Here is a 115,343-nt window from a genome sequence, read left to right as displayed (position 1 = left end):
CCACGGCCATTCTGAGCACAGGCCGGGATTATACCCATTACATTGGATTGATTACCTCTATGATCTTGAGTTGTTAATCAACAAGCTCAAAGAACAAGAAACATTCGTAGGCATCATAGGTCACTCTTTAGGGGGAATCATCGCCGCAGCATATACGGCGGCTTTTCCTGAACGGGTCAAGAAGCTAGTGCTGATCGAAGCCATCAGTCCATTATTCGAGTCAGCCACTAAAAATAATTTAAGACTAAGAAACAGCTTCGCCAGTCACCTTCGCATGGTCAGTAAGAGCGTGAACTCTGCGGCCGTTTATGACTCGATTGAACTCGCGGTCAAGGCCAGAGCAAGATTGACCGGCCTCGATGAAGCTTGGTGTCGCTTGTTAGTCGATAGAAATATGCAACGAGAGGGGACGGGTGTCAGCTGGCGCAGTGATCCCCGGCTTAAATTAGACTCTCCATTGAGACTGACCTTCGAGCAGGTAGATGCCTTGATGACAGATCACAGTACTGAGACACTCATTATCACAGCCGAATCAGGTTATGAGCAGATAAGTCAATTATTGCCCAAGGCTCAACTATGGTTCAATCACTTGTCTTGTATTGAGTTAGCCGGCGACCATCATCTGCATATGGGAAATGCGAAACAAGTCGCCGATGCGATCTTAGTCTTTATGTCTGAAGAGGGAAAATGAGATAAAGAAAAATGGGGCTAGGTTTTTTACTCTATTTATGTGATGATGATCGAAATTAAAACACTTGTATGAAATTGGTGTTTATTAAAAAAATAATTAAAATCAGTGATTTTGCTTGTTGATTTTCAAGCTATTTATAGGCTGATAAGCTTATATCCACTGGATGTGGGGATTTAGGAGAGATTTGTGGAACAGATTTGGATTGATAATTTACCGGATGATGTACCCGCTGAGATCGACGTTGAAGAGTACGGCTCGCTTGTCGACATGTTTGAGACTTCAGTATCGCGATTTGCCGACCAACCCGCTTTCGTTAACATGGGCGCGACTTTAACCTATCGTAAACTAGAAGAGCGCAGCCGTGCTTTCGCGGCTTACCTTCAGAACGAGCTCAAGTTAGAGAAGGGTGATAGGGTCGCCATCATGATGCCCAACCTATTGCAATATCCTATTGCCTTGTTTGGGGTATTGCGTGCCGGCATGGTGGTGGTCAATGTTAATCCCCTCTACACACCGAGAGAATTGAAGCATCAGCTGAATGACTCGGGTGCCAAGGCCATAGTCGTCGTGTCTAACTTCGCTCATACCCTGGAAAAAGTTGTCGAGCAGACGCCGGTAGAGAGTGTTATTTTAACCGGACTCGGTGATCTTCTTAGCGCTCCGAAACGCACCTTAGTTAACTTTGTTGTCAAATATATCAAGAAGATGGTGCCAAAGTTCGATCTTCCCCATGCTATTTCCATGAGAAAATCCCTCAGCAAGGGGCGCCGCTTACAATATGTGAAGCCTAAGCTGAATAAAGATGATCTGGCTTTCTTGCAATACACAGGTGGTACAACGGGAGTGTCTAAAGGCGCGATGTTGACCCATGGTAATGTGGTCAGTAACTTACTCCAGGCCAATGCGGCATACTCTCCTATGCTCAACGACGGCAAAGAGTTTGTTGTTACTGCGCTGCCGCTTTATCATATTTTCGCGTTAACGGTGAACTGTCTGCTGTTTATGCATAAAGGCGCGAATAACCTACTGATCACTAATCCCAGGGATCTGCCCGCTTTTATCGGTGAGTTGAAGAAACATCCCTATACTGCGATTACAGGGGTTAACACCCTATTTAATGCGCTGGTTAACTCGGAAGAATTTAGAAAACTCGATTTTTCAAATCTGAAGTTGTCTATCGGTGGTGGCATGGCTGTGCAGCGCGCCGTCGCTGAGAAATGGCAGAATATCACTAAGACCAAGTTATTGGAGGGCTATGGCTTAACCGAAGCTTCGCCTTTGGTGACGTGTTGCCCCTATAACTTGGCTGGTTACAACGGTGCCATAGGCTTTCCCGTTGCTATGACAGATATTCAGGTTCGTGATGATGATGGCAAGGTCCTGGCTCAGGGAGAGACTGGAGAGTTGTTTGCTAAGGGGCCGCAAATTATGCTTGGCTACTGGCAACGTCCGGAAGAAACCGCTACCGTCATCGATAAGCTGGGTTATCTGGCTACCGGCGATATCGGTTATATGGATGAGAAGGGCTATTTCTTTGTTGTCGATCGTAAGAAAGACATGATTCTTGTGTCTGGTTTTAATGTGTTTCCCAACGAAGTCGAAGAAGTGGTCGCCATGCATTCGGCCGTGGTTGAAGTGGCTGCCGTGGGCGTGCCTAGTGACATCTCAGGCGAAACCGTGAAGGTGTTTGTGGTGGTAAGTGATAAATCTTTAAGCGAACGAGATATCATCGACCATTGCCGACTGCATTTAACGGGATATAAAGTGCCTAAGCTGGTAGAATTCAGAGATGAGCTACCGAAAACCAACGTAGGTAAAATCTTACGTAGAGAGCTAAGAGATGAGGTTAAGTCAGCTTAATCCTGTCATTGATATCTTTTCTCTCTAAGCCGGCTATATGCCGGCTTTTTAACGACACAATCTTGGGAGAAGACCTTGTTAGCGTTTGAATATATAGAGGACGATGCGAGCTTAACTGCACTCGTATCGCAATATCGACAAAGTGATCTATTGGTATTAGATACCGAGTTTGTCCGCACCCGCACCTTTTATGCCCGTCTAGGTTTAATACAGGCCTATGATGGCAAGACGTTAGCTTTGATAGACCCAGTTGCTGTCAATAATTTATCTGAGTTTTGGAGTTTACTGACTGAGCCTGGTATCACCACAGTGCTGCATTCATGTAGCGAAGACCTCGAGGTCTTTGCCCGTAATGGGGATTGCCAACCAGCTAATTTATTCGATAGTCAGATCGCCGCCGCCTTGTGTGGCTTAGGTCATGGACTCGGTTATGCTAAGTTAGTGGAGCAGACGTTAGATATCAGCTTAGATAAGGGAGAGTCGCGTACCGATTGGATGAAGCGTCCCTTGAGTGAGGCTCAGCTCAATTATGCCGCGAACGATGTCTATTATCTTTATAATCTCTATCCTCAGTTGCTCGAAAAACTGCAAGAGCAGGGGCGATTAGCTTGGGTCATTGAGGAGGGAGAGCGAATGACCCGAGGACGATTAACGCCGCCGGATCTGGAGCAAGCCTACCTGAAAGTTAAGAATGCCTTCCAATTGAGCCCAAGGCAGTTGGCCTACCTCAAGGTACTGGCTCGATGGCGCTTGAAAAAAGCCATCACACGAGACTTGGCTGTAGGCTTTGTGGTTAAAGATCATGCCTTGATAGGGTTAGCTAAGAAGCAGCCGAAAAATAGCCAAGATCTTTTTAAGATGATTGAGCTTACCGAGCAGGAGAAGCGAATTCACGGCAAGGACCTTTTGGCCTTATTGAACACAGCCGATGTCGAAAATCCGCCTAAGGCAATCGATGTTATCGCCTTAAAAACGGGCTACAAAACATCATTTAAGGCGATAAAGAACTGTCTGGTTAGCATATCCGAGGAGCAGCAAGTTCCTATCGAACTCTTGGGCTCTAAGCGATACATTCACGGGTATTTACAGTGGTTGTGGGACGGTAAAACTGGTGAGTCGCCCTTGTTATTGACGGGCTGGCGTAAGGATTTGGTTGAGACGGTATTGACTGAACTAAAGCTTTCAAATATTTAGTCGGCGCAAGACACAAAAAACCGCAGCATCAGAAAGGTGCTGCGGTTTTTTCGTTTAACTGTACGCCTGTGTACTTACTTTTCCGGTAAGGTCACATTCAGTTCGAGTACCGATAACCTGTCATCATTTTGATCCAGCTGCACGGATATCTGATCTGTATCAACCTGCACATACTTGCGGATCACCTCGATGATCTCTTGTTTCATCTGAGGAAAATAATCAGGTGCATCACGCTCGCCCCTTTGATGGGCGACGATGATCTGTAAGCGTTCTTTTGCCGTCGATGCCGTATTGGGTTTCTTCTTGGTCTTGAAATAATCGAGTAAAGACATAATTAGCTCCCAAATATCCTTTTTAAGAAACCTTTCTTCTCTTCGGTGACGAAACGTAGCGGGAGTTCCTCGCCCAGTAGGCGGTCCACGCTGTCGCTGTATGCTTTTCCGGCATCACTCTCTTGATCTAAGATCACAGGTACACCTGAGTTTGAGGCCTTTAATACCGCCTGTGACTCAGGAATCACGCCGATAAGTGGAATGGCGAGGATATCTTCAACATCTTCTACACTTAGCATCTCTCCGCTCGATACTCTTTTTGGAGAGTAGCGGGTGAGTAACAGATACTCTTTAACCGGCTCTAATCCTTCTTCGGCACGTTTCGACTTACTTTGTAGCATGCCTAGAATACGGTCGGAATCTCTCACCGAGCTCACTTCCGGGTTTGTCGTGACGATGGCGATATCGGCAAAATAGAGTGCCATCATGGCACCCGTTTCGATACCTGCGGGGGAATCACAGATGATATATTCGAAATCTTTAGCGAGATCTTGCAGAACCTTGCCAACGCCTTCCTTAGTTAATGCATCTTTATCACGGGTTTGCGATGCTGGCAGTATGTACAGTTTTTCGCAGCGCTTATCTTTAATCAAGGTTTGGCTGAGATTTGCTTCACCATTGATGACATTGACAAAATCATACACCACACGACGTTCGCAGCCCATAATGAGATCTAAGTTACGTAGTCCAATATCAAAATCTACAACGACAGTTTTATGTCCCTTCAATGCCAAACCTGTAGCAATTGCAGCACTGGAAGTTGTTTTCCCTACGCCGCCTTTACCTGAGGTGACAACAATAATTTGCGCCATGTGTGCTTCTATCCTTATTTCTGTCTTTTTAAAGTGGTAGAGCTTCGATGGTGAGAGATTCACCGTCTAGCCGAATACAACCACTTTTCGTTGTGCTGTTTGCTTGAATGTTTTCCGTTAGCCAATATTGACCCGCGATGGAAACCAGCTCGGCATCGATGGTTTTTGCGATTATGACCGCATGTTTATCACCCGCAGCCCCAGCCATTGCCTTACCACGAAGGGAGCCGTAGACATGAATGCTGCCATCGGCGATAAGCTCTGCGCCATTGCCGACTGTGCCAACCACGATCAGATCGCTGTTCTTAGCATATATCTGCTGACCCGAACGGACATTCTGTTTCACTATCTTGGTGGTCTTTGGCATTTGTGGTTGAGCTTTTGCTTGCTTGCCAGATTTGATCTGTGCCAAGCCTAAATCTTTAGCTTGAGTAGCCACTTCTGTGATCGCGCCTGTGATGCCAACGATGACGAGTTGCCTCGAAATGAGCAGATCTTTAAGGGCGGCAAGGTTATAATCGGGATCGATAATTGAGCTAAGATTGACAACCAGAGGGGCGCCAATAAAAAACTGAGGGGCGATAGCTAATTTGCTATCTAACTCTGCTGCGACTTTTTCCAGATCAAAATGATTGATATGAAGCACAGAAAGCGTAAAAGAGGAGCCTTTCAATTCTAGGCTGGGTTTCTGCATGCCGATATTGCTCTTTATAAATAATCAGCATTGACGCTGATGTGCATTATATTCCTGACCTTCCATGTTATAGTGTGACTCAGTGACTGGCAAGTTGAATAGTTTGGAAAGTTGGTAGTATATGATCTGTGCGGTATATAAGAGTCGCCTCAAGGCTGACAGTTATCTTTTTGTTGAGAAACGTAATGAATTTGAACGTGTCCCAGAGGCATTAATGGAGATGTTTGGTTCCCCAACATTAGTCATGATGTTACCCCTGTCAAAAAGAGATCATTTGGGCTTTGCCGACATAGATAAAGTCAAAAGTGAGCTGGTTAAAAAAGGTTACTATTTACAACTGCCCCCTCCAAAGGTTAACTTACTCGAAGAGCATAAGAAAGCGATTGGCTACAGCGGTAAATAGCCTGAATAGGGAATGTTTATGGTGCTAAAGAAGCCTAGTATATGGGCGATGCGATTGTTAGTTATGCCATTATTGATGATGGCATCCCCAGCGGTGTTGGCCAATGAGCCAAGCAATGCGGGTAGTTTTAATGAGTATTTGTCTCAGTTAAAGCAAGAAGCCATCGATTTAGGCATCGATAAGGCCACGATAGAAACTGCATTTCCTAAGATTAAACGATTTAAACAATCTACCCCGCCAAAGCAAGACCTCAACCTTCCAGCATCTCTTGAGACATACCTACCGGCAACAGTAACCGACGCGAATGTGATCACAGCCCGTGCCATTTTTAAGGAGCACAAGGATGAGCTGGAAACCTTGGGGGATAAGTATGGGGTTCAGCCCAGATTTATTTTAGCCCTGTGGGGCATAGAATCCAATTATGGCGCCCATTTAACTAGCTACCCCGTACTTTCTGTTACCGCATCCTTAGCCTATGAAAGTAAAGAACCCTCCATATATAAAAATGAGTTTTTCGCCGCCTTGAGAATTCTTGACCAAAAGAAAATGGCTTTCGATGATCTCAGGGCGTCGAGAACCGGCAGTATGGGACAGATTCAGTTTACACCCAGTATGTATCTTGATTATGCTCAAGATGGTAACGGAGATGGCAACAAGGATATTTGGAATAACACCTTAGATGCGTTGGCGTCTGCAGCGGCTTTTCTAAAGAGCTCTGACTGGAAAAATCAAGAAACCTGGGGGCGACAAGTTAAAGTTCCTCAAGAGTTTGATGCCAAACTCGCTTCCTTAACGGTGAAGAAGACATTCTCACAGTGGTCGAATCTTGGGCTCACTCGCTTCGATGGCAGTGCATTACCAGCTAGGGATGATATGTCTGTGTCTCTCATCATGCCAGACGGCCCCTCGGGTCGAAAATACCTGATTTATGACAACTACCGTTCACTATTGGTGTGGAATCGCTCAGACTATTTCGCCATATCTGTGACTTATCTGTCTGAAAGATTGAAATACCCTCCTATCAAATAACGCTCAACCTGAGGTCTTACTAAGATAGAGAATCATGCAGAGAGCCATGAGCTTCAATGAATTCGCTAACTAGTGTAAAATAGCCTGCGAAAGTCGTCTTTTTTATAGAATTGAATAATGGAATTTTGGAAAGAAAAAACCTTAGCCCAGATGAATACTTCAGAGTGGGAGTCTTTGTGTGACGGCTGTGGTAAGTGTTGCTTGAATAAAATTATCGATGATGAGACCGAAGAGCTCTATTACACCAATGCGGCGTGTAAGTTATTAGATAGCCATGAAGGCCATTGTACCCACTATTCAAACCGATTCGACTATGTGCCTTCGTGCACTCAAGTGACCATGGATAACGTCGCCGAGTTGACCTGGTTGCCGGATAGCTGTGCCTATCGACGTTTATATTTAGGTAAGTCATTACCGAGTTGGCATCCACTCATTACTGGTTCCAAAACTCAGATGCATAAAAATGGCATGTCGACACAAGATAAGGTGATCTGCGAGACTAAAGTCAAATACATGGAAGATCATATCGTGCTCTGGCCGTTGAGAGACCTAAATTAGTCGACTAATTTCACCAGATATAGAAAACAAAAAACGCCCGGCTGGGCGTTTTTTGTTTTGGTTGATTACCTATAATCGGCGATGAATCCATGTCTCGGCTTACTGGCCGATAAAGCCGGGATAATGAAGAGAACTAAGGCCATCAGGTAAGCAGCGAAAGCCCCAATCATATATTGTCCCATAGTGACTCCCATCATTTCCCAAGGAATATCACTGCACATACCTGTAGGAAGGAAGATTTCAGGCATCCACTCATGGAGCGGCATCCAAGCAGGAAATTCGGGTAGGAAAGAGCAAGTCGCAAATGGAGATGGGTTGGTTTGCATATCGACCAGCTCAAGTGCTAGTTTCAGCCCCCAAGTGGCACTGACCCCCCAGGCTATAACAGCTATTAGCCGAGCAAAACGATTCTTATGGCCGACAATGCCAATCAAGCCCGCGGCTAAGATGCCAAAGATAGCGAGTCTCTGGTAGATGCACATCACACAAGGATCTAATTTCATTACATATTGAAAGAAGAGTGCGCATAACTCGAGTCCCAACGCCGTGCCTGCCAGGATAAGCCAGGCGAGGCGGGATTGAGCGAATCTCGTCATAGAGTTCAAATCATATTCTCCGTAATATTCTTTTATACTGCAGGCTAGGCCCTAGCCAAATTATTGATAAATCATATCGTACAGTGGTGAATGAGCCAATGAAAAACGCCCACGAAGGGCGTTTATAAGACTGGAATAGCGGGTAAAAGTTCAGTATCGGTTTTAATGACCTGTCACTGCACCCACAGCTTCTTTCGCCGAATGGTGAATGAGTATGCCTGAGTCATAGAAGTACTGAGTCATGTGCTCGAGTGCACCTAGCTGAATGGCCAACACACCGACTATGGATAAGACTATGGTGTAAGGTAAAGCCATCCATACCATGCGCCCGTATGAGAGGCGTATGAGTGGGGCAATTGCCGAGGTTAACAAGAACAGGAAGGCTGCCTGGCCGTTCGGTGTCGCAACCGATGGCAAGTTAGTACCCGTATTCACGGCGACGGCTAACAAGTCGAATTGGTCGCGGGTGATCTGTCCGTTGAGCAGAACTGCCTTGAGCTCGTTAATATAGACAGTGCCGACAAAGACATTATCGCTAACCATAGAGAGCAAGCCGTTGGCGATGTAGAAGATAACGAGCTGAGTGTTACCTTCGTAACTCAGTGCCCATTGAATCACTGGTGCGAACAGCTGTTGATCGATAATGACACCGACGATGGCAAAGAATACCGCCAACAGTGCGGTAAAAGGCAGGGCTTCTTCGAATGCCTTACCCAGTGCATGTTCGTTGGTGATACCATTGAAAGCCGTTGCAAGTATGATAACCGACAGGCCTATTAAGCCAACTGAGGCTAAGTGTAAAGCCAAGCCTAGTACCAACCATACACCGATGAGGGCCTGAACGACCAGCTTCATCTTATCGTGTTTAGTACGATGTGCATCTTCATGGGCATCGTAATCCGATAGTATCTTATGTACGGCTTCTGGCAGTTGTACGCCGTAGCTGAAGACCTTAAATTTCTCTACCAGGTAACAGGTCGCTATGCCAGCAATAAAGACGGGCAAAGTGACCGGTGACATACGTATCGCAAATTCGGCGAATTGCCAGTTTGCTTGTGCGGCTATGATTAAATTTTGTGGTTCTCCCACCATAGTACAGACACCACCTAGCGCGGTACCTACGCCGGCATGCATCAATAAATTACGCAGGAAACCGCGGAAGTTTTCTAATTCCTCTTCACACAATTGGTTATTGCCTTCATCTGTATGGTCATGATCATCAGAGAAAGATTTACCCGAGGCTACTTTATGGTAGATGGAGTAGAAACCTATGGCCACGGCAATGATCACCGCGATGACGGTTAATGCATCGAGAAAGGCCGATAAGAAGGCGGACGCTAAGCAGAACATTAAGGATACGGCGACTTTAGAGCGCACCTTAGTGATCATTTTAGTGAAGGCAAACAGAAGTAACTGCTTCATAAAATAGATGCCGGCAACCATGAAGATCAACAGCAAGAGGACTTCTAAATTGGCCTCTATCTCATGCATTACCTGACTCGGTGAGGTCATACCTATGGCAACGGCTTGAATGGCTAATAAGCCACCGGGCTGAAGAGGGTAACATTTTAGCGCCATGGCTAAGGTGAATATGAACTCGATAACGAGTAACCAACCAGCGGCAAAGGGGTTAATATAGAAAATTATTGGATTTATTATTAAAAAAGATATAATCGCGATTTTGAACCACTTGGGTGAATTTCCCAAGAAGTTGTCAATAAACGCCTGACGCATTGTCACAGGCATGGCACCCTCTCAAATTGGTATATGATTGATAGTAAAAAACGACAGTCTATTTGAATCGCCTCAGTTTAGCGTAAAGAAACCATTAATTTAATAGCTTAGTTACATCTAATACTTAAAAATAGCTTAAAAATTAGATCCAAATGGTAAAAACATCCTAAAGTCGTGAAGAGGGGGGGGATTTTGTGCCTTTTTGAGAGAGTAAACTTTGATCTTAACCAGTATTACTTCATATAAGGTTTCCATTTTTTCTCGCTCTGGTATGATCAGTGCTCAAAACAACACGAACTAGAGTGGGAAAAGTAACCTGATGACAATTGCCCAAAAACCTCCTTTAACTTCAAAAGATTCGGGGATCATTGAGGCTAAAGGACCGGCGAGCTTTGCTGAAAAATACATTGTCCGATCGATTTGGGAAGATAAGTTCCCCCCAGGTACGATTTTGCCTGCAGAGCGTGAGCTTTCTGAATTAATCGGAGTTACACGAACCACACTCAGAGAAGTGCTTCAGCGATTGGCCAGAGATGGCTGGCTGACGATTCAACATGGTAAGCCAACCCGAGTCAATGATATCTGGGAATCATCTGGTCTCAATGTCTTAGAGACCATTGCCGATCTTAATCCTGCCGGTGAACCTGTACTATTGGAACAGCTACTCTCGGCCCGAACCAATATCAGCGCCATCTATTTCAAGGGCGCGGTTCGCCATAATCCGGACAAGGTACTGGAAGCATTGGAGCTGATCTCGAGTTTAGATGACGATCCTCAGGCCTATGTCGATTTTGATTATCAGCTGCATCATACTTTAGCGTTCAATTCAGGTAATCCACTCTATGTGCTGATCCTTAATGGCTTTAAAGGCCTTTATAGTCGAGTTGGTAAAGATTATTTCACCATACCTAAAGCGCGAGAGTTAGCGTTTGAGTTTTATGAAGGGCTAAGACAACTCGCAGCAGAGAAGAACCACAACGCGATACCGGCTTTGATGCGCAGTTATGGTATCAATAGCGGTAAGGTGTGGCAGAGATTTAAAAATAATCACACTCAAAATACGGAAAATTGACCGTCGCTTTTCTGTTAGCTGAATTATCGAACATCTAGTTAAACTGACCGTAGATCCTATATGGGTGTGTCAGTTTAACTTCTTTATTTGTAGTCTATTGACCAAACCTATTGCACTAGAGTCACATGCAGCTTGGCTGAGTGTCACTTCGACACATTTTCTTCAAGATCTATTTCTAGATAACAAACTTCATCAAAGTGTTATAGAGGATCCCTTCTCAAATACTGACACCGTTATACAGCATCTATAGTGACGCTTTTTCAACAAGGCCATTAATAAGTTAATTAGCAGGCCCCTTTGTTGCTGATTGGTTACTTCCTGTCAATTTGGATTTCTCTTGCGGTTGGAACTCTGCTAGCCTGACTAAAAATTCACTAGGAACCTCCATGCTGGCTAACGTCTCAAAACCATTAGTAAAATTAGTCGATCGGTATTTACCTGATCCGTATATTTTCGTCTTGATGCTCTCCTTAATGGTATTGGCTGCGGCAGTTATCATAGAGGGGAAAACACCACTAGAAGCTGTTAATTACTGGGGTGATGGCTTCTGGTCGCTACTCAGTTTTTCGATGCAGATGCTGCTGGTGCTTATCACAGGTTTTATGCTAGCCAGCTCTCCCCCGGTTAAAAAATTACTTAATTACATCGCAGGGTTTGCTAAGTCTGCCTCTCAGGCAATTATCTTAGTCACCGTCGTTTCACTTATCGCCAGTTGGATCAACTGGGGGTTTGGTTTAGTGGTCGGTGCTTTATTTGCTAAAGCCTTAGCATGTAAAGTTAGAGTCGATTACCGCTTACTCGTCGCCAGCGCCTACTCTGGTTTTTTAGTCTGGCATGCGGGGCTTGCCGGTTCCATCCCATTAACGATTGCCACTCCCGGCCACTTTTCCGAATCAGATATCGGCATTATTGCAACCAGTGACACTATCTTCGCCGGATTTAACTTAGCGTTACTTGCAATATTGTTTGTGGTTATGCCTCTGGTCAATCGGTTGATGTTGCCCGAAGAACAAGACAGTGTATATGTCGATCCGAGTAAGTTTACAGACAACGAAGAGCAAGCCTCTGAAAACCAAGCATCGGAACGGCCCGCCGACAAATTAGAGAACAGTCGTTTACTTGCTTGGAGTATCGGTGGAGCAGGGCTGATGTATTTAGCCTATTACTTCTTTGCTAACAGCGGCAGTTTGAATCTTAATGTCGTCAATTTTTTATTTTTATTTCTCGCCATTATCCTGCATCAAACACCACGTAATTTTCTAAACAGCCTGAACGAAGCGATCAAAGGGGGCGCTGGTATTGTCATCCAGTTTCCATTTTATGCGGGTATAATGGCTGTTATGATGCAATCGGGCTTGGCTCAGAGTATTTCCGAGGGCTTTGTTTCCATCGCCAGTGCTGAGAGTCTGCCCTTTTTTAGTTTTATCAGCGCAGGGATCATCAATATTTTTGTACCATCGGGTGGTGGTCAGTGGGCTGTACAAGCTCCAATTATGTTGCCAGCTGCCGAAGCTTTGGGGGCTGATGTAGCCCGAGTTGCTATGGCTGTAGCCTGGGGGGATGCTTGGACTAACCTTATTCAGCCATTCTGGGCACTTCCAGTACTGGCTATCGCAGGTCTAAAAGCTCGCGATATTATGGGCTTCTGTCTGGTGCAGCTCATCATCACCGGAATCATTATTAGTATCGGCCTGAGCTGGTTTTAATCATTTTGATGATGTCACTGAACAGACTTATTTAAATGGCATCACTGAGTATTTCTCAGTTAAAAAGCAAGCCTAATCGATATCGAAGTTATAGTAGATATCTAATGACTGCTCTATGGTGCCCGATACAGTCTCTAAATAGAGCTGTGATAATAAGTAATACCTGACAGTCATCTCATAACCAGGATTAAAGACGCCATAACCATATTTGACCATCAGATCTTCGCCGATGAAACCACTGATAGCCACACGGCCGTCATCATTAGCATCGAGTTGAACATTTGAAAATCCAAGTTTTTCAATTAATCCGGTTGCCGAATCGCCGATGTTATTCACAGCACCACCACCGATCTGATTACTCAAGGTCAGCGCCGCACCCAACATCAAACCACTGTTCTGTTCATTATCATTGCTGTGAAATCCTGTACCCTTGATGATGTATGAGAGTATTTCGGCTTGTTCCTTGGTTGGGCTAGAGAATAAGGTGACAACGGGCTTGAGTGGCGTGCCTGTTATTCTTACTCCGGCCAAGACATCTTCATCTTTGATCTCTCTTACCGCCTCGATATTAAGGTTAGGCACTTCCATTGGGCCAATAAATTGGACTTCACCGGCCTTAATATCTAAAGTTTGCCCCATGAACTTATATTTACCGTCTACAACGCGTATATCACCGTAGAGTAGTGCTGGCTTAAAGGCTTCTTGTTTTAACTCTAAGACGCCTGTTAGCTTACCTTTGAGACCCATGCCATCAATTTTTAGGTTGTCTGCGAGCTTGATTTTTATGTCAGATGTGAGAGCCAAGGGATTTTGATTGATTTCCCCCGTTGAGAGACTGTCGTTAAAGACCACATCTTTAGATACCTCGACGCCTCCTTCGGGCAGCTGCACTATTTTTATATGGCCTGAAGGTACTTCGATTGCACCTTTTATATTGAAACTGTCTTTAGTGAAACTAAAGTCAAGATCGGGTGAGACATTGATGATGGCCAGAGGAGGTTGAATGATAACTAAGTCATTACCGTTAACTTGAATATTGCCATTGAGCGTACCTGTGCTCCAGTCTATGTTGCCTACGAGCTTAGCCTGACCCTCTCCCATGTTCCAGGTTCCATCGAGTAGGGCACGTTGACCTGATAGGGACACCGCAAGCTTAATATCTTCAAAGAGTGTTGGGTTCGCTGCCGCCAGGAGTTCACCATTTTCCAGTAGTAGCTGACCGGAAACATCGGGTTGATCTAATGTGCCCGCTATTTTCAACTCACTGGATATATTCCCCTGTATGATTTCCAGTTGAGGTAAAAACTCTGCCAATGCATTTAAGTTTATCTTATGTAATTTTGTATAACCCGATAGCGTTCGGTCTGGGGTCACCGCGATGTCTAGTCGTCCTTCCCAACTCGCGATATCATGTGAATCGAATCGCAGTTGCGTTGATAATATCTTCTCATCTAGTGAGGCGTGCAGTGCGAGTGTTTTATAACCTATATCCACGCTGCGCTGATTGTTTTTCAGGCTGAGATAACCAGGTTCGAAATCAAGATTCAAGGCACCTTGAGGTTTAGTATCTTTGGCCCATATCAAATGTGAAGATAATTTTGCCGGCGCTTGCCATATCAAGTTGTCGGGCAATATCGGCGCTAATATGGCACCTATGTCTCCCTGGAATTTTATACTGGCATCACCATTTTCGCCAAGCTCGGCTTGGTCATCCAGACAAAATTTGCCATCGATGTTGAGCCAACAAAAGGTACTGAGTAAGCCTGTCTGGCTTAGATTGTCCCAAGATACATTAAAAGGCGCTTCCAGATCCCAATCACCTAAGATAGAACTCAAGCTTAATCTTCTGACCTCAGCGACTAACGTTTCAGTTTTGGTGTTAAGGTTCGAGTATATTTGCGTGTCGAGTCTATACTCTCCCGATGTCTGTAGGTTCAGCTTTTGATGCTGCTCGTCTCCCTCAATACTCAGTGTGATTGAGTCTAGTTGCTGTGTATTATATTTAAACTCTCCAGTATCAAGTGTTAGGGCAAACTCTTGATTATCCAGCGGACGATAGAAACCTTTAATCTGGGCTTGCTCTAGCTTGAAATGTTCAAACTGCAGATCCAGCGCCTTGGCTGAGACTCTGACTTCAGGGTGGTCACTTTCTCCCGACACATTAATCTTAGCCTTGATACTGCCAGATGAATCCGGGTGCCAGAGGTTAAGATCGGGAACATCGAGTTGGGCATTGATTGACCAGTATTCGTCGGCTGTGCCCGAAATGGTCAAAATGGATTGTAAGGCGCTCAGTTTTAAGCTGTCGGCACTGAGATGGAGTTTATTATCCAAGCTGAGATCGCCAATGAGATGAAAAGGGTATCCTTGAATTTCACCCGTTAAATCTGATTGAGATATAGCCACTCGCCACTGTTTTTTCTGCACCTTACCTCGGGTGTTAAACCTACCGCTGATGAAACTCTCCGGTAACGGATTATCAAGGGGTAATGCCAGCTGCTCCATATCAAAATCTATGGCATTGATAGCCGCATTCCAGCTGATGTTTTTTGCGTAGCTGGCATGGCCGGAAATTTCTATGTCACCTAGTTCCCCTTTTGCTCTCAAATGTTTTACTTCGACTTCAGAACCAGCATGTGTCAGCTGGGCGTCGATAGCCAAAATGGGGTGGTAAGGGCTGTTAACTTGTCCTGAGAACGTCAGGTTTTGCAGATCGAGATCACCCACACTTTCAAGGTCGACAGACTGGGCTGAATAGGTATTTTTGTCTAAGGGCCAACCCAGTTGTTTAGATGTGAGAGAAAGATGATAAGCCAGTTTAGGGTCGGCCAGTGCAATATCGCCAGTCAGTGAATAGTCGATATGACCCTTGCCGCTCGATTCTATCTTGAGTCTATTAAAGCCTCCGGATAATGCTAAAGTGGCATGTTGCTGTCCCAATCCCGGTATCTCATCGACATGCCCGGCATCTATGACCGCAATAACATCCATTGGGTAATCATCGATGAGGGATATCTCGCCCTCAAGCTCGACCTTACCATAGGTGTGATGGACCTTAAGGTTCTCGATATGGATGAGGAAACTGTGATAACTGGCTTCAAAGTCTATCTGGGAGAAAAGGTCGTTTCTCTGCCCAAGCCTTAGATGACTCTTGGTGAGGGAAACACGTTCGGCAAATACGGGAATAGGCATAAAAACTCGAGGTAAATCTGCCATGGCCCAAGTGTTATCTTGGTCTATATCTAGTTGTGAATACTTATCTGAATCGCTTGATAATGGAATATCGACCAGCAGATCTTGAGAGGTTAAATAATTCACTCTGATACCTGTTGATTGCCATTGTGCTCTTGTTTGTAGACGCGATACATTGAAATGCATATCATCGACCCTGACTCTGACATTCGCCAAGTCAGCCTTAGTCAGATCTATGCCGAAAGGCAGGGTGATCTCTTCATTGATTTCATCCAGTCCCTCTTGCTCTTTTATATCATTCTTAGCCGGCTTTGTAGCTTCAGTTGCTTCGCTAAGTTCGGCTGTTTCTTTCTCTATTATGGATGTTTGTTGTTCTGAGGGTAAATCAGTATCTATTTCGACAATGACTCTCGACGCTAACAGTTCACTAACACAAAGCTGTTTACGTAGCAGACATAAGGGGTGCCAATCTAAGGTTAAGTCATCCAGCTCTACTGCAACTCCCGGGATCTGCCAACGGACATCCGTGACCTCGAGCCTGTTATTGATAGCACCGCCGACATAGGTGATCTGCAGATCTGGCACTAAAGCATCTGCTAATAACACAGTTATCCGGCTGCCTATATGGGTGCCGATTAAGAGTGCAAATGTGATCAGAAAACCCAGTGGGATATAAACTAAGGTGCGCGAAACAAGCTTGAAGCTTCGCCAAAGTGTGTATAGATAGCCCGTTTTTTTCTCTGGTTTTCCAGTGGATGATTTTGTGGGTTGCTCTGGCTCATTGATGGTAACGTCATTTGATTCTTGGGTCATAGCTCTGCCCCCATAGTCAAATGGATGCGCCATGGCCTGTCTACTGTATCAGTCTCTTTGAGGCCAACACCGAGATCGAGCTTGATAGGTCCGATAGGCGATATCCAATGTAATCCGCCACCCACAGAGACGATGGGCTCTATTTGGTTAACATCGAATGCATTACCCGCATCGATAAAGGTGCCCACACGCCAAGTTGGGGTGACGTAATACTGATACTCGAGACTTCCCACCATCAGGTAACGTCCACCGACAACTTCTCTGACTTCATCGCCACCACTATTGGTGTAGTCGAGGTAAGGTCCCAGTTCCTGATAGCTGTAGCCCCTGATACTCTGATCACCACCGGCAAAATAGCGTAATGAAGGGGGAATAAGGGCTAGCTCATCTTCATCGTCATCGGCTAAGTTTACACCTAAGTCTAATCGAGAAACTATTCTGTGTTTCTCGAAAAAGGTGTTAATCCATTTGTATTTTGTCTGTATACGCGTGAGCTGAATAGCCGAGCCTAAATCGGGATTCGCATACTCGATGCTGTAATACTGAAAAAAGCCAGACTTAGGGTCTAAGGTGTTATCGCCACGGGTGGTTTTGGAGATGCTGGCACCAAAGAGCAGAAACTTGGGTGAGTAGTCGGTACCAGATTGAGTGTAATACTCTCTCATAGCTTCAACAGAGTAATTCATTATCCAGTTATTAGAGAGCCTTTGCTGACGTATTACGGCTATTAGGCCTTTACTCGCCTCGAGTTCACCGGTATTGGTGAACTTGTTATCATTGGGATCGTAGACCTGAGTCACACCGTATTTATCCCTGAGCATACCAAAACGGATTTTTAGTTGATCATCCAAAGGATGGGTCAATGGGATAGTGTAAGTGGTAAGATATTTGGGTCTATCCGGGGACCATTCTAAACTGGTTTCTTGGGAATGCCCGTAGCTGTTTATCTGTGGCGTTCGCCAGTTGATGCTGACTCTTGGCTCGACGGCGCTTTCTGTGGTATTGCCTATATCGACACCTAAACCTAACTCTATCGAGTGACTTGGCTTGGGGCTCAATTCAACCTTGATGGGAACATCTAGCCCTATCGCTTTATCAACCTGAGGCAATACTTTGATGTTAGAAAAGTAGCTGGTGTCTAATAGCTCCCGGTTTAACCTAGATAAACTCCCAGTGCTATAGGGCGAGCCTTTGTCAAATGGAATTAAGGTGTCTAGAAGTCCATCTTGTAAGCTATGGCCTTCAAAACTTACCTCTCCCATACGGTACCTGGGTCCTGAATCATAATGCAGGGTTATCTTCGCCGTGTTTATATCACGGTTAACTTCGATGGAAGACTGAACATAATTACCATCGAAATAACCTCTGGCTAGTGCGAGTGTGATCAACTGAGATTTCATCAATTCGTACTTGCCGTGATTAAGAATATCTCCAGGTTTGATGGCAACTTTGTCGAGCCATTGCAGGATAAACGCGTCTTCGAGGATCTCACCGTCAAAATGTAAGTCAATCCATTCGATGCGGGTGGGCTCTCCAGGGGTCACATCTAATGATAAAATCCAAGGTGAATCAGGACTGGTTTGCACATCTTGTACCATCTCCCCATGGTAATACCCCAGAGAATTCAATGCCGCGATCACATTATCTTCGGCATTGAAGATAAAAGCCCGTCGCTGGACTTCTGAGCTCGGTAAAGTCCCTAAATGGGCTTCAATGTTGCGGTTTAGGGAGGCATTCGCTCCTGTGATCTTTAATATTAGGAAATTATTTGCCATTACAGGAAATGCGCTGAGCAGGCTGCTCAATAAAATGATGCTCAGTGGCCATAAGCGGAAAGAAGATAATTGCAAAAAATCGGGCTCTATTCAGTGAGTAAAGAAGGCTGAGTATATTGTCACTATATAATTGATTTCTAGCAAGCTTATGATTGTAATTAGCACTAAAAATGGTTACAAAGAGTGCAAATAAAAATTAAAGGCCTTCAAAGTGAAAAATAAAAACAAAATACTCGCCATTCTGTTAGCTATTTCGAGCGTTTCAAGCTTAGGCGTCGTGGCCGATGATAAGCCGTTTTCAATTGCCATTCATGGCGGAGCGGGAACGATTAAGCCAAGTAATTTTACCCCAGAGAAAGAGCAGGCCTATCGAGACAAATTAAAGGAGGCCGTCGACGCGGGGTACGCGGTTTTAGATAAAGGTGGCTCGAGCCTTAATGCGGTTACCACTGCCATTAACGTTCTCGAGAACTCGCCATTTTTTAATGCGGGCAAGGGGGCAGTCTATACCCACAATGGGCAGCATGAGATGGATGCATCTATTATGGATGGTCAAACCATGAAAGCCGGCGCCGTTGCTGGGGTTAAACATATCAAAAATCCGATAGATTTGGCGCGTCTGGTCATGGATAAATCTGTTCATGTGATGCTCTATGGTGAAGGGGCCGAGGAGTTTGCCTTGACTCAAGGTGTGTCACTGGTTGCCAATGACAGCTTCGACACTCAAGATAGATACGAGGCACTGCAGCGCGCTAAGGCTAAGATGGAGCAAGCTAAACTCGAAGATAAAGATTATCTTGCCGCGCACAGTGAGCTAGATACTGAATATAAGGTGGGTACCGTAGGGGCTGTCGCTCTCGATAAGCAAGGCAATATCAGCGCTGGCACGTCAACGGGTGGGATGACCAATAAGCGTTATGGGCGGATTGGAGATTCTCCAATCATAGGTGCCGGAACCTACGCCGAAAATGGTGTCTGCGCGGTATCGGCCACCGGCCATGGAGAATATTTTATTCGTTACCAAGTGGCGGGAGATATCTGCGCTAAGGTGAAATATCAGCAGAAATCAATCATCCAGGCGGCGGACGAGGTCATCAACCAGCGTCTAATTACAGCTGGCGGTACGGGGGGAGTTATCGCGATAGACCAGCGTGGCAATATCGCTACGCCATTTAATACCGAAGGCATGTACCGTGCGACCCGCAAGAGTGGCGAAGAGGCACAAGTGATGATCTGGCGCGATAAATAACGGCTTAAGAAGTGAATTTAAGCTCATAACGGCTGCTTTGGCGAATCGCCAGAGCAGCCGTTCATTTTTTTCTGTCTATTAAGCGAGTATCTGGGATACACAGAGCTAGATTCTTCTGCAACCAGTCAATAAAACTGGACTCTAACGGGTCGTCATTATTCAACTCCTGACTAAGTAGAATATAACGTTTTCCTGATTTACTAAAACCGAAGGGGGCTATGAGCTTGCCCCTGTTGATGTCATCAACTACCAGTGGATAAGACCCCATGGCGACCCCCAATCCATCGGCGGCGGCTTGCAGACAAAAGTAGAAGTGGGCAAAGCTTTGCTGGGCCCGGGGAGAGGATTGGTGTAAGGCGTTCATGCCTGCTTGTTTGTTCCAGTCAGCCCAGGCATCAGGTCTGGTCTGACTATGGAGGATTTTCATTTGACTCAGATCATCTTTTATCTTGTTCCAATGATCTGCTGAACAGACGGGCCCCACCCATTCATCGACTAACTCAGTGATATGGTGATCGTTTAATGAGACGAAATCATTCCGCCTAATAGCCAGGGATATTCCGTTGGTACCGAGCCTCACGGGTCCTCCGGCCGTCGATAACCTGACATCGCTATTCGGATTATCTTGGTAGAAGTCAGATAATCTGGGCATCAGCCAGCGCATGGTCAATGTGGGTTCGCAGGAGATCTCCAGACAAGCATGTTGTATTTGGGATAACTTGTCGATACCCGCACTCAAGGCTAGAAAGGCTTGGTCTGTATAGCCTTTAAGTAGTTCACCCTCCCGGGTCAGACAGACATGTCGTCCCTGGCGATAATATAAGCTTTGACCCAAATAGGCTTCCAGTATCTTTATCTGCTTGCTCACCGCGCCATGGGTAATACAGAGTTTATCTGCCGCTTCACTATAGCTGAGTGATGATGCGGCGACATGAAAAATATGAAAGGCTTTGAGATGTCTCATTGGTGACTTTTTCTCACAGGTTGACCGATGTTTTTTCGATTATATAAGCTCCCGTCTCCCGCTACAATATGCTTCAACTCAAATTAAAGGAGCAAGTATGGACATTATCAGTCTAGCCGTCATCGGCGCACTCATCGTTGTAAGTCCTGGAGCTGACTTTGTGTTGGTGCTGAAAAATAGTGTCACATCGGGCAGGGCTGCCGGTGTCTGGACTGCGGTTGGCATAAGCTTAGCAATAGGGGTACATATAGGTTACACCTTGCTCGGAATTGGTTACCTAATCTCACATAATGTGTTTCTGTTTAATATAATTAAGTACGCTGGAGCCCTCTATCTCATCTATATCGGGCTGAAAAGTATCCTGACCGCCAATGCTAGCCTGGATGGGATAGAGAAAGATGAATTTCAGCTAAAACCCAGCCAATACCTATTCCAGGGATTTTTGTGTAATGTATTAAACCCTAAGACTATGTTGTTTTTTGTTAGTCTGTTCAGCCAGCTTGCCTCTCCTGAAAGCCATGAGTATCGCTCAATCTTGCTCTATGGTCTGTATATCGCCTTGCTGCATGGACTCTGGTTTGGCGCAGTATCCATACTATTTACCTCAAAGGCACTGCAACACAGGATGACTAAGATAAAGACACGCTTGAGTCAGGTGTGCGGTGCAGGGCTAATGGGGCTTGGGTTCGTATTAGGCGCAAAATCTCTGTAGTGGTAGCCGACACTCATTAGATTCTGGTTGAAAAGGCTCATTGAAAAGAGTTATTGAAGATTTAGATTAGAGGAATCGATTATTTACTGTTCTGTTTTTTAATAACTTATGTATATTGGAGTCATACAGTAATCAATGTGTAGTGTTAATAACAGTAATGTTCAATAACAATACGGTTAAATAAGTAAGCTCCACATCAAAATCATAGAGTCATCAAACGACTGGGGAAGGAATATGGATTCAATTAAAGTAAGCGAATATATGGATCGTCAACCTGTGCTGTTAACTGCGGATATGCCTCTGTCGAACGCCGTTGATGCCTTACTCGTGAGGAATAAGTTGGGGGCTCCCGTAGTCGATGATTCGGGGAAATTGATAGGTTTTCTGTCACAGCAAGATTGTATATCAGTCATGCTCAAGAGCAGTTATCACTGTGACCTGGTGGCTAAGGTAAAAGATTGTATGCGCTCCGAGGTATTGTCAGTGACACCTGATACCAGCGTCTTGCAGTTAGCCGAACAGATGTTAGGCCCTAAGCCTAAGGTCTATCCCGTGGTCGATAATGGCAAGGTTGTCGGCACTATCAACAGAACCAATGTACTCGGTGCGATCAACATCTATATGCAGCAGTGCTATCTGGCACCAGTCTAAGCTTTGATTAATAGATGTTATTAATGAATTGACTCGTTATCAATGGTTTTATTTGCCTAGCTTCGAATGAAGCTAGATTAAATTTTGCTTTGGTTCATTTGATTTTGGTCGTTACTTTTCGTCATTCCGGCAGATCTTTGCTGTTGGAATATGTCATTGAAGCTCGTACCTTCGTTGTTATCTATCGCTTGCAGCGGGTGCCGTGCATGGATGCACAAATGTCGTGAAGGCAGGCCAATGATGTTCCAGACATCATAATGACATTTCCCATATCCCTATGGGTCAGATGTCTAAGAACGACCTGTTGCATATTTCTGCGAGACGCTGTGAATATATCCCTATACGCCCTGCGATTTCATCCCTGAAATCGAAGCTCGCAGCCGCATCTAAACTGGATTATTTATTTCTTCGATTTGGGTTTTGTTGGTAAGCCTAAGCTTTAATTGGTAACAGGTGCCGCTTATCCGACCAAAAAGCGTTACATCTCGAAGCGAGCCCAAAGATGTTCACCTGACTTTGATATACAAAAAGTAATGAGTGGCAAAAGGCAAGACCTGACCCTACTTTTTACCTTAATTCACACTTAATGAATTAGCGTTTTTTTGACTCAATGTTTGTAGTGATGACAATAGATCTTCCAATACAGGTCCAGAAGCATGACGACGCGACACTAAACAGCCCATAGGTGTTAACCAACCATCAAACTCATGAGCGATGGGCAATGCGACTAGCTTTTTCACAGCCAATAGTTCTGTCACTGCTTGCTCTGGTACGATTGTCCACCCTATTCCTCTGCAAGCTAAATCAAGCAGGGTTTGGTGAGTGTTGGCATACCACAGCTTTGAGCTTATCCCATAACTGAACCACAGCTCTTTATGCTCTGAACTGCGATGCACTAATTGGCGATGCCCTTTTAACGCTGTATCATTCACTACAGACAAAGCTGCTAATGCATGTTCAGGTGCCACCACGGTCAAAAAACGGGTTTGGCCTAATGTGAAAAAATCCATATCCACTTTAAGTTCACCATCTGCATACACAATACCTACTTGTGCTTTTCCTTCTCTAACTAGCTCTTCAACATCAAAAGTGGAAGTAGTGATTATTTCCACATCAGTCACAGGGAACTTATCGGCTAACTCTGCCAGTATTTGCAATAAATCATCATTAATTAAGCTTTCATCTATCGCGATAACCAGCTCGTATTCATGCTCTCTTTCTAACGATTCTACTTTTTGATCAAAATATTTTTGTTGATGCAAAATTGATTGAGCAATTGGCAACAACACTTTGCCTTTTTCTGTTAGTGCTGGCGTATTTTTCTCGCGGTTAAACAGCTCTTGGTTAATGGAGATCTCTAAGTTGGCAATGGCTTGGCTCACACCAGATTGAGCACGCTTTAATTGACGAGCTGCTGCCGAGAACGATCCACTTTCACATACGGTGACAAAGATTTTTAATTGCTCAAAACTGTACAAGTCATTAGCTCACTAAATAGGTTAAGCATTCAAGCTATCACGATTCGTGATGGCTGTTAACTTTATCTCTTTTATTCGCTCTCTATAATCGCAGCTTCATTATTTTTAAATGTATTAATAACGATTAAGAGGCATCGCTATGAAAACCAATGAACGAATTTTCCACGCTGTATTATTTGAAGTATTGGCTGTATCACTGTCTATCATGGGATTAGCTATGTTTACCAATTATGATGTTACCGCTCTATCAGGAACAATGATAGTTGTTGCGACTATCGCTATGATTTGGAATTTTATCTATAACTGGATTTTCGATCAGTTTTTCACAGGCGAGAAAACACAACGCACTCTTTCATTACGCATTTTTCACGTTGTTTTATTTGAATTAGGGTTACTGATCGCCACAGTTCCGGTTATGGCTTACTTATTAAACGTAAGTATCTGGGAAGCCTTTGTGATGGATATTGGCGTAACCATCTTTATCACCATTTACGCATTCACCTTTAACTGGGTATACGACAATGTAAGAGTGGTATTGCTGAGAAGAATGGCAAGATCTGAGTCTTTGGTAATGTGAGTTTGAAATTAGATGTGATTTAAAGAACAACCCGCTGATTGGCGGGTTGTTTTGATTGGTTTTTTTCTGTCAAAATCCTACTAACTACAATATTCGAGCTGTGCAGCTTTTATTGGGCCATAGCAAAGTCGATAATACGATTCGATACCTTGGTGTTGAATTAGAAGATGCATTGCTACTTTCAGAGGGAACTGATTGCTAGGTAAAGGGAAGCCCTAGTAGTTAGGGTTTCCTTCGTTTAGTGCCAATTCTGGCACGTTTGCCCCAAAGCTTCTCAGAGTAAAAGCTCATTCATATTTTGTTTCTCTGTGTTTGCCTTATCTCAGCTAATGTGAAAAGAAAATGGCAAGGCCTGACCCCTGCCACTTGTACACACGTCCAATTAGACGTATTTCATTTGTACTTATTTGGTTAAAACATTTACTAATGCCTCTGGCATCTCTAGAGGAATGGAGTGGCCTGCCTTTTCTATTGCATAATAACTAGCATTAGGTAGTAACCGTGCAATTTCTTCTCCATGGGCTGGCGGGGTTGCAATGTCCTCTGTACCAGCGAGTACGATAGTATTCACTTTTATTTCTTTCAGTGTTTCACATATATCTTCACGCTGAATGACTGCCGCATCCAATGCATGGGCAAACATCGTAGCATCCGCTTTCATTTGTTTATTAATATCTTCCATAGCGTAGATAGGATTAGCCTGTAACCACAACGATGCGTATTTGACCTTTTGCATATCTTCAAATACTCTTTTTATATTTTTTTTATCCAACGACAATAACAAAGACTGACGCTCGCGCCATAGAGTCATATGCGAGGAGATTTCAGCCCGAGCACTAGTATTAACTAGCACAAGTTTATCTAGCAGTTGAGGATATTTAGCAGCTATCAGTAAGGCAATAATACCTCCTTGACTGTGCCCGACTAACGTTACTTTGTTAATGTTATTTTCAATGATCCACAAGGCGATATCATTTGCTATATCATTTAGATTTAATCCTTCACGCCAACCACTCGTACCATGACCTGGCATATCAAATGTCACACAACGAAACTGTTTATCTATGCTATTAAGTAAGGGGTTCCAGAATGTTCGGTCAAGAAATAAGCCATGCAAAAGCACTAACGTGGAACCTTCTCCTTGATCATCCCAACCATATTCCACACCATTTACAAGCGTTGAAAGTTGAGGGTTATTACTATGATGAGTTTTAGATAACATGTGTGAATCTTCAAAAATTTGATAGCGGGTGATCTGGCCGTTACTCGTGGTAAACCGAATAATAAAGTCACCATCAGCAATAGCATTTGTACTCACTACACGATGGCGGAAATGGCCAATAGCAATTACATCAGGCGTAGCATCAATTAATGGTTCTAACTTAAAATCAATCGGTTGAAAGCCCTCTGGGAAACGCTGTAACCACAGTCTAATTGCAGCTTTCCCTTGAACTATACCGACTGTTTTTAAAATAGGGTCACCATCAATATGCCAAATGGCATTTTCACTAACATACTGAAGCGCCGACTCTATATTATGTTCAGAAAAGGCGGCCAAATAAGCATTAACTGTATCAATCGAAGACAGCGGGGAAGTAGATAAAAGAGCATTCATATAATAACTTCTCAGTAGGTAACTAATGTCGATATAAAGTGTAAAAGTTCTCTTGCCAAGTTAAAATGGATAGCATTGGAAATTAGATTTCCATAAATGGAGTGCCATGAATATTGAAAACATCTATTTTTTCACTGCCGTGATACGACATGGCAGCTTAAGTAAAGCGGCATCTAAACTGGGGGTTAGCCCACAAACGGTGGGACGAAAAATTGCAAAATTAGAGTATGAACTTGGTACAAACCTTTTCATTAAGCATCCCACGGGCTATCAACCGACTACTGATGGATTATCATTTTACAAAGACGCTGAAACGGTAGAGAAAACACTAGAATCTTTGCAAGCCAACTTTAAAAGCCAACAGAACAAATTTGAAGGAGTTGTACGAGTAGCACTTCCTGAAATGCTGGCGATACAGATAGTTATACCTCAATTACAGTCCTTTATTAAACAGTATCCAAAGTTAGAGCTGCAAATAGTTACGGGAATATTTAATGTAGGTATAGCGAGAGGAGATGCTGATATTGCTTTACGTTTAAAACGCCCAGAACAAGGAGCACTCACTGTCCGTAAAGTAGGTAGCATGTCATCAGGAATGTTTGTCTCGAAAGGTCAAAATATAGGCCTTGATAAAGTCCCTCTAATAGGCTGGGATAACCACATAGATTTACCTGCCGCTAAATGGCTGACTAAGATCACCAAACGTTCCCCAAGTTTACGCTTCAACACACTTGCTACTCAAGAAGCTGCTATTCGTAGTGGATTAGGTGCTGGAATATTGCCGCATTTCTTATCTGACGGTTTAACCGAAGTTGAAATATCATCCATCAAACCTGAATCCCTATGGTTAGTTAGCCACGCCAGTGAAACTACCACTCCAAGAATTAGAGCCGTTTATGATGAAATCGCCAATATAATCAGCGCCAACCAAAATAGACTTAATGCTTAAGCACAATCTAATAAAAAAAGAAGAGAAAATAAGTATTTAAATAGGGTCCGCACAGCATGCCATCTCATCCCGGTTTAGCGCTGAATATCATTGTCCAGGTAAGGCTTAGAGTGATTGCTTTAAGCCATTTGTTGTTCCGAAATGTACCAAGGGCGTAAATCATTTATGCCCCAAAGTTAGCGAGCCTTCGAATGAAGGCTTAATACATTTCTGTTTTTAGCTTCTGGCTGAGTTGATATTGGGGAGTGTGTTTGAAGATCGTTCCTTCATGGTTATCTATCGCCTGCAGCGTGCTTAAGTGCAGATACTTCTACGAAACGCCGTCAATCCGTCCATGGAGGCTCTACCAAAATATCCTTGTTTTGGAAGCTCGTAGCCGCATCTACACCTGGCTGATTCACAAGAAAGGTTTCTCTTCGATTTGGGTTTTATTGGTTGAGCAGCTAACTCAGAAATGCCCGTGCGACGTGAAGTCGTATGAAGCGCTGTTCACCGCTTTTGAGTGAACCATCTGTATCACCAGATGACCCTATGGCTCTGAATAAAGTAGCGAGCCAGACAATGTAACGAAATTTGGTTTTATACCGAATGGGAACAGAATCGTGAGAGGACGTTTTTCCTGATAACCACAAGTCGGGTAAGTGCTAGGGAGTCAGTATGATGAACATATGTGAATCCATGTAAGGTGCGTTATACGAGAAGCAGCGGAAGTGGTTTATACGCTGTGGCCAAAATGGCAACGAGAGCAGGAAAGAGATTGGGCAATGCTCTTTCGTGGTTGTAAAACTCTCCGCACTAGAGTGGGCATCTAACCTGACATTGCGCGACATACGGAACACGGTAAGCCTGTATCACTCCCATTGGGAAAGTTATCTCTGAAGATAGCCGATAGTGGTGCAGGTAAAGGAAGCTGGAGAAAGCCAAAGCTGCATTGTAATGATGCAGATACAGACTGGTGTCTGGCACGAAAGTGAGTCCACTTCCAGCTGGTCTCCCGTTGCAAGAAAGTTTGAAGAACTTTGTTGATGGAGAAACGCAAATGATGACTTCAAATGAAGTTAGTGCCTCTCCTTACGGCGCTTAATGGCAATCCATCAACTGGAAACCTATTGAGGAGCAAGTATTGAAGCTTCAAATGTGCATTGCAAAATCTGGCCTTAGTGGCAGGTGGGTAACATAGTACGCCTTAGTGGAGGCTTGAGCCCAGTGCAGTGAAAGTTGCACGCTGAGGTTCTTAGGAGGGCGGCACTTGGCAACAAGTGCCGCCTATCCGACCTTTACGTGTTAGAGCTATTGTTTGCTACATGTGTTGAGCAAGTTGTTTGACCTGATTTTTGTTATGGATTTATTGTGTTATGTATAAATTAGCTCATATTGTTAATAGTCATGGTGATAAAATATTTAGCTGTAGTTACACAGAACTTTTGATACAGTTTTAAGTCTTATTATGTAAGGTTTAAATTTATTTTCCTTTATTTAAACTGAGTCCCTAACCATATCTGAATAGGTTACTCCAATATGACCATAACTCCATTGCGCCGTTTAAGACGATTACGTAGCTCTGAAGCCATGCGCGATCTATTGCGTGAAAGCCACCTTTTATTAGACAATTTAATCCATCCTTTATTTGTCGAAGAGCAGATCGCTCAAGCAGTACCTATTTCCACTCTACCTGGTATCAGTCGTATTCCCGAGAACTCCCTAGCCGATGAGGTTCGTCAGCTTTACGCTCTGGGCATACGCTATGTTATGCCTTTTGGCATATCCCACACTAAGGATGCTCAAGGAAGTGACACTTGGAATGATGATGGTCTACTTGCTCGTATGGTCAAGACGATAAAATCTGCCGTACCAGAAATGATGGTAATTCCAGATATTTGCTTCTGTGAATATACCGACCATGGTCATTGTGGTGTAATGCAAAACAACAAAGTTTGTAACGACATTACAGTTGAAAATTTAGTAAAACAATCGGTGACCGCAGCTAAAGCTGGTGCTGATATGTTAGCACCATCGGCAATGATGGATGGCCAAGTAAAAGCAATTCGTCTAGGACTTGATGCTGCTGGTTTTCAGGACGTGGCAATTTTGGCACATTCGGCAAAATTTGCATCTTCTTTTTATGGCCCATTTAGGGCCGCAGTAGACTGTGAACTTAGTGGGGATAGAAAAGGCTACCAACTAGATTACGCCAATGGTCGTCAAGCTCTACTTGAAGCATCACTTGATGAGGCTGAAGGCGCAGATATTCTGATGGTTAAACCAGGAACACCATATTTAGACGTGATCTGTCGTTTAAGAAAAGAAACCCATCTACCCATCGCTGCATATCAAGTAGGTGGGGAATATGCCGGTATCAAGTTTGCGGCTCTTGCTGGCGCACTCGATGAAAAAGCGGTAGTAACTGAAACTTTTATTGGGTTAAAACGTGCTGGGGCTGACCTAATTGTGAGTTATTATACGAAACAATATGCCACATGGTTAGCCGAGGGGAAAAATTAAACTTATCAAAACATTACCGAAGTCCCTTGCGTTTGCCTGTAAAATTTAATGTCCAGAAGAGTGTCTCTAGAAGCTGCTGACACTCTTTTTTTGCTATGTAATATGTTGTTTAATGGCTGTTATGTAAATCTCAAACATGAATAACGAGGTATCAAAATCATGTACAACATTGGCATTGTAATATTTGACGATTTTACAGATGTGGACTTTTTCTTAATGTATGACTTACTTGGTAGAACGACTAATAGCTGGGTGGTGTCAATATTAGGAACTAAATCAGAACACCGCTCGCATCTAGGTATGTCGGTAAAGACCGATGGTCATATTTCAGAGGTGATTAATCAAGATGTAGTGCTAATTACTAGTGGCAAGCGTGGCATTCCTGCAGCATTACAGGACGGTGAATTTATGTCAGCTTTAAAACTCGATCCAAACAAACAGTTAGTTGGTTCGATATGTGCTGGTTCGTTTATCCTTCATGAACTTGGATTGTTAAACGGTTTGTTGTTAACGACAAATCCTGACGCTAAAAATGTACTGAAGAAAATGGGCGGCAATGTTCAAGATTTACCTTTGGTCATTGAAGGCAATATTGCTACAGCAGGCGGTTGTCTTTCTTTAGTATACCTAATAGGTTGGGTCGCGGAACGCTTGTTTGATTCAGAGAAGCGAAAATTTATTCAAAACCAGCTAATACCAGCAGGTCAATTGGAGCACTTTGAAGAACTCATTAGCTCTACAATTCTCTTAGCAGAACAAGAAAGCATAAATCGAATAACCTCTAAAAGGTAGTTGTGCATTGTTCGCTTATTCAGTGCTTGAGCATAAAGTAGATCCTCCAATAATTATAGAGTTGTAAAAAGGTAGTAGTTATGATTCTTACTTCATTAATTGATAATACAAGATTGAATAATAGAACAGACCTAGAAATAGAAAGAGGGCTTTCTATTCATGCTAGTACTATGGGAAAGAGTATATTATTTGATGCAGGAAGCAGTAGAGCCTTTTGTGATAATGCACGTTTATTAGGTGTAGATATTAAAAGCGTTGATGCAGCAGTGATTTCACATCGCCATCATGATCACTGTAATGGAATTACGCACTTCCTAGACCAGAACTCTAAGGCCCAAGTGTATTTACGTGAATGCGAAGACACAAATTATACTTTTAAAACTTTGGGTTTTAAAATTGATGTAGGTATCAATAAACAGTTGCTTACCAAAGATGCCAGTCGCATGACGTTTATTAACCAAATGACTGAAATATTGCCCAATATCTTTATAATAACTGATTTAGGTAATAAGTATGAAAAGCCAGAAGGTAATAAGTACCTATTTACTGGGTCAGGTGAGAGTTGTAAATCTGATACATTTGATCACGAATTATTGTTGGTCATAAATGAACATGATGGGCTTATAGTCTTTACTGGTTGTGCTCATAGTGGAGTTCTAAATATGATAGATACTGCACTTAATAATTTCCCTAACACTAAAATAAAAGCTGTCATTGGCGGTTTTCATTTAGTCGGATTACCATTATTTAATAGTATCGGTGGAACTAAGAAGCAGATCGAAGAGATTGGTGAATCAATGTTAAATTACCCAATAGATAAGTTGTATACAGGTCATTGTACAGGAATGAAAGCCTATAATATCTTGAAAGGTGTGCTTGGTGAACGCTTAGAATATTTTCCAACAGGTCGCAGCGTTAGCATTTGATTTTATTTCTATTAAGACATTAAATCAGTATTTTTATTACATTTCGCATTGTCACTCCCCTCTTTTTAGTGCCTCTGGCTACAGCTAGTACTGTAGCTATAAACGTTTTATTACAGCGCTATCGAGCAAACGATTGCCATACATTTCCTAATCAAAATCTCATGAACTAGAATCACACTTCTAGCTCATTTCTGTCCGTGCGACCTGAAGTCGTATGAAGCGCTGTTCACCGAGATAAGAGTGAACCATCTGTATCACCAGGTGCCCCTAGGATCCTGAATAAAGCAGCGGATCCGACAATGTAACGAAGCTCAGCAATTTGCTGAACGGGAACAGAATCGTGAGAGGATGTTCCTCCTGATAACCACAAACCGGGTGAGTGCTAGGGTGTCAGTATGATGAACATAAGTGAATCCATATAAGGTGCGTCACACGAGAAGCAGCGGAAGTGGTTAATACGCTGTGGCCAAAAGGCAACGAGAGTAGGAAAGAAATTGGACAGTAGTCTTTCGTGATCGATACGCTCTCCGCACTATAGTGGGCATCTAACCTGACGTTGCGTGACATACGGAACAGGGTAAGCCTGTATTACTCCTTCTTGGAAGGTTGTCTGCGAAGACAGCTGATAGTGGTGCAGGTAAAGGAGGCTGGAAAAAGCGAAAGCCGTGTTGTAATGATGCGGATACAGGTGGTTATCTGGCGCGAAAGCGAGCTGACTTCTAGCTGGTCTCCCGTTGCAAGATAGTTTGAGGAACTTTATTCAAGGAGAAACGCAAATGGTAGCTTCAACAGAAGTTAGTGCCTCTCCTGACGAGGCTCAATGGCAAGCCATTAACTGGGCTGCTATTGGGCAGCACGTATTAAAGCTTCAAATGCGCATTGCAAAAGCAACCCGAGAAGGTAAACGCGGCAGAGCGAAAGCCTTGCAGTGGATACTAACTCACTCAAAAGCAGCAAAGCTTCTTGCTGTTAAACGAGTATCTCAAAACAAAGGCAGTAAAACGCCAGGAATAGACGGCATCATCTGGAACACCGATGTCCGTTGTATGGCGGCGGTCAATCAACTGAGCAGAAAAGGCTACCAAGCTAAACCGCTCAGGCGTATCTATATCCCCAAGAAAAACGGCAAACTCAGACCCCTAGGCATTCCTTGCATGATAGACAGGGCGCAACAAGCCCTTCACCTTCTTGCATTAGAGTCTATCTCTGAGACCATTGTCGACCCAAACAGTTATGGTTTTCGACCTAACCGAAGTACTGCCGATGCCATCGCGCAATGCTTCAAATGCTTGTGTCAGAAAAACTCTAGCCAATGGGTTCTTGAGGGAGACATCAAAGCCTGTTTCGATAAGATTGGTCATCAATGGCTTATCGATAACATTCAATTAGATAAACGAATGCTGAAACAATGGCTTGGGTGTGGTTTTGTTGACAAAGGATTGTTCTATAAAACGGCAGAGGGAACACCACAAGGTGGGATAATATCTCCTACTCTTATGCTGCTCACGCTTGCTGGGTTAGAACAATTGGTTAAGTCTATTGCTCGTAAAACAGGTGATAGGGTTAACTTCATCGGATATGCAGATGATTTTGTAATAACGGGGACTTCACAGGAGTTCTTACTTAACGAAATCAAACCGCAGCTAATTGGCTTTCTACAAGAAAGAGGCTTAACACTTTCTGAAGAGAAAACGCATGTCACTCATATTGATGATGGTTTTGACTTTCTGGGATTCAATCTTAGGAAGTACAAAGGCAAACTGCTTATTAAACCAAGTAAGAGCAATGTATTATCATTTTTGAGTAACTTACGCGAACTCATCAAAAAGCACGCAACTATTCCAGTAAACGATCTCATTAAGATTTTGAATCCGAAGCTGAGAGGATGGGCGAATTATTATCGTCATTGTGTGGCAAAGCGAACTTTCGATTATGTAGGCCATCAACTTTTCTGGTTGTTATGGCGATGGGCGGTAAGGCGTCACCTAACGAAAAACAAAGACTGGGTACGTCGAAAATACTACATGAATCGCATAGGTGGGTGGCAATTCCACGGCTGGCAGAAAATCGCCAACATGGACTGCCATTTTAATCTGGTTCAGATAGCTCAAACGCCGATAAGGAGACATGTGAAAATCAGGAGCGCTGCTACGCCATTCGATCCTCAATACCTAGCCTATTTGGTTAATAGGAAGTAACCGATCAATATAGAACGGCCTTGCAGTAAGCTAAGAAGTTTGCACAAGTCTGACATGAGCGGGTTGTCGGCAAACTTAGTCTTTCATACTAGTGGCGGCGTAAGTTCTTCAACTTTTGAAGCCGGGGGGCTGGCTCACGCGTTGCAGGACATCAACGAGGTAAGTATAGGGATTAACCCCTTGCAGACGGCAGGTAACCAGCAAAATATAGCGCTTAATTAAATCTTAGTGGTGCGATTTACTTTCATTTCTTTTGACCCAAATAGATCTAAAACTGCCCGCTGATGAAGCTCACTGTGATTGGCATCAATTATATGAACCTCTACATCGCTTAGGGGATTATGTGTTTCCGCTTTAGAATATCTAGACTTATCAGTAAAAACCCCACGCCCTGGAGTTACCCAATCAACTCCCCCTTTTGGGGCTACACCATCTTTACCACCGGATACGTGTATATATGCATTAGTCCCTTCTTTAATTTCACTTAAGGAGGGGAGGTGATCTTTCCTAATTGGAGTTCCTAAAGTTATAAGGTGATTGATGTAGCCGCTTCCGTTTTGTTTAATAGCTTCAAATACCACATTACCTCCATGACTGTGAGCTATTATATTTGTTTGAATGTTGTTTGATGTGTTTTCTGAAATTCGCTCAGAAAGTGCTCTGCCGGCCTCAATTCGAGCCACCCGATGATTTTTACCACTCCACTGCATAGCTGTTATCTTACCACCATACCTAGTTCTAATGCGTTGATTTATGTCTATATTAGGTCTAGTCCACCCAACTAAAGGAGCGTCAGGATTAAACGTCCCATGGATTAAAATTGTCTCAATCATCTCAGGTCCAGAGTTACCCCCTTCCACAAATTTAATGTTTCCTGACGAGTACAAAGCTTTATTTAGTCGGTTAAGCCCCCCCGAAGTCATATTATTTCTTTCTTCTTCCGAAAGTGGAGGCTTTGCAGGTTTAGACTCTCCATCGCGAAACCCTGTATGACTCTTTGTTACATAAATATTTTTTTTATTTCCATCATGAATGTCTGAAATAAGTTTGTCAGTATCCTTGACGTTGAAAACAGTAGAAGTTCCTCGGAAAGCCGGGTTCAAGTTTATTGGCTCCTCCACTGGTTTAATCGAAGTAATCGATACCGCGAGAGATTTAGTTTTTGTCGGTTTAATCAATGGTTTATATGATGGCATAAAAAATGATATTCCTATTAAAATTAATTATAGATTTAAATCTCTCCCCTTGGGCAGGGTTAACGCATCAACGACTATTTATTGAACAGCCTAACGAGGTATGCTTATTTCTGGTGTATGGGCTAAGAGGATAGCGACGCATCATCTTTGAAGATGGTGTAAAACAATCAACTTACAGAGGACTCCGTCGCATGGATAATCATAATGTTATTGGGCTTCATACACCAGAGCAATTAGATCCTTTACAGGAAGTATTGAAGAGAGGCGCGCTGTAAGTGATCAATATAGGACGGGCTTGCGGGAGACTAAGAAGTCTGCATCAAGTCTGATGTGAGTGGGTTGTCGGCAAACTTAATCTTCCATACTCGTGGCGTGAGTTCTTCAACTTGTGAAGCTGGGTGCTGACTGACGCGTTGCAGGACATCGACGAGGTAAGTGTAGGGATTAATCCCTTGCAGACGACAGGTAACCAGTAAACTTTGCAGCATCCCCAACTGCTCCGCCCCCAGTTCGGTCCAGCAGAACAGATAATTTTTACGCCCCATCGGTATGACTCGCAAAGCACGCTCCAAGTGATTGGTGTCGATAGGCACTGCAGGGTGACTCGAGAAGACCTTAAGCTCTGTTTTTCTATCAAGTGCATAACTGAGGGCCTTACTTAACGGGTTGCTCGGTAAAATCTCCGGGCGTTGCCGTTGGTCATAGAGCCATTTGAAGAAGCGGTTAACGATAGGCTCACTCCACTTTTGCCGATAAGCGAGGATTTCATCGCTGTAGCTTAAGTTATCGCGGATGTGTTTTTCGATTTTGTAGAGCTCGGCGATTTGCTTTAAGGCTTGCTTAGCGAGTTCGGGCTCCATGAGTAAAGCTTTATCGAAGTAACGTCGGGTATGAGCCCAGCAGGCGGCATGGATGATGTTAGCTTCGTTGTCACGATTAAGTGCTTTTATCACATTGGTATAAGCCTGATAACCATCACTTAGCAGTACACCAGAGAACCCGGTTAGCTGCGCCTTAGCATGTTGAGCCCCACGGCTTGATGACCAGGTGAAGGCGACTTCATCATCTTCACCGTAGATGGGCCAAAAGTAAGTCTGTTTCATCTTACCTTTCGCTTTACGTCCCGCTTTCATCGGCACCTCATCCATGGCCAGTGTAGAGCTGGTGAGGATATGCTTTAGCTGAGCTCGGTAGATAGGGGTTAACAGTTCGATGCCCCGTTTTACCCAGTTAATGAGGGTAGCCCTGCTGACTTGAACCCCACTATCAAGCATTCTTTGGTGCTGGCGATACAAGGGTAAATGATAGACTCCCTTGTCGACCATGATGCCGGCGATAACAGAGACATCAGCAAAACACCCGTCGAGCACGTTATCGGGTGCAGGTTGTACGCTAAGGCAATGCTCGGTTTTGTGACGGACGACGGGACGCTTATAGATAAGAATGGTGTAGCTGCCCGGCTGTTGAGCTAAGCGATGGGTCTCTTTATAACCGATAACCTCATACTGCTCAGCATCGTCACCTTCTAGCTCTGGCGCTTTAAGTTCAATGACCTTGGTCGGCACCGTATCATCAAAGCGCAAGCCGGTGTCATCCACTTCATTGCCGGTGCTTTTTTTTGCTGAGCGGGTATAGGATATCTGTTGCTTATCTTCAGGCCCTGACTCCCCAGAATCAGGGCGGTCAAATAAGACTTCTTGATTGGGATTATCCTCTAACTGCTTTTCAGACTTGCGGCCAAACAACTGGCGCTTAAACCAGTCGAGTTGCTGTTGCAGCGTGAGCACTTTTTCTGACAGCTCAGAATTTTGAGCGTTTAGCTGCTCAATTTCTTGTGATAACGAGACTGTCTGTAGAGGTTGCTTCATAGAAGCATATTATATAAAAAACAGACAGTTATAACGAATTAAACCGCTTGCTCTTTACTTGTTTTTGCCAATTAATGCCTTCGATGAGGCATTGTAGTTGAGTCCAGGTGAGATTGATTTTATCCCCGTCACCCTCTACGTGATGAAAGCGGCCTAACTCAAGCCGCTTACTCCATAAACAGTAGCCGCCGCGACTAAAATACAGCACCTTCATCATGGTCTGCTTGCGATTAATGAACACAAACAGCTCACCACTCATGGGAGAAGCGTGGAGTTGGTGCTTAGCTAATACGATTAAGCCATCAAACTGCTTGCGCATGTCCACGGGTTTGGCATACAGCCAAATGCGTAAGTCCGGACTTGGCAGCAGCATCAGTAGCGTATCGTAAAATGACATCACCAGGGAGCACAAGCTCAATATTCCAGTTTGGCTTTGGGTCTGGCAACACCGGAAGCTTATCTTGCTTAGAGGGTTCAAGCTCTATCCAGTCGGCTTCGGTAGCCTGTATTTCTGGAGGAACCGTTAACTGCTGGCGCCAACGATTAAAAGAAGAAGTTGAAATGTTCTCCTGATGACAGAAGTCCTGCATAGATAAAGGCGTTGTGCACCACTTGTCCAGGAGGGTAGATTTTTGAGCATCGATGAGATGAGGTTTAGCCATGAGCATTCTCAGTATTAGGTTTACCCTGAGAGTAGCCACATCAAATGATCTTAGGAAGACGTCCTATATTGATCGGTTACAATAGGAAACCGAAAAAGCAAAGTCGTAATTCTTGGTTCGAACCTGCTCTGGCTGCAATGTAATTATAGGTAGCTGGGTAACGTAATACGCCTTAGTGGAGGCTTGAGCCGTATGCAGTGAAAGTTGCACGTACAGATAATTGGACTCCCCTAACCTTAACCGAATGGTGTATTTTAAATATTCACCATGACTTATTGGAGCCCATAATGAAAAAGACAATAGTTGGCGTTGATTTAGGAAAACGTGTAATTCAAGTTTGTGTATATACAAACAAAACAGTGCGTTCTAATGAAGAAATGACACCTTGCGAATTCACCGAATTCCTCGCCAAATCAGAACCGATGATGGTTGTCTTTGAAGCATGTGCCTCTTCAAATTATTGGAAGCAAAAAGCGCTATTTTTTGGTCATGATGCAAACCTTATATCTGCGCAATTAGTTTCTTCAGTGAGGCAAAACCAGAAAACTGACAAAAATGATGCTTTAGCTATTGTTCAGTCAGCTATGCTGCCAGAAGTTAATTTTATTTCCGGTAAATCGGTTGAACAGCAGCAATTGCAATCCATGATGAGAATAAGAGAGCTATACAGCAAGCAAAAAACAGCACTCAGCAATCAACTTGTTTCCTTGTTGTCTGAGTTTAATATCAGCACCGCGAATCGCAATGGTGGATTGAAGAGTGTAGTCGAGTCAACGCTCGAAGATGCAGAAAATGATTTTTCTGACTTGTTTAGACTTGCATTAGACAGTGCGTGGAAGCTGTATTTAGAAACAATAAAATCATTGGCTATTTATAATGATTGTCTCGAAAAATCCATACATGAACACTCAGATTGTAAAAAACTACTAAAACTAGAAGGTGTGGGAAGTATAAACGCGATTAACCTCTATATTGCATTGAGCTAGGCACTTTTAATAAAGGAAAAGATGCATCGGCGTGTATAGGGTTAACGCCATTACAGAATTCTAGCGGTGGTAAGACAAAAATGGGCTCTATAGGCAAGCATGTAAAAAACAGTATGCTTCGTAGTCAACTTATTGCTGGCGCCATGTCCTGCGTAATCCAGGTAGTGAAAAGAGAAGCCCGAACCACCAAAGAAAAATGGATACAAGGGTTGGTAGAAAGACGTGGAAAGAAATGTGCAGCAGTGGCACTAGCCAATAAAACAGTAAGAACGGCTTTTGCCATGTTAACCCAAGGAACAGAGTATAAGGCCAAATTAATATTGGCCAGTTAACGAGTTCAAACAACAAAATGCTTAATCGAAGATAAAAATCAGCCAGTAAAAACAGTTAAGAACCAAGAGCTCGTCGTACAGAATTGTTTATTGGTCTGCGTAAATATCAGAGAGCCTGAGTTCGCTACTCAATGAGAGCTCGTACATAAGTACGCATTAATTCTTCGATTCATAACTATTTGTTGTTGACAGTTGGGGAGTCCACATAGGTTCTTAGGAGAGCGGCACTTGGTAACAAGTGCCGCTTATCCGACAAAAGTGAGTTACTAGCCAGTAAAATTCAAATCGAAGAAGTACTCCGGTGTGAACGCGGCTGTGACCTGCGGCATCAGGGATATACTCGCGCCGTGCCACAGGAGTGTTTGCACATTTAGCGAGCCGCAGGCTATAGATTAAATTGAAGCTTACGTATCCAAAAATTAGCCATAAACAAAACCAGCCGAATGAACCCACAATAGATATTTCAAAAACTTGTTATCCGACAAGTAAACACGTTTTGTCCAGATATGTCTTAGAACTATCACTCTAAGTTGTTTTTGCTCAAAAAACACTCATGCGATGGCCCTGCCTATTAGCCCTACCGGGGCTATACTCTGATATTTCTCCAGGAGCAAGAAGATGCATCAGCCGCTTTGTCCTGCTCTTGGTCTGGGTGGGTATCAACTAACAAGATGTCCTCCCATTCCTGCGCTTTTTCTAGCAGTTCTGCTAGGTTTTCTTTTATCTGCCCAGGACGGTAGTCAGCTAAGCTAATTTTCGTAAATACAGATAGTTGTTCAGTACCGGGGTAAACACCAATACCGCATTCACCGCGCAAAGGGCCAATAGCGTGTACGCCTAATAACGTAAAGAGCTCTTTAGATATTTGTGCCGGAATCTCTGCAGCAGTCGTAACAGAGATCGCTAGCTCCATCAATGCCGTGTTACGGACGATATTGACGACAAAATAGGCACTTTCTGGATTTTTTTCTTGCTGAATTTCAAAGGAGCAAACATTGCTCTCATCAAAATTCAGCTGCTCAACCGCCAATTCGGCCAGTATTTTTTTATAAATATCCAACGGTCATCATTCCTATTACTGAATTATTATTTACTTCAAACGTTTAACTAAAAGTCACTATTTTTCTGTTGCGCGTAAGGTGTTACGAATTGAGTGTTAAATTCTGCATTCACTTTTTTGCTCAGATCTTCATATTTTTCCGTAAGCGCAACTTGTTGTTCTTGCAGCTTCACGGGATTTTGAGCTGCATCAGAGGCAAAAAGAATTTCCATTTCTTGCTGAAAGCCAGTAGTTAAACGACTAAAAAGTGTATCTTTGCCAATAATGAAGCTAGAAAAGTTTTGTTTTACAAAATCTTGCGCGCCACTATCTAAGTTTTCTAAGCCTAAACGTGTTTTATTCGCAGCAGTGACATCATCAAAAGTCGCTATTTCTGGATTGGTTCCAGGTTTTAAATATGCAGCGTCATTTTTGAACTCACTCACTGGCTGGTTGAATGCCGCTTTCACGAGATGATTAACAGGAACGACCTCTGTTATATGCTTTTGCACTTGAGATTGGATCTGACTTGCTCTGGTCGTAAATGCGCTTTCATTTTTATTTGATGCTCGACTAAAGAAGTCGACCACTGCGTTCTTTAGTCGCCCTACCGTTGATAAATGACTAAGATCTCGGCTTGCTGATACTTGCCCATTCTCACTCACTTTAATGGTGTAATCTTTACCTTCACCTAGATTAAGATGCAGTTCCTGTGCCTTTCCATCATTAAACTTATCCAGCTGAAAACTATTATTGATCGAGTTTGTAATTGCTGGATTTACACCATTTATTGCCATTGTCGTTATTCCTCATTTTTAAGCTAGCATGCACTTTGAATACACAATACATGCGTTCAAAAATGCTTGTTATCAGTAACGGTTGAAATATTTTAGAGTTGGTGATTTAAAAGCATACTTAGACAGAATTGGGGGATAAATGGGGCGGAGAGAATTAGGGATTTTGAATAAACTAAGATACTTTTTATAATCTGAACTAAGCGCATTAGTGCAAAGCCTGTAACTCACTTTTGTCCGGGAACGTGTTACTAGCAAGTAAAACCCAAATCGAAGAAATAAACATTCAGGTGTGAGCGCGGCTATGACCTTCCGTGACATATAAGTGCTTGCACTTAAGGTCGTTCTTAGGCATTCGAGCCTTCACGACATTCGTATATCCTTATACGGCACCTACGACAGGTAGTAGATAAAATTGAAGTTGCGATTTTCAATGAACTAGCCAAACATCAAAGTCGTCCAATGAACCCACAATTGTTAGATAGAGGTCCTCCCTCATAAAAAGCCGCCATGCTAATCTCTACTATCGTCTAGATCTAGGCGGCTTTTCTACTTTCGACTTTAGGAGATGACCCTATCGCTTAAAGGTCACGGTCTCTGTTTCCGCTAAATGGATCTCTGTCGTCGCTAATTGAGTCTGTGACAGCAATCTTCCGTGACGAATTGAATATTGCACCGGAACTTGACGTCGAACGGCATCGAAACCATTGTCTGCGGGTAAGATAAGCAGACTTGCAGGCTTGCCTTCTTCGATACCATATCGAGACAGAATATCCAGGGTACGGGCCGAATTATGACTGATTAAAGCCAGAGACTGGTTTATCTGCTCATAGCCCATGATTTGACACACATGCAATCCCATATGCAGCACCTGCAACATGTTGGCCGTACCCAGCGGATACCAGGGATCGAAGATATCGTCGTGACCAAAACAGACATTGATGTCGGCGGCCAACATCTCCTTGACCCGAGTGATCCCACGGCGTTTAGGATAGTCATCGAAGCGCCCCTGAAGATGAATATTTACCAATGGGTTGGCGATGAAATTAATACCAGACATTTTCAGCAGCCTGAAAAGCCGCGATGCATAAGCGCCGTTATAGGAGTGCATGGCTGTGGTGTGGCTGGCCGTGACTCTGTGGCCCATATCAAACTTATGGGCTAAGGCTGCAAGTGTTTCCACGAAACGAGACTGTTCATCGTCTATCTCGTCACAATGCACATCGATGAGGCGATCATATTTTTGCGCTAGCTCAAACACGAAGTGCAGAGATTCGATGCCATATTCCCGGGTAAACTCGAAATGGGGGATGGCGCCAATGACATCGGCGCCTAGTTTGACGGCTTCTTCCATAAGCGCCTTACCGTTGGGGTAGGAGAGGATTCCTTCCTGGGGAAAGGCGACAATTTGAATATCGACCCAAGCCTTCATCTCCTCTTTCACTTCGAGCATGGCCCTGAGTGCAATAAGCGTAGGATCCGATACATCCACATGGGTACGAACATGCTGTATACCGTTAGCTATTTGCCATTTTAATGTCTGCTTAGCCCGTGTTTTCACATCTTGGATAGACAAGGTCTTCTTGCGTTCAGACCAACGTTCTATGCCTTCAAATAAGGTGCCGGATATATTCCAACTCGGCTCTCCCGCAGTTTGAGTGGTATCGAGATGAACATGGGGTTCGCAGAAGGGGGCGATGGCCATTCCGCCTTCACCATCAATCACCTTAACGGACTGATCATTTGCTTTGATGGCCTCTGACATGGCAGTGAAGGAGGTAAACTCACCATTTTCAATGACGATTTGATGGAGGCCATCTTTACCCTCGAGAAGGACATTGTTAATCAGCATGTTATTTGTACTGTTCATTGGTGATCTCTTGTGTTGAATCTGAATCTGAATGTGAAATGAACCGTGTTAATAGCGAGTCCAAAATAAGGTAACTTATTGCGCCAGCAAATACGGCATTTATCGGGACTATCCCGGGGAGAAGGTGACCGGCAGCGACACCAATTGCAACACCTAAGATAGCAGCCCAGTTGATATTGGAAAATTTGGCTGTTGAAAAATCTTTGTATTTGTCTCGATTTCTTAGGTAATCGGCAATGATGATCCCGCCTATGGGGGGAATCGCAGCCGACAGGAAGGTCAACCATCCCACAAAATTGTTATACAGCCAAAGTGCACAAAGTGTACCTATTATGCCGTTGAATATAGACAGGTATCTGCTTGGTAGACCTGTGATATTGGAAAATCCCAGACCCGAAGCATAGAGGGCATTATCGTTAGTGGTCCAGATGTTTAAGCCTAAGATGATAATTGCCGGGATGAGTAGGCCTTGGGCTATCATCACCTCAGAAATATCGGACTGGCCAGTGGCCGCAGCGCCTGCTGCGCCGAAGATAAACATTAATGAGTTACCGATAAAAAAGGCAATCATGGTAATAAATACTGCTCCCATGGGTTTCTTGCCGAAACGGACGAAATCAGCAGTGAGGGTACCGGCCGAGATAAATGAGCCAACAACCAAGACTAATGCGGTAGAGAAGGGCATAGGATCATTCGGAATGAGGGCATTTAATCCCTCGAGTCCACCAATACTCTCAATTGCCGTTAATGCAGAGAAGCTGCCGAATAGGGCGATGGCGGGTACCGCGATGGCGGATAAGATCATCAAGGCGGCAATGCCGAAGTAAACGGTTGCGGTCATTAACAGGCCTGAGATGATGATCAGTAGGTTAGTATCTAGGCCCGTGGCTTTATGAACCGGAATAGCGAACATGGCCACTCCGACCCCAAACCAACCTACTTGCGTACCGCCTAACAGTAAAGAAGGTAACCATGAGCCTCTAGTACCGAAAGAGTAACGTGCCAGTAGGTGAGTAGAAAGACCCGTCTTGGCGCCAATATATCCTAAGCAAGAGGTATAAATGCCGAGGATGAGGTTACCTAATAGCACTGCCAGCATAAAATCATTAAAGGATAGTCCGGTCCCTAAGGTACCGCCAGTCCACATGCTGGCCGAAAAGAAGGTCAGTCCCAGCATTACCATGGTTAGCGAGAGCATCCCCTTTCTTGCCGATATTGGTACTGGCCCTAAGCTGTAATTATTATCGTTTGCCACTTTTCCCCCGGTGAACATGACTTAAGTTAAACATTGAATTGATATCAGCTTGGCCACTCATATTCATTTAGTGCTCTCATTTAGCATTCACTGATATGGAGCCAAGCTAAAGCTAAACGCACGAGATTGAAACTAGTTTGTTAACTTGCAACCAAGTATTTTTATTGTCACTTTGCAGACAAACGGCGCGTATTTTATGGATAAATAATTGAGTGTCAACTGCTTCATATTTCATTTATCTTGTTGATGAGTTGAATGATCAAGATATTATTTAATTTCAATGTGTTGTAATTATCCTTTGTGGCGAATTTAAAATTCGAGCCTGTTACACTGCGGAGACATTGTTAATTAAAATAATAACTTGTGTTGTTCTACATAAACCAAAGCAAGGAACTCTATGCTTGATTTAAACGATGATTATTACCGTCAATACTAATATCAATAGCTGCAAGCTAGATTTAAATCTGAGTATCGGTTGATTATTAGACATTTGAAGTTAATTTTCCGTACCAATAAGAATCGTTACTTGCTAGGATCGTTTTTTTGCTTCGAGTAATGGGATCTGACTTGAGTTCGCAACTACATCCGCTATCTAACAATTATCTAAAACTGTGTTATCAGGCCGATGCCTCGAGGATCAGGCGTCGTCTCTTCAGGCTCAATAAAGAAGTTGATTCGGATAAGAAGCGGGCAAATCTGGACAAGCTCGAAACTCAGGCCGTTGCAGCATTCGAAAAGGTTGAGCGACGCCGTCAGGCCCGTCCCGAGATCACCTATCCCGAAAGCCTGCCTATTTCTCAGAAGCGAGATGAGATAGCCAGGGCGATTGCCGGTAATCAAGTGGTCATCATCGCGGGTGAAACCGGCTCGGGTAAGACGACTCAGCTGCCAAAAATCTGTCTGGAGTTAGGCTTAGGTTGTCGCGGCCTCATAGCCCATACCCAGCCTAGGCGTCTAGCGGCGCGGAGCGTTGCCAGTCGTATTGCCGATGAACTCAATAGTCCACTCGGTGAGGTGGTTGGCTTTAAAGTTCGCTTTGCCGATGCCATCAATCAAGATTCTTACATCAAGTTGATGACAGACGGTATCTTGCTGGCTGAGCTGACCAATGATAAGTTTCTCGACCAATATGACACCATCATCATAGATGAGGCCCATGAGCGAAGCCTGAATATCGATTTCATCTTAGGCTATCTCAAGAATGTATTGAACAAGCGCCCGGACTTGAAGGTGATCATCACCTCGGCAACGATAGATCTGGATAAATTTTCCAAACACTTCAACGATGCCCCTATTATTCAAGTTTCGGGTCGGACTTATGAGGTTGAGACTCGCTATCGACCCCTGGTGCGTGATGCGGGAGACGATCTGGATCTCACCGAAGGCATATTCGAAGCCGTCGATGAACTGGTTGCCGAAGGGCCCGGTGACATTCTGATCTTTATGAACGGTGAGCGTGAGATCCGTGATGTGGCGGATCAACTCAATCGCCGTCAGTACCGAGATACCGAGATCTTACCCCTCTATGCGCGCCTATCATACGGCGAGCAGTCTAAGGTGTTTAAGAGTCATATTGGCCGCAGAATAGTGCTGGCGACTAACGTTGCCGAGACATCGCTGACGGTCCCCGGTATTCGTTACGTCATCGATCCCGGCACTGCCAGGATCAGTCGTTATAGTTACCGCACTAAGGTGCAACGTCTGCCCATCGAGCCCATCTCACAAGCCAGCGCTAATCAGCGTCAGGGACGTTGTGGCCGTGTCGCTGCGGGTATTTGTATCCGTTTATTTAGCGAGGATGATTTCAATAACAGATCCGAGTTTACCGATCCTGAGATTTTAAGGACTAACCTTGCCTCGGTTATCCTCAAGATGCTCTCAGTAGGGCTTGGCGACATAGAAGCGTTTCCTTTCCTTCAGCCGCCGGACCCTAGGTATATCCGAGATGGATTCCTGTTACTGGAAGAGTTAGAAGCAGTAAAAAATTCACAAGGGCGCTTAGCCTTGACGACACTGGGCAAGCAACTTGCGCATATTCCCGTGGATCCGCGTCTGGCCCGTATGGTTATCGCGGCGAACACGAATGGCTGTCTTCATGAAGCCTTGGTGATCACCTCTGCATTGTCGATTCAAGATCCAAGGGAACGCCCCATGGACAAGAAGCAGGCGGCCGATGAGGTACACAAGAAGCACAGCGATAAGGACTCAGATTTTGTCTCCTTCGTTAATCTGTGGGATCACCTCAAACTGCAACAAAAATCCCTATCCAGTAGTCAGTTTAGAAAGCAGTGTAAGAAAGAGTTTCTTGCCTACCTGAGGGTGCGTGAGTGGCAAGATCTCTATGCCCAGATGAGACAAGCCGTGCATGATTTGAAGTGGCGTCTCAACAGCGAACCTGCCGATTATGAGCTACTGCACAAGTCTCTGCTCACGGGTCTATTGAGTCACGTGGGCTTTAAAGACAAAGATAATGAATATTTAGGGGCCCGTAACCGTAAATTCTTCGTGTTTCCAGGATCGCCTCTGGCTCGTAAAGGGCCTAAGTGGATTATGGCGGCTGAGCTCACCGAGACTTCACGTCTGTTTGCCCGCTGCTGCGCCAAAATTCAGCCTGAGTGGATAGAGCCTTTGGCTGAGCACTTGGTCAAGAAAAACTATCTTGAGCCACATTTTGAGGCGAAGCAGGGCAGTGTGGTGGCCCTTGAAAATCAAATACTCTATGGACTGACCATAGTTAACCGCCGCAAGACGCAATATGGCCCGGTTAATCCACTGGAGGCCCGTGAGATTTTTATTCGTAGCGCTTTGGCTGATGGAGAGCTGAGAACCAATGAAGCTTTCTTTATCAAGAACCGTAACTTGCTCAAAGAGGTTGAGAATCTAGAACATAAATCACGCCGCCGCGACATATTGGTGGATGAGCAGGTGTTGGTGGATTTTTATGAGCCCAGAATTCCCGAGGGAATTTATAACGCCCCTAAGTTCTTTAGCTGGTGGAAGGCTGAGAGCAAGAAATCCCCTGATCTATTAGATTTCGAACGTGAGCAATTGATGCAGCGAGGAGATGATCATATTTCGGCGTTGGATTTTCCCGATTTTTGGCATCAAGCTAACCTTAAACTCTTCTTGAGTTATCATTTCGAGCCCTCCGCCGAGGATGATGGCGTGGCCGTGCATATTCCTGTCGCACTGCTCAATCAGATAGAAGATGTCGATTTCGATTGGCAGGTCCCCGGACTGAGAGAGGAAAAGTGCATCGCCCTGATACGCGCTCTGCCTAAGAGTCTCAGGCGTAATTTTGTTCCTGCACCGGATTATGCTAATGCCTGTATGCAGGCGATGAAGCCCTTCGAGATGAGTTTCATCGATGCCATGTGCAAGCAATTGCTGCGCATGAGTGGCGTTCGTGTCAGCATCGATGACTTCGATCTCAGCCAACTACCCAAACATCTATTGATGAATTACAAGGTGGAGGATGACAAGGGCAAGTTAGTGGCTCAAGCTCGAGATATTGAGCAACTTAAAGCCAGCCTTCAGGGCCAGGTGACTCAGGCTATTCGCAAGGTAGCCGATTCAGGTATCGAAAAAACTGAGTTAACTCAGTGGTCCTTCGGCGACTTACCACAGGCGTTTAAACAGAAGAAAGGTAACTTCGAGGTCAAGGCGTTTCCTGCATTGGTGGACGATAAATCCAGTGTTTCTATCAAATTATTTGATGATGAAAATGAGGCGGCTCGCTCCCATCAACTGGGCCTGCAACGCTTATTGTTAATCAATATTCCATCACCTGTGAAGCATCTGCAGAAGACCTTGCCGAACAAGGCTAAGCTGGCCATGTATTTTAACCCCTTCGGTCAAATACAGATCTTGTTGGATGATATTTTATCGGCGTCTGTGCAGCAGTTACTCGATGAGAAAGGGCTGGATGTTCGCTGTGAGTCCGACTTTGAACGGGCTAAAGATTGGGTGAGACAAGAGCTGAACCCAACGGCTGCTAAAATTGCCCTCAGAGTCGAAGAGATACTGACGCTTTATCAAAAAGTGAAGAAGCGATTGAAGGGTAAAATAAGTCTGGATATTGCCTTCGCCATGAGTGATATCAAGACTCAGCTGGATAAACTCGTGTTCAAAGGCTTTGTCGAGGCTTGTGGTTGGAAACGTTTACCCGACATGGTGAGGTATCTTAAAGCCGTCGATAATCGCTTAGACAAGTTGCCTGTCGATCCCAATCGTGACCGCTTGCACATGCACAGCATTGCTAATGTGCAGCAGGAGTTGGAGGGGCAGTTAGCTAAAGTGCCGAGATCTGCGGCTATCCCCGAGGCCTTGTTAGAAGCAAGGTGGATGATAGAGGAGTATCGTGTCTCCTGTTTTGCACAGGTATTGGGCACGGCTTATCCTATCTCTGAAAAACGTATTTTGAACCAAATCAAGCAAAATTAACTCGCCATATTAATCGGTAGCATACACAAGACTGATGATTGAAAAGCACTGACCAGATGGACGGTGCTTTTTTGTGTCATCCATGTGACTTATTAAACTCATTTCCTCGAGAAACAATCTACCCATTAAGTTATATTTATCGCATTTTATTAACATCTCGGTTGATATTTATACGCCTGTAACTCATTGTTTAGACTATGCTGAATAGTCATAGTTGTTAATCTCGGTGTTTGCCAATCTGTAAAGGTAATTAACCTAGTTGATCTATGATTTATTTTGTTAAAAACGATGATCCAGATCAAGCTAATTAGTCTTTACCAAATTGTGGGTATACAGTTTAGTCCTACATTGGGATTATGATCGACAACAAGAAAGAACTTGATAAAACATAACGTTAATTACCACCAAACCTTGAGTCATTTTTTTTGACTCCCCTTGCGAAGGGTCACAACCCTAAGTTGGAGTGCTTATGAGTTCCAGTTCAGTATTTTTCCCCCAGATAGATAAGGAACGCCCACATGTCGTTACCTGAGGCGCACATCTCAAGCCTAATTGTCCAGGTTAGCCCTGAACATATAGATGAAACTAAAAAAAGAATTGAAGCGTTTGATGAAGCCGAAATTTATGGCGTTAGTGAAGTCGGAAAAATCGTTGTAGTCCTAGAGACTCAAGCAGAAGGCTTTATTACCGATGTTATTGAAAAAATAAATAATATGCCAGGCGTGCTTGGTGCCAGTATGGTTTATCACCAAATTGATAGTGGAACCGACACCGATACCAATACCAATAAAAATAACCTAGCCCCTGATGATGGCTATAGTGTTAGCGAGGAACAAGTATGAAAATGTCTAGACGTGATTTTATCAAAGCCAATGCTGCGGCATCTGCTGCGGCACTTGCAGGGATCACCCTTCCAGCCACTGCAACTAATTTAATTGCATCGACTGAAGAGTCAAAAATTCATTGGGATAAAGCGCCTTGTCGTTTCTGTGGTACAGGTTGCTCGGTACTTGTTGGTACTCAAGATGGTAAAGTCGTTGCGACTCAAGGCGACCCAGAAGCTCCTGTAAACAAAGGGCTTAACTGTATTAAAGGTTACTTCCTTTCAAAAATTATGTACGGCAACGATCGCTTAACTCAGCCGCTGTTACGTCAAACTAATGGAAAGTTTGATAAAAATGGTGACTTTGCACCAGTAAGCTGGGATCAAGCCTTCGATATCATGGCTGAGAAGTGGAAAGCGGCTTTAAAAGAGAAAGGGCCTACCAGTGTGGGCATGTTTGGTTCTGGCCAGTGGACCGTAATGGAAGGTTACGCCGCTTCTAAGATGATGAAAGCGGGTTTCCGCTCTAACAACATAGATCCTAATGCGCGTCACTGTATGGCTTCTGCCGTTGGTGGCTTTATGCGTAGCTTTGGTATCGATGAACCAATGGGTTGTTATGATGATTTTGAAAATGCCGATGCCTTTGTTCTGTGGGGCTCGAACATGGCTGAAATGCATCCTGTTTTATGGTCTCGAATCACTGACAGACGCTTAAGTCATCCCCATGTAAAAGTGCACGTATTATCAACCTATTACCATCGTTCATTTGAACTTGCTGATAAAGGCTATATCTTTAAGCCGCAAACAGATCTTGTAATAGCCAACTTTATTGCTAACTACATCATTGAAAACGATGCAGTGAATTGGGACTTTGTTAATAAGCATACCCACTTCAAGCAAGCCACTACAGATATTGGTTATGGTTTAAGGGATGAGCATCCCCTGCAAAAAAAGGCAGCTAACCCCAATGTAGGTAAAATACATTCAATTGATTTTGAAGAGTATAAAAAATCAGTAGCACCATATACGCTTGAAAAAACCGCTGAAATGACCGGTCTAGGTGAAGATAAACTGCTCATACTCGCTAAGCAGTTTGCCGATCCAAAGATTAAGGTAATGTCACTTTGGACTATGGGAATGAACCAACATACCCGTGGTGTTTGGATGAACTCTTTGGTCTATAACATTCATCTATTAGTCGGAAAAATATCAACACCAGGTAATGGTCCATTTTCATTAACAGGCCAACCATCAGCGTGTGGTACAGCACGTGAGGTGGGGACTTTCTCTCATCGTTTGCCCGCAGATATGGTGGTAGCAAACCCCGAGCATCGAAAGCGTGCTGAGCAGCTATGGAAAATTCCGCAAGGCACTATTCCACCTAAGCCGGGTTTCCATGCAGTACAGCAAGACCGTAAATTAAATGACGGTGTGCTTAATGCTTACTGGACAATGTGCAACAACAACATGCAGGCCGGTCCTAACATCAATCAAGAGCGCTTACCTGGCTACCGTAATCCGAAAAACTTTATTGTCTGTTCAGACCCATACCCAACGGTAACAGCCCAAGCCGCCGACTTGATTTTACCGACTTCCATGTGGGTAGAAAAAGAGGGGGCTTACGGTAATGCTGAGCGTCGTACTCAGGTTTGGTATCAGCAGGTTAAAGCGCCTGGTGAATCGAAATCCGATCTATGGCAGATTATGGAATTTGCAAAACGCTTCAAAATTGAAGAGGTGTGGACCGAAGAGCTGATCGCTAAGATGCCAGAAGTACGTGGTAAGAATATGTGTGAAGTGCTATTTGAAAACGGCCAAGTGAACCAGTTCCCATTATCAGAAGCGCAAGAGCTCAATGATGATGCCAAAGACCAAGGTTACTATGTACAAAAAGGTCTATTTGAAGAGTACGCAAGCTTTGGACGTGGACATGGCCATGATTTAGCCCCATACGATCGCTACCATCAAGAGCGCGGTTTACGCTGGCCTGTTGTCGATGGAAAAGAGACCAAATGGCGCTTTAAAGAAGGCTCAGATCCCTATGTTGGCAAAGGTAAAGGGTTTGAGTTCTATGGTAAGCCTGATGGCAAAGCATGGATAATCTCGGCACCTTACGAGGCGCCACCAGAGTCTCCAGATGAAGAGTTTAACCTGTGGTTATGTACTGGTCGTGTGCTTGAGCATTGGCATACGGGAACAATGACTCGCCGTGTACCTGAATTGTACAAAGCCGTTCCTGATGCACTTTGTTATATGCATCCAGATGATGCTAAGTCTCATGGTGTGCGTCGTGGTGATGAAGTGTTAATGAGTAACAAACGTGGTGAAATTCGTGTACGTGTCGAGACTCGAGGGCGTAACCGTCCACCAAAAGGCCTGGTGTTTGTGCCGTTCTTCGATGCGCGTATTTTGATTAATAAACTCATTTTAGATGCAACCGATCCGCTATCTAAACAGACAGACTATAAAAAGTGTCCTATTAAAATTACTAAAGTAGGATAAGGCAGGGTTATGATGAAAAAATTAATTTTAATAACGTTAAGCATGACTTTTACTTTGATCAGTGGTTTAGCTGTCAGTCAGGATCGTGGTATCGGTGGTGTCGAGTCTTTGCGCGGCAATGTTGAGTTAGAAACCACGAGAGCGGCAGATCCTTTGAAGAGAGTGCCGCGAGATCAAGTGGATATTGAAAGCAGTTATGTCTTTCAGCCACCACTGATCCCGCATCACATCAGGAGCTATGAAATATCACTCAATGCTAACAAATGCTTATCATGCCATGGCTGGACAAAAGCCAAGCAGATGGGCGCCACTAAAATCAGTGTCACTCACTTTACTAATCGAAACGATGAAGTGTTGGCTGATGTTTCTCCTAGACGATACTTTTGCCTGCAGTGCCACGTGACTCAAGCAGATGCTAAACCATTAGTGGGTAGCTCCTTCGAACGTGTTAAATCACTGCAATAACAAAATAGGCAGATAATAATATGAAATGGATTATTAACGCCTTAAAAGGCTTCTGGACCATATTGAGGCGGCCCAGTAAAGCCGCCGTAGGTATCGTTCTATTTATGGGCTTTGCCGGTGGACTCATGTTCTGGGGGGCATTTAACACAGGTATGGAAGCGACAAACACTGAAGAGTTTTGCTCTGGATGTCACGCACCGATTGTGGCGGAAATTCGAGAGACTATTCACTACGCTAACCGCTCTGGTGTTCGTGCTATCTGTTCAGATTGTCACGTACCTCATGCTTGGACGGATAAAATTATACGTAAAGTTCAGGCTTCTAAAGAGCTGTTTGCGTTTTTTGTTACTAAAACCATTAATACACCAGAGAGGTTCAAAGAACGACGAGCTCATTTAGCCGAAAGGGAGTGGGCAAGAATGAAAAAGAACGACTCTTTAGAGTGTCGTAACTGTCATAACTTTGAATTTATGGACTTCTCCGAGCAGAGCCCACGCAGCGTCAGGCAGCACTCTACTGCGCTTGCCAGTGGTGAAAAGACCTGTGTGGATTGCCATAAAGGTATCGCCCATAGATTGCCAGATATGCACAAAGTTGAAGGTTGGAATTAAGGAGCCATTATGAGTACATTAGAGAATGTTATATGGCATGTTCTTGGCTACAGCGCCATACCGGTCATTATACTAGGTGGTTTTTCTGTCGTTGCAGTTGCCTCTATTTGGGTCCTCTCCAAAACAGCAGATAAGTAAAGAGGCATGTTCTAGTCGGCCAAGAGCAAGGCGACTTATACCGATTGGTATTTAACAATAGAAGATGCAATAAAACCTAAAAGCCTGGCTTTAATATTAAAGTCAGGCTTTTTTATGCGTTGCACTTCTACTTTGAACAAGGATGGACTTACCGCCAGATCATAAAGTATGCCTAGTTTCCCTGAGCCCCTGAGCCTAGTGCCCTAGACTGGGTGAGCCTGCTGCACCGATTCAATGATCATCTCTCTAAGCCAGCGATGGCTCGGGTCTAAGTCGAAATGCCTGTGCCAAAGTAAGGCGTAGGTACCTGGCACAAGTTTAGTGGGCACAGGCAGTGTGATTAACTGATAATGTCCTAACATCTCTTTGGCATATTTGGCGGGGGAGCAAAGAATCAGATCGCTCTTTTCACAGAGCTGCATGGCACTGTTAAAGTCGGTTAGATTAATGGCGATATCTCGTTTCAGGTGCTGTATCTGCAGCACATCGTCTAACAGCCATTGGGCGATGCCGCCAAAGGTCACCTGCAGGTGACGATACTTGAGAAACGTATCTAAATTCCACACTTCTTTTAGCAAGGGGTGGTCTTTTCTTACCAGACAGACTGAATGATCGCGAGTCAGCTCGATATAATTTAGCTCTTCGGGTAAGTTCCTTATGTGTAAAAGCGATCGTTCATCCCATTCTCGGCAGGCTATCCCCATATCGGTTTCACAGCGCAATAATTTATCCATGCTCTGGCTGTGCCAGGTTTGACTGTCTATGCTGACATTCGGTGCCTGTTTGAGTAGTTCCGGCATAAAGTAGGGGTAAGTGAGTGAGTATGCTGTCTCAACCAGTTCTATACGAAATTTTCTTCGACTCATGGAGGGATCAAACTCGCTGGGTCTGGTTAACTGTTCGACCTGGTTGAGGACTCGCCTCAATTCCGGTGCCAGTTGTTTGGCCTTAGGCGTCGGCCTCAGGCCATAGGCGGTGCGCTCAAACAGTTTATCGTCGAAGGTTTCTCTGAGCTTAGAAAGCTGTTTGCTCACCGCCGACTGACTCAGGTGTAGACGCGTCGCCGCGGCGGTGACGCTTTGCTCTTCGAGTAATACTTCAAGTACCGTGAGTAAGTTAAAGTCAAAGTTTTTCAATCGGCTACCGCCATTAAAGGGTTAAATATTTTCAAATAAACGAAATGCTTGCTCTTAGCTTAGTGTAATTAATTTTAGTCAGTAAATTAAGGGGCTAGATAAACATTTAGCCCAACTTGGCTCATATACTCACTTTTTAATCTTCTGTGCTGCCTGGCTTTACTTCAGGTTATTTTATCCGAAAAACAAGGTGGTGATTGGCACAAACATAGCGCCTCAGCCATAGTTATAGAGGGCTGAGTTTGACATGATTAGATGATTGGAGAGGACGAGTGATACATCCTAATAAACATTATTTACTCTTAGTATTATTTATTTTCTTAGTGTTTATCAGTTTCACGGTTACCGCGGAGTTTGATCCTAAATTAAATGCTGCAAAGCATTGGGTAAACAATGAGTTTCAGCCATCGACATTGACCTTAGACGAGCAGATGCAAGAGATGGCCTGGTTTACCTCGGCCAGTCAACCCTTCTCCGGCATGAAGATCCGTGTGGTGTCCGAGCGAATCGCGACTCATTGGTATGAAGCCAGTACATTGGCTAAGGCTTTTTATGAGATCACAGGTATCCATGTGGTACATGAATTAACTGGTGAAGATGATGTGATCAAGAAATTGTCGGCTCAGATCATGACCCGGCAAAATCTCTATGATGCTTATATCAACGACAGTGATCTGATAGGGACTCATTTTAGATCCAATGCCGTGGTTTCCCTGTCAGATTTTATGCAATTTGAGGGAGAGAGTGTCACCTTACCTACGTTAGATTTACAAGATTTTATCGGACTTAAATTTACCACAGGTCCTGACGGTCACTTGTACCAGCTACCGGATCAGCAGTTCGCTAATCTTTATTGGTATCGACACGATTGGTTCAACCGCAAGGACTTTAAGAAGCGATTCAAATCTCGCTACGGTTATGAACTCGGTGTGCCGCAAAATTGGCAGGCCTATGAAGATATTGCCGAGTTCTTCAGTGAAGATATTAAAGAGATCGACGGCAAACGTATTTATGGTCATATGGATTATGCTAAAACGGATCCCTCTCTGGGTTGGCGTATGTCTGATGCCTGGCTGTCCATGGCGGGAGTGGGGGATAAAGGCTTACCCAATGGTTTACCTGTCGATGAGTGGGGGATACGAGTAGAAGGATGTCACCCGGTAGGTGCCAGCGTCGAGCGAGGCGGCGCGTTAAACGGTCCGGCGGCGGCCTATGCGGTGGATAAATTTATCTACTGGTTAAACCGATTCGCACCAGAAGAGTCGATTCACCTGAACTTTACTCAGGCCGGAGAGTGGCCAGGAAAAGGATTGATCGCTCAGCAGATCTTCTGGTATACGGCATTTGTTGCCGATCTGACTAAACCTGGCTTACCTGTGGTTAATCAAGATGGTACCCCTAAATGGCGCGTGGCTCCATCGCCTGTAGGCAAGTATTGGCAAACAGGAATGAAATCTGGTTATCAGGATGCCGGCTCATGGACTTTACTTAAATCTACGCCTCTGAAACGCCAACAGGCGGCCTGGCTCTACGCTCAGTTTGTAGTGTCTAAAACCGTCTCCCTCAAGAAGACCTTAGTGGGGCTGACGCCCATCAGGAGATCGGATATCGAATCGGAGGTGATGACACAGCGCGCCCCTTATCTCGGCGGTTTAGTGGAATTTTATCGTAGCCGAGGCCGGGATGTATGGACGCCAACGGGAACTAATGTCCCAGATTACCCTGGTCTGGCTAACTATTGGTGGCAATACATTTCACGGATCATCGAGGGCAAGGTGACCACCCAGAAAGGCATGGATAATTTTGCCGCCGCAGTCGATGAGCGATTAGCATTGATTGCCGACAGTAAGGAGATGAGCTGTGAGCCTAAGTTAAATCCTAAGTCTACACGTGATTACTGGCTTGAAAAAGCGGGGGCACCTAAGCAAGCGATCACCGAACAGCCCAAGGGAAGAACCCTTCAATATGAGGAGGCTATTCATGTGTGGCAATAAAGCGGTTTATCGTCTTTTAGCTAGTACGGTCATTATTATCTCCCTTAGTGTTTCAGCTTTAAAGGCTGAAACTTTGCAGATCCTCACCTATGAAGAGTCTCCCTTCGCCTTAAAGGTCGGTAAGACGCATAAAGGGTTGTTGGTGGATATGCTCAAGGAGTTATTTTCTCGCACCGACCTGCAATATGAACTCAAGTTTATTCCACTCAAACGAGCCATCATCACCACGGAAAGGATGCCGGGATACTGCGTGCTACCCGTTGGTCGAAGTCAGGAGAGGGAAGCGAGTTTTCATTGGATAAGTCCTGTGCTGGTATCTCGCTATGGCCTCTATAGCCGAAATGATGTCGTCATCCCCTTGACTACACTTAGCGATGCTAAGCCCTACACGATAGGGAGTTTCCTGGGTAGCGGCATAGGTGAATACCTCACGGATCTTGGTTTCAATGTAGACCTTGCATCTGTGAGTGCACAAAATTTACGTAAGCTTAAGCGTGCCAGGATAGAACTTTGGGCCGCAGAATTGATCAGTGCTCAAGAGCAGATGCAGAAGCAGGCGATTAACTTCGGCGCCCCCGAGCTCATCTTCTACACCTCATTGCGGGCAATGGCCTGCAATCGTGAGATGTCTTTGGAGACAAAATTAAAACTGGAGCAGGCATTGACCAGCATGTACCGTGATGGCTACATGAGTGAACTCTATCTCGAATATGGCGTGGAAATATAGGACTAAATATAGGGTTTATCGCTTAATACTCAGTCCACAGGTATTCCGGCCACAAGATTTATGTGGCCGGAATGAGTAATCAGGCTTTCTTACTGAGTTGCTGCATTATGTTGCAGTTGAGATAATCACTGAAATCGTCACCGTGGTGTTGTAACATCTTGGGGAACATGGAGATGGGCGTGAGCCCAGGAAAGGTATTAATTTCATTGAGGAGAATTTCATTGTCCTGGGTGAGAAAGAAGTCGATACGTGACAGATGACTGAGTTTCATTCCCTTAAATACCTTGACTGCATATTCACGGATTTCCAGGCTCACACTCTCACTGATATCGGCAACCACCTTGGTTTCAGCTTGACTGTTCTCGGCGTACTTTTCATCGAAAGTATAAAAAGTATTTGTCGCGCAGATGATCTCACCAGGCTGAGTCGCGATAATCTCGCCATCCTTCTCATATACGGCCACTTCCAGCTCCCTGGCTTCAATGGTCTTCTCGACGATGACATAGGGCGAAAAGCTGAAAGCTTGTTTCAATGACTCAGTTAGCTCTTCTTGGTTGTCTACACGGTAACAACCTACTGAGGATCCTTGTGACGCGGCCTTGATGAATATCGAGCCCCAAGAGGTTAAGGCCTGCTCGGCCTGAGTGATAGCGTCATCATTGAAGTCATTGAGAAAAATATAGGGGGTATTAGGGATCCCCAGCGCCGAGAACCACATCTTGGCGGTGACCTTATTGAAACAATTACGGCTCGCTTCTGAATCGCAACCGAAATAGGGCAGGTTGATCAGTTCGAAATAGGACTGAATGTCACCCGTTTCTCCCGGATAACCGTGAATACAGGGAATGACGTAATCTACCGGCCAAGATGGCTTACTGACATCATCGAAACGTATCTGTTTACGATTGGTCAGTTCACAGAGTTCACCTTCTTCAGTTCGATAATGGCCCTGAGCATCAAGCTCGACTTTTAATACGTTTATATGGGCAAGTTTGGCCAGTGATGTCTCAAAAAATTTGGCTGACATCAGTGAGATTGCGTGTTCATCCCCGCCGCCGCCACATATTAACAGTAGATTCGTTTGGCTCATTATCTCTCCGTATCCTGACAGTTTTATCGATTGCAGGCTCACTATGACGCTATGGTTATTTATTGCAACCACTGACGCCAAACTTCTGCACTAAGTGGTGATTTTCTATGCTGAGTCGAGCTATTTATAAAGGGTATTAAAGCAGGTGACCGCTTAGGTCGCATTAACATGTTGATTGGCTTTTTATCCGGGTCATACTTGGATAATTTGGCCTTAGTTAATCACTATAGGAAGGTTGTTTTGGATATACATCATAAACTGCAAATACAAGTTTCGAGCGGAGTTGTAACGGGAAAGGTGAATGTAACGGCAATGTCTGATGAAATTTTAGCCGTGATTCAGAAATGGTTTCCCGAAGAAAAAACTAAACTACAGGAACTCTCCTGTCATGGCGGTTTGGCTCGGTGTCTCTATTCGATTGATGAACAGGTCTTATCAGAAAAGCGATAGGGAGGTTTGCTAACACTGAAATATCATTAACGACAAAATGAGCCCTAGCCGTTAGTCAAGAGTCGGTGCATCTGGAGGCTGTTGCTTAAGTTCCCTGGAATACCTTGGGCGTAATGCCGACCAATTTTTTAAAGTTACGTCCCATATGACTCTGATTAGAGAAGCCACATTGAAGTGATATTTGGGCTAAGGTCAATTCGGAGGTCTTAATGAGGTGTTTAACCTGCTCAATTCGTATGTAGATCAAGTATTCCTGAGGTGTGCGGGCAAAGCTCAGTTTAAACATACGGCAGAAGTGATATTCACTCAATTGCGCCAGTTCTGCCAACTCCAGCAAGAATATCTGACGATGAAAGTGAGCGTGCATGTAGTCGCTGACTCGATTTGCCATCTTGGGGGAAAGTCCTCCCTTGATGGTTTTTACCTGCTTGGTCAATCCGCTAGACTGCAGCATAGATACCAAGATGGTATCAGTGATTTGCGCCATGGCGAGATGATTGTCCGTCGACCAGTTGCTGTCGGCCATTTGATATCGAAACAAGGCTTCTAGTCCGGGATGGCGGAAAAAAGTGAGCTCGGGCAAGGAGATCATACGTGGGTCTTTGTCGAATACTCTAATGGCTAGCTGTTTTAAATGGCTGTCATCGAAATACAGGTGCATAAATTGTTGCAGCGTCCCTAATTGCCAGCGACTTTCACTGCCCTCGGGCATTAAGCAGAAGCGACCCGGTGCCCCGTAGTCAGATTGAATATCGGTTCTGTGGGTTTCATAGCCGCCAGACAGATACATACTGAGGGTGTGCTGACTATCGTTAACGTAGAATAAGCGCTCTTGCGCATTCTGATAATGAGCCCAGCCTAACTGCTCGGTTATCTTCTGTTGACGAAAGCAGAGCTTAGAGGATGCCTCGAAGCTGATGTGCTTATTGATGTATTCAGGTTTATGCATTGTGGATCTCTGCTCTGTACGCTACTGCCATTCAAAATTGACTCTTTTATCATTAAACACCTAAGGTGTCTTTGAACTCAAATTTAGCCGGCAATAAACCGCAATATCGTGACAGATAATCGCTGCATCAAGCCTGATAATGATCCCTTAACTCAAATAAGGAATAATGATGACGGCGCTATTATATCTGCTGATGATATTTGTATGGGGCTTCTCCTGGATAGCCATAACATCTCAACAGGGAGACGTACCTACTGAGGTCTCTATCCTCTATCGTTTTTCGATTGCGGCCAGCTTGATGTTTATCATAGGCGTAATTTTTAAAAAGTTGCAACCCACATCTGCTCGTCATCATCTCTTTTTTGCCCTACAGGGAGTCTGCCTGTTTTGTGCAAACTTTCTGGCGTTTTATCAGTCCACCCACTATATCGCCAGTGGTTTGACCGCAGTCGTTATGGCCACCGCACCCATTTTCAATGCCATTCATGGTAAGTGGATTTATGGCATACAGACCAAGGGCAATTTCTGGTTAGGAGTGAGTGTCGGTTTGGCCGGAATATGTCTCTTGTTTGGTCATGATCTGTTGGGGGCTAATTGGTCCATTGATGTCTTGTACGGCTTAATGTATGCACTAATGGGCACCTGGTGTTTCTCTATGGGCAATATGATCAGTATCCAGAATAATCGCAATCAAATACAGGCTTATACCGCCACCAGTTATGCCATGGTGTATGGCTGTATCGCGTTACTTGGCATCATCCTGTTCAAAGGTATCAGTTTCGAGATAGATATGAGGCTGGAATATTTAATGGGTCTGGCGTACCTAGCAGTGCCTGCATCGGTAATAGGTTTTACAGTTTACTTGAACTTGGTGGACAGGCTAGGTGCGAATCAGGCGGCTTATCTGATGCTGATCACGCCTATCGTTGCCTTAGCCGTGTCGAGCCTGTTTGAAGATTACCACTGGTCTGTGTATTCGACCTTAGGTTTGAGCTTAGTGATATCTGGTAACCTGCTGGCTCAGATGAAGCCAGGAACTTTGACACAGGCTTATAACAAGCTAAAAACGGCGATAAACAAACAGGAGTCAGGCCTTAAATCTCGCTGAGATGAACTGATTTTATTTTGTTTAAGCCATTGATTAATTGTCGATAGCTCGTCTGCCAATTCAGGTAATCAAGTGGGATAGAAGTCAGATTACCATTATGTTGCAGTACCAAAGAGGGAAAGCCTTGAATGAAGGCTGATTACATTTTTTGTTGTTGGGTCGAGGTTATATTGGTATTTGGTAGGTGATTGAAGGTCGTACCTTCATTGTCACTTATAACCTGCGGCTCGCTAATGTGCACTCTTTATTATGAGAAGGTTCTGCGAGTCAGTTCCTGGAAGCTCTACCAAATCATCCCTGATTTGGAAGCTCGTAGCCGCATCTACACTGGATGATTTACAAGATAAGTTTTCTCTTCGATTAAAGCTAACTTGTTGAAGTCGCTAACACGAAAGCACCCAAAAATGAGTTTAATATTTATATCTATAAGGTAAAGCTGGCTGTATTTTGCCTCAAAAATGTAATGCCAGATCCAATAGAATGGCCAGACTTTTTATAACACTTCAATCCTTGCGGATAAGCCCTTGCCATTAGCTAGTAGTTAACGTTTAATCAAAAGTGTTAAATAAACGGTGATCTTCCTACAGAACTTACGCGTAATGAAAATTCACCTCATTGATTTCACTAATATTGAATATGGTACAGTAATGATAATTAGGCATAGTCAGTTGTCCGACTTACAAGGAATAAAATCAATTTATGAGCAGGAACATGCTTATAGCGACACATTACAGCTGCCTTATCAATCTGACGATTTATGGGCACAACGTCTAGCCAGCAGCTCAGATAACAACATCAATTTGGTAGCTGTGAAAGATGATGAAATTATTGGTCAAATATCCTTGGTTGTTATGGATAGGCCAAGGCGGAAACATGTGGCCACATTTGGAATGGGCGTATCAAGCTTACATATAGGTATAGGAGTTGGCTCAAAACTTTTAAAGACGGCCTTGGATCTAACCGATAACTGGTTAAATGTTACTAGGGTGGAGCTAGAGGTTTATGTCGACAACAAAGCTGCAGTGAGTCTTTATAAAAAATTCGGATTTGAAATTGAAGGAACAAGTAAAAATTACGCTTTTAAAAATGGGAAATATGTCGATGCGCTATTTATGGCGCGGATCAATAAAAATTAATCAGGTCGCTTTATATGTCTAGGTACGTGTCAGTGGAATGCTGCTGATACGTCCATGTCTAGGTACGGTTCAGAGTGATCAATCTAAACCGTACCTTCCCAAATGAGTTGACAGATGATTTCATCAATTCTTGATTAATAGAGTTTTGATATACAAAAACTTATCTAATTATGGATGAAAGGCTTGCGCCCAAGGTTGTGCCATTTGTCATTCTTGCTTTAATATTTATTGATCAATGACACAGACTTATAGAGCTAGCTAATAGTTATTCGCATCCGCTAAAAACTATATTTTTCAATAAAATAACGGCCTGTATATTGAAACCCACAATAAAAGTAGGTTATTGTGGGTGCAGTTAGGGAAATGCAGGTGAGACTCAACTTCTTAAGTTAAGAGGTTGATAGTAGCCATTCAGGGATGAAGATAAGCTAGCAGCACTCACTCACTCTTTGCAGAAAAGAAGAAAAGAAGAAAAGAAGAAAAGCAGAGAGAGCAGCGCAAGCAATTGATTCATATCAATCTCCCCCCTGTTTTTTTAATGCTTTGCAATGAAAGCCTTTCCCCAAAGACACCCAATCAGTTAGATTTAACAATGGGTGTTTTAGTTATTCCCTATAACAAAGCAAGGCACAACCGCACAGCAAGCTGTGCTGGATCCTGCGTCACTCGCCTGTGCTTGCAGGTGTTAGCTGTACAAGTATTTGCATCATACCCAAGTGGTCAGTCATAATAGTAAAAATAACCAACGGATTGAATATAATGAATTTATCAGCGAAGAAACTTGAGTTACATTATTATTTTAATGACTCATCTCATTCGATGAACGCATTAATACGTAACCATTGTGAAGCTGAATTTTTAGCAATTGCTATTGAAATTGCTAAAGAGCTAAATTTCTCAATTCAGTTAGAGTCAGAAGCATACCGTGAAGGTGGCTTGAAAGAAATTTGGAAGGTCATAGGGAAAAATGGGGTTCAAGTTTCTTTACTTATTTCAGTTATTGCCATTGTTACCTCAAGAATCCCTATGGGCGATCCTGAATTAGCTGATTTACAAAAACAGAATTTAAGATTAAGCATTGAAGAAAAAAAGCTAAGAATTCAAAAATTAAAAACAGAATTAAAAATTGAAGATGTTAGCGAAAAAACCGTTAGGGAAGTCGCAGCAGCTTTAGAGACTAATCTTAAAATAGTTACAAGAAAGTCCAACTTTTATAAGAAACTTAATCATTATAATAAAATTGATAAAATAGGCTTCTCTGCTCTCGATCAGAATAACGCCCCCGTAGAAAATGAGCGTATGGTTTTACGCCGAAATTTTAAAAACTTTATCATCCATTCGCATAATCTCCCCCCTATAGTGATCGAAGAAGCTTTAATCGAAATTGTCGCACCAGTCTTAAAAGAGGGCCGGTATAAGTGGAAGGGTGTTTACAATAAAGAACCTATTTCATTTTCGATGAATGATAAAGATTTTAATGCTGATGTGCTTGATGAAATCATTAGCTTTAAGCATGGCACCACAATTGAGTGTGTATTGCTAATTCATCAAAAGCTTGACGAAACTGGTGAACTACAAATTACAGGTCACTCTGTTTCAACTGTCATAAGAAAAATTGACGGTGGAGAAGAATTTGAAACACTTCAAGGTAAAAGATATAAATTTAATAAAAATCAAGTTGATTCTCAAGCAGACTTATTCGCCTAAGTACAGCTAAAATAATTTGGGTCAGAGCAAGAGGGATCCCCACGAATTTAATAGCATGCTTGTGGATCCCTAACTAATTTTTTCAGTGACGAAATAGCTGCTCGCTAATGGTGTTTCAACAGCTTCAATTTCCTATCCTTGTATGCCCTTAATCCAATAATTGGTTTGAAAAAGATAGGACAGGCACATCTTTATTATCTTATGTTGATCACGCCCATCGTCGCCTTAGCTGTGTCGAGCCTGTTTGAAGATGACCATTGGTCTGTGTATTCGAGCTTAGGTTTGAGCTTAGGTTTAAGTTTAGTGATCACAGGTAACCTGCTGGCTCAGATGAAGCCAGAGACTCTGGTGCTGGCTTATAACCAGCTCAAAACGGTGATCAACAAACAGGAGTCAGGCCTTAAGTTACGCTGAGATAAACTTATTCCATTTTATTTAAGTCGTTGTTTAAGCTGTTGATTAAGTGTCGATAGCTGGTTTGATAATCCAGGTAATCAAGTGGTATCGGGCTAAGGCTGCCATTGTGTTCCAGCACTAAAGAGGGAAAGCCTTGAATGGGCAGTGCCTGAACCTGGTGGATTTCTGTCATCAAGCGATGGTTTATCGCCTCACTACTCAGTTGCAGGGCAAACTCTTTGGGGTCTATGTCTAAGTTTATGGATGCGGCAATTGATATTAGGGTGGTAAGATCCGATGGGTTCATGGCTTTCAAGTAGTAGGCCTGCTGAATGCCATCAAGCATGGCTTGTTCTAGACCTTGCTCCCGTGCGATCAAGGCGGTGCGGCACGCCGGATAGGTCGAGCGCCTAGGCTGGCATTGGCGCCAGAAGTCGAAATTAAACTCGGTGCCAAGCTCAACCGCTATCTTATGCCAGGTCTGCTCGAGAAAGGCTTTCATCTCTTCAGGCATAGGCAGGTCTGAATCAGGGGCCAGACCGCCAAGACGATATTCGACGCTTATTCCTGACTCTTTTAGCGCTGCCCTGAGCTTATTCCAGGTTGGGGCATAGCCCCAGCACCAACTGCACATAGGATCGTAGACGTAATAGAGTGTTGGTTTGCGGCTATTGTTCATTTGCATATTGTCTAGTTCCATAGTCGCCTCGCCAGTCCAGATGAGCGCTTGGTTGCCTGTAGGCTAGCCTGCTCGAAGACGGTTTGACTCCCCAGACAGGTAAACTGATGCTTGGCTCGGGTGATGGCCGTATACACCAGCTCCTTGGTGAGTAGCTGTTTCTGCGCCTGGCTGGGCCAGAGGGGGAGCACCATGGCGACCTTGCTAAACTCACTGCCTTGGCTCTTATGTACCGTCATGGCAAAACAAGTATCGTGGCTCGGCAGGCGAGCGGGGAGTACCTTTAAGATGCTGCCATCGGCTTGGATAAAGTGAGCCATCAGGCGAGGGACTGCGCCGGTCGCTTGTTGGTGGGCGCTATCGGGTAAGATGAGGCCGATATCACCGTTAAACAGGCCTAAGTTATAATCATTGCTCTGTATGATGACGGGGCGTCCCGGGTAGAACTCGTGTTCCGGCGAGATTAATTTGGCCTGTTTCAAGGCGTCTTTGACTCCTTGATTGATGCCATCGACGCCGTATTCGCCCGCGCGCATGGCGCACAATATTCGGAACTCGTTGTAACACTCTATGATATCCAGAGGATCACTTTGCGGGTCTTTAGCCATTTCCAGATACGCACTGTAGTGACTCACAGACTGAGTCAATAACTGCTCGAGTCCAGCATTTCCTGTGCTTGTCTTTTGATGCTCAATCCAATGCAGCTCATCGTATCCTGATTGCCACACCTCCATGATGCGTGACTTATCTGAATTATTGACGGCACCTGCTAACTGGCCGATCCCCGCGTCGCCCTTAAATCTATGGCTGTGCATCAACATACATAAACTGTCACCTATGCCTGGGGATGCGCTGATGAAGCCACTTAAATCATGACCTGTTAGCTGAGATAAACGTTGGGCATAGGCAGCCGAGTAACGCATCTGCCATTTTTCCGATTGGCTCTTGTCAGCTTTGAGCCCGGCGCAGATATCGGCGAGTACGGCACCAGCTTCGACTGAGGCCAGCTGATCCTGATCGCCCAGCAAGATGAGCCTGGCATGGCTAGGTAAGGCCGACAGTAACTTGTGCATCATGGGCAGGTCGACCATGGAGGCTTCATCGACTACTAATAGATCCAACCTGAGAGGATTATCCTTGTGGTGGCGAAATTGAGGCGAGTTGGGGATCACGCCGAGTAATCTGTGCAGGGTCGATGCTTCCTCGGGAACCCGGCTTAAGCTATTGATATCGATTTTGTCGGCGAAGGGGGCCAGTTCAGATTTTAATCGTACCTTAGAGGCCTTGATTGATTCACTGAGTCTGGCGGCTGCCTTACCAGTTGGGGCGACCAGCTTGATGGTCAAGTCGGCTTTTTGGGTCATTAGAAACAGGAGTTTGGTGACTGTGGTAGTTTTTCCCGTGCCCGGCCCGCCGGTTATTACTGCCAGGCGTTTGGTGAAGGCGGTGGCCGTGGCTATCTTCTGCCAATCATACACAGGGGACTCAGTGGCCGCATTTTTTGGGAGATTGTGGGGAAACAGTATGTTCAAGGTCTCCTGCGTCGCAGTGGGTAGCCCTTGGACCTCATCTTGGGCAAGGTATCTAAGTTTGTCTGCTACCTGAGTCTCAAATTGATAATAGCGCTGCAGATAGAGGGAGCCTTGATCTAATACCAGAGGCGTCGAACTACTCTCCTGCAGGCTATTTTGAGGGACACTATCTTGAGGCACCCCAATCGCACTGAACTGACTCAATAACGTCATGAGTTCATCGTGACTGCAGGTGATGCGGCACTGGGGTTCTTGCTCATTCATGGGGTTATTTAGCGATATCTGCTCTATGGGCAAACAGGTGTGCTGCTGGGAAAGCTGATGACTGAGCAGGGCACATATGAGTAGAAATAACTCATTGTGAGACTCGTTGTGCTGGTCAAGCTGTTGTCGATGAAACTCAGCTAGCTCGAGTGCAAAATGACGATCCAGTGGGGTGATGAGTCGCTCGGTTTCCCATGATTTAAGCAGGGCTTTTATGGATTGCTTTGACTGGATCATAACTTAAGCCCCATCTGATCATTATCTATTGCCGCCTGTACCGCTTTTTTGTGCGCCATATCATCCATAGGTGGTGTTTGTTTACTGTCAAATAGTGCGTCTAGGGCCTGGATAAGTGCTTTAGGCGGCTTATCATAGAAGATCCCTGACAGTGGTGAATCCACCGACATGCCACGCAGGAAGAGGTAATAACTGCCACCAATGTGCTGGTCATAATCGTAGTGGGTCATTCTCAAATTTAAGTATCTGTGCAGGGCTAAGGTATAGATGATGTACTGCAAGTCGTATCTGTGGCTACGAATGGCGCCAGCCATAGCGTCAACACCATAATGAGAAAACTCATCACCCAGATGGTTCGATTTGTAATCGGCGATAAAAAATTGTCCTTTATGCTCGAAGGTCAGATCGATAAAGCCTTTAAGCATCCCCTTGAGGGATTCAAAATTGAGTCCGGCGCTGTAGCCATAACCTTCGAGCAGCTCATTGAGCTCATCCGCTTTAAGCTGATCAATGGGCAGATAAAACTCCATCTCCACCAACTTTTGACTCGGGGTCAGCTGAGCGAGTGTCAGTGAGCCATCTTGGGTCAGGGGCGCATCGAGAATATCCAGATACCAAGTATTGAGCATGCTAAACCAAGACTCATCGATGCCATATTTCTCCATGGCGACGGGCAGCTGTACTGGCAATTCAGCCTCGGCCAAGGTGAAATCAATCAGCTCAAGCACTAAGTGCATAAAGCTACCGGCATTGGCACCACGCTCGAAGGTAAATCGAGAAGGAGTCGAGTCGACTTCATCCTGGATTATCTCAAGCTCGGGGAAACTTTCATCATCGGCGCCGGGGGCAACACGCTCATGGGGCAAGTCTTTGACTAACCCAGAGTAACTGCCCACTCGCCATGGGGTATAGCGTTTACGTTTAAGCTTTCTGGGGGCTAAGGTAAGCTTTTTATCTGTGACTCTGACCAAGGATTGCGTCGAGACATCAGCTTCAACTTCACTGACACTGATGGCATCACAGATTAACGCTTGGGCCTGGGTTTGAATGCGAGAAAAATCACAGGCTTTATCTTCTATTCCCAGCAGGTAGCCAATGCCGGTCTCGTGGAGTTGACTGGTGATCCCGGCTTTTTTGGTGAAGCGGCTATGGTTGGCGATATAGAGATAGCATTGATAAACCGGCCGCGTGATGGCGACATATAACAAGCGCAGATCTTCGGCTAAGTTTTCCCGTTTATGACGCTCCCAGCCTTCATCTGTTTGCTCTATGTCCCATATAAGCCGGTTGTTATCATGGTAAAGCATGGGGGCTGGCTTACGGCGATTATCCCGGGCCAGACTGACAAAGGGGATGAAGCAGACGGGATACTCGAGTCCCTTACTCTTATGTATGGTGACGATTTGCACTAGGTTCTGTTCACTCGCGAGCCTGAGCTGTGCCTCTTCGTTGCCATTGTTGGCGATAAGGGCTTGCTCGTACCAGTTAACCAGGGCGCTAATACCGTCCAGCTCGGTAGCCTTTTGTTGTAACAGTTCGGCTAAGTGCCTGAAATCGGTCAGACGTCGCTCGCCATCTTCGCCTTGGAGTAGGCGCTCGATAAGCTGAGTCTCATTGGCCAGACTGAGCAGGGCGGGCATGATCCCGCGCCTCAACCAATGTTGATGCAGATTATCAAATTGTTCCAGCAAGTCTTGCCTAATCATTTCATCTTGGTTGAATCCATGAATTGCTACGGCGTCATAACCCAGTAAGGAGGTGGCTAGGGCTGAGCGCAATGCTCGCTCATCTTTAGGCGTGGCTAAGGCGTGTAACACCAAAGCCAATTCCCGGGCTTCTAAGGTATTAAATACGCTGTCGCGGCTTAAGAATACCGAGCCAATATGGCGCTGAGATAATGACTCACGTATTACCCCAGCTTCGTTTCTATCACGCACCAGCACGGCGATATCTTGGGCTTTGAGCGCCTTACCACTGATGCTGCATTGACCCTGTTGAGATTCCGTCAGCAACCTTGTTATTTCGGCAGCGGCGTCTTCGGCTAAACGCTTTCTGGCGCTGGCTTTGTTGAGTCCCTTATCCGGGTCTTCGCTCAGCAGCTTTATTTTCAGCGCCGAGGTGTCTCTATTTTGTTCGACGAATATTTTCTTATCGGCGAAGGGGGACGGCTGCACCGACTCGAACACAATCGCCTCATTGATAAAAGGATCGTCTCGATTCTCAAACAGGGCGTTGACCGACAAGACCATGTTGCGGCTAGAGCGGTAGTTGGTGCCTAAGCTATAGTGCTGCTCGGTTTGCTCTCGGGCCTGAATATAGGTGTGAATATCGGCCCCCCTGAAGGCATAAATGGCCTGTTTGGGATCGCCAATCATCAAGAGACTCACACCTTTGGATGTTGGCTTACTCTGGCTATTATCAGCGCTATTATCGGTGTTATGGTCTGATTTTGAGGTCCATCCTTGTTGATAGATCCGGTTAAAGATGGCGAACTGCAGGGGATCGGTATCTTGAAACTCATCGATGAGGGCCACGGGAAAACGCTTGGCTATCAGGTTAGCCAAGCTATTGCTGTTTTCATTAATATCACCAGTGTCCGGCCGCAGGGCTTGCTCCAGAGTGAGCAAGAGGTCATCGGGCGTCATCAAGTTACGCTCAGACTTTTGCAATGAAAAACGTTTCGATATGCCGTCTCTGGCACAATAGAGGAAGCTTGGAATGAAATCTTTGATGAGTAAACACAGCCGCTCGATATGATCCAGCACTGGGGCTTGTTCCGGGGTCGGGACTTCGCCGCCTTTATTGAGTTTTAGCCCGCTCAGGGAAAGACTCTCCATCACCTTCAACGGTGGCAGGCTGGTACTGAACTTACACCAGTTGTCCATGTCATCGAGCATGATGGCCAATTTGGGGTAAGCGTCAGGCTTCTTACCGAAACGTACGCCATTGAGGGGCAGGGAATGCAGTAAGGTCTCTATAGCTTCACGTTCTCTGGGCCAGATGAGCTTGAGTCGGCTCATGCTCTGTGTGAGCGTGCCCTGGAGCGTGTTAAAGTCTTCCGGCTGTGGATGAGCATTGGCCTGACTCGCACCGAGCAGAGGTCTAAGTTGTTTAGACAGGGCGTCGGGGTCGGCAAACTTTTTCTGAATGATCTCCGCAAGGCACTCAGGTAGCGGATAACAGTGTTCACGCCAAAAATCGCGCACTGCATGGTGCAGAAACTCGCTGTCATCCAAGGTGAATTCTGATTCGAACAGCAGAGATGACTCAAAAGCCATGTCGGCCAAAATTCGCTGACAGAATCCATGGATGGTAAAAATTGAGGCTTCATCCAGAGACTTGAGTGCCAAGTCCAGACGTTTAAGGGCCAAGGGACGCATCGATTCTGGCGTGGCGCCGTGCAGAGACGCGAGCAGTTCATCACCGGTATCTATGCCGATAAAGTGGCGGTAGGCCAGTTGGATCTTGTTGCGAATACGATCCCTGAGCTCGCCGGTAGCCGCATTGGTGAAGGTGACGACCAATATCTGCTCACAGGTGAGGGGGCTGTCGATGCCGTGACCGAGTAACAGGCGCACATACAGGCCGGCTATGGTATAGGTTTTGCCAGTGCCCGCACTGGCTTCTATCAGACGACTGCCACCGAATGGCAAGGTGAGGGTATCTAAGGGCTGAGACTGCTTAGGCTCTATAACCGGGATAGTCGGACTCGTTGTTGAAGGAGTTGATGGCATTACTTCTCTCCTTGGCTTGAGTTGGTTCCGCCTTCGACGAAGCTGGCCAGCTCACCGAGTTTGTCTTTGTGATACAGGCTAAGCATGGGGCTGAGTAATGTCATGGCTATGTGTCCGAACTCTTGTTCTGTAAAATCATCAGGAAAACTAAACAAGCGCTGATAGTGAGGCTCCATGGCTTCACCTAATTGACTCTGCTCATCGAGCCACTGACTCTGAGCTTCGAGTAATTTGTCTTGATGATCGCCTTCGGCTTCAACATAGGCGAGTGCGGTTCTCGGCATAAACATCAAGGGGTGAACCTGTCCCGACTGGAAGTAAGCTAACCAGAGGCTAAGTTGAGCCTTAGCTTGCTCATGTGCCACGGGATGAAAAGCATGGAAATGACCGATATCTAACAGATAGCTAATATGTGGCAGCTTGTTAGTCGCCTTATTTGAGCCCATGGCGCAAATACACAGATGTCTGATGTAGAGGCGGATAAGGTCTCGTCCATTGGCGGTGCCAGGGCGGTAGTTCACCAGGCCTTTGGCGCAGAGGTCATCGATACGTCCGACTAAGTTCATCGGTTCATTTAAGCCATCGGCTTGGGTGAAGCTAAGTGCTATATCCATGGAGCGCTGGTTATCGCCCTGAAGATAGACGGCGCGGCCGATTAAGGGTTGAATGTCATGCAGGTATTTATTGAGCAAGAGATTATCGAAGGGCTGAAGCGGCAGCTCACCGCTGGCTTTTAATCGCTGCAGTAGCACCTCATCCGGGGCCTCTAGTTTCTGAGATATGGCGTTGTCCAGTAAACTTGCCTGGAGCTTGTAGCGCTCAAGAGGATTGAGGCTAAATGGCTCATCGTTATCGTCGGCCTGAATATTCAGGCTTAAATCGACCTTGAGGGTTCGATTGAAGAAGTACTGGGCCGGGTTTCTGAAGAAACGGATAAGGGCGGAGACTTCAAGCTCATTATCAACTAATACATCCGCCAACTGGTTGGCTTCAATGGTTTGGGTTATCTTGAGTCCAGCATCGATAAAGCGCTTTTCCTGCTTAACCCCATCATCATCCGTTTGACTCGGACACCACTGCGCTGAGTAACTCTGCTTTAGTCGATGATCTGAAGTGTCTTCTCGCGCTTGGCTTAGATAGAGACGCTCATCGAAAGGTTGCAGGGGTTGCTCGATCAACAATTGCTCGTGGATGGCCTTCTCTATGGCGGGGATATCAGGCTTATTAGCAGATCCTTGATTGAATGCATCTGGCTCAAGATCTTTTGGTTTAAGGCCTTCTAGTTCAAAGCTTGCTGGCAGATAACAGAGCTGACAGTACTCCACTAACTCAGACACTAGCATAGAGGGAATGCGTTCAGAATTATCCCGTTCGCTGTGGCCGATATAACTGATGTAGAGTTGTTCTCTGGCCGAGAGAATCGCCTCGAGAAACAGGTATCTGTCATCTAGGCGGCGGGAGCGATCGCCTTTTCGTGGTCCAAACTGAGCCACAAGGTCGAAGCCTACCGGGTGCTGAACTCTAGGGTAGACGCCATCATTCATGCCGACCAGACACACCACTTTAAAAGGAATGGAGCGCATGGGCATCAGGGTGCAGAAATTGACACTACCGGCCAAGTATCTTTGGCCGACGCGGGATTCACTCAAGGTGCTATTAAACCAATTCTGCAGCACTTGGGTATTGAGCGGCGTCACCTGTCCGGCTTCGACGAGCTCTGTTTTTAATTTGTTTATCGCTTCGCGTATGGCTTGTAATTGAGGTAACTCCTCATCGTCGACCTCATAAAAATCATCAACAAGTTGGGCGAGTTGCCCCATGCGATCTTCTATTGAGCAGGTTTGTCCGAGCACCTTTTGATAGTCATCTAAGGTCTCAATAAAATTGAGTAACTTGCCCAGGGCCTGGGCAGATTGGCCCTCGATCCCCTTTACCAATAAGGTGTCTTGGTAGAGTGGGGCATCATCACTGAAGGCGTAGCCCAAGATGAGACGCTTGATGCCAAAAGCCCAAGAGTTTTTATCGAATGCCGGTAGAGACTGGGCGGCGCGGCTGGTTTCATCACGCCCCCAACGCACTCCGGCTTGCTCGAGCCAGTGGCGAATTAAGGTCAGTGCCTCGTCATCTAAGTCGAAACGTCTGAGCACGGCCGGGACTTCTAAAATGCCTAAGATGTCGGTTAAACCAAAGCGACTCTGGTTGATGGACAAAATATGTAGGAAGCTGTTGATCAGCGGTGATTCCTGGGCCGCGCCTCTATCTGCAATGGCGTAAGGAATATAATGCGCGCCGTGTTTCGCCGAGAACACGGCGTCAATATAGGGGGCATAAGCGGCGACATCGGGCAACATGATAACGATATCCCGGGCAAGCAATGGCTCGTTTGGATCGTCTGGTGCTCGGGAGAGCATGTCGAGCAGATGATCATGCAAGGTCTCAATTTCCCGTAGCGGGCTGTGGCAGCTGCGAAGGGTTAAGGAGTCATCGGTTTTAGCCAGAGTGCGCCGTCCATCGAGCGTCAGGTACAAGGAGGCATCGGGGCCTAAGCTTCTATCTCGGGTACTGAGTTCGAGAATGTCATGTTGAATGCCGCTGAGTAGATTACCGACACCTGGGTCTTGGTAACACTCGAAGTTAAAGTTGGCGTGTTCTTCAGGAAGCTCGAGGATCAGATCCAGTAGCTCGCGGCCCATCTTGCCATTATTGGCCAGCAGGGGATTACCCACTTCGAGTTTATCTTCCCAGTCTTGCTCAAGCTTTTGCTTATCGGCATATTCCAGTGCCATGCGGGCACGCAGCCGGGGATCGACAATATCGCCCCAATAATGCTGACAGGGACTCAAGTTCAGCATGATCACATCGATGCGTTTGGCCAGATGATAGAGTACATCTAATGTTTGCGGCGCCATGGAGGATATCCCGAACACGAATAAACGTCTTGGCAGCCCTTCGAGTGAGGTGTCGGGGTTGTCCAGGGCATCGAATAAGGATTGATGCAGGTTTGCCCTGTGGTATTGGCTCTTGCCAAGATCTTGGTTATTAAACTCAATCAGGGCACGCCATAATATCGGCTGCCAGGCCTGAGCCTGGGATAATTTGTCGCCCCTAGGCGGGAGTGTGGGCTCATTGGCTTCCCAGGCAGCAATCCAATCCGGGCGGTAAACTAGGTATTGATCGAAGATATCGGCTATCTGGCCGCATAGCTGAAATAGTTTCAGTGGATTGTCTTGCTCTGGCTGGTCTTGCCCAGATGTAAGGTAGTTATTTAGTGGGGCGAACTCTTGAATAGCCAATAGATCTGGTAATAACTCCATCAGTTTCCAGGTCATGGCAGGTTTTGTGAAGGCATTTTCCTTGGGCACGTCGGGCAATAATATGTGGCACAGTTGCCAGATGAAGCTCGAAGGCAGGGGGAACTCCAGCGCCGCGGCTATCTTGTTCTTCTTGGCAACTTCCAGTCTAAGCCAGGTCGACATCCCCGGACTTTGGACTAGCACATGCTCAGGCATTAACACAGGCATACCGGGAATGGGAGTTCGTAACTCCTCGGCTAGTTGCGCCGAGAGTGCTTCCATTCGATTAGACTGAACAAGATAGAGCATGACAATTCCTAAAGAAGAGTTTGAATAATCTATATAAAATAGAAGACTAGAGTTTATATACCTTCAAGAATTAGCTGCAATGAAGCGGATTCAAATAGGTGAAACCATTTTATGTGATTGAATTTAGATGTCCAATGAAAGCCATGATTAAAACGACTAACTGATGCTTTTTCATTAATACCAAATCGGTATAACTGTAAGGTTTCTGATTAAAATGGGGAACAGTGTTTGACGTGGTTTACAAGGATCTATGTTTAAAGAAGGTATTGTTAGCCATTTCACCTATAGGAATTACTCATAATAAGTTAAGAAAATGGCCAACATTTAGTCTATTTTTTGCTGTTACTCACTACAAAATAGCGAGGGATTATGCGGTTTTTAAGGTTTCAACATTTGGAGTGTTATGTTCAATAACCAGATCTTTAATACTTAATTGGGTTTCTCCCAGGAAGCATCCCCCAAGCTCTATGCTCAAATTATCACTGTAAATTTTTCCACTGATTTTACCATTAGCCAAAATTTGTATGGTATCAGCATAGCAATTGCCTTCTACTAGACCGCTGACGATGAGTTTGTCTGCCCACAGTTCGCCTTTTACTCTACCTTCATTACTGACGATAATTGTTTGCTGTGTATTCATTTTTCCTTCGATAAATCCGTCAATTTGAATATGGCCGGATAACCTCAGCTCGCCGGCGATATGGCAGCCTTTTGCGATGACAGTTGTAGTTGTGAGCTCACCCTTTGCTCGACTGTTTTTACTAAGTAATCCCATCGTATACCTTTTTGTTTTTCAAAGAGAGAGTCAAAGTTTTCCAGATCCCATTCAACAAAGTTCCTTGGGTTTTTTGGCCGTCCAACAAAGCGCACTTCATAGTGTAAATGCGGTCCGGAGGATAAGCCGGTATTTCCCGAATAGGCAATTAAATCGCCTTTTTTGATAAAGGCTCCCGCTGAGACATTAAATTTTTGTAAATGTGAATAAGAGCTGCTTATCCCAAATGAATGTTGCAAACGAAGGAAGTTGCCAGACCCCGTATTACTCGGACGAACCACTTCTACAACACCATCAGCGGTTGCATAAACTGGCGATCCAGTATTGACCGCATAATCAATTCCATTGTGACTGCGTTTCTTACCTGTAATTGGGTGAGTACGCGTGCCAAAGTTAGAAGAAATTCTGGCATTTTTAACCGGAGCACCATTAGGCAATTCTTGTAGTAAAGCGATCCTCACTGCTGATGTAATAGCGGCAGTATCTAGCCTACTCTGTAATCCGGGCTCATCTTTTATCGTAACACCTAACATATGCTCCAGATCGCCGAGTCGATTAGAGACTTGTAGCAGATGAGATTCTCGCATTGTCAGGTCTTGTTCGAGTTGCTCCTTCAACTTCATCAAAACATCCAGGTCCTCTGATAATTCGATAGATTGAATTTGCAAAGAGGCTTGTTTCATCTTGGCATCAATAGCAGTCTCAGACAGGTAAACTAAGGCCATCAGGATAAATATGCTGACGAAAATAAAGCATAAAAAAGCCCAACGTATCCCTCTTTGTGATCGTTTATCTAGCCTGAAATGTCTTGAGCCATTAATTGTTGAGAATGAAACTGTAACTAGATTTTTCAATTGTGATTCTTCAATAAAACGTTAGCTGCCCAGAGGTCAGCAATATATACTTAAAAAGGCGACAATTATAACTCATAAATGAAATTATTTCTCTAAAGTTCAGTGGTTTAACAATTGTTGCTGGTGTGGCTGGCTGATTGATTATCTTGTTTGTAAAACTGAGTGCTTGCCTGTGTTTTTACTTAAGTAAATATACATTCCACCTGAATATAGATCCTAACCTTGATGAAAATATTAGATTAAAAATACCCGTATTGAGTATCATGAACAGCTAGAACATTTAAAATTGGGTTTAAAAACGACACGCCCTAGGTTATGCTAGAAAAGTTAATCGTTTTCTAGTTGAGGTCATCTTGAATATAGGTAAAGGAGTCATCTTGATGTTGATGCTACTGACATTTGTCGGTCAGGCATATGCGTCTGTGATCATGCCTTACTCTATGTCCATGGACATGTCTACAAGTACCATGTCTCAAAACTCCATGTCTCAAGATACGATGGAGATGAGCCAGGATTCGATGCAAGACCCTGATTCGGCACATTCCGGTATGTCTCACACCATGACAAACGATGAGCATCAAGATTGCTGTAAGAGCGTATGTAATTGCGCTATGGGCTCTTGTTTCTCAGTGGCTTTAACCATGGCACTGCCTGAATTAGATATAACAACACATCCTCTACTTAAGATGAGTGTGTTCAAGATGACAACCCTTAATCAATATCCCTCTTCGCTTTACCGTCCTCCAATACTCGCCTGATAAGGCATAGATCCGTTTAAATTTTACGATCTTAATCCTTTGTTGCTAACTGCGTCGCACATGATGAATTCTATCAAGAATCTCAGATCCGCCCGACGTTAACTCAGTTCTAAGCCTGAAATCTGATCGAACCCTGAGGTTAACTTTTAATCTTATGGGGCAATAATTTTACTTAGTTATTGTTTCAGGCTGCGTATATTCGGAGGCCCTATGGCTTCAAAAAACACTTTACCAGAAAACTCTTTACCAGAGACTAAGAGCTCAAGATTCATGCCTTCAAGTGAGGGCCGTATAAGTAAGAAACTCATGTTGACTTCTCTCCTCATAGCCACAGTTCTACTGGGAGCCAGTGCCGTGACCTATATGGATAGCCATCGAGTCTTGGCTGGCAAGGTCGCTAATGGAACTCATACCAGTAAAGAGGGAGTAATAACGGCTCAGGTTCATTCTTTGGCAGTGTATAAAGACCCCAATTGCGGCTGCTGCGGTAAGTGGATCGATTATATGAATAACTATGGATTCGATGCCAAAGCCCATGACACTGGGCAGTTGAGCTCGCTCAAACAAGCCAAGGGCATTCCCGCTAATGTTCAGTCTTGCCATACCGCGATATCTAGCCAAGGTTTCGTGTTTGAAGGTCATATTCCCGCAACTTATGTTCATCAGTTTCTAAACGATACTCCGCAGGGTGCGATCGGTTTGGCCGTCCCGGCAATGCCGGTTGGTAGCCCAGGAATGGAATATGGTGATCAATTCAGGCCTTATCAGATTTTACTGCTTAACAAAGATGGCAGTAGCAGTGTCTATGGTGAAATTAACTCACTAGAGGAGTCAGTATTATGAATAAAATGCTTAAATCGTCTCAATTAATGGAGCTTGGAAGCTTAGTCAAGGCCCCTGGAACGCTATCTCGTCGCCGATTCGTCATGGGCGCGGCGAGTGCTATGATGCTGGCCAGTCTACCTTTCACTCAGAGCGTGTTAGCCGCGTCGTTACGCAAAGGCTTAACGACGCTCAGTGGTAAAGTGTTTGATCTTAGTATCGATTATCAGACCGTTAATTTCACTGGCACCGATGTCCGCGCCACTGTGGTTAATCAAAGTATACCTGGGCCTCTGCTTCGTTGGAAAGAGGGGGAGTCGGTGACCCTTAGGGTCAAAAACAATCTGGATGTGTCCAGTTCTATTCACTGGCACGGTATTATCCTGCCGGCAAATATGGACGGTGTTCCCGGGATCAGTTTTGAGGGCATAGAGCCCGGGGAGACATTCGAATATAACTTCACTGTTGGCCAGAGCGGAACTTATTGGTACCACAGTCATTCAGGCTTCCAGGAACAAACTGGCATGTACGGCGCTATCGTTATCGATCCTAAGGATGCCGATCCCGTGGCATACGATCGGGAATACGTGGTGATGTTGTCAGACTGGTCAGACGAAGAGCCTGAGTCCATCTATGCCAAGCTCAAGAAACAATCCGATTATTATAACTTTCGTGAGCGCACCTTAGTCGATCTCTTCGATGACATCTCAGCTAATGGTTTAGTTAACACCTGGAATGCGCGTTCTATGTGGAATAAGGGGCGAATGAGTGACAGGGATATTTCGGATGTGACCGGGTATACCTATACCTATCTGATGAATGGCAATACTCCAGAGAAGGGCTGGCAGGGACTGTTTCGCAAGGGTGAAAGAGTGAGACTCAGATTCATTAACAGCGCGGCCATGACCATTTTCGATGTGCGTATTCCGGGTCTGAAAATGACTGTGGTGGCTAGTGATGGACAGAATATTCAGCCTGTCAGCGTCGATGAGTTTCGTATCGGTGTCGCCGAAACCTACGATGTGATTGTCGAGCCCGAAGTTGACAATGCTTATTGTATCTTCGCTCAAAGCATAGACCGCACCGGTTTCACCTATGGCAGTTTGACTTCAGATCAGGCTCTTAAGCCTCTTATCCCACCCATGGATCCCGTTGCCGTGTTAGTACACAGAGACATGGGCATGAACATGGAAGGCATGGATCACAGTGCTATGCAGATGGATACGACCGGAAATGGTGACAAAACCATGGACATGAAGGGCATGGATCATAGTGCTATGCAGATGGATATGGCCGGAAATGGTGATAAAACCATGAACATGGAAGGCATGGATCACAGTGCTATGCAGATGGATATGGCCGGAAATGGTGATAAAACCATGAATATGGAAGGCATGGATCATAGTGCTATGCAGATGGACATGAATAAGGCCAGTGTTACGGGTTTGGGGCTAGCCGGATATGGCAGTAACAATGAAATTAAGCATATTTCCAGTGAATTTGGTCCTCAGGTCGATATGCGGGCGGCGAGCCCCCGCAGTGGCTTGACCGATCCGGGAATAGGACTCAGGGACCATCAAAGCTTGTACAAGCGAAAAGTACTCACCTATGCAGATATCAAGGGGCTCACTCCAACACTGGATAAAAGGCAGCCTAGCCGGGAGATCCAGCTGCATCTCACAGGCAACATGAGCCGTTATATGTGGTCGGTAAACGGCATCAAGTTTGCCGATGCTGCTCCACTGGAACTTGAATTTGGTGAGCGAGTACGTATCACCTTAGTCAACGACACCATGATGACCCATCCCATGCATTTGCACGGGATGTGGAGTGAATTGGAAACGGGTGATCCAGATTTTATTCCCCGTAAGCATACTGTGATAGTGCAACCGGGTTCGAGCATCAGTTATCTGGTGACGGCCGATGCGTTAGGTGGCTGGGCATATCACTGTCACCTGTTGTTCCATATGCCGGGCATGTTCAGAAAAGTTCAAGTTAAGAACGCATAACTATAAGCTCAAGTAAAAGCTCAAAGAAGGGAATAAATATGGAGTCGCAAATGAATACTAATCTGATAAATCGTTATCCCTTTATCGCCATCGCTCTGGTCGCTCTGGTAAATCTGGCCAGTGTCGACACGGCCTATGGCGCAGAAACCGACGATCCCTTGTTAACCAAGGTGATGATCGATGAGTTTGAGAACGATCTCACTAGTAACAGTACCACCAGCTGGGGAGCACAGGCCTGGCTTGGCTATGACCTGAATAAACTTTGGATTAAGACTGAGGGGGAATACTCGGGTGGAGATGTCATCGATGCCCAAGTTCAGGCCCTGTATAGCCGAGCTATCGCTCCCTATTGGGATCTGCAGATGGGAGTGAGACGTGACTTGGAACCGTCTCCTTCCCGTGATTGGGCTGTGCTCGGAATTCAGGGGCTCGCACCCTATTTCTTTGAAATAGATGCGGCGCTTTATGTGGGAAAAGAGGGGAGAACGGCGGTTAGCTTCAGTAGTGAATATGAGCTCTTGATCACCCAAAAGCTCATCTTAACTCCTGAGATTGAGATGAACTTTTACGGACAGAATGATCCCGATGTCGGTATCGGATCTGGCTTGTCAGATTTTGGTGCGGGGCTGAGGTTACGCTATGAAATAGTCAGGGAGTTCGCGCCTTATATCGGCGTCAATTGGAGTAAGAAGTTTGGTAACACGGCAGATTACGCGAGGGATGAGGGAGAGGAAGATAGCGAGACTCAATTTGTTGTCGGTTTCAGATCTTGGTTCTGAGTCCGGTTTTTATCGCCGATATCAAGAGGTGGAATCGAGAGTAGAAAAGAAAATAAGCTTCAAGAGTCAATCGACATTTGAATGATAAATCTAATGGTTACGTAATAAAAAACAAATTAATCAACATATTAAATAATATAAATTGAAGGGTACAAAATGAAATTAATTAAGACAATCGCTATCTCTGCCACCATGATATTTAGTTCTGCCGCGTTTGCGCATTCCGGGCTGATTGAGTCGAGTCCTGCGAAGAATGAGATGCTGCAAGGTTCGCCCCAAGCGCTGGTGCTGACATTTAGCAGTCCGGTACGCCTGGTTAAATTGACCCTGAAGGATGGTGCTGGTGATGACATCAAATTTGGTTTCAAGCCAAACATGCAAAGCTCAAAGAAATTCTCCCTGGATTTACCTCAATTGTCCCCCTCAAGTTACTCGGTTAACTGGATGATCATGGGAGAAGATGCCCATAAGATGAAAGGAAAATTTGGTTTCATGGTCCATGAAGTGATGGCTAAGGCGACTGAGCACGATCATGCCAGCCATTCCCATGACTGATGTAATGGTGTTAAGCCTGTTCGACATAGTCGGCATCATGACTAAATGGCTCATCTATATTGGCGTGGCGTCGAGTCTGGGCGGCTTCTTGATGATCGTAATGAATGTCAGGTCGATAATCAGGCAACAGCAAATAGATTCAAGTACAGGAGCAGGTATTGACGACTTATCCGGCTACATGAGGAAGGGGGCCATGATCGGAGTCTTGGCCGTTGCCATGAACTTCTTCATTCAGGTAGGTTCGTTTGCCGAGACCGGTCTTTCAGGAATGTGGGATCCTATGATGACCGAAATCCTCTGGCAGAGTTCTGTCGGGGGCTCCGTATCCTGGCGTATTACTGGTTTTGTTTTGGTTTTGGTTACCACATTTATGCCTGTTAACCGAACGGGACCCGCTCGAAATAGTGCATTGGGTCTACTCCTGATGGCTACGCTTTGTTTGGCGTATTCATTCACCTTGATAGGTCACAGTGCCGATATGGATGACTTAGGTAAATGGCTGGTGGCTCTTCATGTTGTTGCCATCGGTGCCTGGATTGGCTCACTGATCCCTTTATGGACCATGTGTGGCCGTTTAGAAGCGCGATCACTCAAGGGTGTCATGGACTTGTTTGGCAAGCAGGCCATATTTATCGTCGCTGTTGTGGTGATCACGGGACTGATATTGCTAAGCCTGCTGTTTCAAAGTCCTGGCGAGTTTATCGACACTGGCTATGGAAGAGCCATTTTGACTAAGCTTTTCATTATCTCGGCGATTCTGGCGATAGCCGCACTGCACAAGTTTAGCTTGGTGCCTAATCTTGATGATAACGCATCGGAGTCTGGCTCGTTAGTCGTGAAGCTGAGCTCAAAGCCAAAACAAGGCGAGGCGAACTCAGTAGGCATATTGAAGCGTTCAATTGGGGTCGAGATACTCATCGCTGCGCTGATTTTAACCACAACCGCTGTGCTGTCCAGTGTGTTGGGGCCACAAAGTCTGGCTTAAACGGACGAATTGATTAAAGCAGGGCTTTTTATCCTGCTTAAAAGATATATAGAAAATAAATAAGGAAATGAAATGCTTAGATATCAAATAAAGCAATGGCGAGGCCTTTTATCAGGGCTATTACTGCTCTTAGGCGCCAATTATTCCGGTCTTGTGCAGGCACACGGAAATGAAGAACATCCAGCCGCGACTAAAGTATTTATTGGCATGGAACAACCTGTGGCCAAGGTGGTGAGTGAGTTTCATCGCGCTATCCAGAGCGGGGATGAGGCGTCAGTTAAGAGGATATTGGCAAAAGATGTGTTGATCTATGAAGGAGGCAACGTCGAACGTTCGCTACAAGAATATGCCAGTCATCATATGAGGGCCGATATGGCTTATCTCAAAGGATTAACAGTCATCATGCTCGAGCAGCAGATACAGGTGTATGGCAACACGGCAATTTCTATGTCGGTGACTAAATCGTCTGGTGTGTTCAAGGGAAAATCGATAGACAGTCAGGGGATGGAAACCTTAGTACTGAATAAGGAAACTGGTGGAGAGTGGCAGATAGTTCACATCCATTGGTCGAACTGATCTTTTTGTCGCAATATTTTGTTTTAACCTTCTCGTTTTAGTCTGCGAGTTTATACCATTCCGAGTAAGTATCTGATCGTTCTGACCAGATACTTATATGGAATGGTATTAAGCCTAAGGATGGGCTGGAATATGTCGATAAGAGTTTAGTGCTTCCTTCGACGTAGATATATTCAGAATGATACTGGCTACTCCATAGACTCAATGATTGAATCTATGGAGATATGTTGTGCAAGTTTAGGTATGCGGGGCAGGATGCTCCGCTTTTTTCTGACTGAAATATGGCCGGTTATTACGTCATCACTATTGTTGAATGCATATTTTTCGTTTACCGTTTCTTGTTAGAGTTTGATCAGTTTAAGCTTCAACTTCCTGGATAATCGAATAAAAAGTTTAGTGGTGTTTTTTTTGCCACTGGGCGTTAATGTTCGATATTTAAGCGCGACGTAATACTGAGTCAATAGAGAGAAATCTTTAGCAATCGCAGGTAGCTGACTCTCTACGCTATGGCAAAAATCTATCGGGCCCTGCTCGAGCCGCCTGGTCACGCCTTTCTTATCTAATAACCGACAGACTCTTAAGTAAGCCGATGATATTTTATCTTTATCTCTGCTGAAATGCAGTAATCCGGCACTGTATGCTATTACTAATATGATAAGAGCCAAGCTTGAGAGCATGAAAAAGGCTAATTTCTCTGTGGTGACCTTCCCCAGCAACTTATGTAACACCTGCTCTTGTTTACTCGAATCGAAACCTAATACCCAGACACTCCAATAGAAATCTATGCTGGCTAAATTTTGCCTCAGCTCATTGAGAAGGGGATAGTCTCTGAGCCTAAGTGTACTGAAGGGACTGTCGATAAAATAGCTGTCCCCTCCTTGAAAATAGGCGTCGAAACCTTCGAGTATTCTCTCCGGTGCTATCATAGAGGTGGGATCGAGTCTTATCCAGCCTCTGTTCTCTAACCAGACTTCTACCCAGGCATGGGCCATATATTGATAGATGCTGAGATATTGGGCTTGTTTATTCCATTCGCCGCCCTGATAGCCTGTTACCATTCTTGCAGGTATCCCGGTAGCGCGAGCCATAACTGTTAATGCACTGGCATAATGAACACAAAATCCGGCCTTGTTTTCCAATAAGAAATCATCAATTTGCTGTGGACCTACAGGTGGTGGCGTCAGAGTATAAAAATAGGCTTGCTCGGTGAAGTAATTCATCATGGCATTGAGTCTCTTTACCGGGTTTGGGTAGCGGACTGCAAAACTCTTGGCTAATTTGTGGGTTCTGGGGTTACTCAGCTCCGGAAGCTGTAAATTAATATTCCTGACATGATCTGCGAGTGTTAAATCCATGGGCATAGAGGGGAAAGATTTGACACTGTACTGAAACTTTTGTGTGAGGCTCTTGGTGGAATAGAGGCGGTAATCCGGCAATTGGATGATGTTCCTTGTATCGCTGAAAGCGACGTCCAGGCCGAAGAGCCAGTGTTGATTGCTCTTCTGTGCAATAACAGAATAATTCAGCCAGGTCCCAGTGGCAGCAGGCACAGTCGATGACGCTAAATTATTTGATTCCAAGGTTTTAATGCTTTCGTGTTGTCTCCAGGTCTGACCGTCGTAATCTTCTAAGACCAGAGCCCGCCAATAGAGTTGATGATTTCTGGGGGGAGTGCCATCAAACTTGACCTGAAATGCGAGAGCCGCAGAGCGTGTCAGCCTGCCTATTTCACCGAAACTCACTTCATCTGAGATCCCAGTTTGTTCCGTTTTTAGCTGCGGCATCAACCACAGGGGAGGTAAACGAGGAAACACCAGGAAGAGCAGGGCGGCTAAGGGCAAACTTTGTATGATGAGGCTAAAACCTATTCTGGCTGTCTCATTGAGCCTCACATCTTCTCGGTAGAGGCTAACTAACACACAAGTGTTAATCGTGGCAATGAAGATTAATAGGATAGAGAAGTAGACAGATTGATGCCCGAGTAAGGTGATCGCGATAAGAATATAGCCGACAATGACCACAATTCTGACATCACGCCTGTTTCTCATCTCTATATATTTGAGTGAATAACCTAAAATCAGCAGGTTGATCAAGCCGTTGAGTAAGCCAATTTTTGATGTGACCAGTGCTAGAGTCAATGCCGATGCCAGGGCGAGTGCTGTTACCAGCAAGCGAGGAGGCTTGGCTACTCTTCCCATAAAAATGCCGTAGCGCCATACCAGGCAGATGCCGCAGATGGCCATGGTCCATGGAGTCAACTTGTCATAGAGTGGCAGAAGTATCACGACATTGATGATGAGTAACCAAAGTAGACTATGCCGGGATATGATCTCCTGCTGCGAGGGCTTCATTTTATCTCCCCATCTCTCACAGGAAGAAGTGCTATGGTTTGTTGGCACATAAGCCGATGGCTCTCGCCATCCGAAGGAGGGATCTTATGTTGGCCTATTACTAGCCCGAAAATATGCCCACGTTCACTGAGTTTATCGATGGACCAAGTCAACTTACTGATCCTTTCTTCGATGTCCGGTGAGCCTAGATTATCTAAAGTGAGCCAGAGGGGTTGTCCTTGGGGTTGCTGAAATTCCTTGCTCAGCATGCCTCGTCCCTGTGCCAGTTGTTTCCATGCAACCTGTTTCAATGATTCTCCGGGAATATGTTGCCTTAGGCCTTTAAACTCATCGACTCCCTGAACATGTATGCCTTTGTCTAAGGTGTCACTTATATCGTCTGTTTCTAAAGAAGACAGCTCTGATTGTGACTCGATGGGATTGGCAAAGACGATCACTTGATTAGCAAGATCTATATGTGACCAGGCTCTGCATAATCCAAGCGGGTATCTCGACTCTATTTTCAAGCGCCTGGGGAATATTCTGCCTCGGCTAAGGTTTTTAAATTGCAGCAGAGAAACCTGTGGTTCCTCTTTAATCATTTTGAGCACATTGACCTGGTTATTGGGATAGGAAAGCAATACTTCAAATTGAGCTTGTCTAGAGGACAATTTTATTGGGAATACCAGTGTCTCTCCAGCGTAGGCTTGAGGAGAAGGAGATGAAGTAAGTGAGAGCCCGGCAAGGTTTTTATAACTGTAGATGATGCAGGTATTAAACAGGCTTACCAGTAAAAAGCTTAATCCTATTATCAAGTTGTTCTGATAATTAGTGCCGAGTATAAACAAGAGTAAGATCAGACTGGCCCACAATAGGCCGAAGCCCGTGGGTAGAATGAAGATACTTTTATGGGCTAATGTGACCTGTTTCGATGGCGGTAGCCTACGTGCTAACCAGGCGTTCAACCAGAGCGAAGGTCTCCAGAGCCTTGTGGATTTAGTGGAGTTAGCACGATTCATCATAATGCTAATTTACAGTATCGGGTTGACGTTGCTGAGAATTTTTTGAGATAGGGCAGCTCCCTGCTGTTGACTACTGCTGCGGATCCTATGCTCGGCTACCGATGAGAACACTGCCTGTACATCCTCAGGGACAAGGTAGCTTCGTCCATTGAGAAAAGCCCAGGCTTTAGAGGCTTGGAGTAGTGCCTTGCTCGCCCGTGGTGACAGGCCAAACCCCTCATTCTGGACGCGGGAGGCTTCGACGAGTGCGAGCACATAATTAAGTAAGGCATCTGAAGCCGTAATTTTCCCAACATCTTGCTGTAACTGAACCAGTTCGATTTGGGATATACACTGGGGAAGAACCATAACCTGGGGGGATTGGTCATGTCCTTTGAGCATTTCGAGTTCGGCTGCAGCGTTGGGATAACCAATGGAGAGGCGCATCATAAAGCGATCGAGTTGTGATTCTGGCAGTGGGAATGTGCCCGATTGCTCGCTGGGATTTTGAGTCGCTATTACAAAAAACGGGCTGGGCAGTGGGTGAGTGATCCCATCGACTGTGATCTGACTTTCGGCCATGGCCTCGAGTAGTGCGCTCTGTGTCTTGGGACTGGCACGATTGATTTCATCCGCTAGCACCATCTGTTTGAAGATAGGCCCAGGGTGAAAGATAAACTGAGCTTGCTCCTTATCGAAAATAGAGACTCCTAGAATATCGGCGGGTAACATATCGCTGGTAAATTGTATCCGCTGATAAGTGAGCCCCAGACTCTGGGCGATGCCATGGGATAGGCTGGTTTTCCCCATACCGGGAAGATCTTCGATCAGCAGGTGTCCTTTGGCGAGAATACATGCAAGTGCCAGCTTTATCTGTTCTGGTTTGCCTAATAGAACACGCCCAAGTTGAGTGATAATATCTGAAATTGTCTGTTTGGACATTGAATTCCCTTTACTGGCATTATGGTTATTACTATGCGGCAAATTAGATTCTTGATCCAGTTTCTTGGTTTGACTCTAAGTCTAGGTCAATTCGTTACCCTTGCATGGCTTGCTAGTTCATTAATTTTGCAGGCAAAGGCTCAATGTTAGTCAGGTTTTCATCGAGGGCTAGTAGTGGTGTGACAGAAGGCGCTGTGATGAATTGGGACTTAAATAAAAATCCTTGCACCAGATCTATACCGAGTTCTTGCGCGAGCGCAAATTGTTGCCGGTTTTCTACGCCCTCGAGGACAGTTTGTTTACGGCAATCCTTAGCAAACCGGATCAGGGCTTTCATCAGATATTCTTGCTCTATATTACCCATTTGATTAAGCCAGTGGATATCAAACTTTAGGGTATCTACTTGGCCTAACAGGGCTAGAGACAACATGGAATGTGGGGCACCAATATCGTCGAGTGCCACATTTATCTGTTTGGATTTTAAATGGGATACCAGTATTCTCGAGAGATTTGCATCATTGATGCAAGTATTCTCGATGATCTCTACGGTTAAATTAGGCCGAAGCGATAATAAATTCAACATGTGTTGGCTTTTGGGGCCTATGGCATGGGGGTCTAAGTTGATAAACAGAGGCAAAGAGGCAATTGAGTGTTTAAGTTGAAAAAACTTAGCTTGTATCTCAACTTTTTCTAATAGAGATGCTTGATTATGCAGATGATCGAAGACGATATTGGGTGGCGTGTGACGGCCATCGAGATCGGTAAATCTAGACAGGGCTTCATAGCCATAGACAGACGAGTCCGAGGTGTTGATCAGGGGTTGATATTCTGCGCCCAGGTAAAGATTATCCAGTGATACCATCAAGTCGATCTTAATATTTTACGTTAATGATAATTATTCACAATAAAGGCTGACTGTCTAAGCTTTTTACCTGAAACTGGGTTCGAATGAGCTAATTTTCATCACACCGGTGAAATCTGATCATTTTTCAATTCCCAAGGATTGAGACACTGACGTTATTGTATTAAGTATCCTGAAAGAATCTTAGTCATGCTTGCCGAGCAGACGCTTAAGTACCTATTGACTAATATTTAAAATCGAGCTCTTTAGCCGAAAACAACTCGGGTTTCTTACCTTGTTTGATTTGGTAGATGACTCGATAGCTAAGCACTGCTTGTACATACTCACGGGTTTCGGTGAAAGGGATTGCTTCGATGAAGGCGACAACATCGAGTTCTCCATTGGTTTTCTTTAACCAGCGCTTAACCCTATGGGGACCAGCATTATAAGCTGCTGTGGCTAACACACGATTATTATTGAACCGCTTTAATAGGGAAGCATAGTAAGCACTGCCGAGACGAATGTTTATCTCGTTGACGTACAGGCTACGTGTGCCCTTGTATTTGACTCCAGCTTTCCTGGCTGTCTCTTTTGCGGTTGCTGGCATGAGCTGCATCAAGCCTCTGGCGCCGACCCCAGAGGTTGCGTAAGGGTAAAAAGCACTCTCTCTTCTGGCTATAGCCCTGAGCTCATCGATATTGACCTTCTGTTTCTTGCTGGCTGTCACGAAGGCTTGCTCGGCTGCATAGGGGAAACGCAGTGTCATGTCGTTCCACAGTTTGCCTTGTATGCTGGCTTGAACACCGAGATCGTACCATTTATTCTCTAATGCCAATATTGCATACTCTTTTTGCATTGCTTGGCTGTGTCGTCCCAGCATTTGGACCCATTCAGATCTGGCGTCAATGGTTTTATCTATGGCCAGTAGCTCAATCACACGAGCCAAGGCTTTATCATCGAAGATTTTCTGTCTAAGTGCCGGGTCACTGACGGTATCAACGTGCTCGAGTTGATACTCACCATTGAGCTCGTGTGCCGCGGCATAGCCATAAAAATTTCTACGCTTGCTCAAGTTCGCTAATCTGCTGCTAGATGGGTTTTCGACAATATCTGAACTCGGTGCTGAAGTGGCTTGATTCGAGGTGATTTTATCGACCCTAGACAGCCAATATTGCCATCTGGATTTAGCTTTTTTCTGTTCACTCAACTGGGGTAAGTAGGCAATAAGGCTAGTGATGTCAGCCTCTCTGATGGCCCATCTCAATCGTAACTCCACCAGATCATCACTGTCTAGTAGTGGCAACATGGTATCGACGAATGATTTTAGGCGCTCTTCCTGTCTGATGATGGCGCGTTTGACAAAATAGCGGCTGAGTTTTCTACCTTGATAATCACTAAATCTGTCCAGTTTTTGGTAGGTCATATAGAGCTTTACAGCTTGCTTGAGATCTTTTCTCGCCAGTTTCTTTAATCCAGCGGCGACGATCTCGCCATTAATTTTTGCCCGCCCCATAAATCTTTTCGTGTGTCTCAGGCTACGGGGATCTTTATATACAGACAGGAGTCGCGTTACTTCGGCTTGATTACCAGTGATCTTTCTGGACAGATAAGTCAGTAATCCGTGTTGATTGGCATTAAAACTGAGGAACATACGTGACCAGATCATCTCTTGAGTGCGATAACCTGCTTTTTGCCAGACCTGAAAGAGCGGGTCACACTCTTCTGGCCTCGACTTTCCATAAAGCCAGAGAGATTTAGCGCCTTTAAAAGCGATATCTTTATCGCCTGATGCCAACTTAGCACGGTAGAAATAACACTGTAAAATGATGTTGTTGGGTCTGCTTGGACTGACCATTAAGAAGTCATCCCAACGCCGTTTGGAGCCCGTTCTCATTAAATAGCGATATCTAGCTGTGTTAAATAAGGGAGTATCTTTAAATTGGTCAATCTCAGAGCTGGCTCTGCTACCCTTATGAGTCAGAATGCCATTGATATTGGAATGAAAGTCCAGATAGACGGTCAGAGGGTAGTCATCGAGTTGCTTACGTAATTTATTGTAGCTGCTGAACTGCTTGTTTTTGAGTGCTTTTCGCGCATCTAAGTATGTTTGTTGCTCGGCAGTGTAATTACTGGCATGGGCTGGGTTAACAACCGAGCTAGCCATCAATGTCGACATTGAGATCAGGCTCAGGCCAGTATAAAAAAACAAGGATTTTAACATGCCATTAAACTGCTTATGCATTGCGTCTTCCTTCAATATCCATATTTATCAGGAGATCATCTATTGACTGACTAATTCAATTTGGACTCAAGTCCTGGATAGTCTGATAGTGCGCTATCCAATAAGCGCTGATCGATTTTTTTACTGGTATCCACACCCAATTGCTGCATCTGATGGGCTTGTCGGACTAAGTTTCCTTTACCATTGGCGAGCTTGCTCATGGCGTTGGCATAGCTTTTCTCAGCGCCTTCGATGGCCCTACCGAGTTTTTCCATATCTTCGATATAGCCGCACAGTTTATCGTATATCTTTCCTGCTTGTTTGGCGATACGTTGAGCGTTTTGATTTTGATATTCGTAGCGCCAAATGTTGTTAATTGTCCTTAATGCAACCAAAAGATTGGTAGGGCTAACAAGCATGATGTTGAGCTCTAAGGCATAGTTCACCAGACTAGGGTCATGTTCAAGTGCGAGTAAAAATGCCGGCTCCAAGGGGATAAACATAAGCACGTAATCCAGGCTGGTTAGCCCATGAAGCTTTTGATAGTCTTTTTGGCTCAGCCCCTTAATGTGACCCCGGATAGAGAGGACATGATCTTTAAGTGCCTGTGCTTTGATATCTTCATCATCATTGTTGAAATACCGCTCATAGGCGACCAATGACATCTTAGCATCGATGACGACATCTTTATTTTCAGGCAAATGAACGATGACATCGGGCTTAAAACGCTTACCATCATCATTCTTAAGCTCAGTTTGAGTGTCATACTCATGACCCTCTCGCAAACCACTCTCTTGTAATACACGCTCTAAAATGACCTCTCCCCAGTTACCTTGCTGTTTATTGTCACCCTTGAGTGCCCGGGTGAGGTTGATAGCGTCTTGACTCATCTGCTGGTTGAGGGCTTTCAGTGATTCGAGCTGGTGTCTGAATGCACTGCGCTCGGATTGCTCATTAGTATAAGATTCCTGAACCTGTTTCCTAAACCCCTCAAGCTGCTGTTTAAAAGGGGCTAACACCGTATCTAAATGCTGAGTGTTTTGGCTCTGTAACTTCTCACTGCGCTCTTCAAATATCTTGTTGGCGAGATTTTCAAATTGGGTTGTCAAACGGATTTCAGCACTCTCTAATAGAGAGACTTTATCTTCCAGAGCTTGTTGCTGCGTACTAAATTTGACGGTTAAGGTCTGTTGCATGGCATTGGATTTTGACAGGGCCAGTTGGGTTTCCATCAATTTTCGCTGAGATTCTTGCAGTTGGCTGTCTAATTGAGGAAGACGACTCGATTCGGCTTGAGCTTGTCCTAATGCACTGAGATTTTTTTCGACCTTAGCGTATAAGGTTTCTATTTGTGCTTCTTTATCTAGTAGCAATGAATCCCTGTGGCCGATCTCAATTTGGATTTCATCTAACGTATGTTGGTGTTGGTCTGCAAGTTGGTTTTTTACTTCTTGCCACCTCTGTCGAGTCAGACGTTGGTTCAATAAGGCGCCGATGAGCAGAAACAGAAAAGCGACCGCTCCTAAGACTATGATTTCGGGTAGTGACAGAGGGAGATTAGTAGGCATAAGAAGGTGGCCATAAAGAATGAAGCGAATAGCCTCTCATGCAAGATGACTCTCTTCAAGTGGCATCTTGCATTTTTTAGCGTAAATGAATAACTCTTAATCGTATGTTGCTAATATGTTTAATCTTGGTTGGAGGTATAGATGAGTGTTTTGAAGACGATTAAAGGAGGTGAATTGATTGCACTGTTTAAGCACGGATTAAGTTAACTGAGATTTTAGGAAATTTTTTGTTACTTTTTCCTGTCTAATACTTGTGTGTGATTTTTAATGCTTAGAACCCAGAAGAGGCTGTAGAGATGAAGTTTAGCAAAGGTATAAGACAAAAAGCCCCATGGGAGCTTAAAGATTCTGATGTGACGCCGGAATCCGTGTTTAATGACCGTCGCCGTATCATAAAGGCGATGGGACTTGGCGCTTTAGGTGCGAGTATTCCAGGCCAAGTTCAGGCCGGAATCTTCGATCTTTTTGGTGACAAGAAAATATCTCAATTTCTTACCTCACCCTTAACTTATACCTCAAACTTGAGTTTTACCGGTAATGGGGCGACAACGCCGTTCAATAAAATTACCACCCACAATAATTTCTATGAGTTTGGTACCAGTAAACAGGACCCTTCTGAAAATGCTCAAGGGCTAAGTGTCGATCCTTGGAAACTTGTCATCGAAGGAGAAGTAGAGCGTCCGTTGACGTTAGATTTAGACGATTTAACTCAGATGATAGCTTTGGAAGAGCGTACCTATCGTCTTCGCTGTGTCGAAGCTTGGTCTATGGTGGTGCCTTGGGTGGGATTTCCTCTTGCTAGCTTATTGAAAAAGGCCGGTGTGAAGAGTCATGCTACTCACGTGGCTTTCGAGACCTTGTTTGATCCCGAGCAGATGCCTGGTCAGAAGAGTCGCTTAATGGGCGGCGGGATCCATTACCCCTATGTGGAAGGCTTAACCATTAACGAAGCGATGAACCCACTATCCTTCATGGCGGTTGGCTTATATGGCAAAACCTTACCGCCTCAAAATGGGGCGCCAATACGTTTGGTTGTGCCTTGGAAGTATGGCTTTAAGAGTATTAAGTCCATCGTCAGGATCCGAGTCATGGATAAGCAGCCACCCACTAGCTGGAACCAGCTTGCGACCCATGAATATGGCTTTTACGCCAATGTGAACCCAAATGTTGACCATCCACGTTGGTCTCAGGCTACTGAGAGGCGTATAGGAGAGGGGGGCCTGTTTTCGGCCAAGCGGATTAACACTCAAATGTTTAATGGTTATGGTGAGCAAGTGGCAGATTTATATCAAGGGTTAGATTTAAAAAGATATTTCTAGTCAGAAATTGAAGCACGCTATGGACAATAGCGGAGATAGGCTCAGTGATAAAGTGGGAGGAATAATGCGGTTAACTTCGAAACATCTTTTTTGGCTGAAAGCCATCATACATCTGGTCGCTTTATGGCCTATCGGTTATCTGGTTCTCTCTGTAATATCTGGTGATGCGGGGGGGGATCCTGTGCAGTACATTATTCATTATACCGGAGTCGGAGCCCTCAATACCTTAGTGATATTACTGATGATATCCCCTTTAGCACGTCGCTTAAAACAAGGGATATTGATACAGACTCGCCGTCTAATCGGCCTCTATGTGTTTGCCTATGCTAGCTTACATATTATGGCCTTTATCAGTTTAGATCTCTTGTTTGAATGGTCACTCCTGTTTCAGGAGATCCTTAAGCGTCCCTACATATTAGTCGGGGCTGTGGCTTATCTGGTTCTAATCGCCTTGTCCGTTACCTCATTAAAAGTCATTAGAAAGAAAATGGGCAGACGTTGGCAGCAATTACATAACTGGGTTTATCTGGTCGCCATCTTAGTGCCTATTCACTTCTATTGGTCGGTGAAGTCTGAAGTCATCGAGCCCAGTATCTATATTTTAATCGTCATTGGTTTATTGACCCTAAGACTTACGATAGGTAAAAAGTTATCGCAAACATTCACTCGCTTAAGACTAAAGTTGAACAGCCAGTAAAATGAATATGATGTAGCTTCATTGAAACAGTACTTAGAAAGCATGACGATGCATTTTTAAAGCTGGGTCGGCTAGGGTAAGAGGTGCAAATCATTACCTTGTAATAAATCCAAGCGATCTTTGACAAACAGTGAAATATCTCCAAAAGTTATGATAGGTAAATCAGCTTGCCACAAATTGCTTAAGGATTGTCAATGGACACGATTATTAGCCTGTTTAGAAAGATAAAAATCTCGAGTCGCCTGTTTATCATGTTGGGTTTATCCATACTCGCTACCATATTAATGTTCCTGTTTGCGCTTATGAGTATCGATAATATGTTGGTTGGTGAGAAAGAGGCCAAGATATCTTCTTTGGCCGATGTGGGTGAGAAAGTCATTAGCGACTATTATCAGAGATCCAAACAGGGGCTGATAACTGAAGATGAGGCCAAGTCTGGTGCCATTATGGCGCTGGACACATTACGGTATGCAGGGAAAGAATACTTTTTCACCATAACTACCCAAGGTGTGATGGTTCAACATGCTTTCGCTAAGAAACTCGTCGGGACTAATGTGCTCGGAATGAAGGACCCTAACGGCGTTCGATTATTCGAGGAGATGGTCAAGGGGACCGAGCGACAAGACTCAGCGAAAGTCGAGTATATGTGGAATCGACCAAATGCAACGGCTCCGAGTCCAAAAATGAGCGTGGTGAAGCGATTTAGACCTTGGGGATGGATTGTCGGTACGGGTATGTATGTCGATGATATCGATGCGCAAAAATTAGATTTTACCTGGATGTATCTCTTGGTGGTGGCGCTCGTTTGGTTTCCGGTGATCGCTATTCTATTTGCCATCATTCATAGTATATCCAGGCCGATGAGAGAGACTATTCAAGCGCTAGAGAATATAGCAAAGGGAGAAGGGGATCTGACTTTGAGGCTCAAAGAATCTGGAAATGATGAGCTCAATGAGGTTGCAGGTAACTTTAATGTCTTTGTGGTTAAAATCCAGACACTAGTACAATCAGTCATGGATTCAGTGACACACAGCCGCGAGCTAGCGGTCGGTTTAGCCAGCATCTCAACAGAAGCGAGTAAAGTCACCTGCAACATGCAAACCGAAACTGAAAGTGTAGCCACTGCAATTAATGAGATGTCTATGGCGGCTTCAGAAGTTGCCTCTAACGCACAACTCGCGGCAGATAGTGCTGGGAGTGCCGATGAAGAAGCTGATAAAACGACTAGGGTCGTCGATAATGCCGTTATTAAAATAAAGGAGCTCTCCGAAGAACTGGAAAATACCTCGGAAGTGGCTCAAGGGCTGCAGGTTAGTTCAGGAAAAATTGGGCAAATTTTAGATGTTATCGTAGGTATTGCCGAGCAGACAAACTTATTGGCTCTCAATGCAGCTATCGAAGCTGCGCGGGCAGGGGAAGCGGGTAGGGGGTTTGCCGTGGTTGCGGATGAAGTGAGAACTTTGGCAAGTCGTACTCAAGAGTCTACCCAAGAAATTAACGGCATCATAGATGCGATTAGGGGATCGATAGAGAGTGTCAATGATTCGGTTGGGCGAGCTAAAACCCGTTCTAGTCAAACTGTAGAAGAAACCTCACAAATTGTTACTGCATTAGTGACCATTAAATCCTCAATCAGAGAGATTTCCGATATGAATATTCAAATTGCGGCTGCAACGGAAGAGCAGAGTTCGGTCATTGCAGAATTAAATATGAATGTGACTCGAATCAATGATATTTCAGTAGATAATCAACAGAAGAGCGTACAAATTGGTGAGACGAGTGAACAGATCCAGCAAGGCTCGACAGAATTAGATGGGCTTGTCTCCAGCTTTAAAGTGTAATGGCAACATCATACTAAGACTAAAATAAGTCCTAGTTGAAAATAGAACTAAAAACCAGGCAAATTAATTTGTCTGGTTTTTTAAATTAATCATGACTTGTACAACGTCATCATATGAGATGTTGAATTGTCTGGAGAGATTGATGACTTTAGTTTTATAAGTTTGAATGTTTTCTTGTTGGGTTATTTGGTGCTTCTTCTTTGCAACCAAGTCTTCTACCGTATCTTGTAATATGAGTAAACGACGTAAACTATAATCAAGCGAATCGATATATTTAGTCATTTGCTGTTTATTTCTTGCTTGAGATAAATCACTCGAGTGTTTTTTATCGAAGCCGTATTCATCTAAAGCCGCAAGCGCATTCTGTAAGTCATTGTTATCAAGCATTAAAATTCACTTTTTCCGAGTAGGTAAGAAGGACAGTATTAGTACGTTCCCATAATGAGCCAATTATAGACTTTTTGTTCCGGCTCTCAAAGGCATTTGATCATATAAAAGCCAAAGTAGGTAAATGTTTCAGGATATTCTTGTTGTGGTAATAGTGAACGAGTAATCTTTAATTTTATTTAATGGAGAATAAGATGAAGGACCTGCTACCTGATTTATTCGATTATTTTAATAATGAACTGGTATTGTTAACTACTCAATACAAGCAATACGGAAAGCGTACAATATTTTGGGGTGAGCTTGTTACCATTAAGTGTTTTGAAGATAACTCAAAAGTAAAAGAGATCCTTAAAACAGAAGGTAAGGGTAAGGTACTCTTCGTCGATGGTGGTGCCTCGATTAACAGGGCCCTACTTGGTGACTTAATCGCCTTGAGTGCAGTTGAAAATGGTTGGGAAGGTATCGTTATCAATGGCTGTGTCAGAGATGTCGGTGCGTTGAAACTGATGGATATAGGCATCAAAGCCATTGGTTCTAACCCGATAAAAACACAAAAGAAAGGTGTAGGGGAAGTCAATTGTATGATTTCAATGGATAACATTATAATCACACCGGGTATGATGTTATATTCTGATGAAAATGGCATCGGGATCGCCAATACCGAACTCGACCTCTCTCGCTTGCTCTAATTTTGCTCAGCTATTTGGATGGAACCTGTTATGAAAATTGTTAAATGGTTTTTTATTGTCTTATTTCTCATGTTCGCGAGTCTCGCGGCCTATCTGACCTTGGTTTTTGATCCAAATGATTTTAAACCTGAAATCGTCAATGCGGTAAAGAAGCAAACAGGACGGGAGCTCATCATAGGAAAAGATCTCACATGGACATTTTTTCCAAGCATAGGTATCGAGCTTGGAGATATTACATTATCTAATCCTAAGGGATTCGATAATGACTCTATGTTAAAGGTGAACAAGATCGTTGCACAAGTAGAGCTTTTGCCTCTGTTTAGTAAACAAGTAGAGATTGCTAAATTAAATCTCGATGGCTTGGTCGTCAATCTGGAAACCCGCAAAGATGGCCGTACCAGCTTCGACGGTTTACAGAGTTCTGCCGCGGAAGATAAACCAGCTCAACTTAATGATACTACTGCTTCATCGGGCAACTTATCGAGTCTGGATATTGGTGGTGTCTCGATCACCAATACACAAATTCGAGTCTCAGATAAACAAGCCGGGACCGAACAAGTATTTAGTCTGGATAATTTAACCCTTGGGAAATTCTCTCTGGGGGAGTTTGCTACTCTCGAGTATCGCTTCAGTGCTGAAATGCCTGATATGACACTAATGAGTCAGGGCAAGGGCTCAATTAGAGTCGCCCAAGACATGACTAAGGTTCAGGTTAAAGATTTTAAGATAACTAACGAGGTAGCCGGTGAGGGAATCCCCAATAAGCAGTTAGATATCTCATTGTTAACCCAGCTGGAAATCTTGCTAGAGACCAAGCAAATTCATCTTATCTTGGATGAATTAAATGCAGGTGACATCCAGGCCAAAGGTAAATTGGATATCGCTTATGGTCATAAAGTGCCTCAAATCATTGCTAAGCTGGATTTGGGCGACATAGATCTTGATAAACTCCTGCCACAAACAGATAAAGCTGACAAGACCAAGGAGAAGAGTCAAGCTGAGGCGACTCAAGTTGAGCCAGATTTAAGTGCCATGAAGTCTCTTGATCTCACCTTGGCGCTAACGGCGAAATCCATCAAGGCGTCGAATATGATGACCAGTAATTGGATTATGGCTATGACGTTGAAGAATGGCATTCTCAATCTGAAGCAGCTCAATGCTGATCTCTATGGCGGAAAACTCGCCGTGACTGCTAGTCTCGATGGTCGCCAAGCCGTACCTAGTTACAGTTTTGAAAAATCGGTTACAGGGGTTCAGGTGAGAGAACTCTTGAAAGATGCGGTTGATGTCGATCTGTTGGCGGGAACGGCAAACTTCAGTGTTAAAGGCAAGGGCAGGAGTCTGCTTGCCGATAATATCAAGAAGAACATTGCCGCAAAAGGTAAGTTTGAGATTGCGGACGGTGCCCTATACGGAGTGAATATTCCGCAAATGATCAGAGAGGCCCAGGCAAAGCTCAGTGGTGGTGGATCATCTACAAGTTCATCTGAAAAGAAAACCGACTTCACCTCATTGACCGGGTCTTTTTCGGTCGTCAAGGGCGTCGTATCAAATCCGGATCTGCTGATGTCCTCTCCGTTAATCAGGCTTTCGGGGGCTGGAACGGCCAACATTATCTCCGAGGCACTGGATTATCAATTAACCACTGCAGTGGTGGGTTCCCTCGAAGGGCAAGGTGGAGGAGATACAGACCTACTCTATGGCATTGAAATTCCATTCTTAATCACAGGCACTATGTCGGATCCCCAATTTGCTTTAGACACCGCAGGACTGTTTGACGCTAAATTGAAACAAGAGGTAGAGAAGGTGCAAGATAAGCTCAAAGATAGTCTGTTAAAGAAATTAGGTGGCTTTTAATGAATAAATTATTCTGTGTTTCTCTTGGGATTATCGCCTTATCTGCTTGCTCTCAAGAAGTATCGCAAGCGGTTGCACCGACTCAAGTTAAACAGCAATCAGTTGTCCAGGTGGAGCCTGCTAGAATCGATGAATCTTCATTAACGTCTTCAGAGTCCTATAAACTGGCTAAAGGGGCTGAAAAAAAGGAGAGCAAGATGGAGAAAGGATTGTTATCCGGACAGTTACAAGTCTCATTGAAAACGGGTTTTACTGTGTCACTCATTATCACCAACAATCAGAGTTTCGCTGTGCCAATTCAGTATCGATCGGGCATGACGGCAGATCTTCACTTATTGGACCCTCAAGGAAATAAAATCTGGGCGTGGTCCGATACCATGATGTTTACTCAGGCGATACGTGATGTGGTGATACCCGCCGGTAAAGTGATTCCGGTGAGATTTTCTCTGCCTAAAGAAGCGTTAGCTCAAGTTAAGGGGAAAGGCTATAGCTTAGTGGCGATTTACGCTGGACATGCAACAGAATCGACGAAAGTGGCGATGGGGAATGTGCGTTTGTCTCTAGATGAATACGTAAACTAGCTGGGGAATATAGTATTGGAAAAGATGCCAAGTTTTTATTACAGACTTGGCATCTTTGTCTATTGCCTCTAAGCATTGCCTCTATCAATTAGGCTCTGACATTTGTCATGTTTACATATAGCCTTAATTTTTGGCCAGGCTGAATGTACTTAGATTTTTCTAATGTATTCCAACGAACCAGGTCGTTGACGCTGACTTTAAATTTTGAAGCGATACGTGCCAGTGAGTCTCCGCTGCGTACCGTATAATTCACCTTGCGAGTGACGGAAGAGGCATTTTTACTGCCAGTCCATATCGCTAACTTTTGTCCAATTTTCAATGTGTCTTTTGGCGCCATATTGTTCCACTTGGCCAGCTGCGCCGTCTTAACCTTATGAGCCTTTGCTATTTTCCAAAATGAATCACCAGACTTAACGATATAGTCGATTTTTTCGCTACCACGGTTAATATTTTGTTTTGACTTCACTCTTTGAGCTAGGCTAAGGGCGTATTGTTCAGGATCGTTTGCCGCAACAGGGATGAGTAGATGACGCCCTGCTATGATGGTATTGCCTTTAATGTCATTGACAGCACGAAGCGCCGAAGGTGTCGTGCGATAACGCTGGGCTATCAGGCCTAAACTATCACCTGATTTGATCTGGTAGCGTTCCCAGTTCAACCTGTCATCCGCTTGTGTATCTGCCATGGCTAATTTGAAATTTGCCACCTTGTCTACAGGCAACACTAAGTTGTGAGGGCCATTGGGTGCCGTTGCCCAACGGTTATATCCAGGGTTGAGCTTATGTAATTCGGATGTGGTCATATCGGCAAATCCGGCAGCGAGTGCGAGATCTATCTGACTACCCACATCGATCACTTGGATATTGGCTTGATTGTCTATCGGGTAGAGCTCTATGCCGTATTTATCGGCGTTCTTGATGACATCAGCCAGTGCGAGAAGTTGAGGGACATAGCGTTGTGTTTCTGTCGGCAGACGTAATGACCAAAAGTCGGTAGGTTTTCCTTTGCGCTTATTCTTCTTAACGGCGTTTATCACTCGTCCTTCACCTGTGTTGTATGCCGCGATAGCATAAAGCCAGTTACCATCCGTCTTTTTATACAGGTACTCGAGCATGTCTAAGGCGGCAATGGTTGCTGCGGGTACATCTCTGCGACCGTCATACCACCAATTCATTTGCAGACCGAAATGTTTCGCCATGGGGGAAGTAAACTGCCATAAGCCTGATGCGGCGCCATGTGAATAGGCGAAAGGATCGAATGCACTCTCCACTATGGGAAGAAGGGCCAGTTCGATAGGCAGATCACGCTTCTCTATCTCTTCGACGATCAAATAGAGGAAAGGGGTGGCACGTTCCGATACTGTCGCGAGATGTTGCGGGTGCTTGATGTACCAGTCACGATATTGCTTGACTAACTTTTGGTCTGGCACATCGAATGATAAACCCAGACGGATCCTTTGCCAGACATCGGTGACTTCTGCAACTTCAACTTTTGGTTCAATGACTTCTTTAGGCGAGATCATAGGTAGAATGGGTATAGCTTGAGTACTGTGTTCTTCAGAGGCTGACTGGTCGAATGACTGACAGCCTGAAAGCAGCACAATACTCCCTGCTAGGACAATGTTTTGTATGCGCATCGAAAAATAATTCCTTAATTCTCTGTCCCTCTATTTTGAAATACTCGAAAAGGGGACTTATTTAGCGCTGCATTGTAATCTGTTTTTTAGAAATTGTCTTTCCATTGCCTTAGAAGGGCAAAGGTGTCCACAGGATCCGACGCTTTTTGCATGAAATGTTGATTAACTGAGGCCTTAATCGTATCGGCATTGCAACGCAGAAAGGGGTTGATGTTACGTTCTGTGGCTATGCTGGTTGGAATTGTTGCTATTCGCCTACTTCGTTTGTTTAGACAAAGCTCATGGTATTGGATGAGTTCGGGGTTAGTCGGTTCAACCGAGAGAGCAAAATCCAGGTTGGCTAGCGTATATTCATGGGCGCAATAGACTCGGGTCTCTGTTGGAAGCCGGGATAAAGTCATTAAAGAGTCGTGCATCTGTAGAGGAGTACCTTCGAAGAGTCTGCCACACCCGCCGCTGAACAGGGTATCACCACAAAAAAGCTCACCCGCCATTAAATAACCTATATGGCCTAATGTATGTCCCGGCAAAGGAATGACATCCACCTTTTGGTTGAAGTTTTTAAGAGTGATTTGGCATTGAATCGAACTCATGGTCGAGATGGGATTGAGTAAATTATCTATGTTCTCATTATCGGGCCCATATACTTCAATCTGCTGCCCTGCATGTGCTAACAGTTTAGCTATGCCGCCAGTGTGATCATGGTGGTGATGTGTTATTAAGATACCCGCGAGTTGTAATTGCTCTGTGTCCAGATAATCTATGACGACTTGGGCATCGCCCGGGTCGACTACGTACACTGACTGATTGCCATCTTGTGCAATAATCCAGATATAATTATCATTGAATGCGGCTAATGGGGTGATTTTTAATTTTGAAGATTCAATTGCTTGCATATGTGTCTCATCTTATCTGGTGGTAATTTTCACATTGAGGACAGCGCTTCAGGTAACCAAGTAAATTAATTGCGAAGTTTGCAGATTCACGTTTTAATGGTATTAATCACCCTATAATTATACCACTGCTGATTAGCTAGGTATATTAGTCAGAATCGCTGCATCAACCAAGGGAGTACTGCTTGTTTAATGACATAAAGGTATTGGTACCTCGAACGTGGTCGCAATTGCCTAATGGAGAAAAGATCAAGGCAAGTGTAGAGCAAGAGCTTGAATCATGGTGGCCAAGAGTGTTTGGCTATCATATGTTAAGTCTTGGTCCCTTGAGCGCTGAACTAAAAATGCCTGGCCTGCCTATTGGTCGCCAGTTTTCTCTGTTCGATGGTGATGGCGCATCTTTGCGCGCAGAGTTTAGTGCACTGCCCATACAGAACGGGGTCATCGATGCTGTCGTCATGAACATGTTGCTCGAATTTGAGCATGATCCTTACAAGCTACTGCGTGAAACCGACAGAGTGCTAATATCCGGTGGATACTTGTTTATTGTGGGGTTTAATCCCCTGAGTCCGGCTTTTATTGGTAAAGTCCTGCCCAAGTACCAAGACAAACTTCCCTGGTGTGGTCGGTTCTTTACACCATCAAGGGTCAAAGATTGGCTTGGATTATTGGGTTACCAAGTGGTGGCTGATGAACGCATCATTCACCATCATCTGCTGAGTGAAATACGCCAGAAAAGTATCTGGCAAAATGCACTCAAGGCCTGGTTGCCCGGAACGGGTAGCGTCTATCTGATCGTCGCTCGTAAGCTAGAGACGCCATTGACACCAATACATGAAAGGAAAAAAGTCCGTCAACCTAATTGGTCTGCGGCACCCACGGCGGGGAGAACCTCGTTAGAAACCACCAGTAAACAAAAAATAATAGAATTTAAATGCGAATAACACTAAAGCAATTATCAATTTTTGAAGCCGTCGCTCGCAGTGGTCAAGTTGCCAGAGCCGCCGATATGATGAATTTATCGGCCCCTGCGACCTCTATGGCCTTGTCTGAATTAGAGAAGCAACTCGATGCAAGATTATTTGAGCGAGTTGGTAACCGATTAAGATTGAATTCTCAGGGGAGCCTCTTGCTGCCATTGGCTACCGAGGCGTTACAGAAACTAGAGCAGATAGAACATCTGTTCTCCTCTCCGGAGGCCGAACTCAGTGGCACGTTAAATGTCAGTGCTAGCTCCACAATCGGTAATTATTTGATGGCTAAAAGTGCGGTGGCCTTCTGTCAGCAACATACCAGCGCCTACGTCGATCTCGATATTGATAATACTCAAGCCGTCATAAAGTCTGTGTTGGAGTTCAGAACTGAAGTTGGGTTTATCGAGGGGCAGTGTCTTGATAGTCGCATTAAAGTTGAAGCCTGGCATAAGGATAATTTGCTGATATTTTGTCATACGGCTCATCCTCTTGCGGGGAAACGGGTTAAACCAGTGGAATTACGTGGGCAACCTTGGGTGATGAGGGAAGAGGGCTCGGGTACCCGAGATTATTTTATCAGTGCGGCAAATGCACTGGATATGCAGCCCATAGAAAGATTCAGCTTCAGTACGCCCGATGCGATAAAGCAAGCGGTCAAGCAAGGAGCTGGCTTGGCCGTGCTGTCTGAATTGACCCTTGAAAAAGAACTGAGCCGCAAGGAGCTGGCTGTTATCGAGGTTGAAGGACTCGCGTTGACGAGACAGTTTTATCGCATCCATCATAAGAGCCGAAACTTTACACCGCTATGTGATGCGTTTATCGGTTTCTGCACAAAATTTAATAAACTGTCGATTTAGCTACACAGGCTTGCTTAAGCCGGATAACCTATATCTTCCTGGGTCGGCTTGGCTTCGGCAGCCACTCTGGCTAAGGTGTCACAACGTTCATTTTCTACATGACCTGCATGACCCTTAACCCAGCGCCAGTCTATCTCATGGGAGGCTGTGGCTGCATCTAAGCGCTTCCAGAGATCGACATTCTTTACTGGTTGTTTCGCGGCAGTTAGCCAGCCCTTTTTCTTCCAACCGTGGATCCATTGAGTGATGCCTTGTCGCATGTATTGACTGTCACTGGTGAGCACTATTTTACAGGGCACTTTTAAGGCTTCCAATGCGATGATAGGCGCCAGTAACTCCATTCTGTTGTTGGTGGTTAACAGGAATCCGTCGGAGAGTTCTTTGACTTGTGATTTATACTTCATCACCACCCCATAACCCCCGGGGCCAGGATTTCCTAAACAGGAACCATCGGTAAATATAGAGAGCGGTTTTAACATCAAGTTGTTACCATAGACAGATTAGCGGGCGAGTATACCCAAAAACTTAAGAAGTGTTAGTAAATTTATGAACATAGTGTCTAGTGCAAAACGTCAGGTCATTCTCGATACTGAAACCACAGGTATGAACCAGAGCGCTGGTGCTATCTTTCTAGGTCATAGAATCATAGAAATTGGTTGCGTCGAGGTGATTAATCGTCGTTTGACCGGTCGTCATTATCATGAATACATTAATCCACAACAGCTCATCGATGAAGAAGCCATTCAAGTCCATGGTATATCCAACGAATATGTCGCTAATAAGCCAAAATTTGCCGAGATAGCACAGAGTTTTATCGAGTTTATTGATGGCGCCGAAGTTGTGGCTCATAACGCGTCGTTCGATATAAGCTTCATGGATCATGAGTTTGGCTTATTGCAGCCTAAAGGGCCTAAGACTGCCGATATCTGTGCCATTTTGGATACCTTAGCGATTGCAAAATATTTGCATCCGGGTCAGAAAAATAATCTTGATGCCTTGTGTAAGCGTTATGGCATAGATAACTCACGTCGTGAACTACACGGCGCATTATTAGATGCGGAGATCTTAGCTGATGTCTATCTGCTGATGACAGGTGGGCAGACTAAGTTTAATCTTTCAGGCGATACCGGAGGCGAAGGTGCCGGTGGGATCATACGATTAAGTCAAGAACGCACAAAACTTAAAGTGATCGCGGCATCGGCCGATGAACTAGCTAAGCACGAAGCGCGACTCGATATCGTGGCTAAGGGCGGACTCTGTGCATGGCGTGATTAGGTCACTGACATAGTGTGATAGCAAACAGAGAATGAGGGCGTTTTCTTGTCGGCCGCCCTATCAATAGCATCAGAACAAAGCTTCCGACATTGTATATTCCAATTTATAACTTCTTCGACGAGGACAGACGTCATCTTTATGAGTGTTAAACATTTTGTTTCGAGAAAAAAAGTATTAGTGGCGTTAATCATGATGCTAGGCACAGTGTTTTCTACATCTGTGTTGGCCAATGTCGTGCCTTCGAGTGAAGCCAGTGTATTGAAGAATCGCTTCAGAATTGATCATATGGTCGATAGTCTCACCCTGTTTATTCAACGCCAATATGGCAGTTCGCCAGTCGTCATCGTCTTGCCCGATGGCAGCAAGTGGTATGCGAGTCGACACCCCAAAGAGGTGCAATGGGTCGATGGTTTGAGCGGTGATATCGTGACCATACATAAACCTATGCCTGGCCCTTGGCAGCTTATAGGCAGAGTCGTCGAAGGTTCTAAAATTCAAAAGATCTCTAAACTGGGCATAAAGGTCGAAAATTTACCCCAACCTTTATTTCAAGGTGAGCGCGTAAAAGTGACGGCTCAGCTATTGGGAGATGAACAGCGTCTAAGGATGCCGGGGCTGGATTACTTAGTCGAATGGACCGCGCGTTTTATCAGTGATCATCTGCCTGGAGATGAAAATTTTGCTGCGGGTATTCTGGTCGTTGGTTCATATAAAGATTATGGCGAAGACCTAGATGAAAGACCCGATGACGGTGTTTTTACCGGGAAAATCAATTTAAATCAACCATGGGGTCACTATACGTTTCAAGTCAAGGTTCGTAACAAGGTATTTTCTCGTGAAAGCCTGTTTAAGTTCATGCTATCACCTATCCCGATTGAGATCGAAATCCTTGAACCTGAAGATCCTTTAGAAGGGCGCTGGAAGCTATTTGTCAAAGTCGATGAAGCTGTGGTGCAGTTATCCGAGACACATTTAGATTTAGAATTAGTCGGTCCAGCGGGACTTCAACTGCCTATTACATTAAGCGGATTAGAATCATCACAGAGTGAGATTATTCTTCCGGAAGTATCAGACTTTGGTAGCTATAGAATTAAAGGGATGGCTGCAACGACAACCTTGGGCGGTCGAGAGATCGTATTAGCCTTACCTGAACGCTTCTTTAATTTAATCGAGCCTCCTAAGCCGCCACCGACAGCGGAAGAGTTAGCGGCCAGAGCGGCAAAGAAAGCGGCCATTGAAGAAACGAAGGCCAAAGATGATGCTATTTTTTGGATAATCACGGTTAATGTAACCCTCTTGGTCTTAGGAACACTGGGATTACTCATCTGGCGTAAGAGACGTAACTTGAAAGAGGCGTTAGCCGCAACTCAAAAAAGATTAGATGAAGAGAAAGAGAAAGACTTAGGCCCGAGCTTAGATGAAATAGATCTGACCATGCCTGAAGATCCTCCTGTAGAGGGGAAAGGTTAATTGGTCGTTTTTCTACCCAGAAAAGCAGTAATTTACGCCTAACTGCTGCTTTTTTAGCTGATTGGTTTATCTGTTTAAAATAACTATTGACGCGGCATGCTCGCCTACGTATTATTCACCGCAACTTGATGTGGAGCGGTAGTTCAGTTGGTTAGAATACCGGCCTGTCACGCCGGGGGTCGCGGGTTCGAGTCCCGTCCGCTCCGCCAATCAAGTTATAAATTTAGTTTAGTTGTTAGTGACATAGCAGTTAAAAGCCGAAAGGCAATAAGTTTAGGAGCGGTAGTTCAGTTGGTTAGGACTATTTGTAAACATGGGCGGCCTGTCACGCCCTTGGTCGCGGGTTCGAGTCCCGTTAGCTCAGCATAGTCGGACAGAAAAGTTTAGGAGCGGTAGTTCAGTTGGTTAGAATACCGGCCTGTCACGCCGGGGGTCGCGGGTTCGAGTCCCGTCCGCTCCGCCAAACAACGAAGCCCTTGTCGAAAGACGAGGGCTTTTTTGTGCCTGATACTAAAATGACTATGACCATGACCATAAGCAGAGCAGAGTGCTAGTGCAGTTGTGCCAACAATGTTCCAAACATTGTTCCAAACATTGTTTTTTGGCATACACTCCTGAATACATGGATGTTCGAATGCCGTAGTAATAGGATATTTAGGAGCGGCCCATGGAGATATTAGCCTCTTATGAATAGAAAGCGGCCTGTCACGCCGAGGGGCGCGGGTTCGTCTCCTGATTAGAGCGAGTCCGCTCCGCCAAACAACGAAGCCCTTGTCGAAAGACGAGGGCTTTTTTGTGCCTGAAGCTTTCTTGATAATTCATTAATATGGAGTAGATTGGTTTTTTTAACTGCTTATTTAGATACAACTTCCGGTTCGGTTTGCAGTCATACCGATTGATATTAATTACTTTGAGAAGCAAAGCTTGGCCTATATTAGGGCTGCATAGGGATACTTGTTATCTATACTGATAACACTATTTAAGGATAAATTCTTATGGTTGAGCAGATCACTGCCATGCTAGGTTTGTTAGGTGTGCTTTCACTCTTGTGTCAGTGGATTGGATGGAAGTTACGCCTGCCGGCAATTTTGCCTCTCTTACTCTGTGGTCTCTTGCTGGGACCCGGTCTCAATATTCTCAATCCTGACGCCATTTTTGGCGACCTGCTATTTCCTATCATTTCATTAGGTGTTGCGGTCATATTGTTTGAAGGCGCGTTAACGCTTAACTTCAAAGAGATCCAAGATCATGGTCGTATGGTGACTCATCTTGTGACGATTGGCACCCTGATCACCTGGGCTTGTATCGCTTCGGCAACACATTTCTTGATGGGTTTTCAATGGGAGATGGCCTTGCTGTTCGGCGCTTTGGTTGTTGTGACCGGGCCAACTGTGATTGTGCCTATGCTCAGAAGTATCAAGCCAAAATCTGAACTGGCTCGTATTTTGCGCTGGGAGGGCATAGTTATCGATCCTATCGGGGCACTCCTTGCCGTTTTGGTGTTTGAATACATAGCCGTCGCGGCAGATCCTACCGTTCATGTCTTACATGCCCTAGGTTACATGTTAGGCATAGGAATCGGTTTAGGAGCGCTCACAGGTTACCTGGTGGGTATCATTATCAAGAAGCATCTCTTACCTCATTATCTGAAGAATGCCGGAGTGCTAACCATCATGCTGGGGGTATTTGTCGGCTCGAACCTGATACAGGATGAGTCGGGATTATTAACCGTGACTGTGATGGGGATAGTGCTTGCCAATATGCGTGGTATAGATATCTCAGATATCATTGAATTTAAGGAAACATTAACTGTACTGCTTATTTCGGCCTTGTTTATCTTGTTGGCGGCCCGACTCGACTCTGATGCACTGCTTAACTTAGGTTGGCAAGGGCTGGCATTATTAGCAGTAGTGATGTTTATCGCCAGACCGCTCAGTGTATGGGCTTGCGGGATCGGGACATCGCTGAGGCGTAATGACAAGTGGTTTCTAAGTTGGATGGCCCCCAGAGGTATAGTGGCAGCTGCGGTATCGTCTCTCTTTGCCATTAAGCTTGAAAGCCTAGGTGTCCCGGGGGCAAACCTTATTGTACCTTTAGTCTTCTTGATCATCATAGGCACTGTTGTCATGCAAAGCTTAACGGCTGGTGTCTGGGCTAAGTATTTAGGGGTGAGTGCGGGTTCATCACAAGGGCTGCTTATTTTTGGCGCTTCGGCGTTTTCCAGAGAACTGGCAAAGGTACTTAAGTCTAAAAATATCACAGTGACTCTGGCTGATAATAACTGGGATAATATTCGGCTGGCCAGGATGGATAATATTTCCGTGTATTTCGGTAATCCAACATCCGAGCATGCCAGTAATTTTCTCGACATGACAGGAATAGGGCGCTTACTGGTCATCTCTCCCTATCGTCAGCTCAATCCATTGGTGAGTTTTCACTATCAAGATGTGTTGGGGACCAATAAGGTCTATGGATTGAGTAACATCGAAGGGACGAGTGCCAGACATCAGCTGTCAGAGTCTTATCTCGCGCGTTTATGTCTGTTTGGTGAGTCGGTATCCTATGCCAAACTCGCCAGTTTAATGTCTCAAGGCGCTGTGATTAAAAGTACCAATATCACCGACAGCTTCAGCTTCGAGGATTTCCTTGCCCGCTACGGAGACTGTGCCATGCCCTTGGTGTACATCCAGGCGGGTAAGGTGAACATCTGCACCGGCTCGGCCAATAAATTGGTTAGTGGCATAGAGTTGATTAGCTTGTTACCCATAGAGGCGCAGCATCTGGCTAAGGAGCATGCTCTCTTGCTAGAATCTAAGGCGGTAGAAAAACTTGCTCAGGATGAACTTGAAAATGAGATTAAGCTCAAAGCCGGTGTGGAAAAAATTAACACCGGCGAGTCGATAGAAGCTGCTCACAAGAGATAACTCGATATCTGAAGAATTTGCTAACAGCGACTCGTCAACTGTATTTCATCTTTGTTGGTAAATCGAAGACATAAAGAAGGAGGCGTGAGCCTCCTTCTGGTCTATTGATTAAATTTAAATGTCGTGACGCTAAGCAGCCTGCTCATGGCTTTGTTTACCTATGGCCATGGCTTTGAGCTCATCCGGGTCGAAGTCATCCACATTGATGGATTTCATACGACCGATCTCGGCGCGTTCAAGCAGGGCAACTTCCTCATCTGTGAGTACGCCTAAAGCTTTCCCCTGTGCGGCAATCTTATCGAGCCACATAAATGGAATACGCTTACCCGCAGCCTCAGAGACCTTGGCATGCAGTGGTTCACAGGCGAGAATATCTTTGAAGGTCTGCTCCTGTACTCCGACCGGATTATTCTCACATGGGGTCCAGAATTGGCCTTTACCTAAGCGTTCACGACTGGCACAAGGAGTTTGCATTATGGTCGCCACTTTATGATCTAACACATCGCTAGGCCTTTTTAGTGGGCGGCCGAATGGGAAGATAATGCCTCGAAGGACAAAGCCCAATCCCATAGGGAAGTTATTGAGCAGATCGTCGAGTGAGTCCTGTAACTTGTATAGTGAATCTTCGACGGCCCACTGAACTAGCGGTAAGTCTTCAGTTTGACGTCCCTCATCTTGATAACGCTTAAGGGTTGCAGAGGTGAGATAGAGCTGACTGAGTAGGTCGCCTAATCTTGCCGATATGCGTTCCTTACGTTTCAGTCCACCGCCTAATGTCGCCATTGCCAGATCCGAGAGCAGGGCTAAGTTAGCGCTGAAGCGATTCATCTGTTGATAATAACGCTTGGTTTTATCTGAATAGGGCGCATTTGAGAATCTTGAAGATGTCACTCCAAGCCAGAAACTGCGGACCAGATTGCTGATGGTAAAGCCGATATGGCCAAATAGCGCAGAATCGAAGGTATTGAGGCCGCGGTTAGCATCGGTATCGAACGCTGACTCCATCTCGGTGATCACAAAGGGGTGACAACGAATAGCACCTTGACCATAGATGATCATAGAGCGAGTCAGAATATTTGCGCCTTCAACCGTAATGGCGATAGGGGCTGCCTGATAGCCTCGACCTAAGTAGTTATTCGGGCCTAAACAAACCCCTTTACCGCCGTGGATGTCCATGGCGTCAATCACACACTTCTGCATTCTGTCGGTCAGGTGGAACTTCACGATGGCAGAAATAACCGAAGGCTTTTCACCTAAGTCTATGCCCGTTGTGGTTAGACTGGTCACGGCATCCATCAGATAAGCGTTACCGCCGATACGTGCCATGGGCTCTTCGATACCTTCAAGCTTGCCGATAGGCAGTTTAAACTGACGACGGATACGCGCATAAGCGCCAGTTGCCACCGCCGCTGTCTTGATGCCACCCGCTGAGTTAGACGGTAAGGTAATGCCACGTCCCACTGACAGACATTCGACCAACATGCGCCAGCCTTGTCCGGCCATTTCCGGGCCACCTATGATGAAGCTCAGAGGCACAAAGACTTCATTGCCTTTGGTTGGGCCGTTTTGGAACATACAGTTGAGCGGGAAGTGGCGACGCCCGGTTTCAACGCCTTCCATATCGGTAGGTATCAGGGCACAAGTGATTCCTAGCTCTGCCTTGTCACCCAGTAGTTGATCCGGGTCGCGCAATTTAAACGCCAGACCTAACACGGTAGCGACCGGGGCTAAGGTAATGTAGCGCTTATTCCAGGTTAACTTCATCCCCAGAATTTCTTCGCCTTCCCATTGGCCTTTACACACAATGCCAAAGTCAGGGATGGCGCCTGCATCACTACCAGCTTCGGGGCTGGTAAGGGCAAAACAGGGAACTTCCAGACCTTGAGCGAGCCTGGGTAAGTAATGTTCTTGCTGTTCGGGAGTGCCATAGTGTTGTAACAGCTCGCCCGGGCCTAAAGAGTTAGGCACGCCGACGGTGGAAGCCAGTTCACTGCTGAGACCGGCAAGCTTTTGTAGGACGCGAGATTGCGCATAGGCTGAATACTCGAGACCGCCGTATTTTTTCTTGATGATCATGGCAAAGAAGCCATTATCTTTCAGGTATTGCCAGATCTCAACGGGGAGATCGCCCAGTTGATGTGAGACCTGATGTTGATTGAGCATCTTACAGACCTCTTCAACGGGGCCGTCTAAGAAGGCTTGTTCATCGGCACTCAGTCTGGCTACTGGATAGTTGTGGAGTTTTTTCCAATCTGGGTTTCCGGCAAATAGATCGGCTTCCCACCATGTTGTTCCGGCTTCAATGGCTTCTTTTTCGGTAGAAGACATCTCAGGCATGATGCCACGATAGATCTTTAATAATGGTTTAGTGAGGAAGTTTTTACGAAATGCACTGATGTTCAGTGGCAAGGCGATGGCTAAGAAGATGATCCACGCTAGGGGGCTCACGACTTCAGTTGCTGAACCGACAGCCATAACGACTGCGGCAATGATGCTAGATGTTAGCAACGAAACTCTTAGGTAGGCGAGTGTGCCTAACACAAAAAGAAACGCGAGGATCCATAGTAAGCTTGTCACTGTTATTCTCCTTAAGGTGCGACCTGAATATGAACTGAGGCCAGAACTTTTTCTGATCATTATCACAATTATAGGTTGTGGTCTGACCTGTGTCGCATAAAATTTAAACCTATGTGAAATTTAATACAAGGTTTATTTCAAACAAACGTTTAGATAAATTGTTAAAGTCGAGATTCCACTTTCTGCTTCAACTAGTTAGAATGCGTTAGAATTTAAATATTACAGCTGTAATTAAAGGGTTGAATTAATGTGTGAACTCCTTGCCATGAGCGCTAATGTGCCGACGGATATTGTATTTAGCTTTACCGGCCTGGCTCAGAGAGGTGGTGTCACCGGTCCCCATGTGGATGGCTGGGGGATCACCTTCTATGAAGGAAAAGGTAGCCGTACCTTTAAAGATGCTCGTCCAAGTAGTGAGTCCCACATCGCTGAGCTCATTCAGAGCTATCCTATCAAGAGTGAAGTGGTTGTCAGTCATATTCGTCAGGCTAATCGGGGCTGTGTGTCGCTAGAGAACACCCATCCTTTCACCCGTGAGCTTTGGGGACGTTATTGGACCTATGCCCATAACGGGCAATTGAGTGATTATCAGAACAAATTTACTGTCTCAAGGTTTCAGCCTGTGGGTGATACAGACAGTGAATTGGCATTTTGCTGGCTGTTAGAGAAGGTAGTCGACAAATTTGGTGAGCAAGAGCCTGAAGATATCACACTCGTGTATCAATTTATCGCCAAGCTAGCCGATGAAATTCGTTCCTTGGGTGTATTTAATATGATCTTGACCGATGGCGCGCACCTGATGAGCTATTGTAGCAATAATCTCTGTTATATCACCCGCAAAGCTCCCTTCGGTAAGGCTAAGCTCATCGATACCGATGTGGTCATAGACTTTGATAAAGAGACAACTCCTGAAGACATCGTCACAGTGATCGCCACCAGACCTCTGACTAAGGATGAAGAGTGGCATATTTTAGGGCCTGGGGATTGGAAACTATTCCGTAAAGGTGCACTGATTCTTGATGAGGGAGTTCAAGGCTGATTAATCATCTCTAAGAAGATCTTAATCGAGGGAGCATGGCTGAACATTGTTATGTTCCCTTTTTAATGGGATGAATTTATTCGTGGAAAGGCCAGAATCAATTATCGCCCTTTTGCTGCTTGTCTATGGCTGTACAGTTACATCAGTAGCAAGCTTGTCTATCTTCACAGTTTGCTCAGGAGAAAAATGATAGCTGAGCAGTTTAATATCCAGCTGCTTACTGCCTTTTTCGAAGTGGGTTAGACGCACTGGTAGGTAGCCTAGATCCGGTGCCATCCAGAAAAAGGTTTGACGTTTCTTACTGTCTCTGACAACTTCAATCTTGATGGTTTCGTAGCTGCCACTCTCAATATTCATTCTCTCCTTGCCTATGACACGAAAGTTATACTCATCAACCTCTCCCTCTTTGACCATGGAATAGTGAAGGTTTTCTTTTCCTTGTGCCAAGTCGAGTCGGAATTGCAGCTGGACCATGAGGGGATCGTATAAGATATCGGTATAATCTAGTTTAGCTCTCTCATCTTTATAGCGGCTGTGAACGACTTCTTGTTCTCTGGCAAAGGCGGCTTGTTCTTGAAAGCTAGGGCCTGTGCCTTTCCTGTTATGGGTATATCGCATGGGGGTGAGCTGGTCGCCTTCGCGAATGAAGTCACTGCGTACATTACGTCTGTCTGATAACACGAGTAAGCTGACATCACTGTCGAAGCGGTAGTGATAGAGATTACCTTCGGCTTTAGGGAGCTGATAGCGAGCCTTTCCTAGTTCGATACTGCCATAATTTACCTGATACTCTGCTGTTTGTGGGGTTAGCGGGCTCGGGGCCGCAGCCACGTAGAGGCTGAAGAGGCACAAATGTGTTGCTAGCACTACACGCTGACCAATCGACAATGACGTCTCCTTAAATTTGTGCATGGATAAGTTTTTACCTGCTTGCAAAGTCCAGGACCCTTTGTGGCGAGTTCTTACTTGCTGTTAGTTGCTGTATCTAGCCTTAATATTGGTCCTGAATTGCCCGAGAATCGATGGAGAAAACACTAGTTCAGAAAATAGCCCCGACAATAGCTCAGACAATGAATCTGCTTTATGGTTCATTGGCGCTAGTTCCACTTGGCGCTTTACCTCATCACTTTTAGTTAAAACGGCAGTTGTAAAACCAGTGTGGCCATATCCGGTCGCCACTCAAATTTGGCTAAAGATATTCTCCCTCGGTTGACCTCTACGCCATCTAACCTGAGTAACTGCATTTGTATTCGGAATGCTTCAGTATCTGGTTTGAAAGAGATTTTCCCTTGGCTGTTGATGACTCGGTGCCATGGCAGGTTTAATGTTTCAGGTGCCATCTTTAATGCTTTAGACACGTATCTTGCCCTACCGGGTAATCCTGCTAAATCGGCAACCTTACCATACGAGCTTACTCGACCCTTTGGCAGCATGGCGACGATGAACCAGATTTTTTCCATAGGGGATTTAGCTACCGCGGGGGACGTCGAAAAAGCGTCTGGATTAGGAGGTGTGCAGTGTCCCACTAGCCTTATCATATTATCTCATATCATCCACAGACCATTTACAGCATCATATCCTCTTCGACTTTAACTCGCTAGTTTAAAGGGGCATAAACTGAGATCTTAGCGAGCGTCAGTAATATTTAAGCTTGATGTGTCACGATTAATTTAACGAACAGTTATGACTTGTGAAATAAATAGAGTGGTGGCTATTTATGATAAATACTTAGATTTCACTGGGGGTTTAGGTTTTCTACTAGAAGTCTAGGTTTGGCAAAGAGTCAATGATGATAAAGAAGCCCATAATTCATCAATGAATTATGGGCTTTAAAACTGAAGTCATGACAAAATTAATTTGGTACTAATCAGCTACATTACCTCTGCTTCACTCGCCACAGGCTTATTCGCCGGGTGCTTCATGACACCAAACTTGTGGAACAAGATCAGGCCTAGGGCTGTGATTAAACCGAAGGCACCTATGATGTACCACATCAGATCTGGTCTTTGTGCTTGTTTTGCCACCTCAGAATAGAGATAGCCGGACAAGGGACCCGCCAGTAGGAAGCCGATGGCAGATGATACGAAGTAGTAACCCATAAACATGGCTTTTTTGTCGTGTGGGGCAAAGCTGGCGACATATTCCTGACTTTTAGGTGAGGCTACCATCTCCCCAATAGAGAATACCAAGATAGAAGTCAGTACCATCACGCCTCCCATGATGGCGCCGTGAGCCACACCACCTAAAGCGGTGCCAAAGGCAATGATCACAGTTCCGGCGACCAGAACGGGTAAAGCCTGGAATTTCTCTGCAACGCGACTAACTAATAACTGCAAGAATACGATAGAGAGAAAGTTAAGGCCTATCATATATTCAGGGTTAATCTGGCGATATTCTGTAGACCAAGCATTCGCATAGCCTTCAGCTTGAGAAGGATCTGCGGCTATCGCATTTAACCCCAGGCTAAGTTCAGATACGGGCACCATGACTTTATAATGTACCAGGTCAAAGTAAGCGGCCTGAGCCGTGAGTTCCTGATTAACTAAAGCGGCAGACAGTCTGGTGAGCTCAGTTTGTAAGCTTGAAAGATCGACCGGAGCCAGGAAGCTGAGAAGGTTCGGATAAGACGCCATCATGGCGATAAGATCCGATGTATCGACAAAATCACGAATATAGATGGGTAGCGTGATGAATATTTGCTGATAGACCATCCAGAAACCAGACAAAATCAGCAGATAGATCACGAAGGGCTTATTACCGATAGCGATTTTTTGCTTATACCAAGGCGCGGTGAGATCTGACTTTCCCTTCAAGTTCCACAAGTAGTGTCCCGAGAACCAAGCTAGATAGACCAAGAGTGTAGTTTGTCCCGACAGCCACTTAGCGCCATAAGACATGAGGATGATCAGAGTCCCGAAGAAGAGCAGCGCGAAGCGTAAGTTACCCAGTACTTCCTGTATATCGGCGAAGACGGCCTTGAGTGGTTTGCCTTTTTGCGCATTTTGATCTGTGGGTTCCTTGTAGAAGAGTAGGGCGGGTATAAAGTTAACCGCAATCCAGAATGATGACATGATAAACACCCAGTCCCAGCTTATTGCTCGAACATAGCCTGCAATGAAGGGGCCGAGAAACCCGCCGATGTTGACCATCATGTAGAAAATTCCGAAACCTAAGCCGCGGTTGGTATCATCGGTCGTACGGGCAACGGTGCCAGTAACCACAGGTTTGAAACAGGCTGCACCGAGCGCCACGCCCATAAAGGCAATGAAGAAACCTGCGAAAGAGTCCACTTGTCCCAGAATGAAGTAACTGGGACACATGATGGCATAGGATATCAGAAACATCTTACGGTAACCGTATCGGTCAGCCAAGGCGCCTGTGATAACAGGAAATAAGTAGAGGAAGAAAGGGATCATGCCTTGGAGTAAGCCACGTTCCTGATCGCTAAAGCCTAAGCCACCTTGCTGAGAAGGCGAGGTCATGTAGAGGGATGACAGGGTAAAAAAACCATACCAGGCAAGACGTTCGAAGATCTCCATGGTGTTGGCGACGAAGAAAGTCTTGGGCAAGGGGGTTCGAGTCACTTGTGTCATACTACGTCCTGTATATTTTATACGATTCATTCATGCTATCCACATATATGCAGGAATTCAAGTTATGTGACAATAAGGTTAAAAATGAAAAGGTGACTGATGTAATTTTGACCGTTATGGAGTTGCCTTTAGCGTTTATTCGGTCATAATGGCGCCAAATTTTTCTTTATGTGATCTATCTATGGCCGTACTCGATATTTTAACTATTCCCGATGAACGTCTTAAACGCAAAGCCCGCGTAGTTGAAGATATAGACTCGGTTCAAGGTTTTATAGATGATCTGCTCGAGACCCTGTATGACACCGAAGATGGCATAGGGCTGGCGGCGACACAAGTCGGTAGTCAGCACGCCATCTTAGTCATAGATCTGTCAGAGGAAAGAGACCAGCCACAGGTGCTGATCAATCCGGAAATTATGGCAACTCAAGGTGACTTTATAGGCGAGGAGGGGTGTTTATCTATCCCTGGCTATCGCGCTAAGGTGGCCAGAAGTGAGCAAGTCACAGTCAAAGCACTGGATCGTACCGGTAAAGCGTTTGAAATAGAGACAGATACATTTTTGGCGATTGTATTACAGCACGAAATGGATCATCTGCAAGGCATAGTATTTACCGATCACCTGTCGAAACTTAAGCAGCAAATAGCACTTAAGAAAGTGAAGAAGTACGGCTGAGTAAGTTACTGCTTAAGGGTTTGCTCGACTCAGCTTGTTGATGCCTCATAGTTTTGCTCTTTCATGGCATGAAGACGCTCTATTTTTACCGTCTCCATGAGGTTTAAGGGCAAGTTAAAGCTGATACATAGCCCTCCTCTGAGATGGTTTTTGGCACTCACTTCCCCCCCCAGTAATTTAAGGCTCTGTTTAACTATTGCGAGTCCCAATCCGTATCCCCCCTGACTAGAGTGTCTGGCTTCA

At 44.9% G+C, this 115,343-nt stretch carries 91 protein-coding genes, 2 tRNA genes and 3 pseudogenes (2 of these 96 running past the window's edge); 53 read left to right on the top strand and 43 right to left on the bottom strand.

Annotated elements, in window-relative coordinates; translation table 11 throughout:
- The 3 genes from FS373_RS17040 to rnd all read left to right on the top strand — a co-directional run.
- On the top strand, positions 1 to 691 hold the 3' portion of the coding sequence (locus FS373_RS17040) for an alpha/beta fold hydrolase (protein WP_152829931.1). 194 nt of this gene lie to the left of the window's left edge; 691 of the gene's 885 nt are visible here — the last part of the coding sequence; its start codon lies beyond the left edge, outside the window; its stop codon occupies positions 689 to 691.
- 186 nt (positions 692 to 877) lie between these two features.
- Positions 878 to 2,551 carry a long-chain-fatty-acid--CoA ligase FadD gene (gene fadD / locus FS373_RS17035; protein WP_144046802.1) on the top strand — a complete coding sequence of 558 codons (1,674 nt, stop codon included), beginning with the start codon at positions 878 to 880 and terminating at the stop codon, positions 2,549 to 2,551.
- 75 nt (positions 2,552 to 2,626) lie between these two features.
- Positions 2,627 to 3,745 (top strand): ribonuclease D, encoded by a 1,119-nt coding sequence (rnd, locus tag FS373_RS17030; RefSeq protein ID WP_152829930.1) that lies wholly within the window; start codon positions 2,627 to 2,629, stop codon positions 3,743 to 3,745.
- Positions 3,746 to 3,819: 74 nt separating this feature from the next.
- Here the strand turns inward: rnd and minE are convergent, their stop codons facing one another.
- From minE to minC, 3 genes are read right to left on the bottom strand one after another with little or no spacing between them, the layout of a single operon-like run.
- On the bottom strand, positions 3,820 to 4,077 hold the full coding sequence (gene minE / locus FS373_RS17025; protein WP_144046800.1) for a cell division topological specificity factor MinE: 258 nt from the start codon (positions 4,075 to 4,077) through the stop codon (positions 3,820 to 3,822).
- A gap of 2 nt (positions 4,078 to 4,079) precedes the next feature.
- Complete coding sequence (gene minD, locus FS373_RS17020) at positions 4,080 to 4,889, bottom strand: septum site-determining protein MinD (RefSeq protein ID WP_144046799.1); 810 nt, start codon at positions 4,887 to 4,889, stop codon at positions 4,080 to 4,082.
- 28 nt (positions 4,890 to 4,917) lie between these two features.
- On the bottom strand, positions 4,918 to 5,583 hold the full coding sequence (gene minC / locus FS373_RS17015) for a septum site-determining protein MinC (protein WP_152829929.1): 666 nt from the start codon (positions 5,581 to 5,583) through the stop codon (positions 4,918 to 4,920).
- 121 nt (positions 5,584 to 5,704) lie between these two features.
- Between minC and FS373_RS17010 the strand changes: the two genes are divergently transcribed.
- The 3 genes from FS373_RS17010 to FS373_RS17000 all read left to right on the top strand — a co-directional run bounded on the left by FS373_RS17010 (position 5,705) and on the right by FS373_RS17000 (position 7,573).
- Positions 5,705 to 5,986, top strand: a complete 282-nt coding sequence (locus tag FS373_RS17010) for a YcgL domain-containing protein (protein ID WP_144046797.1) — start codon at positions 5,705 to 5,707, stop codon at positions 5,984 to 5,986.
- A gap of 18 nt (positions 5,987 to 6,004) precedes the next feature.
- Complete coding sequence (locus FS373_RS17005) at positions 6,005 to 7,015, top strand: lytic murein transglycosylase (RefSeq protein WP_227992899.1); 1,011 nt, start codon at positions 6,005 to 6,007, stop codon at positions 7,013 to 7,015.
- 117 nt (positions 7,016 to 7,132) lie between these two features.
- Entirely contained in the window at positions 7,133 to 7,573 is a 441-nt protein-coding gene (locus tag FS373_RS17000; RefSeq protein ID WP_144046796.1) for a YcgN family cysteine cluster protein, read from the top strand.
- Between the two features lie 65 nt (positions 7,574 to 7,638).
- Here FS373_RS17000 and dsbB read toward each other — a convergent pair whose 3' ends face one another.
- Both dsbB and nhaB read right to left on the bottom strand, forming a co-directional pair.
- On the bottom strand, positions 7,639 to 8,178 hold the full coding sequence (gene dsbB, locus FS373_RS16995; RefSeq protein WP_144046795.1) for a disulfide bond formation protein DsbB: 540 nt from the start codon (positions 8,176 to 8,178) through the stop codon (positions 7,639 to 7,641).
- 153 nt (positions 8,179 to 8,331) lie between these two features.
- Complete coding sequence (gene nhaB, locus FS373_RS16990; RefSeq protein WP_144046794.1) at positions 8,332 to 9,915, bottom strand: sodium/proton antiporter NhaB; 1,584 nt, start codon at positions 9,913 to 9,915, stop codon at positions 8,332 to 8,334.
- A 307-nt stretch (positions 9,916 to 10,222) separates the two neighbouring features.
- Here nhaB and fadR point away from each other — a divergent pair, with 307 nt between their 5' ends.
- Positions 10,223 to 10,975 carry a fatty acid metabolism transcriptional regulator FadR gene (fadR, locus tag FS373_RS16985; RefSeq protein ID WP_144046793.1) on the top strand — a complete coding sequence of 251 codons (753 nt, stop codon included), beginning with the start codon at positions 10,223 to 10,225 and terminating at the stop codon, positions 10,973 to 10,975.
- Positions 10,976 to 11,361: 386 nt separating this feature from the next.
- Entirely contained in the window at positions 11,362 to 12,681 is a 1,320-nt protein-coding gene (locus tag FS373_RS16980) for a short-chain fatty acid transporter (RefSeq protein WP_152829928.1), read from the top strand.
- A 72-nt stretch (positions 12,682 to 12,753) separates the two neighbouring features.
- Here FS373_RS16980 and FS373_RS16975 read toward each other — a convergent pair whose 3' ends face one another.
- Both FS373_RS16975 and FS373_RS16970 read right to left on the bottom strand, forming a co-directional pair.
- Complete coding sequence (locus FS373_RS16975; RefSeq protein ID WP_152829927.1) at positions 12,754 to 16,686, bottom strand: translocation/assembly module TamB domain-containing protein; 3,933 nt, start codon at positions 16,684 to 16,686, stop codon at positions 12,754 to 12,756.
- Positions 16,683 to 18,551: an autotransporter assembly complex family protein gene (locus tag FS373_RS16970; RefSeq protein ID WP_322619525.1), complete on the bottom strand. Its 1,869-nt coding sequence runs from the start codon at positions 18,549 to 18,551 to the stop codon at positions 16,683 to 16,685. The genes FS373_RS16975 and FS373_RS16970 overlap by 4 nt, the downstream gene beginning before the upstream one ends.
- A 121-nt stretch (positions 18,552 to 18,672) precedes the next feature.
- Here FS373_RS16970 and FS373_RS16965 point away from each other — a divergent pair, with 121 nt between their 5' ends.
- On the top strand, positions 18,673 to 19,710 hold the full coding sequence (locus FS373_RS16965; protein WP_144046791.1) for an isoaspartyl peptidase/L-asparaginase family protein: 1,038 nt from the start codon (positions 18,673 to 18,675) through the stop codon (positions 19,708 to 19,710).
- A gap of 61 nt (positions 19,711 to 19,771) precedes the next feature.
- On the opposite strand, the gene FS373_RS16960 is transcribed toward FS373_RS16965, so the two are convergent.
- The gene (locus FS373_RS16960; RefSeq protein WP_144046790.1) at positions 19,772 to 20,674 is read right to left on the bottom strand and encodes a LysR substrate-binding domain-containing protein; all 903 of its coding nucleotides are present in this window, start codon (positions 20,672 to 20,674) and stop codon (positions 19,772 to 19,774) included.
- Positions 20,675 to 20,771: 97 nt separating this feature from the next.
- Between FS373_RS16960 and FS373_RS16955 the strand changes: the two genes are divergently transcribed.
- Together FS373_RS16955 and FS373_RS16950 are read left to right on the top strand one after the other, a co-directional pair.
- A complete protein-coding gene (locus FS373_RS16955; RefSeq protein ID WP_152829925.1) occupies positions 20,772 to 21,386 on the top strand; it encodes a LysE family translocator in 615 nt (204 codons plus the stop codon).
- A gap of 234 nt (positions 21,387 to 21,620) precedes the next feature.
- On the top strand, positions 21,621 to 22,037 hold the full coding sequence (locus FS373_RS16950; protein ID WP_144046788.1) for a CBS domain-containing protein: 417 nt from the start codon (positions 21,621 to 21,623) through the stop codon (positions 22,035 to 22,037).
- Positions 22,038 to 22,609: 572 nt separating this feature from the next.
- Here the strand turns inward: FS373_RS16950 and FS373_RS16945 are convergent.
- Positions 22,610 to 23,515, bottom strand: a complete 906-nt coding sequence (locus FS373_RS16945) for a LysR family transcriptional regulator (protein ID WP_144046787.1) — start codon at positions 23,513 to 23,515, stop codon at positions 22,610 to 22,612.
- Positions 23,516 to 23,654: 139 nt separating this feature from the next.
- Between FS373_RS16945 and FS373_RS16940 the strand changes: the two genes are divergently transcribed.
- Positions 23,655 to 24,092, top strand: a complete 438-nt coding sequence (locus FS373_RS16940; protein ID WP_152829924.1) for a PACE efflux transporter — start codon at positions 23,655 to 23,657, stop codon at positions 24,090 to 24,092.
- A gap of 88 nt (positions 24,093 to 24,180) precedes the next feature.
- A pseudogene (locus tag FS373_RS16935) lies at positions 24,181 to 24,294 on the top strand (integrase); the annotation flags it as partial.
- A 201-nt stretch (positions 24,295 to 24,495) separates the two neighbouring features.
- Here the strand turns inward: FS373_RS16935 and FS373_RS16930 are convergent.
- Entirely contained in the window at positions 24,496 to 25,707 is a 1,212-nt protein-coding gene (locus FS373_RS16930; RefSeq protein ID WP_152829923.1) for an alpha/beta fold hydrolase, read from the bottom strand.
- A 106-nt stretch (positions 25,708 to 25,813) separates the two neighbouring features.
- Between FS373_RS16930 and FS373_RS16925 the strand changes: the two genes are divergently transcribed.
- The 5 genes from FS373_RS16925 to ltrA all read left to right on the top strand — a co-directional run bounded on the left by FS373_RS16925 (position 25,814) and on the right by ltrA (position 33,074).
- Entirely contained in the window at positions 25,814 to 26,656 is an 843-nt protein-coding gene (locus FS373_RS16925; RefSeq protein WP_144046784.1) for a LysR family transcriptional regulator, read from the top strand.
- Between the two features lie 1,518 nt (positions 26,657 to 28,174).
- Entirely contained in the window at positions 28,175 to 29,158 is a 984-nt protein-coding gene (gene hemB, locus FS373_RS16915; RefSeq protein WP_144046783.1) for a porphobilinogen synthase, read from the top strand.
- A 159-nt stretch (positions 29,159 to 29,317) separates the two neighbouring features.
- Positions 29,318 to 29,950, top strand: coding sequence for a DJ-1/PfpI family protein (locus FS373_RS16910; protein WP_144046782.1), 633 nt, complete (start codon positions 29,318 to 29,320; stop codon positions 29,948 to 29,950).
- 80 nt (positions 29,951 to 30,030) lie between these two features.
- Positions 30,031 to 30,876: an MBL fold metallo-hydrolase gene (locus FS373_RS16905; RefSeq protein ID WP_144046781.1), complete on the top strand. Its 846-nt coding sequence runs from the start codon at positions 30,031 to 30,033 to the stop codon at positions 30,874 to 30,876.
- A 776-nt stretch (positions 30,877 to 31,652) separates the two neighbouring features.
- A complete protein-coding gene (gene ltrA / locus FS373_RS16900; protein WP_152829922.1) occupies positions 31,653 to 33,074 on the top strand; it encodes a group II intron reverse transcriptase/maturase in 1,422 nt (473 codons plus the stop codon).
- A gap of 83 nt (positions 33,075 to 33,157) precedes the next feature.
- On the opposite strand, the pseudogene FS373_RS16895 reads toward ltrA, so the two are convergent.
- The 5 genes and pseudogenes from FS373_RS16895 to tnpA all read right to left on the bottom strand — a co-directional run.
- A pseudogene (locus FS373_RS16895) lies at positions 33,158 to 33,278 on the bottom strand (transposase domain-containing protein); the annotation flags it as partial.
- 14 nt (positions 33,279 to 33,292) lie between these two features.
- A complete protein-coding gene (locus tag FS373_RS16890) occupies positions 33,293 to 34,270 on the bottom strand; it encodes an esterase/lipase family protein (protein ID WP_144046779.1) in 978 nt (325 codons plus the stop codon).
- 305 nt (positions 34,271 to 34,575) lie between these two features.
- Positions 34,576 to 36,138 (bottom strand): IS66 family transposase, encoded by a 1,563-nt coding sequence (tnpC, locus tag FS373_RS16885; protein WP_152829921.1) that lies wholly within the window; start codon positions 36,136 to 36,138, stop codon positions 34,576 to 34,578.
- Positions 36,139 to 36,166: 28 nt separating this feature from the next.
- Positions 36,167 to 36,457 (bottom strand): IS66 family insertion sequence element accessory protein TnpB, encoded by a 291-nt coding sequence (gene tnpB, locus FS373_RS31545; RefSeq protein WP_194165872.1) that lies wholly within the window; start codon positions 36,455 to 36,457, stop codon positions 36,167 to 36,169.
- Positions 36,441 to 36,839, bottom strand: a complete 399-nt coding sequence (tnpA, locus tag FS373_RS31540) for an IS66 family insertion sequence element accessory protein TnpA (protein ID WP_194165871.1) — start codon at positions 36,837 to 36,839, stop codon at positions 36,441 to 36,443. The genes tnpB and tnpA overlap by 17 nt, the downstream gene beginning before the upstream one ends.
- 248 nt (positions 36,840 to 37,087) lie before the next feature.
- Between tnpA and FS373_RS16875 the strand changes: the two are divergent.
- Positions 37,088 to 38,118 (top strand): annotated as a pseudogene (locus FS373_RS16875) (IS110 family transposase).
- A 586-nt stretch (positions 38,119 to 38,704) separates the two neighbouring features.
- Here the strand turns inward: FS373_RS16875 and FS373_RS16870 are convergent.
- From FS373_RS16870 to codB, 4 genes are all read right to left on the bottom strand, one after another.
- On the bottom strand, positions 38,705 to 39,178 hold the full coding sequence (locus tag FS373_RS16870; protein ID WP_144046776.1) for a hypothetical protein: 474 nt from the start codon (positions 39,176 to 39,178) through the stop codon (positions 38,705 to 38,707).
- A 47-nt stretch (positions 39,179 to 39,225) separates the two neighbouring features.
- Positions 39,226 to 39,954 (bottom strand): hypothetical protein, encoded by a 729-nt coding sequence (locus tag FS373_RS32585; protein WP_144046775.1) that lies wholly within the window; start codon positions 39,952 to 39,954, stop codon positions 39,226 to 39,228.
- A gap of 571 nt (positions 39,955 to 40,525) precedes the next feature.
- A complete protein-coding gene (locus FS373_RS16860) occupies positions 40,526 to 41,821 on the bottom strand; it encodes a cytosine deaminase (RefSeq protein WP_144046774.1) in 1,296 nt (431 codons plus the stop codon).
- Positions 41,805 to 43,076, bottom strand: a complete 1,272-nt coding sequence (gene codB, locus FS373_RS16855) for a cytosine permease (protein WP_322619520.1) — start codon at positions 43,074 to 43,076, stop codon at positions 41,805 to 41,807. Before codB ends, FS373_RS16860 begins: the two co-directional genes overlap by 17 nt.
- A gap of 555 nt (positions 43,077 to 43,631) precedes the next feature.
- On the opposite strand from codB, the gene hrpA reads away from it, so the two are divergent.
- The 6 genes from hrpA to FS373_RS16825 all read left to right on the top strand — a co-directional run bounded on the left by hrpA (position 43,632) and on the right by FS373_RS16825 (position 52,061).
- The gene (hrpA, locus tag FS373_RS16850) at positions 43,632 to 47,519 is read left to right on the top strand and encodes an ATP-dependent RNA helicase HrpA (RefSeq protein WP_152829983.1); all 3,888 of its coding nucleotides are present in this window, start codon (positions 43,632 to 43,634) and stop codon (positions 47,517 to 47,519) included.
- Between the two features lie 518 nt (positions 47,520 to 48,037).
- Positions 48,038 to 48,361 carry a chaperone NapD gene (locus FS373_RS16845; protein WP_152829918.1) on the top strand — a complete coding sequence of 108 codons (324 nt, stop codon included), beginning with the start codon at positions 48,038 to 48,040 and terminating at the stop codon, positions 48,359 to 48,361.
- On the top strand, positions 48,358 to 50,847 hold the full coding sequence (gene napA, locus FS373_RS16840) for a periplasmic nitrate reductase subunit alpha (protein ID WP_144046772.1): 2,490 nt from the start codon (positions 48,358 to 48,360) through the stop codon (positions 50,845 to 50,847). Before FS373_RS16845 ends, napA begins: the two co-directional genes overlap by 4 nt.
- A gap of 9 nt (positions 50,848 to 50,856) precedes the next feature.
- On the top strand, positions 50,857 to 51,312 hold the full coding sequence (locus FS373_RS16835) for a nitrate reductase cytochrome c-type subunit (RefSeq protein WP_144046771.1): 456 nt from the start codon (positions 50,857 to 50,859) through the stop codon (positions 51,310 to 51,312).
- A 20-nt stretch (positions 51,313 to 51,332) separates the two neighbouring features.
- Positions 51,333 to 51,923, top strand: a complete 591-nt coding sequence (locus FS373_RS16830) for a NapC/NirT family cytochrome c (protein ID WP_152829917.1) — start codon at positions 51,333 to 51,335, stop codon at positions 51,921 to 51,923.
- Between the two features lie 9 nt (positions 51,924 to 51,932).
- A complete protein-coding gene (locus FS373_RS16825; RefSeq protein ID WP_144046770.1) occupies positions 51,933 to 52,061 on the top strand; it encodes a TIGR02808 family protein in 129 nt (42 codons plus the stop codon).
- A 203-nt stretch (positions 52,062 to 52,264) separates the two neighbouring features.
- Here FS373_RS16825 and FS373_RS16820 read toward each other — a convergent pair whose 3' ends face one another.
- Entirely contained in the window at positions 52,265 to 53,197 is a 933-nt protein-coding gene (locus tag FS373_RS16820) for a LysR family transcriptional regulator (RefSeq protein WP_144046769.1), read from the bottom strand.
- 272 nt (positions 53,198 to 53,469) lie between these two features.
- On the opposite strand from FS373_RS16820, the gene FS373_RS16815 reads away from it, so the two are divergent.
- Both FS373_RS16815 and FS373_RS16810 read left to right on the top strand, forming a co-directional pair.
- Positions 53,470 to 55,191, top strand: a complete 1,722-nt coding sequence (locus tag FS373_RS16815) for an ABC transporter substrate-binding protein (RefSeq protein WP_322619519.1) — start codon at positions 53,470 to 53,472, stop codon at positions 55,189 to 55,191.
- On the top strand, positions 55,178 to 55,918 hold the full coding sequence (locus FS373_RS16810; protein WP_152829916.1) for a substrate-binding periplasmic protein: 741 nt from the start codon (positions 55,178 to 55,180) through the stop codon (positions 55,916 to 55,918). The genes FS373_RS16815 and FS373_RS16810 overlap by 14 nt, the downstream gene beginning before the upstream one ends.
- 79 nt (positions 55,919 to 55,997) lie before the next feature.
- On the opposite strand, the gene FS373_RS16805 is transcribed toward FS373_RS16810, so the two are convergent.
- Both FS373_RS16805 and FS373_RS16800 read right to left on the bottom strand, forming a co-directional pair.
- The gene (locus FS373_RS16805; RefSeq protein WP_144046768.1) at positions 55,998 to 57,008 is read right to left on the bottom strand and encodes a D-alanine--D-alanine ligase; all 1,011 of its coding nucleotides are present in this window, start codon (positions 57,006 to 57,008) and stop codon (positions 55,998 to 56,000) included.
- A gap of 535 nt (positions 57,009 to 57,543) precedes the next feature.
- Positions 57,544 to 58,407: an AraC family transcriptional regulator gene (locus FS373_RS16800; protein WP_152829915.1), complete on the bottom strand. Its 864-nt coding sequence runs from the start codon at positions 58,405 to 58,407 to the stop codon at positions 57,544 to 57,546.
- A gap of 169 nt (positions 58,408 to 58,576) precedes the next feature.
- Between FS373_RS16800 and FS373_RS16795 the strand changes: the two genes are divergently transcribed.
- The 4 genes from FS373_RS16795 to FS373_RS16780 all read left to right on the top strand — a co-directional run bounded on the left by FS373_RS16795 (position 58,577) and on the right by FS373_RS16780 (position 62,772).
- Positions 58,577 to 59,515, top strand: a complete 939-nt coding sequence (locus tag FS373_RS16795) for a DMT family transporter (RefSeq protein WP_152829914.1) — start codon at positions 58,577 to 58,579, stop codon at positions 59,513 to 59,515.
- Positions 59,516 to 60,114: 599 nt separating this feature from the next.
- Positions 60,115 to 60,651 (top strand): GNAT family N-acetyltransferase, encoded by a 537-nt coding sequence (locus FS373_RS16790; RefSeq protein WP_227992897.1) that lies wholly within the window; start codon positions 60,115 to 60,117, stop codon positions 60,649 to 60,651.
- A 759-nt stretch (positions 60,652 to 61,410) separates the two neighbouring features.
- A complete protein-coding gene (locus FS373_RS16785; protein ID WP_152829913.1) occupies positions 61,411 to 62,358 on the top strand; it encodes a hypothetical protein in 948 nt (315 codons plus the stop codon).
- Positions 62,359 to 62,523: 165 nt separating this feature from the next.
- Entirely contained in the window at positions 62,524 to 62,772 is a 249-nt protein-coding gene (locus FS373_RS16780) for a hypothetical protein (RefSeq protein ID WP_194165870.1), read from the top strand.
- Between the two features lie 7 nt (positions 62,773 to 62,779).
- On the opposite strand, the gene FS373_RS16775 is transcribed toward FS373_RS16780, so the two are convergent.
- From FS373_RS16775 to FS373_RS16750, 6 genes are all read right to left on the bottom strand, one after another.
- Positions 62,780 to 63,439, bottom strand: coding sequence for a DsbA family protein (locus FS373_RS16775; protein WP_416221766.1), 660 nt, complete (start codon positions 63,437 to 63,439; stop codon positions 62,780 to 62,782).
- 5 nt (positions 63,440 to 63,444) lie between these two features.
- Positions 63,445 to 65,466 carry an exodeoxyribonuclease V subunit alpha gene (recD, locus tag FS373_RS16770; protein WP_144046765.1) on the bottom strand — a complete coding sequence of 674 codons (2,022 nt, stop codon included), beginning with the start codon at positions 65,464 to 65,466 and terminating at the stop codon, positions 63,445 to 63,447.
- A complete protein-coding gene (gene recB / locus FS373_RS16765; protein ID WP_152829911.1) occupies positions 65,463 to 69,200 on the bottom strand; it encodes an exodeoxyribonuclease V subunit beta in 3,738 nt (1,245 codons plus the stop codon). The genes recD and recB overlap by 4 nt, the downstream gene beginning before the upstream one ends.
- Entirely contained in the window at positions 69,200 to 72,802 is a 3,603-nt protein-coding gene (recC, locus tag FS373_RS16760; RefSeq protein WP_152829910.1) for an exodeoxyribonuclease V subunit gamma, read from the bottom strand. Before recC ends, recB begins: the two co-directional genes overlap by 1 nt.
- Before the next feature lie 367 nt (positions 72,803 to 73,169).
- On the bottom strand, positions 73,170 to 73,577 hold the full coding sequence (locus tag FS373_RS16755; protein WP_152829909.1) for a bactofilin family protein: 408 nt from the start codon (positions 73,575 to 73,577) through the stop codon (positions 73,170 to 73,172).
- Entirely contained in the window at positions 73,487 to 74,431 is a 945-nt protein-coding gene (locus tag FS373_RS16750) for a M23 family metallopeptidase (protein ID WP_152829908.1), read from the bottom strand. The genes FS373_RS16755 and FS373_RS16750 overlap by 91 nt, the downstream gene beginning before the upstream one ends.
- Positions 74,432 to 74,784: 353 nt before the next feature.
- Between FS373_RS16750 and FS373_RS16745 the strand changes: the two genes are divergently transcribed.
- The 7 genes from FS373_RS16745 to FS373_RS16715 all read left to right on the top strand — a co-directional run bounded on the left by FS373_RS16745 (position 74,785) and on the right by FS373_RS16715 (position 80,915).
- The gene (locus FS373_RS16745) at positions 74,785 to 75,189 is read left to right on the top strand and encodes a CopL family metal-binding regulatory protein (protein ID WP_144046761.1); all 405 of its coding nucleotides are present in this window, start codon (positions 74,785 to 74,787) and stop codon (positions 75,187 to 75,189) included.
- A gap of 210 nt (positions 75,190 to 75,399) precedes the next feature.
- Positions 75,400 to 76,032 (top strand): DUF411 domain-containing protein, encoded by a 633-nt coding sequence (locus tag FS373_RS16740; RefSeq protein ID WP_227992894.1) that lies wholly within the window; start codon positions 75,400 to 75,402, stop codon positions 76,030 to 76,032.
- A complete protein-coding gene (locus tag FS373_RS16735) occupies positions 76,029 to 78,020 on the top strand; it encodes a copper resistance system multicopper oxidase (protein WP_407695600.1) in 1,992 nt (663 codons plus the stop codon). The genes FS373_RS16740 and FS373_RS16735 overlap by 4 nt, the downstream gene beginning before the upstream one ends.
- Before the next feature lie 50 nt (positions 78,021 to 78,070).
- Positions 78,071 to 78,799 carry a copper resistance protein B gene (locus tag FS373_RS16730; RefSeq protein ID WP_227992891.1) on the top strand — a complete coding sequence of 243 codons (729 nt, stop codon included), beginning with the start codon at positions 78,071 to 78,073 and terminating at the stop codon, positions 78,797 to 78,799.
- A gap of 156 nt (positions 78,800 to 78,955) precedes the next feature.
- Positions 78,956 to 79,354 carry a copper resistance CopC family protein gene (locus FS373_RS16725; protein WP_152829907.1) on the top strand — a complete coding sequence of 133 codons (399 nt, stop codon included), beginning with the start codon at positions 78,956 to 78,958 and terminating at the stop codon, positions 79,352 to 79,354.
- On the top strand, positions 79,332 to 80,339 hold the full coding sequence (locus FS373_RS16720) for a copper resistance D family protein (RefSeq protein WP_152829906.1): 1,008 nt from the start codon (positions 79,332 to 79,334) through the stop codon (positions 80,337 to 80,339). Before FS373_RS16725 ends, FS373_RS16720 begins: the two co-directional genes overlap by 23 nt.
- A gap of 72 nt (positions 80,340 to 80,411) precedes the next feature.
- Complete coding sequence (locus FS373_RS16715) at positions 80,412 to 80,915, top strand: YybH family protein (protein WP_144046757.1); 504 nt, start codon at positions 80,412 to 80,414, stop codon at positions 80,913 to 80,915.
- A gap of 341 nt (positions 80,916 to 81,256) precedes the next feature.
- On the opposite strand, the gene FS373_RS16710 is transcribed toward FS373_RS16715, so the two are convergent.
- The 6 genes from FS373_RS16710 to rmuC form a co-directional block, all read right to left on the bottom strand.
- Positions 81,257 to 83,266: a transglutaminase TgpA family protein gene (locus tag FS373_RS16710; protein WP_152829905.1), complete on the bottom strand. Its 2,010-nt coding sequence runs from the start codon at positions 83,264 to 83,266 to the stop codon at positions 81,257 to 81,259.
- Entirely contained in the window at positions 83,263 to 84,210 is a 948-nt protein-coding gene (locus tag FS373_RS16705; protein ID WP_227992889.1) for a DUF58 domain-containing protein, read from the bottom strand. The genes FS373_RS16710 and FS373_RS16705 overlap by 4 nt, the downstream gene beginning before the upstream one ends.
- Positions 84,211 to 84,276: 66 nt before the next feature.
- Positions 84,277 to 85,188 carry an AAA family ATPase gene (locus tag FS373_RS16700; RefSeq protein ID WP_144046755.1) on the bottom strand — a complete coding sequence of 304 codons (912 nt, stop codon included), beginning with the start codon at positions 85,186 to 85,188 and terminating at the stop codon, positions 84,277 to 84,279.
- Between the two features lie 112 nt (positions 85,189 to 85,300).
- A complete protein-coding gene (locus FS373_RS16695; RefSeq protein WP_144046754.1) occupies positions 85,301 to 86,050 on the bottom strand; it encodes an EAL domain-containing protein in 750 nt (249 codons plus the stop codon).
- A gap of 223 nt (positions 86,051 to 86,273) precedes the next feature.
- The gene (locus FS373_RS16690; protein WP_407695599.1) at positions 86,274 to 88,271 is read right to left on the bottom strand and encodes a transglycosylase SLT domain-containing protein; all 1,998 of its coding nucleotides are present in this window, start codon (positions 88,269 to 88,271) and stop codon (positions 86,274 to 86,276) included.
- Between the two features lie 50 nt (positions 88,272 to 88,321).
- Entirely contained in the window at positions 88,322 to 89,818 is a 1,497-nt protein-coding gene (rmuC, locus tag FS373_RS16685) for a DNA recombination protein RmuC (RefSeq protein ID WP_144046753.1), read from the bottom strand.
- 296 nt (positions 89,819 to 90,114) lie between these two features.
- Between rmuC and msrP the strand changes: the two genes are divergently transcribed.
- From msrP to FS373_RS16670, 3 genes are all read left to right on the top strand, one after another.
- Positions 90,115 to 91,137 (top strand): protein-methionine-sulfoxide reductase catalytic subunit MsrP, encoded by a 1,023-nt coding sequence (gene msrP, locus FS373_RS16680; protein ID WP_144046752.1) that lies wholly within the window; start codon positions 90,115 to 90,117, stop codon positions 91,135 to 91,137.
- Positions 91,138 to 91,198: 61 nt separating this feature from the next.
- Positions 91,199 to 91,834 (top strand): protein-methionine-sulfoxide reductase heme-binding subunit MsrQ, encoded by a 636-nt coding sequence (gene msrQ, locus FS373_RS16675; protein WP_322619524.1) that lies wholly within the window; start codon positions 91,199 to 91,201, stop codon positions 91,832 to 91,834.
- Positions 91,835 to 92,028: 194 nt separating this feature from the next.
- Complete coding sequence (locus FS373_RS16670; RefSeq protein ID WP_152829902.1) at positions 92,029 to 93,675, top strand: methyl-accepting chemotaxis protein; 1,647 nt, start codon at positions 92,029 to 92,031, stop codon at positions 93,673 to 93,675.
- 63 nt (positions 93,676 to 93,738) lie between these two features.
- Here FS373_RS16670 and FS373_RS16665 read toward each other — a convergent pair whose 3' ends face one another.
- Complete coding sequence (locus FS373_RS16665) at positions 93,739 to 94,062, bottom strand: hypothetical protein (protein ID WP_144046751.1); 324 nt, start codon at positions 94,060 to 94,062, stop codon at positions 93,739 to 93,741.
- 194 nt (positions 94,063 to 94,256) lie between these two features.
- Between FS373_RS16665 and FS373_RS16660 the strand changes: the two genes are divergently transcribed.
- Genes FS373_RS16660 through FS373_RS16650 form a run of 3 tightly spaced genes read left to right on the top strand, consistent with a single transcriptional unit; the run spans position 94,257 to position 97,189 of the window.
- Entirely contained in the window at positions 94,257 to 94,751 is a 495-nt protein-coding gene (locus tag FS373_RS16660; protein WP_144046750.1) for a putative 4-hydroxy-4-methyl-2-oxoglutarate aldolase, read from the top strand.
- A 30-nt stretch (positions 94,752 to 94,781) separates the two neighbouring features.
- A complete protein-coding gene (locus FS373_RS16655) occupies positions 94,782 to 96,608 on the top strand; it encodes an AsmA family protein (RefSeq protein ID WP_144046749.1) in 1,827 nt (608 codons plus the stop codon).
- A complete protein-coding gene (locus FS373_RS16650; RefSeq protein WP_152829901.1) occupies positions 96,608 to 97,189 on the top strand; it encodes a BsuPI-related putative proteinase inhibitor in 582 nt (193 codons plus the stop codon). The genes FS373_RS16655 and FS373_RS16650 overlap by 1 nt, the downstream gene beginning before the upstream one ends.
- Before the next feature lie 88 nt (positions 97,190 to 97,277).
- On the opposite strand, the gene FS373_RS16645 is transcribed toward FS373_RS16650, so the two are convergent.
- Positions 97,278 to 98,825, bottom strand: a complete 1,548-nt coding sequence (locus FS373_RS16645) for a lytic transglycosylase (protein ID WP_152829900.1) — start codon at positions 98,823 to 98,825, stop codon at positions 97,278 to 97,280.
- Positions 98,826 to 98,911: 86 nt separating this feature from the next.
- Positions 98,912 to 99,721 (bottom strand): hydroxyacylglutathione hydrolase, encoded by an 810-nt coding sequence (gloB, locus tag FS373_RS16640; protein WP_144046746.1) that lies wholly within the window; start codon positions 99,719 to 99,721, stop codon positions 98,912 to 98,914.
- Between the two features lie 182 nt (positions 99,722 to 99,903).
- Between gloB and FS373_RS16635 the strand changes: the two genes are divergently transcribed.
- Together FS373_RS16635 and FS373_RS16630 are read left to right on the top strand one after the other, a co-directional pair.
- Positions 99,904 to 100,662, top strand: a complete 759-nt coding sequence (locus FS373_RS16635) for a class I SAM-dependent methyltransferase (protein WP_144046745.1) — start codon at positions 99,904 to 99,906, stop codon at positions 100,660 to 100,662.
- Positions 100,653 to 101,549, top strand: a complete 897-nt coding sequence (locus tag FS373_RS16630) for a LysR substrate-binding domain-containing protein (RefSeq protein ID WP_144046744.1) — start codon at positions 100,653 to 100,655, stop codon at positions 101,547 to 101,549. Before FS373_RS16635 ends, FS373_RS16630 begins: the two co-directional genes overlap by 10 nt.
- Positions 101,550 to 101,563: 14 nt before the next feature.
- Here the strand turns inward: FS373_RS16630 and rnhA are convergent, their stop codons facing one another.
- Entirely contained in the window at positions 101,564 to 102,028 is a 465-nt protein-coding gene (gene rnhA, locus FS373_RS16625; protein ID WP_144046743.1) for a ribonuclease HI, read from the bottom strand.
- 67 nt (positions 102,029 to 102,095) lie between these two features.
- Here rnhA and dnaQ point away from each other — a divergent pair, with 67 nt between their 5' ends.
- The 5 genes from dnaQ to FS373_RS16600 all read left to right on the top strand — a co-directional run bounded on the left by dnaQ (position 102,096) and on the right by FS373_RS16600 (position 107,218).
- Positions 102,096 to 102,824, top strand: coding sequence for a DNA polymerase III subunit epsilon (gene dnaQ / locus FS373_RS16620; protein ID WP_144046742.1), 729 nt, complete (start codon positions 102,096 to 102,098; stop codon positions 102,822 to 102,824).
- 138 nt (positions 102,825 to 102,962) lie between these two features.
- The gene (locus FS373_RS16615; RefSeq protein WP_152829899.1) at positions 102,963 to 104,294 is read left to right on the top strand and encodes a TIGR03503 family protein; all 1,332 of its coding nucleotides are present in this window, start codon (positions 102,963 to 102,965) and stop codon (positions 104,292 to 104,294) included.
- A 132-nt stretch (positions 104,295 to 104,426) separates the two neighbouring features.
- A tRNA-Asp gene (locus FS373_RS16610) sits at positions 104,427 to 104,503 on the top strand.
- Between the two features lie 177 nt (positions 104,504 to 104,680).
- A tRNA-Asp gene (locus tag FS373_RS16605) sits at positions 104,681 to 104,757 on the top strand.
- A 532-nt stretch (positions 104,758 to 105,289) separates the two neighbouring features.
- Positions 105,290 to 107,218 (top strand): cation:proton antiporter, encoded by a 1,929-nt coding sequence (locus FS373_RS16600; protein ID WP_144046740.1) that lies wholly within the window; start codon positions 105,290 to 105,292, stop codon positions 107,216 to 107,218.
- A gap of 129 nt (positions 107,219 to 107,347) precedes the next feature.
- On the opposite strand, the gene fadE is transcribed toward FS373_RS16600, so the two are convergent.
- Positions 107,348 to 109,795: an acyl-CoA dehydrogenase FadE gene (gene fadE, locus FS373_RS16595; RefSeq protein ID WP_144046739.1), complete on the bottom strand. Its 2,448-nt coding sequence runs from the start codon at positions 109,793 to 109,795 to the stop codon at positions 107,348 to 107,350.
- A gap of 247 nt (positions 109,796 to 110,042) precedes the next feature.
- On the opposite strand from fadE, the gene FS373_RS16590 reads away from it, so the two are divergent.
- Complete coding sequence (locus FS373_RS16590) at positions 110,043 to 110,834, top strand: class II glutamine amidotransferase (RefSeq protein WP_144046738.1); 792 nt, start codon at positions 110,043 to 110,045, stop codon at positions 110,832 to 110,834.
- Between the two features lie 123 nt (positions 110,835 to 110,957).
- Here FS373_RS16590 and FS373_RS16585 read toward each other — a convergent pair whose 3' ends face one another.
- The 3 genes from FS373_RS16585 to FS373_RS16575 form a co-directional block, all read right to left on the bottom strand.
- Entirely contained in the window at positions 110,958 to 111,746 is a 789-nt protein-coding gene (locus FS373_RS16585; protein ID WP_144046737.1) for a DUF3108 domain-containing protein, read from the bottom strand.
- A 221-nt stretch (positions 111,747 to 111,967) separates the two neighbouring features.
- Positions 111,968 to 112,294: an MGMT family protein gene (locus FS373_RS16580; protein ID WP_144046736.1), complete on the bottom strand. Its 327-nt coding sequence runs from the start codon at positions 112,292 to 112,294 to the stop codon at positions 111,968 to 111,970.
- A 411-nt stretch (positions 112,295 to 112,705) separates the two neighbouring features.
- On the bottom strand, positions 112,706 to 114,427 hold the full coding sequence (locus tag FS373_RS16575) for an MFS transporter (RefSeq protein WP_144048983.1): 1,722 nt from the start codon (positions 114,425 to 114,427) through the stop codon (positions 112,706 to 112,708).
- Positions 114,428 to 114,608: 181 nt separating this feature from the next.
- Between FS373_RS16575 and def the strand changes: the two genes are divergently transcribed.
- Positions 114,609 to 115,100, top strand: a complete 492-nt coding sequence (def, locus tag FS373_RS16570; protein WP_144046735.1) for a peptide deformylase — start codon at positions 114,609 to 114,611, stop codon at positions 115,098 to 115,100.
- 29 nt (positions 115,101 to 115,129) lie between these two features.
- Here the strand turns inward: def and FS373_RS16565 are convergent, their stop codons facing one another.
- A protein-coding gene (locus FS373_RS16565) for a sensor histidine kinase (protein WP_152829897.1) crosses the window boundary here: on the bottom strand, positions 115,130 to 115,343 show its 3' portion. Its footprint extends 1,226 nt past the window's final position; 214 of the gene's 1,440 nt are visible here — the last part of the coding sequence; its start codon lies beyond the right edge, outside the window — the gene reads right to left on this strand; its stop codon occupies positions 115,130 to 115,132.

The organism is Shewanella sp. YLB-07, assembly GCF_009377275.1.
Note: the sequence above shows the minus strand (reverse complement) of the source record. Positions and strands in the feature narration are given on the sequence as shown.

Bases quoted from the DNA above. Each gene is read 5' to 3' on its own strand.
- minE (WP_144046800.1), bottom strand. From the start codon at position 4,077: ATGTCTTTACTCGATTATTTCAAGACCAAGAAGAAACCCAATACGGCA.
- minD (WP_144046799.1), bottom strand. From the start codon at position 4,889: ATGGCGCAAATTATTGTTGTCACCTCAGGTAAAGGCGGCGTAGGGAAA.
- minC (WP_152829929.1), bottom strand. From the start codon at position 5,583: ATGCAGAAACCCAGCCTAGAATTGAAAGGCTCCTCTTTTACGCTTTCT.
- FS373_RS17010 (WP_144046797.1), top strand. From the start codon at position 5,705: ATGATCTGTGCGGTATATAAGAGTCGCCTCAAGGCTGACAGTTATCTT.
- FS373_RS17005 (WP_227992899.1), top strand. From the start codon at position 6,005: ATGGTGCTAAAGAAGCCTAGTATATGGGCGATGCGATTGTTAGTTATG.
- FS373_RS17000 (WP_144046796.1), top strand. From the start codon at position 7,133: ATGGAATTTTGGAAAGAAAAAACCTTAGCCCAGATGAATACTTCAGAG.
- nhaB (WP_144046794.1), bottom strand. From the start codon at position 9,915: ATGCCTGTGACAATGCGTCAGGCGTTTATTGACAACTTCTTGGGAAAT.
- fadR (WP_144046793.1), top strand. From the start codon at position 10,223: ATGACAATTGCCCAAAAACCTCCTTTAACTTCAAAAGATTCGGGGATC.
- FS373_RS16980 (WP_152829928.1), top strand. From the start codon at position 11,362: ATGCTGGCTAACGTCTCAAAACCATTAGTAAAATTAGTCGATCGGTAT.
- FS373_RS16975 (WP_152829927.1), bottom strand. From the start codon at position 16,686: ATGACCCAAGAATCAAATGACGTTACCATCAATGAGCCAGAGCAACCC.
- FS373_RS16960 (WP_144046790.1), bottom strand. From the start codon at position 20,674: ATGAGACATCTCAAAGCCTTTCATATTTTTCATGTCGCCGCATCATCA.
- FS373_RS16955 (WP_152829925.1), top strand. From the start codon at position 20,772: ATGGACATTATCAGTCTAGCCGTCATCGGCGCACTCATCGTTGTAAGT.
- FS373_RS16950 (WP_144046788.1), top strand. From the start codon at position 21,621: ATGGATTCAATTAAAGTAAGCGAATATATGGATCGTCAACCTGTGCTG.
- FS373_RS16940 (WP_152829924.1), top strand. From the start codon at position 23,655: ATGAAAACCAATGAACGAATTTTCCACGCTGTATTATTTGAAGTATTG.
- FS373_RS16930 (WP_152829923.1), bottom strand. From the start codon at position 25,707: ATGAATGCTCTTTTATCTACTTCCCCGCTGTCTTCGATTGATACAGTT.
- FS373_RS16925 (WP_144046784.1), top strand. From the start codon at position 25,814: ATGAATATTGAAAACATCTATTTTTTCACTGCCGTGATACGACATGGC.
- hemB (WP_144046783.1), top strand. From the start codon at position 28,175: ATGACCATAACTCCATTGCGCCGTTTAAGACGATTACGTAGCTCTGAA.
- FS373_RS16910 (WP_144046782.1), top strand. From the start codon at position 29,318: ATGTACAACATTGGCATTGTAATATTTGACGATTTTACAGATGTGGAC.
- FS373_RS16905 (WP_144046781.1), top strand. From the start codon at position 30,031: ATGATTCTTACTTCATTAATTGATAATACAAGATTGAATAATAGAACA.
- ltrA (WP_152829922.1), top strand. From the start codon at position 31,653: ATGGTAGCTTCAACAGAAGTTAGTGCCTCTCCTGACGAGGCTCAATGG.
- FS373_RS16890 (WP_144046779.1), bottom strand. From the start codon at position 34,270: ATGCCATCATATAAACCATTGATTAAACCGACAAAAACTAAATCTCTC.
- tnpC (WP_152829921.1), bottom strand. From the start codon at position 36,138: ATGAAGCAACCTCTACAGACAGTCTCGTTATCACAAGAAATTGAGCAG.
- tnpB (WP_194165872.1), bottom strand. From the start codon at position 36,457: ATGCGCAAGCAGTTTGATGGCTTAATCGTATTAGCTAAGCACCAACTC.
- FS373_RS32585 (WP_144046775.1), bottom strand. From the start codon at position 39,954: ATGGCAATAAATGGTGTAAATCCAGCAATTACAAACTCGATCAATAAT.
- FS373_RS16860 (WP_144046774.1), bottom strand. From the start codon at position 41,821: ATGAACAGTACAAATAACATGCTGATTAACAATGTCCTTCTCGAGGGT.
- hrpA (WP_152829983.1), top strand. From the start codon at position 43,632: ATGGGATCTGACTTGAGTTCGCAACTACATCCGCTATCTAACAATTAT.
- FS373_RS16845 (WP_152829918.1), top strand. From the start codon at position 48,038: ATGTCGTTACCTGAGGCGCACATCTCAAGCCTAATTGTCCAGGTTAGC.
- napA (WP_144046772.1), top strand. From the start codon at position 48,358: ATGAAAATGTCTAGACGTGATTTTATCAAAGCCAATGCTGCGGCATCT.
- FS373_RS16835 (WP_144046771.1), top strand. From the start codon at position 50,857: ATGATGAAAAAATTAATTTTAATAACGTTAAGCATGACTTTTACTTTG.
- FS373_RS16830 (WP_152829917.1), top strand. From the start codon at position 51,333: ATGAAATGGATTATTAACGCCTTAAAAGGCTTCTGGACCATATTGAGG.
- FS373_RS16825 (WP_144046770.1), top strand. From the start codon at position 51,933: ATGAGTACATTAGAGAATGTTATATGGCATGTTCTTGGCTACAGCGCC.
- FS373_RS16810 (WP_152829916.1), top strand. From the start codon at position 55,178: ATGTGTGGCAATAAAGCGGTTTATCGTCTTTTAGCTAGTACGGTCATT.
- FS373_RS16805 (WP_144046768.1), bottom strand. From the start codon at position 57,008: ATGAGCCAAACGAATCTACTGTTAATATGTGGCGGCGGCGGGGATGAA.
- FS373_RS16800 (WP_152829915.1), bottom strand. From the start codon at position 58,407: ATGCATAAACCTGAATACATCAATAAGCACATCAGCTTCGAGGCATCC.
- FS373_RS16795 (WP_152829914.1), top strand. From the start codon at position 58,577: ATGACGGCGCTATTATATCTGCTGATGATATTTGTATGGGGCTTCTCC.
- FS373_RS16790 (WP_227992897.1), top strand. From the start codon at position 60,115: ATGAAAATTCACCTCATTGATTTCACTAATATTGAATATGGTACAGTA.
- FS373_RS16785 (WP_152829913.1), top strand. From the start codon at position 61,411: ATGAATTTATCAGCGAAGAAACTTGAGTTACATTATTATTTTAATGAC.
- FS373_RS16775 (WP_416221766.1), bottom strand. From the start codon at position 63,439: ATGCAAATGAACAATAGCCGCAAACCAACACTCTATTACGTCTACGAT.
- recD (WP_144046765.1), bottom strand. From the start codon at position 65,466: ATGATCCAGTCAAAGCAATCCATAAAAGCCCTGCTTAAATCATGGGAA.
- recB (WP_152829911.1), bottom strand. From the start codon at position 69,200: ATGCCATCAACTCCTTCAACAACGAGTCCGACTATCCCGGTTATAGAG.
- recC (WP_152829910.1), bottom strand. From the start codon at position 72,802: ATGCTCTATCTTGTTCAGTCTAATCGAATGGAAGCACTCTCGGCGCAA.
- FS373_RS16755 (WP_152829909.1), bottom strand. From the start codon at position 73,577: ATGGGATTACTTAGTAAAAACAGTCGAGCAAAGGGTGAGCTCACAACT.
- FS373_RS16740 (WP_227992894.1), top strand. From the start codon at position 75,400: ATGGCTTCAAAAAACACTTTACCAGAAAACTCTTTACCAGAGACTAAG.
- FS373_RS16735 (WP_407695600.1), top strand. From the start codon at position 76,029: ATGAATAAAATGCTTAAATCGTCTCAATTAATGGAGCTTGGAAGCTTA.
- FS373_RS16730 (WP_227992891.1), top strand. From the start codon at position 78,071: ATGAATACTAATCTGATAAATCGTTATCCCTTTATCGCCATCGCTCTG.
- FS373_RS16725 (WP_152829907.1), top strand. From the start codon at position 78,956: ATGAAATTAATTAAGACAATCGCTATCTCTGCCACCATGATATTTAGT.
- FS373_RS16720 (WP_152829906.1), top strand. From the start codon at position 79,332: ATGCCAGCCATTCCCATGACTGATGTAATGGTGTTAAGCCTGTTCGAC.
- FS373_RS16715 (WP_144046757.1), top strand. From the start codon at position 80,412: ATGCTTAGATATCAAATAAAGCAATGGCGAGGCCTTTTATCAGGGCTA.
- FS373_RS16710 (WP_152829905.1), bottom strand. From the start codon at position 83,266: ATGAAGCCCTCGCAGCAGGAGATCATATCCCGGCATAGTCTACTTTGG.
- FS373_RS16700 (WP_144046755.1), bottom strand. From the start codon at position 85,188: ATGTCCAAACAGACAATTTCAGATATTATCACTCAACTTGGGCGTGTT.
- FS373_RS16695 (WP_144046754.1), bottom strand. From the start codon at position 86,050: ATGGTATCACTGGATAATCTTTACCTGGGCGCAGAATATCAACCCCTG.
- FS373_RS16690 (WP_407695599.1), bottom strand. From the start codon at position 88,271: ATGCATAAGCAGTTTAATGGCATGTTAAAATCCTTGTTTTTTTATACT.
- rmuC (WP_144046753.1), bottom strand. From the start codon at position 89,818: ATGCCTACTAATCTCCCTCTGTCACTACCCGAAATCATAGTCTTAGGA.
- msrP (WP_144046752.1), top strand. From the start codon at position 90,115: ATGAAGTTTAGCAAAGGTATAAGACAAAAAGCCCCATGGGAGCTTAAA.
- FS373_RS16670 (WP_152829902.1), top strand. From the start codon at position 92,029: ATGGACACGATTATTAGCCTGTTTAGAAAGATAAAAATCTCGAGTCGC.
- FS373_RS16665 (WP_144046751.1), bottom strand. From the start codon at position 94,062: ATGCTTGATAACAATGACTTACAGAATGCGCTTGCGGCTTTAGATGAA.
- FS373_RS16660 (WP_144046750.1), top strand. From the start codon at position 94,257: ATGAAGGACCTGCTACCTGATTTATTCGATTATTTTAATAATGAACTG.
- FS373_RS16655 (WP_144046749.1), top strand. From the start codon at position 94,782: ATGAAAATTGTTAAATGGTTTTTTATTGTCTTATTTCTCATGTTCGCG.
- FS373_RS16650 (WP_152829901.1), top strand. From the start codon at position 96,608: ATGAATAAATTATTCTGTGTTTCTCTTGGGATTATCGCCTTATCTGCT.
- FS373_RS16645 (WP_152829900.1), bottom strand. From the start codon at position 98,825: ATGCGCATACAAAACATTGTCCTAGCAGGGAGTATTGTGCTGCTTTCA.
- gloB (WP_144046746.1), bottom strand. From the start codon at position 99,721: ATGCAAGCAATTGAATCTTCAAAATTAAAAATCACCCCATTAGCCGCA.
- FS373_RS16630 (WP_144046744.1), top strand. From the start codon at position 100,653: ATGCGAATAACACTAAAGCAATTATCAATTTTTGAAGCCGTCGCTCGC.
- rnhA (WP_144046743.1), bottom strand. From the start codon at position 102,028: ATGTTAAAACCGCTCTCTATATTTACCGATGGTTCCTGTTTAGGAAAT.
- dnaQ (WP_144046742.1), top strand. From the start codon at position 102,096: ATGAACATAGTGTCTAGTGCAAAACGTCAGGTCATTCTCGATACTGAA.
- FS373_RS16615 (WP_152829899.1), top strand. From the start codon at position 102,963: ATGAGTGTTAAACATTTTGTTTCGAGAAAAAAAGTATTAGTGGCGTTA.
- FS373_RS16600 (WP_144046740.1), top strand. From the start codon at position 105,290: ATGGTTGAGCAGATCACTGCCATGCTAGGTTTGTTAGGTGTGCTTTCA.
- FS373_RS16590 (WP_144046738.1), top strand. From the start codon at position 110,043: ATGTGTGAACTCCTTGCCATGAGCGCTAATGTGCCGACGGATATTGTA.
- FS373_RS16585 (WP_144046737.1), bottom strand. From the start codon at position 111,746: ATGCACAAATTTAAGGAGACGTCATTGTCGATTGGTCAGCGTGTAGTG.
- FS373_RS16580 (WP_144046736.1), bottom strand. From the start codon at position 112,294: ATGGAAAAAATCTGGTTCATCGTCGCCATGCTGCCAAAGGGTCGAGTA.
- FS373_RS16575 (WP_144048983.1), bottom strand. From the start codon at position 114,427: ATGACACAAGTGACTCGAACCCCCTTGCCCAAGACTTTCTTCGTCGCC.
- def (WP_144046735.1), top strand. From the start codon at position 114,609: ATGGCCGTACTCGATATTTTAACTATTCCCGATGAACGTCTTAAACGC.